This is a genomic window from Pantoea sp. X-Soil-MYKO-1289 (assembly GCF_059730625.1).
The window spans coordinates 3501769-3612614 of the sequence record NZ_AP036004.1; the positions used below are offsets into that span (position 1 = coordinate 3501769).

Consider the following 110846-nt stretch of genomic DNA (forward strand, 5'->3'; position numbering starts at 1 on the left):
GGCGTTTAACGGTTTTCAGCTCGTTCAGCTCTTCGCGCAGCTTCTCGGCGCCCCTTAACGTCATCGGAATCTGATTCATTTAAGCTCCTCGCTCTCTTTCCTGTTTTAACGGCGTCATCCTGACCAGTGTCCACAGAAAAACCGGTTCTGCAGGGCCTGACCCTCGTTTTGCAAATAAAAGAATCCTGACCCGGAAAAGGTTCCAGGCCAGAATGTGGTTTTGCATTTTGATACGTATTTTAACCCAGAGTTCCCTGCTGGTCATCGTTTACTTTCCACCGCTGCGGGACGTAGTATTGACGGCTTCACCTGCCAGTTACCGCGAGATTATGCGATTTTCACGACTTGTTACCGGACTAACCTGTGCGTTTATGCTGCAGGCACAAGCAGCGCCCGTAGATGAATACATGCAGTATTTGCCGGATGGCGCCAATCTGGCGCTAATGGTGCAGAAAATAGGCGCCAGCACCCCGATAATCGATTATCACGGCAAACAGATGGCATTGCCCGCCAGCACCATGAAGGTGATTACCGCGCTGGCGGCGCTGCTGGAACTGGGCGGCGACTATCGCTTCCAGACCACGCTGGAAACTAAAGGCGCCATCAGCGACGGCACGCTAAACGGCGATCTGGTCGCGCGCTTTGCCGGCGATCCGACGCTGAGCCGTCAGGATCTGCGCAATATGGTCGCCGCGCTGAAAAAGCAGGGCGTCACCCATATCAAAGGCAACCTGGTGATCGACACCTCGGTGTTCGCCAGCCATGACATGGCGCCGGGCTGGCCGTGGAACGATCTGACGCAGTGCTTTAGCGCGCCGCCGGGCGCGGCGATCGTTGATAAAAACTGCTTCTCTGTTTCGCTCTACAGCGCCAGCACGCCGGGCGAAACCGCCTTCGTGCGCATCGCCTCTTACTACCCTGCTCATATGTTCAGCCAGGTACGCACCCTCGGCCGCAACAGCGGCGAAGCGCAGTATTGCGAGCTGGACGTGGTGCCGGGCGAGCTGAACCGCTACACGCTGACCGGCTGTATGCGCCAGCGCGCTGAGCCGCTGCCGCTGGCGTTCGCCGTACAGGACGACGCCGCCTGGGCCGGAGAGATCCTGAAGCAGGAGCTGCGTCAGGCCGATATCGACTACAGCGGCCATCTGGTGCGCCAGACGCAGGTCACTTCGCCGGGCACCGTGCTGGCGTCGACCCAGTCCGCGCCGCTGCATTCGCTGTTGCATACTATGCTGAAAAAGTCGGACAACATGATTGCCGATACGGTGTTCCGCACCATCGGCCATCACTATTTCAACGTGCCCGGCACCTTTCGCGCCGGATCGGACGCTATCCGCCGCATCCTGCGCGAGAAAGCCAACATTGATTTAGGCAACAGCATACAGGTGGATGGTTCGGGGCTGTCGCGTCACGATCTCATCGCGCCGGACACCATGATGCAGGTGTTGCAGTACATTGCGAAAAACGACGCGACGCTGGACTACATCTCTATGCTGCCGCTGGCGGGCCACGACGGCACGCTGCAGTATCGCGGCGGCCTGCATGAGGCGGGCGTAGACGGCAAAGTGTCGGCGAAAACCGGCTCGCTGCAGGGCGTCTATAATCTGGCTGGCTTTATCACCACCGCCAGCGGCGCGCGCGTCGCCTTTGTGCAGTACCTGTCGGGCTATGCGGTGCCGCCGCAGGATCAGCGCACGCGGCGCATTCCGCTGGTGCGCTTCGAGAGCCGTCTCTATCGGGATATCTACCAGAACAACTAACGCATGAAAATATTGATCGTTGAGGACGATGTACTGCTGCAGGGCGGCCTGAGCCAGGCGCTGAGCAGCCAGGGTTACGCCGTTGACTGCGCCGCCAGCGCCGCTGAGGCGGACGCGCTGCTGCACAGCGCGCAGTACAGCCTGATCGTGCTGGATCTCGGCCTGCCGGATCGCGACGGCGGCGATCTGCTGCGGCAGTGGCGGCGAGCGGGCGTCGATCTGCCGGTGCTGATCCTGACCGCGCGCGACGCGCTCAGCGATCGCGTGGACGGGCTCGACGCCGGCGCCGACGACTATCTGATCAAGCCGCTGGCGCTGGCGGAGCTGCAGGCACGCGTGCGCGCCCTGATCCGCCGCTATCAGGGCCACAGCGACAACCTGCTGCGCCAGGGCGATCTCACGCTGAATCTCTCTTCGCAGCAGGTGCTGCTGGAGGATCAGCCCCTCGACGTCACGCCCAAAGAGTTCGCGCTGCTGACGCGGCTGCTGATGCGCATCGGACAGAATGTGCATCGCGAAACGCTGCAGCAGGATCTCTACAGCTGGCAGGACGATACCGGCTCCAACACGCTGGAGGTGCATATCCATAATCTGCGCCGCAAGCTGGGCAAAGACCGCATCAAAACCGTGCGCGGCGTTGGCTATCGGCTGGAGAACCGCGAATGAACAGCATGCGTCAGCGCTTGCTGATTATGCTGGCGCTGATTCTGCTTACCTGTCAGATCATGAGCGCCTTCTGGCTGTGGCACGAAAGCCGCGAGCAGATCAGCTTTCTCGTCAACGAAACCCTCTCCGCTAAGGCGCGCAACGATCGCGTCGAAAATGAGATCCGCGAAGCGATCGCCTCGCTGCTGCTGCCCTCTGTCGTCATGGTCGGCCTGACGCTGGTGCTCTCGTTCTGGGCGATTAGTTGGATCGTGCGTCCGCTGCGCGCGCTGCAGACCAGCCTGGCGCAGCGCTCCGCCGACAACCTGACGCCGCTCGCCATTCACTCCGATATGGAAGAGGTGGTGGCGGTAACCGGCGCGATTAACCAGCTGCTGGCGCGCCTCGATCACACGCTGCAGCAGGAGCGGCTTTTCACGGCGGACGCCGCCCATGAGCTGCGCACCCCGCTCGCCGGGCTGCGCCTGCATCTTGAGCTGTTGCAGCAGCAGGGCGTGCCGCACAGCGAAATGCTGGTGGCGCGCATCGATCAGCTGATGCATACCGTCGAGCAGCTGCTGATGCTGGCGCGCGCCAGCCAGGCGCTGGCCAGCGGGCATGCGCAGGCTATTCACTGGCAGACGGACATTTTGCAGCCGCTGCAGCCGGAGATGCGCGAACTGGTTGAACAGCGCCAGCAGCAGCTTATCTGGCCAGAAAACGCGGTGGCGCAAAGCCAGGGCGAGCCGGTGCTGCTGCGTCTGCTGCTGCGCAATCTGCTGGAGAACGCCTCGCGCTATAGCCCGACGGAGAGCCAGATTGAAATCAGGCTCGAAGAGAGCGACAGCCAGATTGTCCTCAGCGTGATTGATGAGGGGCCGGGCATCGATACCGACGCGGCGGAAGAGCTGACCAAAGCGTTTCGCCGTCGCGATCAGCGCTACGGCGGCAGCGGCCTGGGACTGAATATCGTGCTGCGCATTCTGCAGATGCACTATGGCGAGCTGAAGCTGATTAATCGCAGCGATCGCAGCGGGCTGATTGCCCGCTGCGCGCTGCCGTTGCGGCTTAACTGATTAGAAGTGCGTATTCAGGCTGACGTAGTACGTCCGGCCTGATTCGTTATAGGTATTCGCGCCTGCGCCATACAGATAAGAGTTAGTGTTGGCGTTGCCGGTGGTCTGGGCGTTGCCCTGGCGGAAGTGGCGCTTGTCGAACAGGTTGTCGATGCCGAGCGTCACGCTGGCGTATTTATTAACGTCATAGGTGCCGCTCAGGCCGACCACTGAATAAGGACTCACCTCATCGGTCGCGCTGCCGGTGACGGCATTGCCTTTGTAATCATACTTCTTCGGCACCTGCTTGCCGTACCAGGTGAGCGTGGTTTGCAGCGACAGATCCTGCGTCGCCTGCCAGCTCAGCGTGGAGTTCAGCGTATAGTCGGGAATAATCGACAGGCGATCGCCGGTCTCTTTATTCTTGCTCTGCAACATATAAGTGAAGTTGTTATTCCACGCGATGCTCTCCGTCACGGGGATATTCACCGTGCCCTCCAGCCCTTCCACCACCGCTTTCGGCACGTTCTCCCACTTATAGATGTCAGTGGTGCCGTTTGACGCTTTGCCGGACGGCACGTAGCCCGCTTCAATCTTGTTGCGATAGTCGTTGCGGAACCAGGTCAGACCCGCCTGATAGCCCTCATGCTTCCACTCCAGCCCAATCTCTTTATTGATGCTGTTTTCCGCTTTCAGATCTCTGTTGCCCTGCAGATAGCAGGCGCCGGTGCTGGCCGCGCAGCCCTGTCCGTTGCTGTAGAGCAGATAGTTAGGGTTGGTCTGGTAGAGGCTCGGCGCTTTATAGGCGCGGCCGATGCCCATCTTCAGCGTGAAGTCGTCACCTAAGCCCTGCGAGAGGTTAAGCGACGGGCTCCAGTTATCGCCGACGATAGAGTGGTGATCGAAGCGCAGGCTCGGCGTCAGCATGGTGCTGTCGGTCAGCTCCATATTGTCTTCGGCGAACAGCGAGAAGATTTCCGCCTGCGAATAGGGGCTGCGGCCGGAGCTGGAGATGCCCGGCACCGCGCCGTTAGAGGCGGCCTGCGTGGTCGATGAGGGATCCTTCATGCGCTGCTGATTCCATTCAACGCCGAGCGTCGCGGTCTGATTCACCAGCAGTTCGAACGGCACGCTGACTTCGCTGTGCAGCAGCACATCGTCCAGCTCGATGGTATTGAAGCCGCTGTTGGAGAAGATGCCTTCGGTGCCGCCCGCCAGCCCTTCGTTGATGCGCGAGTTGCGGGTATTTTCATAGCGCGCGTAGCTGTTGGTGCTGACGCCGTTATCCCAGGCGCCGGTCCACTTCACCGCAAAGTTCTGCCGATAGAGCCGGTTAGTCTCTTTGCCGTAGAAGCTTTTCACCAGCGCGCTGGTATTGGTGTTCTGGGTGTCGCCGGAGTAGAGGTTGCCCTGGCGGCTGTAGCCCGCCTGAAACTCCAGCGCCTGCATCGGCGCGAACGCCCAGCGCAGCATAGCGTTGATGTCTTTATTCACCACCCCTTCGCGCCCGCCCGGATAGCTGCCGGCGTAGCTGCCGGTGCGATCCGCCGCGTGGCCTTCGTTGATGTCGTAGGCGTCCGCCTGGGTTTTCGCCAGGTTGCCGTAGAGACGGAAGCTGACGTCGTCGCCCAGCGGCCCTTCCAGGCTGAAGTTGGTGCGGCGCGTCGCGCCTTCGTCTTTGTGCTCCGGCACGTTGTAGTAGGCGTTCCAGGATCCGTGCCACTGCTGGTCATCATATTTTTTGGTGATGATATTCACCACGCCGCCCGCCGCGCCGTTGCCGTAGCGCACCGCCGCCGGGCCGCGGATCACCTCAATACGTTCGATCATCTCCGGCGGCACCCAGTTGGTGTCGCCGCGCGTATCGCGTTCGCCGCGCCAGCCGAGACGCACCGAGTTGCGGCTGGAGACCGGCATGCCGTCCACCAGGATCAGGGTGTTTTCCGGCCCCATGCCGCGGATATCAATCTGCCGGTTGTTGCCGCGCTGGCCGCTGGTGGAGTTGCCGGTCAGGTTGACGCCCGGCATGGTGCGGATGATTTCCGATACGTCGCGCGCGGGCGGACGCTTTTTAATCTCGTCGGCGGTGATGGTGGAGACGCCTGGCGCCTGCAGGTTCTGCTGCGCCGCGCTGACCACCAGGGTATCGCCGACGGCGGCAGTTGAAGCGGTGCTGGTGTCGGCGGCCTGCGCGCTGGTCGCGGCCAGGCCGAGTTCAATGAGAATGGCTAATGACAAACGAGATAATGTAGGCATTTTTTATGTTCCTGGATTGCCTGCGGAAACCTCACCGTCTCCTGCGGGCGCGCCGGTAAAAGAGTCTTTCCTTGCGAGCAAGCATTCCAGCCGCGCCCAGGCTCTCCTTTGCGGAACATCCGTCTGACAGTACAGGCTGATGAGGCTGGCGGAACGCGCGCGCTCCTTGATGTCGGAGCGGGAAACACCCTATTGCAAATGCAAATAATTATCAATAGTATTCTTCATAACATCCGCGCACCTTCAGATGCGCCTGGCCCAGTAAATAAGCTCTCTATGACGTGGTTAACCAACGAAACCGGCAGTGAACGCTGGTGGCGAACATTACAGCAGCAGGGTCTTCCCTTAATCGAACCCGCCGGGCGCGGCGAATGCGGCGTCACCTTTTTCTGGCGCGATCCGCAGGGAAGTGAAGCCACCTCCTCTACCCGTCGCGTCTGGATCAATATCACCGGCGTCACCGATCATCATCAGCGCGCCGCGCCGCGCTCGCTCAGCCGCATCCCTGGCACCGACGTCTGGTTCTGGCGCACGCAGCTGCCCGCCAGCTGGCGCGGCAGCTACTGCCTGATGCCCGACAGCGATCCCGCCGACTTTGAGGGCGAGCCGGATATGGCGACGCTGCGCGCCTGGTGGCGCGAAAAATTTCCCACCGCGCAGGCGGATGCGCTGAACCCGCAGCGCGGCTGGGCGGGCGGACGCGGCATGCGCGTCTCGCCGCTGCATCTGCCGGATGCGCCCGATCAGCGCGTCTGGCAGGCGGTCGACAGCGGTCGCGCGCCCGCGCTGCCGCTTCAGCACCATATCTGGCACAGCGCGCGCCTCGGCAATCGCCGTTCGGTGTGGATCTACGCCACCGGCGACGCGCAGCCGACCGAACGGCCGCTGGCGCTGCTGCTGGACGGCCAGTTCTGGGCCAACAGCATGCCGATCGCCTGGCCGCTGCAGCAGCTCACCGACGCTGGCGAACTGCCGCCGGCGGTCTACGTGATGATCGATATCATCGACCGCGAACACCGCAGCCGCGAACTGCCCTGCAATCCCGACTTCTGGCTGGCCCTGCAGAGAGAGCTGCTGCCGCAGCTGCAGGGCTGGGCGCCGCATCGCGTCAGCGCCGCCGAGACGCTGGTGAGCGGACAGAGCTTCGGCGGGCTGTCGTCCGTCTACGCCGCGCTCAACTGGCCGCAGACGTTCGGCGGCGCCATCAGCCTCTCCGGCTCGTTCTGGTGGCCGGAACGCGGCCAGCCCAACGGCAGGCTGATCCAGCAGCTGCAGCAGGGCGACTATCGCCTCGCGCCGTCGCGCATCTATCTGGAAGCGGGACGCCGCGAACAGCTGATATTCAAAGCAAACCAGCAGCTTCAACAGGAGCTGTCCGCCGCTGGGCATCAGGTCGTTTTTCATCCGGTCGACGGGGGCCACGACGCGCTGTGCTGGCGCGGCGGGCTGCTCAATGGACTGAAAGCAATGTGGCAACATCTTCTTTAAATCGCCTGGCTAGCCCGACTGTTGCGGGCAGGAGACCGATATGCAACCTAATCCCTTTGACGATCCGCAGCAGGATTGTCTCGTGCTGATCAACGAGCGCCAGCAGTACAGCCTCTGGCCCGCTTTCCGCGCCCTGCCCGCTGGCTGGCGCTGCCTCTTCGGGCCGCAGCCGCAGGCGGAATGCCTGAGCTGGCTTAACACGAACTGGCGCGATATTCGCCCGGCCCACCCGAGCGCGCACCGGAGCGACCATGTCTGAGACGCTGATGAACCCACACCATACCGATCAGAAAATCCTGCCGCTGGTGGCGGCGCAGCCCGGCATCTGGATGGCCGACCAGCTGTCGCAGCAGACTAACGCCTATGCGGTCGCGCACTTTGTCGAGCTGCGCGGCGAGCTGGACAGCGCGCTGCTGAGCAAGGCGATCGTCGCCGGCATGCAGGAGGCGGATACGCTAAATATGGCGTTCGGCGAGCTTGAGGGCGAAGCGGTGCAGTGGCTGTCGCCGCAAACCTTTACCCTGCCAGATATTGTCGACCTGCGTCAGCACGCCGATCCAGAGGCCGCCGCGCGCCATCTGATGCGCATCGATATGGCTGGCGATCTGCGCGTGCTGAGCGGCGCGCCGCTCTGGCATCACCAGCTGATGCGGCTGGGAGAGCGGCGCTGGTTCTGGTATCAGCGCTATCATCATCTGGTGGTAGACGGCTTTAGCTTTACCGCCCTGACGCGCCGTATCGCCAATCTTTATACCGCGTGGATGCGCAACGAAACGCCGGAACCGACGCCTTTTACCCCCTTCAGCGAAGTAGTAGAGGAGTATCAGCGCTACCAGGCGTCGTCGAGCTGGCAGCGGGATCGCGACTTCTGGCGCGAGAAGAGCGCGCAGCTGCCGCCGCCCGCCTCGATCTCCCCGCTGCCGCTGGCCGGACAGAGCGCCAGCACCGCGCTGCTGCGCCACAGTTTCTCACTGGACAGCGCGCGCTTTCAGACGCTGGCGCAGCAGATGGGCGTCAGCGCGGCCGACGCCGCCTTTGCGCTGGTGGCGCTCTGGCTGGCGCGCCTGAGCGGCCAGCAAGATTTCGCTGCCGGCTTTATCTTTATGCGCCGCATCGGCTCGGCGGCGCTCTGCGCCACCGGACCGGTGATTAACGTGCTGCCGATGGCGGTGCATTACGATCCCGCTCAGCCGCTCGGCGCGCTGGCGCGTCAGCTGGCCGCCGAGGTGAAAAAGATGCGTCGTCATCAGCGCTTCGACGCCGAGCAGGTGCAGCGCGACGCCGGACGGCTCGGCGATGGCGATCCGCTCTATGGCCCGGTAATCAACCTGAAGATGTTCGACTATCAGCTCGACTTCAACGGGGTGGAAGGAGTAACGCATCAGCTCGCCTCCGGGCCGGTGCGCGACCTGGAGATCGCGATCTACCTCAGCGAACAGGGCGAGCTGACGCTGGAGCTGCTGGCTAATGCGGAACGCTATCAGGCAACGACGCTGACGCAGCACGCCAGCCGCTTCGATCTGCTGCTGCGTCAGCTGGCGGCGCAGCCGGATCGCCCCTGCGGCGAGCTGGATCTGCTGACCGAGGCGGAGCATCAGCAGCTGGAGAAGATCAATCAGACCGCGATGGCGCTGCCGGCGGCCACGCTCGACAGCCTGCTGCTGGCGCAGGCGCTGCGCACCCCGGATGCTTTCGCGCTGGCGGACGATCGCCACCGGCTCAGCTACCGCGAGATGCGCCAGCAGGTCGAGGCGCTGGGCCAGCAGCTGATCGCCAGCGGCGTGCGGCGCGGCGATATCGTCGCCGTGGCGCTGCCGCGCGCGGTCTTTCTCTCGCTGGCGCTGCAGGCGATCGTCAGCGTCGGCGCCACTTACCTGCCGCTGGATACCGGCTATCCCGACGACCGTCTACAGATGATGCTGGAGGACGCCGCGCCGAAGACGCTGATCGTCAGCCGCGCGCTGGCGACGCGCTTCGCCGCTCTGTCGCCGGTCGCCCCGCTCTTCTACGACGCGCTGCTGCCCGACGTCGCCGCGCCCGCGCATGCGCAGCCGCCGCGCCCGCAGGACGGCGCCTATCTTATTTATACCTCCGGCTCCACCGGCCGGCCGAAAGGGGTGCTGGTCGGCCATGAGGCGATCGTCAACCGTCTGCTGTGGATGCAGGCGAGCTATCCGCTCGATGCCACAGATGTGGTGCTGCAAAAGACCCCCAGCAGCTTCGACGTCTCGGTCTGGGAGTTTTTCTGGCCGCTGATGACGGGCGCGCAGCTGGTGATGGCGCCGCCGGAGGCGCACCGCGATCCCGACGCGCTGCAGCAGCTTTTTGCGCGCTATCGCGTTACCACGACCCACTTTGTTCCCTCGATGCTGGCGGCCTTCGTCGCCTCATTGCAGGACGAGGAAGCGGTGGCGCGCTGCGCCAGCCTGCGCCGCGTCTTCTGCAGCGGCGAAGCGCTACCGACCGATCTGTCGCGCCAGTGGGAAGCGCTGACTCAGACGCCGCTGCATAATCTCTACGGCCCGACCGAAGCGGCGGTAGACGTCAGCTACTACCCCGCCTTCGGCCCGGCGCTGGCGGCGGTGGAAGGCGCCAGCGTGCCGATCGGCTTCCCGGTCTGGAATACCGGCCTGCGCATCCTCGACGCGCGCCTGCAGCCGGTTCCGCCAGGCGTCGCGGGCGATCTCTATCTTACCGGCGCGCAGCTGGCGCACGGCTATCTCGATCGTCCCGATCTCACCGCCAGCCGTTTCGTCGCCGATCCTTTCGGCGACGGCACGCGCATGTACCGTACCGGCGACGTGGCGCGCTGGCTGGCGAACGGCGCGGTGGAATATCTGGGCCGCAGCGACGATCAGCTGAAGATCCGCGGCCAGCGTATCGAGCTGAACGAGATCGATCATGCGCTGGCGGCGCTGCCCGGCGTGCAGCAGGCGGTCACGCACGCGGTGGTGCTGGGCAACGCCGACGCGCAGCAGGGCGACGCGCGCCAGCTGGTGGGCTATGTGGTGGCAGACCGCGCCGTTGATGGCGAGGCGATGCGCGCCGCGCTGGCGCAGCAGCTGCCGGCGCATATGGTGCCGGTGGCGATCGTCGCGCTGGAGGCGCTGCCGCTCAGCAGCAACGGCAAGCTGGATCGCAAGGCCCTGCCGCTGCCGCAAAGCCGCGCGGGCGATGCTGGTCGCGCGCCGCTGCCGGGGCTGGAAACGCAGCTGGCGGAGGCGTTCGCCGCGCTGCTGGAACGCGACGCGGTTGGCGCGCAGGAGGATTTCTTTGCGCTGGGCGGCCATTCGCTGCTGGCGATGCGGCTGGCGGCGCAGCTGCGGCGCGCGCTGAAGCTGCCGGTTTCCGTCGGCCAGATTATGGTCGCCTCGACGGTTGAGAAGCTGGCGGCGCTGCTGAGCGATGCGCAGACGGCGCAAAATGCCGGTTTCGAGCCGGTGCTGCCGCTGCGGGTCGGCAGCGGGCCGACGCTGTTCTGTTTCCATCCGGCGTCAGGCTTCGCCTGGCAGTTCAGCATCCTGCAACGTTATCTGGACGCACGCTGGTTCATCGTCGGCATCCAGTCGCCCGACGCCAGCGGCCCGCTGAATCAGGCGGCGCATCTGGATGAGGTGTGCGACGCGCATCTCGCCACGCTGCGGCAGCAGCAGCCGCACGGCCCTTACTATTTCCTCGGCTATTCGCTGGGCGGCACGCTGGCGCAGGGCATCGCCGCGCGGCTGGAGGCGCTCGGCGAAGAGGTGGCGTTCCTCGGCCTGCTCGATACCTGGCCGCCAGAGACGCAAAACTGGGACGAGAAGCGCGGCGAGAACCAGCTCGATCCGGCAGTGCTGGAAGAGGTGAACCGCGAGCGCGAGCAGTTTGTCGCCGCGCAGCGTCAACAGGCGGGCGAAGGCATGGAGGCGATGTTCGACGCCATCGAGGCCAACTATGCCAGCTCGGTGCGGCTGCTGGCGACCGCGCGCAGCGCGCGCTTCAGCGGTCGCGCCACGCTGTTCCTCGCCACCGAGACGCAGCAGCCGGGTCAGGATGCGCGTCGCGCCTGGGCGCCTTATGTCGGCGAGCTGGAGGTGCGGCCGCTGGCGTGCGCCCACGTCGAGATTATCTCGCCGCGCATGTTCGAGCAGATCGGGCCGCAATTGCAGCAGCTGCTGATGGTATTTTCTAAAGGCAGCTGATTAGCTCGAAAAGCGGATGGTATGGCCCGAAGAGCAAAGCGTCCCGCGACAAGGATGTCGCGGGCCGAGCGAGCAGGGATGCGTAAAGCGACTTTGCGATCGGGCCATATCATCCGCTTTGGCACCTCTCTCCTAAACCATCCCTATTCAGTGCGGGTTTTAGCTAGCGTCTCCGTTGCGCCCGCGTCCCAGCGGCACAATCATCGGCGTATGCGCCACCGGATCCTCAACGATAACGCAGCGCAGCCCGTAGACCGCCTCAATCAATTCCGGCGTTACAATCTCCGACGGCCGCCCCTCGGCAACAATCTGGCCGCTGCGCATCGCGATAAGATGCGTGGCGTAGCGGCACGCCTGATTCAGATCGTGCAGCACCACCACCAGCGTGCGGCCATGCTGCTGATTGAGATCCTGCATCAGCTCCAGCAGTTCGATCTGATGAGTAATATCGAGCCAGGTGGTGGGTTCGTCCAGCAGCAGCAGCGGCGTCTGCTGCGCCAGCACCATGGCGATCCAGACGCGCTGACGCTGGCCGCCGGAAAGCTGATCCACCGGCTGTGCGGCGATATCCGCTACGCCGGTCGCCTGCATCGCCTGCTGCACCGCCGCCTCATCCTCGTCGCGCCAGCGGCCGAACAGCGGCTGATGCGGATAGCGGCCGCGCGCCACCAGTTCGCTGACGCTGATGCCGGAAGGCGCCTGCGAACTCTGCGGCAGCAGGCCGAGACGTCGCGCCACCTCTTTGGTGGAGAAGCGCGCAATCGCCTCGCCGTCGAGCAGCACCTGCCCCTTCAGCGGCGACGCCAGGCGGCTCAGCGCGCGCAGCAGCGTCGATTTGCCGCAGGCGTTGGGGCCGATGATCACCGTCAGTTCGCCATCCGGAATGGTTACCGACAGCCCCTCCGCCACCACTTTCTTTTCGTAGCCCAGCGTCAGCGCCTCGCCCCGCAGGCGCGCAATCCTCTCTGTCATTGGCGTCGCGCCTCCCTGACCAGTAGTGCAATCAAATAAAGCCCGCCAAGGCTGACGGTAATCACGCCGACCGGCAGCTGATACGGCAGAAAAAGATGCTGCGCCGCATAGTCCGCCGCCAGCAGCAGCAGCGCGCCGCACAGCGCCGCCAGCGGCAGCGCCCCTTTGATGCCGCCGCACAGGCGACGAGCGATCTGCGGCGCCAGCAGGGCGACGAACGAAATGGGGCCGGCCAGCGCGGTCGAGGCGGCGGTCAGCACCACGCCGAGCAGCATCAGCCACAGCCGGCTGCGCTCCACCGGTACGCCCAGCGCGCAGGCGGTGTCGTCGCCCATCTCCAGCAGGCGCATACGCCGCGCCAGCAGCGCGGTCAGCAGCAGCGCCGCCGCCAGCACGGCGACCGCCGGCGCGGTTTTCGCCCAGCTGATGCCGTTAAGCGATCCAGCGCTCCACAGCCCGGCGCTGAGCGCCGCCTCCAGCGAGGCGCTGATAATCAGCCAGCCGTTGAGCGCCATCAGCAGCGCGCGCACGCTGATGCCGACGATAATCAGCCGGAAGGTCTCTACCCCGTTGCGCCAGGCAAACAGATAAACCACGCCAGCGCTCAGCACGCCGCCCAGCAGCGCCGCCAGCGTCATCGCCTCGCTGTTTTGCTGAAACAGCACCAGCGCCACCAGCACGCCGCTATAGGCGCCGGTGTTGAAGCCGAGAATATCGGGGCTGCCGAGCGGGTTGCGCAGCAGCGACTGAAAAATCGCGCCGCTCACCCCAAGCGCCGCGCCGAGCAGCAGCGCCATCGCCACGCGCGGCAGCCGCCACTCCAGCACGATCAGCTGAACGTTGCGCGCCGCTTCGCCATTGAACAACTGCCAGAGCTGCGCGCCCGTCACCGGCAGCGCGCCGCGCGTAACGCCGAAAAAGGCCAGCAGCGCGCAGGCCGCCAGCAGCCAGATGGCGTGCATCATCGCCCGACTCATACCTGCCCTCTCCCCAGCTTGCGGCGCACCAGCACAATCAGCATCGGCGCGCCGAGCAGCGCGGTGACCACCGAGACGCGCAGTTCGCCCGGCACCATCAGGCGGCCCAGAATATCGGCGGCCAGCAGCAGACAGGGAGTGATCAGCAGCGTGCCGGGCAGCATCCAGCGGTGATCGTTGCCCCACAGCCAGCGGGCCAGATGCGGCGTCATCAGCCCGACAAAGGCGATGGGGCCGACGGCGGCCGTGGCGGCGCCGCTCAGCAGGGCGATGGCCAGCAGCCCCAGCAGTTGGGTACGCGCCACGCGCGTGCCGAGCGCCGTCGCCAGATCGCCGCCCATGCTCAGGGTATTGAGCGCGCGCGCCAGCAGCAGCGCGATCAGCGCGCCGACCGCCACCGCTGGCCAGGTAGCGCGCAGCACGGCAAAGCTGCGGATATCGAGCGAGCCGCTGTGCCAGAAGCGCAGATGGTCGTAAATATCGGGATTAAGGAGAGAAAGTCCGGAGGTCAACCCTTCCAGCACCGCGCCGAGCGCCACGCCCGCCAGGGTCAGGCGCACCGGATTGACGCGGCCGCCGCCGAGCGCGCCGGTCAGCGCCACCAGCAGCGACGCCAGCAGCGCGCCGACAAAGGCGAAGCCGAGCCAGTCGGCGGGCGAATCAGCGCCAGACAGGGCGATGCCCAGCACCACGGCGAAACCTGCGCCTGCGTTAACGCCAAGAATACCGGGATCGGCGAGCGGATTGCGCGTCAGGCTCTGCATCAGCGCGCCCGCCAGCCCGAGCGCGCAGCCCGCCAGCAGGCCGGCAAGCGTGCGCGGCAGTCGCGCCTCGCGCACGATAATACAGTCTGCGCTGCCGCAGCGGGTGGTCAGGGCAAGGTAAACATCATGAATGGCGATCGATTTAGCGCCGAGCATCAGGCTGAGCGCGATCAGGAGCAACAGCAGCATCCCTGAAGCGGCTATTGCGGAGAGTTGGCGCATAACGTTCCGAACCTTCACTGTTCACTGACGCAGCGAACGCGTCAATTTGATAATGATACTTGTTATCGTTATTACTCGTATTTTTGTATGTTACCATGATTCGCCTCGACCATCGCGAGGAAAACCGCAGCAAAAGGCGAAGCAATGAACAAACCCTCCCATCTCATCGACCTCAGCCTGTTGAAGACGCATTCCGCTTTTCGCGCCGTCTTTATCGCCCGTTTTATCTCTATCGTCGCGCTTGGCATGCTGGCGATTGCCGTGCCGGTGCAGATCCAGCAGCTGACCCGCTCGCCCGCGCTGGTCGGGCTGGCGGTGACCCTGGCGGGCGCGGGCATGTTCGTCGGACTGCTGACCGGCGGCGTGCTGGCGGATCGCTACGAGCGCAAACGGCTGATCCTGATCGCGCGGTCTACCTGCGGCCTCGGCTTCGTCGCGCTGGCGGTTAACGCCTCGCTGCCGACGCCATCGGTCAGCGCGGTCTTTTTGCTCGGCCTGTGGGACGGCTTCTTCGGCGCGATTGGCGTGACGGCGCTGCTGGCGGCGACGCCGGCGCTGGTGGGACGCGAAAACCTGATGCAGGCGGGCGCGATTACCATGCTGACGGTGCGCTTCGGCGCCATTCTCTCGCCCGCCGTCGGCGGTCTGGTGCTGGCGCACGGCGGCGCGGCGTGGAATTACGGCCTCGCCGCGCTCGGCACGCTGCTCACCGTGCTGACCCTGCTGCGGCTGCCCGTGATGCCGCCGCCACCGCAGCCGCGCGAGCATCCGCTGCGGGCGCTCGCCAGCGGCGTACAGTTCTTGTTTGCCGCGCCGCTGGTCGGCATGGCGGCGCTGATCGGCGCGCTGGTCACCCTGGCGAGCGCGGTGCGCGTGCTCTATCCGGCGCTGGCGCCGCACTGGCAGGTCAGCCTCGATGAGCTGGGCCTGATGTACGCCGCCGTGCCGCTCGGCGCGGCGCTGGGCGCGCTCACCAGCGGACGGCTGGCGCAGACGCCGCAGCCTGGCAAAGTGATGTTAGCCAGCGCCGTCGCCGCTTTCCTCGCGCTTGGCGCCTTCAGCCTGATGCCGCAGTTCGCCCTCGGGCTCGCCTGCCTGGCGGCGTTCGGCTACTTCAGCGCCGTTAACAGCCTGGTGCAGTACCAGCTGATTCAGTCGCTGACGCCCGATGCGCTGCTGGGACGCATCAACAGCCTGTGGACGGCGCAGAACGTCACCGGCGATGCGATCGGCGCGGCGATGATCGGCGCGCTGGGGTCATGGCTGCTGCCGCAGCAGGCCGCCGCGCTGTTCGGCTTCGGCGCGGCGCTGCTGGGCGGCGTGATGTGGATGCTGATGGCGAAGCTGCGACGCTATCAACCGCCAGCGCCGACGCTGGCGGAAGAGGCGTTATGATTTAACGAACAGCTGCTCCAGACGCGCCAGCAGATGGCTGGCGCTGTAGTAATCAAGACGGAAAGTGTCGGCGCCCAGCGCGTAAACCTGCTGCTGCTTCACCGCCGCGGTTTGCGCCAGGAACGGATTCTGCATCAGCTGTTTCGCGCCTTGCTCCTCCGCGGCGAACAGCAGGAAGCTGTTGCCGTTCAGGCCGCTGGCGACGTTCTCGCCGGAGAGCTGAATAATATCTTTGCGCTGGCCCATGCTGTGCGTCTGCTGTAGATCCGCAGGCGGCACGGCGAGCGTAAAGCCGAGCTGCTCCAGCAGCTTGCCCTGCGCTGATTCGCGCGTCCACAGGTTCACCGCGCGGCCGCCGCCGTTAAACACCATCGCGGAAACCGGCTGCGGCGGCAGCGTGATTTTCTGCTTCAGCGCCGCCTCTTGCGCATCGAACGCCTTTACGCGCGCCGCCGCCTCCGCCTCGTGGCCGGTCGCTTCACCGAGCAGCGTCACCAGCTGCTGCCAGCTTTTATCGTCATAGTTCACCACCAGCGTCGGCGCGATAGCCGAGAACTGATCCACCAGCTTAAGCGCGGAGTCGTTGCCGGTCGCGCTGACGATAATCAGATCCGGCGCCTCGGCGGCCACCGCTTCGGCGCTCGGTTCGCCGATATAGAGCCGCTTAAGATGTTTACGCTTTGCGACGTCGCTCCACTGACGGAAAAAGCCCTGCTCGTCCGCCAGACGGCTGCCCGGCGCGGTCGCCCCGCTGGCGATGACCGGCGCGTCGATCGCCAGCAGCGAGCCAGTCAGGGTGACGCTGGTGGAGACGATGCGCTGCGGCGCTTTTTCCAGCGTGACGCTGCCGCTGGCGCCTTGCAGCGTGCGCGGCCAGCCTTCCTCGGCATGCGCGTCAGAATTAGCCAGGACGGTGACGAAGGCCAGCGCCGCCACCGTGGTAAAAATCCGCTTAAACATAAGATTCAGCCCACCTTTTACTGAAAGACAACCTTCTGTCGCCCTTACGCATCACGCTGAGATCGCGCGCTCAATGCCGCGAATTTATTGACACTCCAGCCTAATCAACGTAGGTTACAGAACCACAATACAAATGATAATCATTATTAGTTATCTTATCATTTATAGGTGAAAATTATGGTGGAAACGTTGACGTTTGGAAATCCCCTGCTGGAGGATTTCTCCGCGCTGTGCCGGGGATTTATCTTCACATCCCCGTGGCGCAGTATCGCTACGCAAGGCTGCTACACCACGATCGCCACGCCGGCGACCGATGGCGACGCGCTGAACGGCGACTTTCAACAGCAGCTGCGACGCCACTTCGCATCCGCAAAAAAACAGGGCATCGCCCATCCGATCCTGGTCGGCGCCATCCCCTTCGACGTCACGCAGCCCGCCGCGCTGTTTATTCCGGAATCGCATCAGGTCTTTAACCGCGCCGATCTTCAGGCTGCGCTGCCCGCCGTTCAGGCGCCGCTGCCGCAGGTGCGCCGCCGCGCCGCTATGCCGGAGCACGATGTGTTTACCGCCATGGTGGCAGAGGCCGTGGCCGCTACGCAGCGCGGCGAGCTGGATAAAGTCGTGCTGTCGCGCCTGATGGATATCGTGACGGAGCAGCCGGTCGATATCGCCGCGCTGATGCAGCGCATCGTGGCGCAGAACCCAAACAGCTATCACTTTCATCTGCCGCTGCCGCAGGGCGGTTCGCTGGTCGGCGCCAGCCCGGAGCTGATGCTGCGCAAAGCGGGGCGTGATTTTAGCTCCTGCCCGCTGGCCGGCTCCGCGCGACGCGACGCCGACGCGCAGCGCGACAGGGCCGCGGGCGACGCCCTGATGCAATCGGCGAAAGATCGCCACGAGCACAAGCTGGTGACCGACGCGATGCGCGAGGTGCTGCAGCCGCGCAGCCGCCTGCTCTCGGTGCCCGCTACCCCTTCTCTGCTGACCACCGCCACGCTGTGGCATCTGGCGACGCAGATCGACGGCGAAGCGCTCGACGAGCAGGAGAACGCGCTGTCGCTCGCCTGTCTGCTGCATCCGACGCCGGCGCTGAGCGGCTTCCCGCACAGGCGCGCGCAGCAGCTGATCCAGACGCTGGAGCCGTTCGATCGCCGTCTGTTCGGCGGCATCGTCGGCTGGTGCGACGAGCAGGGCAACGGCGAATGGGTCGTCACTATCCGCTGCGGCACCGTGCATGGCGCGCGGGTGCGCCTGTTCGCCGGCGCGGGCATCGTGGCGGATTCGCAACCGGAATCAGAATGGCGCGAGACCGGTGTCAAACTCGACACCATGCTGCGCGCTTTTGGACTGCAATAAAGGAAATACCATGTCGATCCCTTACCATCGCTGGCCAGACGATCTGGCGGCACGCTACCGCGAGAAAGGCTACTGGCTGGATGTGCCGATGACCGATATCCTGGCGCGTCATGAAAACAGCGACGCCATCGCCGTTATTGAAGGCGATCTGCGGCTGAGCTACCGTCAGCTGGCGCAGCGCAGCGACAACCTCGCTGCCGCGCTACAGCGCCGCGGATTGAAAAACGGCGACACCGCGCTGGTGCAGCTCGGCAACGTCGCCGACTTCTACGTCACCGTTTTCGCCCTGTTCAAGCTGGGCGTCGCCTCGGTCTACGCGCTGTTCAGCCACCAGCGCACCGAGCTGCAGGCCTACGCCGCGCAGATCGAACCTGCGCTGCTGATCGCCGATCGCCGCCATGCATTGTTCGCCGACGACAGTTTTGTCGACGCGCTGCGCGCCGCGCAGCCGTCGCTGCGGCAGGCGATCCTGCGCAACGACAGCCAGCCGGAAAACAGCCTGGAAGCGCTGATGGCCGAAGGCGCGGGCGATTTCCAGCCGACGCCGACCGCCGCCGACGAAGTCGCCTTTTTCCAGCTCTCCGGCGGCAGCACCGGCACGCCGAAGCTGATTCCGCGCACCCACAACGACTACTACTACAGCATCCGCGCCAGCGACGAGATCTGCGCGGTCACCGCCGACACGCGTTATCTGATCGCCCTGCCCGCGCCGCATAACTTTGCGATGAGTTCCCCCGGCGCGCTCGGCGTCTTCTACGCGGGCGGCCAGGTGATTCTGGCCGAGGATCCCAGCGCGACCAACTGTTTCCCGCTGATCGAAAAGCACAAGGTTACCGACACCGGCCTGGTGCCGCCCGCCGTCAGCCTGTGGCTGCAGGCGATTCAGGAATGGGGCAGCAACCAGGCGCTGGCGTCGCTGCAGCGGATGCAGGTCGGCGGCGCCAAACTGGGCGAAACGCTGGCGGCACGCATTCAGAGCGAGATCGGCTGCCGGCTGCAGCAGGTGTTCGGCATGGCGGAAGGGCTGGTGAACTACACCCGGTTCGACGACGACGAGCGCACCATTCTCACGACTCAGGGCCGCCCGATTTCGCCGGATGATGAGGTCTGGGTAGCCGACGAGAACGGCGATCCGCTGCCGACCGGCGCCATCGGCCGCCTGATGACGCGCGGCCCCTATACCTTCCGCGGCTACTACAAAAGCCCGGAGCACAACGCCGCCAGCTTCGACGCCGACGGCTTTTACTGCTCGGGCGATCTGATCGAGATTAACCCGCAGGGCTACATCACCGTGCAGGGGCGCGAGAAAGATCAGATCAACCGCGGCGGCGAAAAGATCGCTGCCGAGGAGATCGAAAACCTGCTGCAGCGCCATGCAGATGTGATCCATGCGGCGCTGGTGTCGATGCAGGACGAGCTGATGGGCGAAAAAAGCTGCGCCTTTATCGTGGCGCGCCAGCCGCTCAAGCCGGTGGCGCTGCGCCGCCATCTGCGCGAGCTGGGCGTCGCCGAATATAAACTGCCCGATCGCATTACCTGCGTGGATGAACTGCCGCTGACGCCCGTCGGCAAAGTAGACAAAAAACGCCTGCGCCAACAGCTTGCCGATCAACCAGCGCAAGCCTGACCTGTTCCGGAGATTTTATGGCTATTCCAAAACTGACCTCATATTCGCTGCCCGCCGCCGCCGAGCTGCCCGCCAACAAGGTGAAATGGACGCTGGAGCCGCAGCGCGCCGCCCTGCTGATTCACGATATGCAGGCTTACTTTCTTAACTTCTGGGGCGAAAACAGCCCGCTGGTTAATCAGGTCGTGGAGAACATCGCCCGCCTGCGCGCCTGGTGCAAGTCGCAGGGCATCCCGGTGTTCTATACCGCGCAGCCCAACCAGCAGAGCGATGAAGATCGCGCGCTGCTGAACGATATGTGGGGGCCGGGCCTGAACAAGCATCCCGAGCAGCAGAAGATTGTCGACGCGCTGGCGCCCGACGCCGAGGATCAGGTGCTGACCAAGTGGCGCTACAGCGCCTTTGTCCGCTCGCCGCTGGAGTCGATTCTGCAGGAGATGGGACGCGATCAGCTGATTATCACCGGCGTGTACGCCCACATCGGCTGTCTCACCACCGCGACCGATGCCTTTATGCGCAACATCCAGCCCTTTATGGTGGCGGATGCGCTGGCGGACTTTAGCCGCGAGGAACATATGATGGCGCTGACCTATACCGCCGGACGCAGCGGCAAAGTGGTGATGACCGCAGATTTGATGCCGCTGCCGCTCAGCAAGGACGATCTGCGCGCGCTGGTGCTGCCGCTGCTGGAAGATGACGACGTGCCGGAAGATGATGAGAACCTGATCGACTACGGTCTCGACTCCGTGCGCATGATGGCGCTGGCGGCGCGCTGGCGGCAGGCGCACGGCGATATCGACTTCGTCAGCCTGGCGAAAAACCCCACCATCGACGGCTGGTGGGCGCTGCTGTCACGGGAGCCTGCCTAATGAGCCAGCGCTTCGACTTCAGCGGTAAACAGGTCTGGGTGACCGGCGCAGGCCAGGGCATCGGCTACCACACCGCGCTCGCGTTTCACGCCGCGGGCGCGCAGGTGCAGGGCTTCGATCTGCGCTTTCACGACATCGACTACCCTTTCGCCTGCCATACGCTCGACGTGGCCGATGCCGGACAGGTGAAAACGGCGTGCCAGCGTCTGCTGGCGCAGCAGCCGCGCCTCGACGTGCTGGTGAACGGCGCGGGCATCCTGCGTATCGGCGCGACTGACGAGATCTCCGCCGCGGATTTCCAGGCCTGTCTGGCGGTCAACGTCGGCGGCGCCTTCAATATGTTTCAGCAGACGCTGCCGGTGTTTCGCCAGCAGCGTGCAGGCGCCATCGTCTCTATCGCCTCTAACTCGGCGCACGCGCCGCGCATCGGCATGTCGGCCTACGGCGCCTCGAAAGCCGCGCTGCGCAGCCTGACTCTGACGGTCGGCCTGGAGATGGCGCCCTATGGCGTGCGCTGCAATATCGTTTCGCCCGGCTCGACCGATACCGAGATGCAGCGCAGCCTGTGGCATACGCCGACCGCCGAGCAGGAGATGATCGACGGCTTCCCGGATCAATATAAGCTGGGGATCCCGCTGCGGAAGATCGCCACGCCGCAGGAGATCGCCCACAACGTGCTGTTCCTCGCCTCCGATCTTGCCAGCCACGTTGCGCTGCAGGATATCGTGGTGGACGGCGGCGCGACGCTGGGAGCCTGACCGATGGCGATCTGGAAACGCGAGACCGATCTCGACGCGCTGAACGCTATCGGTGAGAACTCGCTGGTGGCGCATATCGGCATTCGCTTTACCGCCATCGGCGACGATTACCTGGAAGCGGTTATGCCGGTCGATGCGCGGACCCATCAGCCCTTCGGCCTGCTGCACGGCGGCGCGTCGGTGGTGCTGGCGGAGTCGATGGGCTCGATCGCCGGCTATCTCTGCACCGAAGAGGGCAAAAGCGTGGTGGGCATTGAGGTGAACGCCAGCCATCACCGCGCGGTCTCCAGCGGCGAAGTGCGCGGCACCTGCCGCCCGCTGCATATCGGCTCACGCAATCAGGTGTGGCAGATTGACATCCGCAACGCGCGCGGCCAGCTCTGCTGCTCGTCGCGCCTGACGGTGGCGGTGCTGGGGTAACGAAAAAGGGACAGCTTTCGCTGTCCCTTTTCTCCGGCATTAACGCTGGTAGATGATTTCGACGCCTTCGTCGTCATCCTCGTCCCAGTCGTCATCCCACTCTTCATCTTCTTCTTCAACCACGCTTTCCATCGTTTCACGGTGGTAATCATCCCACATGAACTCGACTTTCTCGGGTTTCTTCTCTTCTTCTTCCGCTTCTTTCGGGTTGGCGTTGATGAAGCTCATCACGTCCCAGCAAAGATCCTGCACGCCCTGACGGCTTGCCGCGGAGATCAGATAATATTTCTCTTCCCAGCCCAGCGCTTCGGCAATCGCTTTGGCGCGCGCCTGCGCTTCCTCTTCGCCGATGACGTCGATTTTATTGAACACCAGCCAGCGCGGCTTGTTGAACAGCTTGTCGCTGTACTTCTCCAGCTCGCCGAGGATGATGCGGGCGTTTTCCACCGGATCGGACTCGTCGATCGGCGCGATATCGATCAGGTGCAGCAGCACGCGGCAGCGCTCAAGGTGCTTCAGGAATCGAATGCCGAGGCCAGCGCCGTCGGCGGCGCCTTCAATCAGGCCCGGAATATCGGCGACAACGAAGCTCTGCTCGCTGTCCATGCGCACTACGCCCAGACTCGGCACCAGCGTGGTAAACGGATAATCCGCCACTTTCGGCTTGGCCGCAGAGACGGCGCGGATAAAGGTCGATTTACCGGCGTTCGGCAGGCCCAGCATGCCGACGTCAGCCAGCAGCATCAGCTCCAGCTGCAAATCGCGCTTCTCGCCCGGCGTTCCCATGGTTTTCTGACGCGGGGTGCGGTTTACCGAGGATTTAAAGCGCGTGTTGCCCAGGCCGTGCCAGCCGCCTTTGGCGACCATCAGCTTCTGCTCGTGACGCGTCATATCGCCCAGCGTTTCGCCGGTGCCCTGATCGATCACGCGCGTGCCGACCGGCACCTTAACGATAATGTCCTGACCGCGTTTGCCGGTGCAGTCGCGGCTCTGGCCGTTCTGACCGCGTTCGGCGCGGAAGGATTTCTCAAAGCGGTAGTCAATCAGGGTATTCAGGTTCTCGTCGGCAACCAGATAGACATCGCCGCCGTCGCCGCCGTCGCCGCCGTCCGGACCGCCTTTCGGAATATATTTTTCACGGCGGAAGCTGACGCAGCCATTGCCGCCGTCGCCGGCAACCACCAGGATTGTCGCTTCATCAACAAACTTCATTTTCTTTCTCCGTCACACAATCGTCCGCGCGCCCTTCAGGGCTGCGGACGGGTCCGCCAGGGTCTGTCTGCGCTGACCGGCGGCGGATAAATCAGGACTGATTTGCATCAGGCGTACATAAAGTGTACAGCAATACAGAACGACAGGTCGCAGAATGTAAAAAGCCCCGCAATGGCTGCGGGGCTTTTATTCGTGCGTTCAGACAGTCGCTGTCTGCGTCACGACAACCTTACTCAGCAACGATGCTGATGTATTTACGGTTGTTCGGACCTTTCACTTCGAATTTAACTTTGCCGTCTGCGGTAGCGAACAGGGTGTGGTCACGACCACAACCTACGTTGTTACCGGCGTGGAATTTAGTGCCACGCTGACGAACGATGATGCTACCTGCCAGAACAGATTCGCCACCGAAACGTTTTACACCCAGACGTTTTGCATTGGAGTCACGACCGTTACGAGTCGAGCCACCAGCCTTTTTATGTGCCATTTGTCAGATCTCCTCTTAAGCGCTGATGCCAGTGATTTTCACATCAGTGAACCACTGACGGTGGCCAGCCTGCTTACGGTAGTGCTTACGACGACGAAACTTAACGATTTTAACTTTCTCGCCACGACCGTGAGCAACGATTTCAGCTTTGATAACGCCGCCTGAAACCAGTGGCGCGCCGATTTTCACGTCTTCGCCATTTGCGATCATCAGCACCTGGTCAAACTCAATGGTTTCACCGGTTGCGATGTCCAGCTTTTCCAGGCGAACGGTCTGACCTTCGCTTACTCGGTGTTGTTTACCACCACTTTGGAAAACCGCGTACATATAAAACTCCGCTTCTGCGCATGCCTTTTGTTCATCAGGCGGCGCGATAAATATTCACAATAGGGCGCGAATTCTACGCAAATCTCCAGCAGAAGACAAGAGCACTTTGCACTCTCTTGCAGAAAAAAAACACAGGCCGATCGCAAACGTTCCTCATCCGGAAAATTCAAGTACAATCAGTAACAGATTACCTGAACTCAGGCTGGTTAAAGCACGTACCATAAGCCGTTGAAACGAGTCAAAGCTGAACAGACGAATGAACTTAGAACAAATTAATGAATTAACCGCGCAGGATATGGCGGCCGTCAACCAGACCATCCTTGACCAGCTGAATTCCGAGGTCTCGCTGATTAATCAGCTTGGCTATTACATCATCAGCGGCGGTGGCAAGCGCATCCGCCCGATGATCGCCGTGCTTTCGGCACGCGCGCTGGGCTACCAGGGCGATCTGCACGTCATTAACGCGGCGCTGATCGAATTTATCCACACCGCGACGCTGCTGCATGACGACGTGGTGGATGAATCCGATATGCGTCGCGGCAAAGCCACCGCTAACGCGGCGTTCGGCAATGCGGCCAGCGTGCTGGTCGGCGACTTTATCTATACGCGCGCCTTCCAGATGATGACCAGCATGGGCTCGCTGCGCATTCTGGCGCTGATGTCCGAAGCGGTGAACGTGATTGCCGAAGGCGAAGTGCTGCAGCTGATGAACGTCAACGATCCCGATATCACCGAAGAGAGCTACATGCGCGTGATTTACAGCAAAACCGCGCGTTTGTTCGAGGCCGCTTCGCAGGCATCCGCTATTCTCGCCGACGCCACGCCGGCACAGGAGAAAGCGATGCAGGATTACGGACGCTTTCTCGGCACCGCTTTCCAGTTAATCGACGATCTGCTCGACTACAGCGCCGACGGCGCCACGCTGGGCAAAAATACCGGCGACGATCTGAGCGAAGGCAAACCGACGCTGCCGCTGCTGCATGCGATGCATAACGGCACGCCGGAGCAGACGAAGATGATCCGCGAGGCGATCGAACAGGGCAACGGCCGTCATCTGCTCGAACCGGTACTGGACGCCATGCAGCAGTGCGGTTCACTGGAGTGGACGCGCAAACGCGCCGAGCAGGAAGCGGATAAAGCCATCGCGGCACTCAGCGTGCTGCCGGAATCGCCCTGGCGCAGCGCGCTCGAAGCGCTGGCGCATATGTCCGTCCAGCGCGACTTCTGATCTTCTTTCGGAGCTGCCAGCGCAGCTCCGCCGTTATCCCCCCTCTCCGCTTCACTTTTTTAGAAACGCATCTTTGCTGTTGCTGCGCTTTTGCGTAGCGACGCGCACTTCTCGCGGCTGGACCAAAAATTACTGGAAACAAAAAGAAATTATCTGGTATAAAAATTCCATTAATTTCCAGATAAGAGAAAAATAAAGTCCCTTTGCACAGGGAATATTTCACGCAAGGAACAAGGAGAATGCGATATGCAAAAAAGGAGTGAAGACTGGCATCCCGCCGATATCATTGCCGCGCTGCGTAGACGCGGCACGACGCTGGCGGCATTATCGCGCCAGGCGGGATTGAGTTCATCCACATTGGCGAATGCTCTTTCGCGTCCCTGGCCGAAAGGAGAATGGCTGATTGCGGAAGCGATTGAGGTTCATCCCGCCGAGATCTGGCCAAGCCGCTACTACGATCCGCACACGCACCTGCTGCTGGATCGTAAAAAGCGTATTCGATCTCCTGCAGAGCACGAGAAGCTTAAGCAGGATCCCGCCAGCGCCTGAGGATCGGCAGGCAAAAAAAAACCAGCCGCGCTGCCGTGGCTGGTTTTCTTATTCACGCTGCGTTTATTCAGCGCTTACGCGTTCAATCTGCGCGCCCATCGCCTTCAGCTTGTCTTCGATGTGCTCATAGCCGCGATCGATATGGTAGATGCGATCCACCAGCGTCGTGCCTTCGGCGATGCAGCCAGCCAGCACCAGGCTTGCCGACGCCCGCAGATCGGTCGCCATCACCTGCGCGCCAGAGAGTTTTTCCACGCCGTGGCAGATAGCGGTATTGCTCTCGATTTCCGCGTGTGCGCCCATACGGATCAGCTCCGGAATGTGCATAAAGCGGTTTTCGAAAATGGTTTCGGTGATGACGCCCGTGCCTTCCGCCACCAGATTAAGCAGGGTGAACTGCGCCTGCATGTCCGTTGGGAAGCCCGGGTGTGGCGCCGTGCGCACGTTGACCGCTTTAGGGCGTTTGCCGTGCATGTCCAGGCTAATCCAGTCGTCGCCGGTTTCGATGTCGGCGCCCGCGTCGCGCAGCTTCGCCAGTACGGCGTCCAGCGTGTCCGGCTGGGTGTTGTGACACAGCACTTTGCCGCCTGAGATCGCCGCTGCCACCAGGAAGGTGCCGGTTTCGATGCGGTCCGGCAGGACGCGATAGACGCCGCCGCCCAGACGCTCAACGCCTTCGATGGTGATCTTGTCAGTGCCTGCGCCGCTGATCTTCGCGCCCAGCGTAATCAGGAAGTTGGCCGTATCGACAATTTCCGGTTCGCGCGCTGCGTTCTCGATAATGGTGACGCCGGTAGCCAGCGTCGCCGCGCTCATGATGGTCACGGTCGCGCCTACGCTTACTTTATCCATCACGATATGCGCGCCTTTCAGGCGGCCGTCGACGGAAGCCTTAACGTAGCCCTCTTCCAGCTTGATCTCGGCGCCCAGCTGCTCCAGGCCCGTAATATGCAGATCGACCGGACGCGCGCCGATGGCGCAGCCGCCCGGCAGAGAAACCTGGCCCTGACCGAAGCGCGCCACCAGTGGGCCCAGCGCCCAGATAGAAGCGCGCATGGTTTTCACCAAATCGTACGGCGCGCAGTAAATATCGACCTTGCTGGCGTCGACGTGGACAGAGCCGTTGCGCTCAACCTTCGCACCCAGCTGGCTCAGCAGCTTCATTGTGGTATCGATATCGCGCAGCTTCGGCACGTTCTGGATCTCGACCGGCTCTTCAGCCAGCAGCGCAGCAAACAGGATCGGCAGCGCGGCGTTTTTCGCCCCAGAAATGGTGACTTCACCACTCAGACGGGTGGGGCCTTGCACACGAAATTTGTCCATTAACACGGCTCTCAATTAACTAAAGACGGGAATAGCTCGCCAGCGGCGAGCGCCCATGATGAAGGCTCAGAAACCGTTGAGTTTACGGTCGCGCGCCCATTCAGCAGGGGTATAAGTTTTAATGGAGACGGCATGAATGCGATTGTCGGCAATGTATTCCATCAGCGGCGCGTAAACGGCCTGCTGTTTTTTCACGCGGCTCAGCTCGCCAAACATTTCACCTACGGCAATTACCTGAAAGTGGCTGCCGTCGTTGCTCATCACGTGGACTTCGTCCAGCGGCAGCGCTTTCATCAGCACGGCCTGAATTTCACTGTTTTCCATTGCTCATTACTTAAGTTGTAAAGAATAAAGGGTGACATCTTAGAGGAAAGCGGCGGACTCTTAAACATGCAAAAGCCCCTGCCAGAAACAGGGGCTTAGAAGAGTGAGAAAGCGCTCAGCTGCTTTTTTCCGCAGAAACAATAATCTGCTGAAGATTGTAGAGAGTGATCAGCGACTGCAATTTCTCGCTGATGCCGCTAAAACGCGGCGTAACGCCCTGAGCGCGGGCGATTTCACGCAGGTGCACCAGCAGCGCCAGACCGGCCGAGTCGACGCGCGCCAGTCCCGAAACGTCGATAATCTCTGCTTTGTCGATCAGCGTGTCGCGCTGCTGCCACAGCGCCAGCAGCGTATCGCGGTTCAGTTCGCCGTACAGCGACAGCGTGCTGGCGTCACGCTGCCAGCGTAATGACTCATGCATCGTTACTGTTTATCCAGCGTAATCGGCTGCGCCGCATAGGTTTTAAGCTGCGCGGTCAGGCCGTCGATGCCTTTGGTGCGCAGCAGATCGCTCCACTCGTTTTGTTTGGTGGTGATCATGCTGACGCCTTCCGCCACCATGTCATACGCCTGCCAGTTGCCGCTCTGGCTGTTCTTACGCCACTGGAAATCGAGGCGTACCGGCGGGCGGCCGTTGGGATCGATAATGGTTACGCGAATGGCGATGATTTTGGCATCGCCCAGCGGCTGTTCCGGCTGGATCTGATAGGTCTGGCCGTGATAGAGCGCCAGCGCCTGGCCGTAAGCCTGCGCCAGATAGTCGCCGAAGGCGTTGAAGTAGGCTTCGCGCTGCGCCGGCGTCGCCTCGCGGTAGTAGCGGCCGAGCACTAATGCGCCGGCATACTTGATCTGCACGTAGGGCAGCAGCTCCTGACGCACGACGTCGCGCAGGTAGTTGGGGTTCTGCTTAATCTTCGGCTGTTCGTTTTTCAGGCGCGTAAAGGTCTTCGCCGCCGCTTCGTTCATCAGCTTATAGGGGTTGGTTTGATCGGCTGCATTCGCCGCGGCCAGCGGCGCGATGACCAGCATGGCGACCATCAGTAAACGTTTAAACATCGATTTTTACCTCTCAGGGTTGGGCCGGGGCCGCAGGCGCGTTCTCTTCGCTCTGCGGATCCTTGTTATCCGTATCGTTCTTATTGTCGCCGCCGCTCTTATACAGGAACTGACCAATCAGGTCCTCCAGCACGATCGCCGATTTGGTATCGCGGAGCGTGTCGCCGTCTTTCAACATCGCCGAGCCCAGCTCGGGATCGTCAAAGCCTAAATTCAACGCTAAAAACTGCTCGCCGAGTAAGCCCTGCGTGCGGATCGCCAGCGAGCTGGTGTCGGAAATCTTGTCGGCGTACTCGTCGCTGATCGCCATAGTGACGCGCGGCAGCAGCGTTTTAGGTTCAAGGGAGATGTCGGTGACGCGGCCGATCACCACGCCGCCGATTTTAACCGGCGAGCTGACTTTCAGGCCGCCGATATTATCGAAGGTGGCGTAAAGCTGCCAGGTCGGCTGCGTGCCGAGCGACTTAAGATCCGCCACGCGCAGGCAGAGAAACAGCATCGCCACCAGCGCCAGAAGCATAAACACGCCAACCCAAATTTCGCTTTTTTTGCTTTGCATTGCATTAGTTCCCAAACATCAGTGCTGTCAGCACAAAATCCAGACCGAGCACCGCCAGCGAGGCGTGCACCACGGTGCGCGTCGTCGCGCGGCTAATCCCTTCAGAGGTCGGAATCGCGTCGTAACCGTTAAACAGCGCGATCCAGGTGACCGTCACGGCAAAAACGGCGCTTTTAATAATGCAGTTGATTACGTCAGTGCGAAAATCGACCGCGTTTTGCATCGCCGACCAGAAAAAGCCGGGGTCGATGCCCTTCCAGCTCACGCCGACCAGCGCGCCGCCAGCGATGCCGACGGCGGTAAAAATCAGCGTCAGCAGCGGCATGCTGATAAAGCCCGCCCAGAAGCGCGGCGAGACGACGCGGCGCAGCGGATCGACCGCCATCATCTCCATGCTGGAGAGCTGTTCGGTCGCCTTCATCAGGCCAATCTCCGCCGTCAGCGCCGATCCGGCGCGGCCAGCGAACAGTAGCGCGGTCACGACCGGCCCCAGCTCGCGCAGCAGCGACAGCGCCACCAGCATGCCGAGACTGGTTTCCGCGCTGTAGGTGGTCAGCACCAGATAGCCTTGCAGCCCCAGCACCATGCCGATAAACAGTCCGGACACCACGATAATCAACAGCGATAAGACGCCGACGCTGTAAAGCTGTTTGATCAGCAGCGGCGTGTGTTTACGAAAGGCGGGTTTCCCTACCAGCGCGTGAAACAGCATTAAGCCTGCCCGACCGAAGGTGGAACAGGTATTGATTCCCCGGCGTCCTAATGACGCCAGCGCCTTTAACAACATTGGCTTACACTCTCCCTGAGCCGGTTAAGTCGGCAAGATAGTCTCCGGCGGCAAACCGGAACGGGACAGGTCCGTCCGCAATCCCATCCAGAAACTGACGCACGCGCGGGTCGGGGTTTTGCCGCAGTTCCGGCGTGCTGCCCTGCGCAATGATTTTCTGACCGGCCACGATATAGGCCCTGTCGGCGATGCTCAGCACCTCCGGCACGTCGTGCGACACCACAATGCAGGTGAGGCCCAGCGAATGGTTCAGCTCGTCGATCAGCTTGACCAGCACGCCCATGGTAATGGGATCCTGGCCGACAAAAGGTTCGTCGAACATGATGAGCTCCGGCTCGAGCGCGATAGCGCGCGCCAGCGCGGCGCGGCGCGCCATGCCGCCGGAAAGCTCTGCGGGCTTCAGCTGCGCCGCGCCGCGCAGCCCCACCGCTTCCAGCTTCATCATCACCGTGCTGTGCAGCAGCGCCGCAGGCAGCTGCGTATGCTCGCGCAGCGGCCAGGCCACGTTTTCATATACCGTCAGATCGGTGAACAGCGCGCCGGACTGGAACAGCATGCTCATCTTTTTACGGGTTTCATAAAGCTTCGCGCGGGACAAGCTGGGAATATTTTCGCCGCGAAACCAGATCTCGCCCCGATCGGGCTGCAGCTGGCCGCCGATCAGGCGCAGCAGCGTGGTTTTGCCTATGCCCGACGGCCCCATAATGGCCGTGACTTTTCCCTTTGGCACCGTCAGCGAAATATCGTCGAAAATCGGACGATCGCCGCGTGTAAAACTGACGCCACGAACCTCAACCAGGTTCGTTTCCTGTTGGTCCATTATTACCTCTTCTGTGGATCGGGCGTTATAAAGCCTACGATGGTAGCCTGTAACGCGCCAGTTCACGATAGCATTACAGAAACTTACTGCGTTCATTTGGCGAAAGCGGGCATAAAATTTACTTTTGCCGCTCAGACGGTCAAAATCAGCGCCTGTTTCTGATGACAGAACCTGAAACCTGCTGCACAAGACGTGTCGGCAATGCATTTCATCCAAGGATTTTTCATGTTCGTAGCCGCTGCCCTGCTGATCGTTGGTTTGATTTTACTGGCTTATGGCGCCGATCGCCTGGTGTTTAGCGCCGCGATACTGTGTCGATCCTTTGGCATCCCGCCGCTGATTATCGGCATGACGGTCGTTAGCATCGGCACCTCACTGCCAGAGATGATCCTCTCTTTTTCAGCGGCGCAGCATGGTCAGATGGATCTCGCCGTCGGCACCGCGCTGGGCTCCAATATTACCAATATTTTACTGATACTCGGCGGCGCGGCGCTGCTGCACCCTCTGAACATATACTCCAACCTGATCCGGCGTGAGCTGCCGCTGATGCTGCTGGTCTCGCTGCTCAGCGGCCTGATGCTGTTCGATAACTACCTGAGCCGCCTTGACGGCCTCGGCCTGATCGCCATCGCCATCGCCTATCTGCTGGTGGCGATCCGCTTTGCGCGCCGCGCCGAGCGGGACAATAGCGATACCCTGACGCGCGAACAGCTCGCGGAGCTGCCGCGCGAAGAGAGCGGCAACACGGTCGCCTTTCTCTGGCTGGCGGTCGCGCTGATTATTTTGCCCATGGCGACGCGCATGGTGATCGACAACGCCACCACCTTTGCCGATTATTTCGGCGTCAGCGAGCTGGTGATGGGCGCCACGCTGATCGCGGTGGGCACCAGTCTGCCGGAGCTGGCGACGGTGCTGGCGGGCGCGCTGAAAGGCGAAGACGATATCGCCATCGGCAATCTTATCGGCGCCAACATTTATAATATCGCCATCGTGCTGGGCTTACCGGCGCTGATCAACCCTGGTAGCGTGGATGAGCACGCCTTCGCGCGCGATTACTGGGTCATGCTGGCCGTCAGCGCGCTGTTCGCCCTGCTCTGCCTGCAGCGCCGCCGCCGCATCGGGCGCGCCGCAGGCGCTTTCTTACTCTGTGGTTTCATCGTCTGGGGCGCGCTGTTGTGGATGCAGCCCGCTTTCCTCGACGGATAACAAAGGACCGATTTGCCATGTCAACTCAGCTTTCAAACGCGAACTTCGACTTTCAGACGGCGGGAAAAGCGGTACTGCGCATCGAGCGTGAAGGTCTGGAGCAGCTGGACCAGTATATTAACGACGACTTTACCCGCGCCTGCGAGATGATCTATCGCTGCCAGGGCAAAGTCGTGGTGATGGGCATGGGCAAGTCGGGCCATATCGGCAAGAAGATGGCCGCCACCTTCGCCAGCACCGGCACGCCCGCCTTTTTCGTGCATCCGGGCGAAGCCAGCCACGGCGATTTGGGGATGGTCGGCCGCAGCGATGTGGTGCTCGCCATCTCTAACAGCGGCGAGTCCAACGAGATTCTGGCGCTGATCCCGGTGCTGAAGCGCCAGCATGTGCCGCTTATCTGCCTCACCAGCCGCCCCGACAGCGCCATGGGCCGCGCCGCCGACGTGCATCTGTGCGTAAAAGTGCCGCAGGAAGCCTGCCCGCTCGGGCTCGCCCCGACCAGCAGCACCACGGCGACGCTGGTAATGGGCGATGCGCTGGCGGTAGCGCTGCTGGAAGCGCGCGGCTTTACCGCAGAAGATTTCGCGCTGTCGCATCCGGGCGGCGCGCTGGGGCGCAAGCTGCTGCTGCACGTGAGCGACATTATGCACAGCGGCGACGAGATCCCGCACGTCACGCGCGACGCCTCGCTGCGCGACGCGCTGCTGGAGATTACGCGCAAAAATTTAGGGCTGACGGTGATCGTCGACGATCTGATGAAGATCGAAGGCATCTTTACCGACGGCGACCTGCGCCGCATCTTCGATATGGGCATCGACTTCCAGAAGGCGACTATCGCGGAGGTGATGACGCGCGGCGGCATTCGGGTCCGCCCCAATATGCTGGCGGTTGAGGCGCTGAACTTGATGCAAAACAAAAATATTACCGCTGTGCTGGTGGCCGATGACGATCGTCTGCTCGGTGTGGTACATATGCATGACATGCTGCGCGCCGGCGTAGTCTGAACAGGAAATGAGAATGTCGGTAAATACTTCCCTGGTGGAAACCTGCTACGGCCCGGTCAGCGCAGAGGTGATGGCGCGCGCCGGTCAGATCCGTCTGCTGATTTGCGACGTCGACGGCGTAATGTCGGACGGCGTGATCTATATGGGCAATAACGGCGAAGAGCTGAAAGCTTTTAACGTGCGCGACGGCTACGGCATCCGCTGTTTGCTAACCTCTGATATAGAAGTGGCGATTATTACCGGACGCAACGCGCGTCTGATGGAGGATCGCTGCAAAACCTTAGGCATTCGTCATCTTTACCAGGGACAGTCCGATAAGCTTTTGGCCTATCGCGAACTTCTGGATAAACTGTCGCTTTCCGATGAGCAGGTCGCCTACATCGGCGATGACCTAATCGACTGGCCGGTGATGGCCCGAGTAGGGTTGAGCGTGGCGGTAGCGGATGCGCATCCGGTGCTGCTGCCGCGCGCCCATTACGTGACGCGCATCGCAGGCGGACGCGGCGCAGTACGCGAACTGTGCGACCTGATTTTAATGGCGCAGAACAAATTTGAGGATGCCAAAGGGCAATCGGTATGAGTAAAAGCAGGCGTTGGATAACGCTGATTCTGGCCTTAATTGCGCTGGTATTGATCGGCTGGAACCTGACCAGCCAGGATGACAGCAGCGCGCCGGTCGCCGCCAACGATCAGGAACCGACCTACACCAGCGCGAATTCGAACACCGTGGTCTACAACCCGCAAGGGGCGCTGGCTTACAAACTGGTGTCCGATAAAGTGACCTATTTCGCGGCGGATGAAGTGAGCTGGTTCGACAAGCCGGTCATGACCACCTACGACGAAAATAAAGTGCCGACCTGGTCGGTGCGCGCCGATAAAGCCAAATTAACCAAAGATCGTATGCTTTATCTGTATGGCCACGTCGAGGTGAATACCCTGACGCAGGATTCGCAGCTGCAGCGCATCAAAACTGACAACGCGCAGGTCAATCTCGTCTCGCAGGACGTGACCTCCGACGATCAGGTTACCTTGTTCGGGCGCGGTTTTAACTCTACCGGCATGAAGATGCGCGGAAATTTACGGACGAAAAACGCCGAGTTGATTGAAAAGGTCAAAACTTATTATGAAATTCAAAATGCACAACAACAGCCTTAAGTTTTTCCTGGTCGGCGCTCTGCTGGCGGCCAGCTTGCCCGCGCTGGCGGTAACCGGCGACTCGGACAAACCCGTCAACATCGATTCCGAAAACCAGGCGCTGGACCTGCAAGGCAATGTGGCGACCTTTACCGGCAACGTTATCGTGACCCAGGGAACGATCAAAATCACCGCCGATAAAGTGGTGGTGACGCGTCCTGGCGGCGACAGCAATAAAACCATCGTGGACGCCTACGGCAATCCCGCCACCTTCTACCAGATGCAGGACAGCGGCAAGCCGGTTCAGGGCCACGCCGCTAAGCTGCACTATGAGCTGGCGAAAGATTTTGTTGAGCTGACCGGCAACGCCTATATCGAGCAGCAGGACAGCAATATCAAAGGCGACCGTATTACTTATCTGGTCAAAGAGCAGAAAATGCAGGCCTACAGTCAGGGTCAGAGCAAGCGCGTCACCACTGTGCTGGTGCCGTCGCAGCTGCAGGACAAGAACGCTAACAGCCCGAAAAAGAGTAACTGATCGCTATGGCCACTTTAATCGCAGAAAATCTGGCGAAGGCCTATAAAGGCCGTCGCGTGGTGGAAGATGTCAGCCTGCAGGTAAAATCGGGCGAGATCGTTGGCCTGCTCGGCCCTAACGGCGCGGGCAAGACCACCACCTTCTACATGGTCGTCGGCATCGTGCCGCGCGACGCGGGCCGTATCGTGATCGATGAGGATGATATCAGCATCCTGCCGCTGCACGCCCGCGCGCGTCGCGGCATCGGCTATTTGCCGCAGGAGGCGTCGATTTTCCGCCGTCTCAGCGTCTATGACAACCTGATGGCGGTGCTGCAAATTCGCGACGATCTCACCGAAGAGCAGCGTCAGGATCGCGCTAACGAGCTGATGGATGAGTTCCATATCGCCCATCTACGCGACAGCATGGGTCAGGCGCTGTCGGGCGGCGAGCGCCGCCGCGTCGAGATTGCGCGCGCGCTGGCCGCTAATCCTAAATTTATCCTGCTGGATGAGCCTTTCGCCGGCGTCGACCCCATCTCGGTTATCGATATTAAAAAAATCATCGAGCATCTGCGCGACAGCGGGCTTGGCGTGCTGATTACCGACCATAACGTACGTGAAACCCTGGCGGTTTGCGAACGCGCCTATATCGTCAGCCAGGGGCGTCTTATCGCTCACGGCACGCCGAATGAAATTCTTGAAGATGAGCAGGTTAAACGGGTTTATTTGGGCGAAGAGTTCAGACTCTGATAAGGTGTCGTTAATACGATGTTTGCTTAGGAAATCCCGTCCTGAATATGAAGCAAGGTTTGCAACTCAGGTTCAGCCAACAGCTGGCGATGACTCCACAGTTGCAGCAGGCCATTCGGCTGCTGCAACTCTCTACGCTTGAACTGCAGCAAGAGCTGCAGCTGGCGCTGGAGAGCAATCCGCTGCTGGAACAGGCTGAAGTGCATGAAGAGATCGACAGCCGCGATTATCAGGAAGATGAGGTGCTGGACACGCGCGAGGCGCTTGAACAGAAAGAGATGCCGGACGATTTGCCGCTCGACGCCACCTGGGACGAGATGTATACCGCTGGCACCCCTTCCGGCACCGGCACCGACTATCAGGACGACGAGCTGCCGGTCTATCAGGGCGAAACCACCCAGTCGCTGCAGGATTACCTGATGTGGCAGGTGGATTTAACGCCTTTTACCGATACCGATCGCGCGATCGCCACCTCGATCGTCGACGCCATCGACGATACCGGCTATCTCACCGTTTCGCTTGACGAGATCCTCGACAGCATGGGCGATGAAGAGCTGGCGCTGGATGAGGTCGAAGCGGTGCTGAAGCGCATTCAGCGCTTCGATCCGGTCGGCGTCGGCGCGCGCGACCTGCGCGACTGTCTGCTGGTGCAGCTTTCCCAGTTCGCGCCGACCACGCCGATGCTGGCCGAAGCGCGTCTGATCGTCAGCGAGCACCTCGACCTGCTGGCCAACCATGATTTCCGCAGCCTGATGCGCGTCACCCGTTTCAAAGAAGATGTGCTGAAAGAGGCGATGCTGCTCATTCAGTCGCTGGATCCGCGTCCTGGCCAGTCGGTGCAGACCGGCGAGCCGGAATATGTCATTCCCGACGTGCTGGTGCGCAAGGTCGGCAAGCGCTGGACGGTGGAGCTGAACGCCGATAGCGTGCCGCGTCTCAGGATCAATCAGCACTACGCCGCTATGGGCGGCGCAGCGCGCAATGACAGCGATAGTCAGTTTATCCGCAGCAACCTGCAGGAAGCGCGCTGGCTGATCAAAAGTCTGGAAAGCCGCAACGATACGCTGTTGAAAGTCACGCGCTGCATCGTCGAGCAGCAGCAGGCCTTTTTCGAGCAGGGCGAAGAGTTTATGCGTCCGATGGTGCTGGCGGATATCGCCCAGGCCGTGGATATGCATGAATCCACCATCTCTCGCGTGACCACGCAGAAATACCTGCACAGCCCGCGCGGCATCTTTGAACTTAAATATTTTTTCTCCAGCCACGTGAATACCGAAGGCGGCGGCGAAGCCTCTTCTACGGCGATCCGCGCGCTGGTGAAAAAATTAATCTCGGCGGAGAATCCCGCTAAACCCTTGAGTGACAGTAAGCTCACCACCATGTTATCTGAACAGGGCATCATGGTGGCGCGCCGGACCGTCGCTAAATATCGCGAGTCTTTATCTATCCCGCCCTCCAACCAGCGTAAACAGCTGGTTTGACCGAAATGAGAAGGAAGACCTATGCAGCTAAACCTCACTGGGCAAAACGTTGAAATCACCGAACCACTGCGTGAATTCATCAACACGAAATTTGCCAAACTGGAACACTACTTCGATCGTATCAATCAGGTTTATATTGTTCTGAAAGTGGAAAAGGTCACTCAGGTTGCGGAAGCGACTTTGCATGTCAACGGCGGCGAGCTGCACGCCACGTCGGAAGCGGAAGATATGTACGCGGCGCTTGACGGACTGGTGGATAAACTCGCCCGTCAGCTCACCCGGCACAAAGACAAACTGAAAAAACACTAACCTTCACGCTTGCAGCGCGCTTACCGCGCGCTCAGGGCGGTCAGGATGGGGCGGATTTACCGCCCCGTTTTGCCATCTGTGCAAGCGCCACGGGATACCGCGCGGCCGTTTAGCGCGGCAGGCCCGCGGCTCTGTGAACTCGCAAGTGAAACGACAATGAATAACGATCTGACACTGGAACTGAGCACCGTGCTGACGCCGGACTGTACGCGCAGCGGCGTACACTGCCAGAGTAAAAAGCGCGCGCTGGAAATTATCAGCGAGCTGGCAGCAAAGCAGCTTAATCTGCCGCATCAAACGCTGTTTGAAGCGATCCTGACCCGTGAACGCATGGGCAGCACCGGTATCGGCAACGGTATCGCCATTCCGCACGGCAAGCTGGAAGAGGATACGCTGCGCGCCGTCGGCGTCTTTATCAGCCTCGACCAGCCTATCGCATTCGATGCGGTGGACAACCAGCCGGTCGATCTGCTGTTTGCGCTGCTGGTGCCGGCGGATCAGTGCAAAACCCACCTGCACACGCTGTCTCTGGTCGCGAAACGCCTGGCGGACAAGACCGTCTGTCGCCGCCTGCGCGCGGCACAAAGCGATGAAGAACTCTACGCCATTATTACAGAAGCTCCAGAGGAGCAGTAACGCGCACTGCGCTTTACCGGCGTGCGCGCCGGTTTAAAACGGGAGAGAAGGTCATGGTGCTGATGATCGTTAGCGGTCGGTCAGGCTCAGGAAAATCGGTGGCGCTACGCGCGCTGGAAGATATGGGGTTCTACTGCGTCGATAACCTGCCCGTGGTGCTGTTGCCCGAGCTGGCGAATTCGCTGGTGGAGCGCAATATTTCGGCCGCCGTCAGCATCGACGTGCGCAATATGCCGGAATCGCCGGAGGTGTTCGAACATGCGCTGAATAATCTGCCGGACGCCTTTTCGCCGCAGCTGCTGTTTCTGGACGCCGATCGCAATACGCTGATCCGTCGCTACAGCGACACGCGCCGCCTGCACCCCCTCTCCAGCAAAAATCTGTCGCTGGAAAGCGCCATTGATGAAGAGAACGATCTGCTGGAGCCGCTGCGCTCCCGCGCCGATTTGATTATCGATACCTCTGAGATGTCGGTGCACGAGCTGGCGGAGATGCTGCGCACGCGCCTGCTGGGCAAGCGCGAACGCGAACTGACGATGGTGTTCGAGTCTTTTGGCTTCAAGCACGGCATCCCCATCGACGCCGACTACGTTTTCGACGTGCGCTTTCTGCCTAACCCGCACTGGGATCCTAAACTGCGACCGATGACCGGCCTCGATCGCCCGGTGGCGGCGTTTCTCGATCGTCATACCGAAGTACACAACTTTATCTACCAGACACGCAGCTACCTTGAGCTGTGGCTGCCGATGCTGGAAACCAACAACCGCAGCTATCTGACCGTCGCCATCGGCTGTACCGGCGGTAAACACCGCTCGGTCTATATCGCCGAGCAGCTGGCGGACTACTTCCGCTCGCGCGGCAAAAACGTGCAGTCACGCCATCGTACGCTGGAAAAACGCAAATCATGACCGTCAAACAAACCGTGGAAATCAAAAATAAGCTGGGCATGCACGCGCGTCCGGCCATGAAGCTGTTTGAGCTGGTGCAGAGCTTCGACGCTGAAGTGCTGCTGCGTAATGAATCCGGTACCGAGGCGGAGGCCAGCAGCGTCATCGCCCTGCTGATGCTCGACTCGGCGAAAGGCGGTCATATTGAAATTGAAGCCAGCGGCCCGGAAGAGCGCCAGGCGCTGGCTGCCGTCATCGAACTTTTCGAAGCTGGCTTCGACGAAGAGTAAAGGCTAGTTGAGATGATGGCGCTGCAAAAAGCCTTCTCCGCCCAGCTGGCGCATCTGGCGCATAATCCACTGCTGACGCTGTCGCACATAGCCTGAGGGCGCGTCGGCACGAAAACGGATGGGATTCGGCAGCACCGCCGCCAGCAGCGCCGCCTCCGCAATGGTGAGACGACTGGCCGGCTTGTGAAAATAGCGCTGCGCCGCCGCCTCCACGCCGAAGGTGCCCTGGCCAAACTCGGCGATATTGAGATAAACCGTCAGGATGCGACGTTTGGTCCAGACGGTTTCGATGCCGACCGTTAAGCCCGCCTCCAGCCCTTTCCTCACCCAGCTGCGCCCATCCCAGAGAAAGAGATTTTTCGCCGTTTGCTGCGACAGCGTCGAGGCGCCGCGCATGCGCTCGCCTTCGCTGCCCAGCGCCGTTTCAATCGCGTCGACGTCAAAACCCCAGTGCTCCGGAAATTTTTGATCTTCCGCAGCGATCACCGCCAGCGCCATCCACGGCGATATCTCGTCGTGCCCCACCCAGTCTGCGTGCGCGACATAATGAAAGTCGCCGCGCAGCCAGGCGCCAGTTTGCCGTTCCGCCATCACCGCTGAAAACGGCACTGGCAGAAAGGAAAACAGAATAATTCCCGCGATCCAGATACCGGCTATCGCAACCACTGCGCCGATAACAGCGCGCTTTACGCGTTGCCAGCGGTTCCCTTTATTCTTGCTCATGCAATGTTCTCTTACCTGTTCCCTGCATTAATCAATTTCCGACGTGATGAAAGCCGCGTTTTGGTCAAAATCGCTGAAGAAACACCAAAACTTGCGGATTACCTGACCACAGAAGCCACATTTTACGTATGAAATATTAAAACAGATCGAATGACATCAAGCACTTCCGTAAAAAAGGAATCGGTTCCATACTTGTTGTCCGCTTATCGCTTTTCACGCCATACACTTAATGTTTTGTGATAAACGCCATTTTAAATGATTCGATTTGCTAAACTATACCCAATGCCGCACTGTCGTGCTTTTCACCAATTGAAGCGAATGGTTACATAACAGGCAACTTCAGGCTGCTAATTTGATCTTCAGGACGCTGCCTGTGCCGCTAAATTTTATGCGCCGCTCCAGTAAAATGGCAGGACTTAATTCAAATCTGGAACTTTAAAAGCGTGCTTTCCAAAACGTTTTGGATAATCCCGGAGCAACAGCGCTTTATACTTTAAATTTCATTGCGTTATCATAACTTAAAACGCCTGAAACCGTTATGCGCGCTTTTACCTAGTTTGAGGCCATGCTCTTATCGTCATGGCAACTGAAAACCGCATAAAAAATGCAACAACTGGTCAAAATAAGCGCAATGCAACGCAGAAATTAATTCCTTACTTGACTGTGTTGCCAAATTAATGTTTTCTGTATTTAAACGCTGCTCAACATCACACATTTTAATGAATCTTTACCTGGTCATTGATGAATTTGCTAAGGTGATGACAGACGTTAACCGATACCACGCTGCTGCGCTTGAACTCCTCTAAGTATAGCAACAGCGACTTTTTCCCTGGTGTTGGCGCAGTATTCGCGCACCCCGGTCTTCGACTGGGGTCATTTTTTTTCAGGCCCTCTGGTTTTCTCTTTCCGCTACCCAGTCGCGCAATACCTGAACGTCATGACGCCACTCGCGCTTGAGCTCTTCAACCCATTCGCCCACGTTGTCCCACCATGCCGGCAGCTCCGGGCTTTGAATCTGTTTAGCCACCTGTTGCAGATGCTGTAGCCCGACCGATCCCGCCGCGCCTTTGATTTTGTGCCCCTCTTCTGCAATGCCTTTCTGGTCGCGTGCCATGAGATTCGAATCGAGCACCTCCAGATAGCCAGGCATCATCTGTTCGAACATCGTCAGGCTCTGCGTAATCAGGCTGGGGCCCACCAGTTCGATATATTGCTCCAGCATCGGCACATCCAGCAGCGCGCGCGTCTTGTCATCGCTTTCAGGATGGTCGGCGTCAGCCTCTTCGTTTTGATGATCCCAGAACTTCTTGATCATGGCGGTCAGCGCCGGAACGGAAAGCGGTTTGCTCAGCACATCGTCCATGCCAGCCTCCAGATACTCTTTTTTGTCTTTGAGCACGTTAGCGGTCAGCGCCACCAGCGGCGGCAGGCTGGCGTCTGGATAGCGCTGATGGATGGCGCGCGAGACGTCCAGGCCGGTCATATCCGGCAGCTGAATATCCAGCAGGGCGAGATCGAACTCCAGCGGATCGAACATCTCCAGCGCGGCCTTACCGGTCATAGCGACCTCGACGCTGCAGCCAAGCTTCTCCAGCACCGAGCGCGCCACGATCACGTTCAGCTCGATATCCTCCACCAGCAAAACGTGCAGCGCCGGCAGCGGCATGCTGCTCTCTCTGCTGTCATCCTCTACCTCTTCGGCCACGCGCGGCGCCTTGATCAGCACGGTAAAGCAGGAGCCCTGGCCCGGCGCGCTGCGTACGGTAATATCGCCGCCCATCGCCTGCGCCAGGCGGCGCGATACCGCCAGCCCGATGCCGGTGCCGGTCGCCGGCTTGCCGCCGTGCTGATCTTTCACCTGGTAATACATGGCGAAGATCTTGTCCTGCTCTTCCTGCGGTATGCCCTGGCCGGAGTCTTCCACCTCGAAGCGCAGGGTCTCGTTCGGCTCATAGGCGACGCGCACCACGATTTCGCCCTGCTGGGTGAACTTCACCGCGTTGCCGATCAGGTTCCACAGGATCTGACGCAGGCGCGTGCCGTCGGCGCAAATCTTGTGCGGCAGCGGTAGATCAGGCGCCATCACGAATCTGAGCCCTTTCGGCTGCGCCAGCAGACCGGAAAGGTTCTCCAGATCCGCCAGGAAGCCGGTGAAGTCGAGCGGCTGGTTATCCAGCTGCACCTTGCGGCGCTCGATCTTGTCGACTTCGATGACGTCGTTGAAGATGTTGCCGAGCGTAATCGCTGATACGTGAATGGTTTTCAGGTATTTCAGCTGCTCCTGATTGAGATCGGTATCGAGCAGAATGCGGCTCAGGCCCACAATGCCGTTAAGCGGCGTACGCAGCTCGTGGCTGATCGTAGAGATAAAGGTGGTTTTCTCCCGGCTGGCGTTCTCCAGCGCGTCCTGGTAGCGCTTACGCTCGGTAATATCGCGGCCAAAGCCCATCAGCCCGCTGCGTTTGCCGACGCGGTCGTAGTAAGGCACTTTACGGATTTCAAAACAGGCTTTGCGCCCGTCTGGATATTGCAGCCACTGCTCATAGGTGAGCGACACGTTATGACGGAAAACTTTTTCATCCGTCTCCAGCACTTTGGTGGCGGCGTCGTCGTCATAGATATCGCGCGGCGTCAGGCCGATCAGCTGCTTTTCGCTTTTGCCGGTCAGCAGCTCCATGGCGCGGTTACAGCCGGAGAACTGCTTGTCGATATTGCGGTAGAACACCAGATCGGGCGAGGCGTCGAGGAAAGAGCGGAGAAACGAGGATTGCTGTTCCAGTTCGATCTGCGCCTGTTCGCGGCGGGCCATCTCCTCGCGCAGCTTATCCATCACCTGCTCGCGCGCCTGCTCCGCCTTGATACGATCGCTAATTTCCTGATTAAGCTGGGTGATGGTCTCTTTCATCTGCTGATTAAGCTCTAAATCGCGGGTGCGCATCTCTTCCAGCTTGTCCACCAGCCGCGACAGACGCTGACGCGACTCCTCCAGCTGATCGACCACCACCGAGAGAAAGTAGACCGCCCAGGGCGTAATCAACAGCCCGAAGAACACCGAACGTACCACGTCGATGCTTTCGACATGGCCGCGCAGCACCATGGTCACCGCCATCTGCACCACCATCGCCAGCACCACCAGCGCCGACGCCAGCAGCAGCGAAAAACGCACCAGTCCCAGCTTAACCATTAAATCAACATAATACTGCGCCAGCAGGCGAATCTGTTTCATACGAACTCCCTGGAAAAGAACAGGCTCATCATAGCGTAATTACGCTGCCGATGGCGCGACGAAGCGCCGGAAAGCGCGCGTTACGCCCCGTTATGGTGCATCTGGCGCCACGATCGCCGACGATGCCTGCTCTGGCGCTAAATCACTTGACTAATTGCGCCAACCGAATAATCTGGAGGGCCGCCTGCTTCTCGGCGACTGTGATCCAGACCTTTCTTTTTCTTTGTCGACAGCTTTCCGTTGTCTCGGCATCCCTTTTTTATTTTGCATAGAAATTCATTTTAATTGCGTGAATAATCGCGCTTATCCTGATTAATTTTACTTATGAAGCCTGCTCATTTGCAGCAAAGAAGCTGTTATAAGAAAAACAGATACATGATGTGCGGGTAATCTGCTATGCAGCATTTTCTGCTGTTAAAGTGCATCAAACCAGCACGCCGAAGGGATGTGACGGCTGCATGACAGTGAGACAGTTCACATTTCGGCCGGGCACACGCAACGGTGGATCGACGCTTTTTTGGTAGATAATTAATTACAATTCAGAAAGTTAGCCAATAAATACCCGTTAAAAAGAGCATCAGGAACGCTATTTGACCTTATTCCGCTTTCCCGATAAGTTGGAAATCCGCTGGAAGCTTTCTGGACGGGTGCTCAACTCGTCATATTTATGCAGTAACAGAGATTCCCCCTGTAACAAGACCACGACGCTTGTGACAACGACGCCAAAGGCCAGACAGATGGGGCGACACAGGAGTGCAGCGCACGATGCGCGCCAGCCTGTCGCTTAGCACTTTCTGCGCCCGTAGCCCGACCAAAGGGAATCCACAGAGCCTGGGGAGGTTCACTGAAATGTTGTATGACAAATCCCTTGAAAAGGATAACTGTGGTTTCGGCCTCATCGCCCATATAGAAGGCGAACCTAGCCATAAGGTGGTGCGTACCGCAATCCACGCGCTGGCCCGTATGCAACACCGTGGCGCGATCCTTGCCGACGGCAAGACTGGCGACGGCTGTGGTCTGTTATTACAAAAACCTGACCGCTTCTTCCGCGTCGTTGCGGAAGAGAAAGGCTGGCGTCTGGCGAAAAATTACGCCGTAGGCATGCTGTTCCTCAGCCATGATGAGGAAGAGGCTCAGGCGAGCCGCCGCATTGTGGAAGAGGAAGTGGTCCGTGAAACCCTCTCTGTGGTCGGCTGGCGCGACGTGCCCGTCAATCAGGACGTATTGGGAGAGATTGCCCTCTCCTCTATGCCGCGCATTCAGCAGCTCTTTATCAACGCCCCGGCCGGCTGGCGTCCGCGCGATATGGAGCGCCGCCTTTATATGGCGCGCCGCCGCGCGGAAAAGCGCATCGAGCAGACCGACGATAAAGCATTTTATATCTGCAGCTTCTCAAACCAGGTCAATATCTATAAAGGCCTGTGTATGCCGGCCGACCTGCCGCGCTTCTATCTCGATCTGGCGGACCTGCGTCTGGAATCGGCTATCTGCCTGTTCCACCAGCGCTTCTCCACCAATACCGTGCCGCGCTGGCCGCTGGCGCAGCCGTTCCGCTATATGGCGCACAACGGCGAAATCAACACCATCGCCGGTAACCGGCAGTGGGCGCGCGCGCGCGCCTATAAATTCAACACGCCGCTGATCCCCGATCTGCAGAACGCCGGGCCGTTCGTCAATGAAACCGGCTCCGACTCCAGTTCGATGGACAACATGCTGGAGCTGTTCCTGAACGGCGGCATGGACCTGGTGCGTGCGATGCGCCTGCTGGTGCCGCCCGCCTGGCAGAACAACCCGGATATGGATCCGGAACTGCGCGCCTTCTTCGACTTCAACTCCATGCATATGGAGCCGTGGGACGGCCCGGCGGGCATCGTCATGTCCGACGGCCGCTACGCCGCCTGTAACCTTGACCGTAACGGCCTGCGCCCGGCGCGCTACGTGATCACCAAGGACAAACTGATCACCTGCGCCTCCGAAGTCGGCATCTGGGATTACCAGCCGGACGAAGTGGTAGAGAAAGGCCGCGTCGGTCCTGGCGAGCTGATGGTGATCGACACCCGGATCGGACGCATCCTCCATTCGGCAGAAACCGATAACGATCTGAAGAGCCGCCATCCCTATAAAGAGTGGATGGAGAAAAACGTTAAGCGTCTGGTGCCGTTCGAAGATCTGCCTGACGACCAGGTCGGCAGCCGCGAGCTGAACGATCCGCTGCTGGCGACCTACCAGAAGCAGTTCGGCTACAGCAGCGAAGAGCTCGACACTATTATTCGCGTGCTGGGCGAGAACGGTCAGGAAGCGGTCGGCTCAATGGGCGACGACACGCCGTTCGCCGTGCTCTCCAGCCGCCCGCGCATCATTTATGATTATTTCCGCCAGCAGTTCGCGCAGGTGACTAACCCGCCGATCGATCCGCTGCGCGAAAACCATGTGATGTCGCTGGCCACCAGCATTGGCCGCGAAATGAACGTCTTCTGCGAAGCGGAAGGTCAGGCGCATCGCGTCAGCTTTAAGTCCCCTATCCTGCTGTGGTCCGACTTTAATCAGCTGACCACCATGGAAGGCGAGTACTATCGCGCCGACACGCTCGACTGCACTTTCGACCCGGCGACGCAAACCCTGGAGCAGGCGATGCACGCGCTGTGCGACGAGGCTGAGCGTATGGTGCGCGACGGCACCGTGCTGCTGGTGCTCTCCGATCGCGCCATCGGCGAAAACCGCCTGCCGGTTCCGGCGCCGATGATCGTCGGCGCGGTGCAGACGCGTCTGGTTGAGAAAAACCTGCGCTGCGACGCCAATATTATCGTTGAGACCGCCAGCGCGCGCGATCCGCACCACTTTGCCGTACTGCTCGGCTTCGGCGCGACCGCTATCTATCCTTATCTGGCCTATGAATCGCTGGCGAAGATGGTCGACAGCAACGTAATCGAAAAAGATTATCGCGCGGTGATGCTGAACTACCGTAACGGCATCAACAAAGGCCTTTACAAGATCATGTCCAAAATGGGCATCTCGACCATCGCCTCCTATCGCTGCTCGAAACTGTTCGAAGCGGTGGGCCTGCATGCCGATGTATCGCGCCTCTGCTTCCAGGGCGTGGTCAGCCGCATCAGCGGCGCCAGCTTCGCCGACTTCCAGCAGGATCTCACCAACCTGGCGAAACGCGCCTGGCTGCAGCGCAAGCCGCTGGACCAGGGCGGCCTGCTGAAGTATGTGCACGGCGGCGAGTATCACGCCTATAACCCGGACGTGGTGGGTACGCTGCAACGCGCCGTAGAGAGCGGCGAATACAGCGACTATCAGGCCTATGCGAAGCTGGTGAACGAGCGTCCAGTGGCGACGCTGCGCGATCTGCTGGCGCTGCAGCCTGGCACCGAATCGGTCCACATCGACGAGGTCGAGCCGGCCAGCGAGCTGTTTAAGCGTTTTGACACCGCGGCGATGTCTATCGGCGCGCTCAGCCCGGAGGCGCATGAGGCGCTGGCCGAAGCGATGAACTCGCTCGGCGGCTGCTCCAACTCCGGCGAAGGCGGCGAAGATCCGGCGCGCTACGGCACCAACAAAGTTTCGCGCATCAAACAGGTCGCTTCTGGCCGCTTCGGCGTGACGCCAGCCTATCTGGTCAATGCCGATGTCATTCAGATTAAAGTGGCGCAGGGCGCGAAGCCGGGCGAAGGCGGCCAGCTGCCGGGCGACAAAGTCACGCCCTATATCGCGAAGCTGCGCTACTCCGTGCCGGGCGTCACGCTGATCTCCCCGCCGCCGCATCACGACATCTACTCGATCGAAGATCTGGCGCAGCTGATTTTCGACCTGAAGCAGGTGAACCCTAAAGCGATGATTTCGGTGAAGCTGGTCTCCGAGCCAGGCGTCGGCACCATCGCAACCGGCGTGGCGAAAGCCTATGCCGACCTGATCACCATCGCCGGCTATGACGGCGGCACCGGCGCCAGCCCGTTAAGCTCGGTGAAATATGCGGGCTGTCCGTGGGAGCTTGGCCTGGTGGAAACCCAGCAGGCGCTGGTCTCCAACGGTCTGCGCCATAAGATCCGTCTGCAGGTCGACGGCGGCCTGAAAACCGGCCTCGACATTATTAAAGCGGCGATCCTCGGCGCGGAAAGCTTCGGCTTCGGCACCGGTCCGATGGTGGCGCTGGGCTGTAAATACCTGCGTATCTGTCACCTGAACAACTGCGCGACCGGCGTAGCGACCCAGGACGATAAGCTGCGTAAGAATCACTATCACGGCCTGCCCTTCAAGGTAACCAACTACTTTGAGTTCATCGCGCGTGAAACCCGCGAGCTGATGGCGAGCCTGGGCGTGAAACGCCTGACTGACCTGATCGGCCGCACCGACCTGCTGAAAGAGCTGGACGGCTTCACCGCCAAGCAGCAGAACCTGGATCTCTCGTCGCTGCTGAAAACCGCCGCGCCGATGCCGGGCAAAGCGCTGCACTGCACCGAAGGCAGCAACCCGCCTTTCGACAAAGGCGAGCTGAATAAAGCGCTGCATGACCAGGCGATGCCGTTTGTGGAAGCGAGACAGAGCAAGACCTTCTTCTTCGACATTCGCAACACCGACCGCTCCGTCGGCGCGACGCTCTCCGGCGCTATCGCGGCGATCCACGGCGATCAGGGGCTGGCGGCGGATCCGATCCGCGCGCACTTCTCCGGCACCGCCGGTCAGAGCTTTGGCGTATGGAACGCGGGCGGCGTTGAGCTGACGCTGACCGGCGACGCCAACGACTACGTCGGCAAGGGAATGGCGGGCGGTATGCTGGCAATCCGACCGCCGGTCGGCTCCGCGTTCCGCAGCCACGAAGCGACCATTGCGGGCAACACCTGCCTCTACGGCGCGACAGGCGGCAAGCTGTTTGCCGCAGGCCGCGCGGGCGAGCGTTTCGCCGTGCGCAACTCGGGCGCGATTACGGTGGTAGAAGGGATTGGCGACAACGGTTGTGAATATATGACCGGCGGCATCGTCTGCGTGCTGGGCCGCACCGGCGTTAACTTCGGCGCCGGCATGACGGGCGGCTTCGCCTACGTGCTGGATGAAGACGGCGAGTTCCGCAAGCGCGTCAACCCGGAGCTGGTGGAAGTGCTCAACGTCGACGAGCTGGCGATCCATGAGGAACACCTGCGCGGTCTGATCACCGAGCATGTACAGCACACCGGCTCCAGCCGTGGCGAAGAGATCCTCGCCAACTGGCCGCTCTGGTCGTCGCGCTTCGCGCTGGTTAAACCGAAGTCCAGCGACGTCAAAGCGTTGCTGGGTCACCGCAGTCGTTCCGCAGCAGAGCTGCGCGTGCAGGCACAGTAATAGTTTGCCCCGTCCGGTGCGACGCGCCGGACGGGATAGCCGTAAGAGGTTACGATGAGTCAAAACGTATATCAATTTATCGACCTGCAGCGCGTTGACCCGCCAAAGAAGCCGCTGAAAATTCGTAAAATTGAGTTTGTCGAAATTTATGAACCCTTCTCTGACAGCCAGGTGAAGGCGCAGGCCGATCGCTGTCTCTCGTGCGGCAACCCTTACTGCGAGTGGAAGTGTCCGGTTCACAACTACATTCCTAACTGGCTGAAGCTGGCGAACGAAGGCCGCATTATCGAAGCGGCGGAGCTGTCGCATCAGACCAACAGCCTGCCGGAAGTGTGCGGACGCGTTTGCCCGCAGGATCGCCTGTGCGAAGGCTCCTGCACCCTGAACGACGAGTTCGGCGCGGTCACCATCGGCAATATCGAGCGCTACATTAACGATAAAGCGATGGAGATGGGCTGGCGTCCCGATATGTCGCACGTGAAACCGACCGGCAAGCGCGTGGCGATTATCGGCGCGGGTCCGGCGGGCCTCGCCTGCGCGGACGTGCTGACGCGCAACGGCGTCAAAGCGGTGGTTTACGATCGCCATCCAGAAATCGGCGGCCTGCTGACCTTCGGCATTCCGTCGTTCAAGCTGGAAAAAGAGGTGATGATCAAGCGCCGCGAACTCTTTACCGGTATGGGCATTGAGTTCCAGCTGAATACGGAAGTGGGCCGCGACGTGCAGATGAGCGACCTGCTAAACGCCTATGACGCGGTCTTCCTGGGCGTCGGCACTTATCAGTCGATGCGCGGCGGGCTGGAGAACGAGGATGCGCCGGGCGTCTATGACGCGCTGCCGTTCCTGATCGCCAACACTAAGCACACGATGGGGTTTGCGCAGCAGGACGAACAGCCTTACATCAGCATGGAAGGCAAGCGCGTCGTGGTACTGGGCGGCGGCGATACCGCGATGGACTGCGTACGCACCTCTATCCGTCAGGGCGCGACGCACGTGACCTGCGCCTACCGCCGTGACGAAGCCAACATGCCGGGTTCGAAACGCGAGGTGAAAAACGCGCGTGAAGAGGGCGTGGAGTTTCAGTTCAACGTGCAGCCGCTGGGCGTCGAAATCAACGCCAGCGGTCGCGTCAGCGGCGTCAAAGTAGCGCGCACCGAGATGGGCCAGCCGGATGCGGCAGGACGTCGCCGCGCGGAAATCGTGCCTGGCTCCGAGCATGTGCTGCCCGCAGACGCGGTAGTCATGGCGTTCGGCTTCCGTCCGCACAAAATGGAGTGGCTGGCCGACTTCAGCGTAGAGCTGGACGGTCAGGGACGCATTATCGCGCCGGAACAGGCTGAAAGCGCCTTCCAGACCAGCAACCCGAAAATCTTCGCCGGCGGCGATGCGGTGCGCGGTTCGGATTTGGTGGTGACGGCGATTGCCGAAGGGCGTAAAGCCGCCGAAGGCATCATGGACTATCTGGAAGTGTAAGGTTCGCGCAGCGACAAAAAGCCGGCTATCGCAGCCGGCTTTTTTATGTGCTATTTCACCACCCGCAGTGACGGGCGATTGCCGCGCGGCGGCGGATCGTCATCCGGCGAGGGATCGTCTTCGCTGGCGTCGTCCGGGCGGTCGCCATCGATCACGGACATCACAGGATCGACCGGCGTCTCTTCGCCATCCTGCGCGCCCAGCTCGTAGGCAGGTTCCGGCTCGAACATCGTGCCTGCGCCGTTTTCACGCGCGTAGATCGCCAGAATAGCAGCCATCGGCACGGAGACCTGGCGCGGCACGCCGCCGAAACGCGCGTTGAAGCGCACTTCGTCGTTGCCAAGCTCCAGATTGCCGACCGCGCGCGGCGCAATGTTCAGCACAATCTGTCCATCGCGCGCATATTCCAGCGGCACCTGAACCCCTTCCAGATTGATGTCGACCACCAGATGCGGCGTGAGCTGGTTGTCGAGCAGCCAGTCATAGAACGCGCGCAGCAGGTAAGGACGGCGGGCTGAGAGTTGCGACATTTCCATAGGTTAGCCCCGGGCTTGCAGGCGCATTTCACGTTCCGCTTCCGTCAGTGAAGCGAGGAAAGAATCACGCTCGAATACGCGATTCATATAGCCTTTTAGCTCTTTCGAGCCGGCGCCGGCCAGATCGATGCCCATTGACGGCAGACGCCACAGCAGCGGCGCCAGGTAGCAGTCCACCAGGCTAAACTCTTCGCTCATAAAGAACGGCGTACGGGCGAAGAGTGGCGCAATCGCCAGCAGCTCTTCGCGCAGCTGCTTGCGCGCGGCCTCCGCTTCCTGGCCGCTGCTTTTTTCAATGGTGTGCATCAGGCTGTACCAGTCCTGCTCGACGCGGTGCATCATCAGACGGCTTTCGCCGCGCGCGACCGGATAGACCGGCATCAGCGGCGGATGCGGGAAGCGTTCGTCGAGGTATTCCATGATGATGCGGGATTCATACAGCGTCAGTTCGCGATCTACCAGCGTCGGCACAGTGCGATACGGGTTGAGGTCAATCAGATCCTGCGGCAGGTTATCCATTTCGACCTGCTCGATCTCTACACTAACGCCTTTTTCAGCCAGGACGATGCGTACCTGATGGCTGAAAATGTCAGTGGGACCGGAAAACAGCGTCATTACCGAACGTTTGTTGGCAGCGACAGCCATGAAAACCTCCAAGTTTGTTCACAAAAAGTTACTGCGAATAGCCAACCACACGGCGACTCACCTGCTCAATCGTTCGCTCACAGCCCGCGTTAGATCTGTCTCTCCGACATCCTGAGGGTTGACCGACATCACACGCCGACTCATGGGCGCAAAGTGACACAGAGTTTACCAGATTTTGGGCAGCTTGTGGGCGAGGATTCGAGATTTGCGGGGAATTTGCGAGCAGCGCAGGGGTTTACGCGTTTTTTGACGCGACGGGGTCGAAAATAAAAAACCCGCCGAGGCGGGTTTTTTGTGCCAATCGCAGCAGCCGAAGCCGCAAACAATTAACGCTTGGAGAACTGCGGACGACGGCGTGCTTTACGCAGACCGACTTTCTTACGTTCAACCTGACGCGCGTCACGGGTAACGAAGCCCGCTTTACGCAGTTCAGCACGCAGAGATTCGTCGTACTCCATCAGAGCGCGGGTGATGCCGTGACGGATCGCACCTGCCTGACCAGAAATACCACCACCTTTAACGGTGACGTACAGATCGAATTTACCAACCAGGTCCAGCAGTTCCAGCGGCTGACGAACGACCATGCGTGCCGTTTCGCGACCGAAGTACTGTTCCAGAGAACGTTGGTTGATTACGATGTTGCCACTGCCCGGCTTGATGAATACGCGAGCGGTAGAGCTTTTGCGGCGACCAGTGCCGTAGTTTTGAGTTTCAGCCATTGCCTGTAATCCCGATTAAATGTCAAGAACTTGCGGTTGCTGTGCCGCATGGGTGTGCTCGTTGCCCGCGTAAACTTTCAGTTTACGGAACATTGCACGGCCCAGCGGGCCCTTCGGCAGCATGCCTTTAACCGCGATTTCAATCACACGCTCAGGACGGCGAGCAATCATCTCTTCAAAGGTCGCCTGTTTGATACCACCGATGTGGCCAGTGTGGTGATAGTAAATCTTGTCAGTACGCTTGTTGCCGGTAACGGCGACTTTGTCAGCGTTCAGAACGATGATGTAATCACCAGTATCAACGTGCGGAGTGTATTCCGCTTTATGCTTACCACGCAGACGGCGCGCCAGTTCAGTCGCCAGGCGACCCAAGGTTTTGCCAGTTGCGTCAACAACATACCAGTCACGCTGTACGGTTTCTGGTTTAGCTGTAAAAGTTTTCATCGAAAAGCTTACCCAAATTAAGTTACACGTTGGTGAAAACCCAAACGCTTAAGTAAACGGTTGAGGCTCACACGACCATTTTGACCAGCAAGCCCACCCCTTCGGATAGAGTTACCGGAGCACAACGGATTCGGGAAATAAATCCAGTTGCTGTAACGTGGGGTCGCAAGATTATAGAGAAGTCGATTACAAAAATCGAACCCTATTTGATCTTTTTCTCGCGCGCCCTCAAGGCAGATGCGGCAGCCGCAGATACTCCTCGCTCTGCATTTCCTGCAGGCGCGACAGGCAGCGCTGATACTCAAATTTCAGCCGCGTGCCCTGGTAGATTTCGAACAGCGACGTTTCCGCCGCGACCACCAGCTTGACGTGACGCTCGTAGAACTCATCCACCAGCGCGAGGAAGCGGCGCGCCTGATCTTCGGTTTTATAGATCATCACCGGCACGTCGTAGAGCAGCACGCTGTGGAAACGGCGCGACAGCTCGATATAGTCATGCTGGCTGCGCCCTTCTCCGCACAGCGTCAGGAAATCTATCGCCAGCACCCCTTCGCTGACGCCCAGCGTCGCCATCTGGCGGTGGTTAATCTCCAGCACCGGCGCGTCGTCGCGCGCGCTGCCCGCCAGCGCCTTGAACATGCGCTCCATTTCGGCGTGCGTCGCCTCGTTCAGCGGCGCGTTCCACAGATGCGCCGAGGTGAGCGTGCGCAGCCGGTAGTCGATGCCGGCATCGACGTTCATCACGTCGCAGTGCAGTTTGATTTGCTCAATCGCCGGCAGGAAACGCGCGCGCTGCAGGCCGTTGCGATAGAGATCGTCTGGCGGAATGTTCGAGGTCGCCACCAGCGTAATGCCGCGCGCGAACAGCGCCTCCATCAGGGTGCCGAGCAGCATGGCGTCGGTAATGTCGGAGACAAAAAACTCGTCGAAGCAGAGAATATCGGTTTCGGCTTTAAAGCGGTCGGCGATGATCAGCAGCGGATCGCTCTGCCCCTGTAGCTGGGTCAGCTCTTCATGCACGCGCAGCATAAAGCGATGGAAGTGCAGGCGCAGCTTGCGGTTGCCAGGAATAGACTGAAAAAACAAATCCATGACCCAGGTTTTGCCGCGTCCTACGCCGCCCCACATATAGAGGCCGCGCACCGGCGCCTGCGCGTCGGTTTTCTCTTTGCCCATCAGTCGGGACAGGCGGCCGAATAATCCTTTGCCGCTAGCGGACGTTTCGGGCTGACGCGCGAGTAAGGCCCGCTGAACGGCGTCCAGTCGGGTGATGGCGTCGCGTTGTACATCATCGGGTTTAAAGTCGCCCTGCGACAGCGCCTGCTCATAGCGGGCAAGCGGAGATGAGGTTTGCATTGGTTCTCTCAGATCCCTGAAAAGGTCTTATTCACAGTTCGGTTGATGAAAAAAAGGCCGCTCTACACTAAGGCATGCCGCCTCAGAGTTCCACATCCATAAGATTAACGGGTATAGTGACTACTATTGAAATGGTGGATGCCCTACAAACAACGGAAATTACATGGGAGTCATTATGACCTGGGAATACGGGTTAATTGGTTTAGTAATTGGCATTATTGTCGGCGCGGTTGCCATGCGTTTCGGTAACAAAAAACTGCGCGAGCAGCGCAGCATGCAGTACGAGCTGGAGAAGTCTAAAGCAGAGCTGGCGGACTACCGCGAAGAGCTGACCAACCACTTCGCGCAGAGCGCCGAGCTGCTGGACAACATGGCGCGCGACTACCGCCAGCTCTATCAGCACATGGCGAAAGGATCGAACGATCTGCTGCCGAACCTGCCGGGCGAGAAAAACCCCTTCGCCTATCAGCTGACCGAAGCGGAAGCGGATAACGATCAGGCGCCGGTCCAGATCCCGCGTGACTACTCCGAAGGCGCTTCCGGCCTGCTGCGTGGCGAACGCGCCGCGCGCGACTAGTCTTATTGGGGCGTAACCCGGTTGCGCCCCGCATTTTTGCGAACCCAGACCCTGAATCAGCTGTCACATACGTTTACTCCCCCACTTTTCGCAGCGAGAGCGTTCTAGCAATGAAAAAACAAGCACGTCTGTTAAGCGCATTAGCCTTGAGTATCGGAATGAGCCTGGCCGCAACGCCTGCGGCGATGGCGACCTTGCCCGCGCAGATTCAGGGCCAGCCGTTACCCAGCCTGGCGCCGATGCTGGAAAAAGTGTTGCCGGCGGTGGTCAGCGTCCATGTTGAAGGCACGGAAACCGCCAGCCAGGCGCAGGATATTCCCGAGCCGTTGAAACGCTTCTTCGGCCAGGGGCCTGGCGGCGATCAGGCCCAGCCGTTCGAAGGCTTAGGCTCCGGCGTGATTATCGACGCCGCTAAGGGCTACATCCTGACCAATAACCACGTGGTCAACGGCGCGGACAAGATCAGCGTGCAGCTTGGCGACGGCAGCGAATATGACGCGAAGCTGATCGGCCATGACGAGCAGACCGATATCGCGCTGATTCAGGTCGAAGGCGCGAAGAACCTGACGCAGGTGAAAATCGCCGACTCCGATCAGCTAAAAGTGGGCGACTTCGCCGTGGCGATCGGCAACCCGTTCGGACTGGGTCAGACCGCGACCTCCGGCATAATCTCTGCACTGGGGCGCAGCGGGCTTAACCTCGAAGGGCTGGAGAACTTTATCCAGACCGACGCGGCGATTAACCGCGGCAACTCCGGCGGCGCGCTGGTTAATCTCAACGGCGAACTGATCGGCATCAACACCGCGATTCTGGCGTCGAGCGGCGGCAATATCGGCATCGGCTTCGCTATTCCCAGCGATATGGCGATGAACCTGGCGCAGCAGCTGATTAAATATGGCGAAGTGAAGCGCGGACAGCTCGGCATTAAAGGCACCGAAATGACGGCGGATATCGCCAAAGCCTTTAACGTTGATGCGCAGCGCGGCGCTTTTGTCTCTGAAGTGCTGCCACAGTCTGCGGCGCAGAAAGCGGGCGTGAAATCGGGCGATATTATCACCTCGATTAATGATAAGCCGATCACCAGCTTTGCCGAACTGCGCGTGAAAGTGGGCACCACCGCGCCGGGCGAGAAAGTGAAGCTCGGTCTGCTGCGCGACGGCAAGCCGATGTCGGTCGAGGTGACGCTGGAGCAGAGCGCACAGAGCACCGCCAGCGCGCAGCTGATGTCGCCGGCGCTGCAGGGCGCGACGCTGAGCGACGGCGCGACCAAATCGGGCGACAAGGGCGTGAAGATCGACAGCATCGATAAAGGCACGGCGGCTGAGCAGGTCGGCCTGCAGAAAGATGACGTGATTGTCGGCGTCAACCGCACGCGCGTCACCAGCCTGGCTGAAATGCGCAAAGTGCTGGAAGGCAAACCGCCGGTGCTGGCGCTGAACGTGGTGCGCGGCGACGAGTCAATCTACCTGCTGCTGCGTTAATCCCTCTGACAGGCGAACAACACAAGCGTGTTTGTTCGCCTTTCTCGTGCTATCCTGCCCTGCGATCTCCCCCTGGCGTAAGTTAACACCATGTTTCCTAAACTTTTGCGTTCAGTGGTGTTGGGCCTGATTGTCGCAGGCATTTTGCTTGCGGCGCTGCCTGCACTGCGTATGGGCGGCACCAGCGCCCTTCTCAACCGTGACGACGACAGCGACGACCAGACGCCTTTCAGCTTTAACGCTGGCGTCCGCCGCGCCGTGCCTGCCGTGGTCAACGTCTATAATCGCAGCGCCCACGGCGGCAATAATAATCGCGGCATCACCACGCTCGGTTCCGGCGTGATCATGAACGCCAAAGGCTATATCCTGACCAACAAGCACGTGATCAATAACGCCGATCAGATTATCGTCGCGCTGCAGGATGGCCGCTTCTTTGAGGCCAACCTGGTCGGCTCCGACGCCATGACCGATTTGGCGGTGCTGAAGATCACCGCCTCCAGCCTGCCGGTGATCCCGATTAACCCGCACCGCGTGCCGCATATCGGCGACGTGGTGATGGCGATCGGCAATCCTTATAACCTCGGGCAAACCGTTACGCAGGGCATTATCAGCGCCACGGGCCGTGTCGGCCTGAGCTCATCCGGACGCCAGAACTTCCTGCAGACCGACGCATCCATCAACCAGGGCAATTCCGGCGGCGCGCTGATTAACTCGCTGGGCGAGCTGATGGGCATCAATACCCTGACCTTTGATAAAAGCAACGACGGCGAGACGCCGGAAGGCATTGGCTTCGCTATCCCTACCGCGCTGGCGAGCAAGATTATGGATAAGCTGATCCGCGACGGCCGCGTTATCCGCGGCTATATCGGCATCACCGGGCGCGAGCTGCCTGCGCTGCACAATCAGGGCAGCGGCATCGATCATGTTCAGGGCATTATCGTCAGCGTGGTGACGCCAGACGGACCGGCGGATAAAGCGGGCATTCAGGTGAATGACGTACTGCTGAGCGTGAACGGCAAACCCGCCGTCTCCGCGCAGGAGACGATGGATCAGGTGGCGGAGATCCGTCCAGGCTCAGTGATTAAAGTCGACGTGCTGCGCAACGATCGGAAGCTGACGCTGCCGGTGACCATTCAGGAGTTTCCCGACAGCGGGAATTAACCGAACGTCTTTCCGGCCGCACCGGCATTAAAACGCAGGTAGCGGGAACCGAAGAGCAAAGCGTCCCGCTATCTTGTTTAGCTGCGATCCACCGGAAACGCGATCACCTCGCTCAGCGAATCCGCCTTCAGCGCCAGCATAATCAAACGATCCACGCCCAGCGCCACGCCGGAACAGGCGGGCATGCCGTGCGCCAGCGCATCCAGCAGATAGGTATCGACCGGATGCTGCGGCAGCCCGCGCGCCGCGCGCCGCCGGTTATCCTGCTCGAAGCGCTGACGCTGCTCGCGGCTGTCGGTCAGCTCGCGGAAGCCGTTCGCCAGCTCCACGCCTTTGTAATACACCTCGAAACGCTCCGCGACGCGGTGATCTTCCGTGCTGATCTCGGCCAGCGCCGCCTGGCTGGCGGGGAAATGGTAAACGAAGGTCGGCTTATCGATGCCGATCTTCGGCTCCACGCCCAGCATAAACAGCAGCATCAGCAGGGTATCGCGATCCTCTTCGCGGTTCGCCAGTTCGCCCTCGCCCAGCTTCTCCGCCGCTTCGCGCAGCTGCGCTTTATCCGCCGACAGCGGATCGAGATCGAGATGGCGAATAAACGCCTGCTGGTAGGAGAGCGATTCAGCGCTGTCGCACTCCAGCACCTGCTGCAGCAGATCGTCCACCTCGTTCATCAGGCGGTACATATCGTAGTGCGGGCGATACCACTCCAGCATGGTGAATTCGGGATTATGGTGACGTCCCGCCTCTTCGTTGCGGAAGCAGCGACCCATCTGATAGATGGGTCCGCTGCCCGCCGCCAGCAGGCGCTTCATATGGTATTCCGGGCTGGTCATCAGCCAGAGATCGCGCCCCTGCGTCGCGCCGGGACCGACAAAACGCGTCTGAAAGGGCACCAGATGGATATCGGTGACGGTTGCCTGGCTCATCGCCGGCGTATCCACTTCCAGCACGCCGCGATCGGCAAAGAAACGTCGGATTTCCGCGAGGATAGCCGCACGTTTCAACAAATTGGCAATGGGTGCGCTCGGCTGCCAGCTTGCCGCTTCGCTCATGTTGATGACTCCTTATAAAATAAGGGGTGGAAGTCTACCTGCATTGCCCGCGGCAGACAATCAGCCGTCCGAAGCCAGAGAAAAATCGCAGCGGCAACTATACTTAATCTGTTCAAGCAAAAAGGAATCGTATATGTCTCCATGGAAAACCTTCATCGCAGGCCTTGGCTCAATGCTGTCAGTAGCCTGCTCCACCACGCCGCCGAAAAACGTTACCGTCGTCGAAGGGTTCGACAGCCAGCGCTATCTCGGCACCTGGTATGAAATCGCGCGCCTCGATCACCGCTTCGAGCGCGGTCTGGAACAGGTTACGGCGACCTATAGCCCGCGCGACGACGGCGGCCTCAAGGTCATTAACCGCGGCTACAAGCCGCAGAAACAGAAATGGCAGGAGAGCGTAGGCAAGGCGTACTTCACCGGCGACCCGCAGCGCGCCGCGCTAAAAGTCTCTTTCTTCGGCCCCTTCTACGGCGGCTACAATGTTATCGCGCTGGATAAGGATTACCGCTATGCGCTGGTATGCGGTCCGAATCGTCACTATCTGTGGATATTATCCCGCACGCCGCAGCTGGATGAGGGCGTGAAGCAGAAGCTGGTGGAACAGGCGCGGCAGGCTGGTTTCCCGGTCGAGGATCTGATTTGGGTGAAGCAGAAATAACCGGTACGACAGAATCGTACCGGCTTGAAGATATTACTGCGCAGTACGCTGAATAGCCTGGCCGCCCGCTTCTACGTCCTCGCCGACACCACGCGTGGTGTTACAGGCGGACAGCAGAGAAGAGAGCACCAGCACTGAGAAAATCGCAACAATACTTTTCTTTAACATGGCAATATCCTTTTTGTGGTTGCAGTCAAGTACAGCGCTTTAAGCATAGACCGCTTATGGCCAAACGTACTGAAACGCACAGAAAAAAGGTTATTGTCTGGGACTATTTCGCCGCACGCGAGATAGCGCGCCAGGGGGGAAACATCTTCGCCGCAGCCATGAAAGGTATTACAGGCGCGATGAGATGAAAAAGGCGCATCCCGGGATGCGCCTTCGCACTTATTTTACGCGTGAAACGTATTCGCCGGAGCGGGTATCGACTTTAACCACTTCGCCGATCTGAACGAACAGCGGCACTTTAACCACGGCGCCGGTCGCCAGTTTTGCAGGCTTGCCGCCGGTGCCGGCGGTATCGCCTTTCAGGCCCGGATCGGTTTCAATCACTTCCGATTCGATAAAGTTCGGCGCCTGAACCGCGATCGCTTTGTTGTTCCACAGAGTGACGATACACTCTGCGTTGTCCTGCAGCCATTTCTGCACGTCTTCCAGCACTTTGGACTCAACCTGATACTGTTCAAAGGTTTCCGGGTGCATAAAGTAGAAGAAGTCGCCGTCGTTGTAAGAGTACTGCAGCGTCATATCAACAACGTCCGCGCCTTCAGCTGAGTCGGTAGACTTGAAGGTTTTCTCAACGCGCGTGCCGGTCAGCAGACGACGCATTTTTACGCGTGCGAATGCCTGGCCTTTACCTGGTTTAACGAACTCACTGGATTCGATGGCGTAAGGCTCGCCTTCGAACATGATTTTAAGACCGGAACGAAAATCGTTGCTAAGATAAGTCGCCATAAAGGCCCTCTGTAAATATTGAACTGGTAATAGCCAAAAAAATGGCACACATTGTAACCCTAAAAACCCCTTCCAGAGAAGATTGGTTGCAGCAACTTGCTGATGTTGTCACCGAACCTGATGAATTACTGCGACTTTTAGGCCTTGAACACCGTGCGGAACTGGCCGCTGGCCGCGACGCCCGCCAGCTTTTCGCGCTGCGCGTGCCGCGCGCCTTTATCGCGCGCATGAAGCCGGGCGACGCGCAGGATCCCCTGCTGCTGCAGGTGCTTACCCAGCGCGAGGAGTTTATCCAGGCGCCAGGCTACAGCGCCGATCCGCTCGACGAGCAGAGCAGCGTGGTGCCGGGCCTACTGCATAAGTACAGAAACCGCGCGCTGCTGCTGGTCAAAGGCGGCTGCGCGGTCAACTGTCGCTACTGCTTCCGCCGTCACTTTCCCTATCAGGATAACCCCGGCAACAAGCGCAGCTGGCAAACGGCTATCGACTATATCGCCGCCCATCCCGAACTGGACGAAATCATCTTTTCCGGCGGCGATCCGTTAATGGCGAAGGATCATGAACTGGCGTGGCTCATTGACGCGCTGGCGCAGATCCCCCACCTGAAACGACTGCGTATCCACAGCCGCCTGCCGGTGGTGATTCCGGCGCGCATTACAGACGAACTGTGCCGGATGCTGGCGGAAACGCGCCTGCAGGTATTGATGGTGACCCATATCAACCATGCGCAGGAGATCGACGCCTCGCTGGCGGCCGCGATGCAGCAGCTGAAGCGCGCCGGCGTTACCTTGCTAAATCAGAGCGTGCTGCTGCGCGGCGTCAATAACCACGCCCAGGCGCTCGCCGATCTCAGCAACGCGCTGTTCGACGCCGGCATTCTGCCCTACTACCTGCACGTGCTGGATAAGGTGCAGGGCGCGGCGCACTTTTACGTCTCCGATGAAGAGGCGCGCGCGCTGGTGCGCACGCTGCTGACGCTGGTGTCCGGCTATATGGTGCCGAAGCTGGCGCGAGAGATTGGCGGCGAGCCGAGTAAAACGCCGCTCGACCTGCAGCTGCGCCAGGAGTAGCAAGCCAACAGCCCGCCCACAAAAATTAACGGCCGGTAAAAACCGGCCGTTATCAACAGGATGGCGAAGACGATCAGGCTTTCGCCGGGCATTTATAGACCTGCCCGTTCATTTTGCTGTCCAGAGGCGCGAAAGCGGACCACAGGTTTTGCGTCGGGCTGGTCGCGCCGTAAATCACATTGCCGCCCATTTCCGCCGCGCGGTTGCGCAGATCGTTGGCCGCGCCGCGCAGCGAGCTGCCCTCGCCGCCGGAACCGCTCAGCCAGTTACTCTGTGAACCGGTGACATTGCCCAGAAGCTGACAGTCGCTGCCCGGTTGTTGATCGGTGAAGGTGACACGTTCGCCGCCAGCGCTCAGCTGATGAGAGCTGCTGCATCCCGCCAGCAACAAAGTACCGACCGCCAGTCCGAGCAAGAGGTTAATCCGCATTGTAATCCCCATTTATTATCATCAGTATCGGGCGGCAGCGTAGCAGAAAAGTATCTCTTTTTTCTGAACATTCATTGCCCTGAACCCGCAAAGCCGAAGTATTGCGCCCTTACTTATACCCTTTTCATCCGCAAAAGAAAAACCCCCGACCGTTTCCGATCGGGGGTTTTTCAGAGAGCAAAAGCGTCAGGGCAATTACATCATGCCGCCCATTCCGCCCATGCCACCCATGCCGCCAGCGCCAGCACCTAAATCAGGCGCGTCACCTTTCGGCAGGTCGGTCACCATGCACTCGGTAGTGATCATCAGACCAGCAACAGAGGCCGCGTACTGCAGCGCAGAACGGGTCACTTTGGTTGGGTCCAGGATACCGAAGTCGATCATGTTGCCGTATTCTTCAGTCTGAGCGTTGTAACCGTAGTTACCGTCGCCCGCTTTCACGTTGTTAGCGACAACAGACGGCTCTTCGCCGGCGTTAGAAACGATCTGACGCAGCGGCGCTTCCATTGCGCGCAGCGCAACTTTGATACCGACGTTTTGATCTTCGTTCTGACCACGCAGATCGGCCAGCTGTGCCGCAACGCGAACCAGCGCGACGCCGCCGCCAGCTACCACGCCTTCTTCTACCGCAGCACGGGTGGCGTGCAGGGCATCTTCAACGCGGGCTTTCTTCTCTTTCATTTCAACTTCAGTTGCCGCGCCCACTTTCAGAACGGCCACGCCGCCTGCCAGTTTCGCTACGCGCTCCTGCAGTTTTTCTTTGTCGTAGTCAGAGGTCGCTTCTTCGATCTGCTGACGAATCTGGGTCACACGGCCCTGAATCGTCGCCTCTTCACCCACACCGTCGATGATGGTGGTGGTGTCTTTGTTGATCACAACGCGTTTAGCCTGGCCCAGATCTTCCAGCGCTGCTTTTTCCAGCTCCATACCGATCTCTTCAGAGATCACGGTACCGCCAGTCAGGATAGCGATATCCTGCAGCATCGCTTTACGACGGTCGCCGAAGCCCGGCGCTTTCACCGCAGCGACTTTCACGATGCCGCGCATGGTGTTAACCACCAGCGTCGCCAGCGCTTCGCCTTCAACGTCTTCAGCGACGATCAGCAGCGGTTTGCCTGCTTTAGCAACGGCTTCCAGCACCGGCAGCATTTCGCGGATGTTGGAGATTTTCTTGTCAGCCAGCAGGATGAACGGTGATTCCAGTTCAACTGCGCCGGTTTCCGGCTTGTTGATGAAGTACGGAGAGAGGTAGCCGCGGTCGAACTGCATACCTTCAACTACGTCCAGCTCGTCCTGCAGACCGGTGCCTTCTTCAACGGTGATAACGCCTTCTTTACCCACTTTTTCCATCGCCTGGGCGATCAGGGTGCCGACGCTCTCATCGGAGTTGGCGGAAATGGTGCCGACCTGGGCGATAGCTTTAGAGTCTGAGCAAGGAACAGACAGCGCTTTCAGCTGCTCAACCGCCGCGATAACGGCCTGGTCGATACCGCGCTTCAGATCCATCGGGTTCATACCCGCTGCCACAGCTTTCAGGCCTTCGGTGATGATAGACTGCGCCAGTACGGTTGCAGTGGTGGTGCCGTCGCCTGCAGCGTCGTTCGCTTTAGAGGCCACTTCTTTCACCATCTGCGCGCCCATGTTTTCGAACTTGTCTTCCAGTTCGATCTCACGCGCTACGGACACGCCATCTTTAGTGATGGTCGGTGCACCAAAAGATTTATCCAGAACCACGTTACGGCCTTTCGGGCCCAGGGTAACTTTTACTGCATCTGCCAGTACGTTCACGCCGCGCAGCATTTTTACGCGAGCGTCATTACCGAATTTTACGTCTTTAGCTGCCATTTCAATTGTCCCTTAAATTCGTTTCGTTCAGTGAGTTCCGCGTAATTACGCTTCAACAATCGCCAGAATGTCGCTTTCAGAGATGATCAGCACTTCTTCGTTGTCGATCTTTTCGGTTTTCGCGCCGTAGCCTTCGCTAAAGATCACCAGATCGCCAACTTTAACGTCCAGCGGCTTCACTTCACCATTTTCCAGGATGCGACCATTGCCCACGGCCAGAACTTCGCCACGGGTTGATTTGCCTGCTGCAGAGCCGGTCAGAACGATGCCGCCAGCAGATTTAGCTTCAACTTCTTTACGCTTGACGATAACGCGATCGTGCAACGGACGAATTTTCATTAGATAGCTCTCCTTTGAGAAGTCCAATCATTCAGTTTTTGGGTTGAACGCCGGGCTGCATGGCTTCCGGCCTCGTGGTGCAAGAGATAGGGTCGGTTAAAATGGCTTTCAAGGGGCGCGAAGACAATTTTTTTACCTGGCGATGACAACTGCCCATTTTTTGCGCGAAAGGGCCGCTTTCGCCTCGGCCATAAAAAAAGCGCGACGCTCAGGTCACGCTTCTCTTCGGCGCCGCGCTTAGCGATCGTGGCGATCGTCGTGGCCGATGCGATCGCTATCCTTGCGCTCATACTCCCCATCTACGGTAAATCCGCTGTCCGGGCCGGCGCCTGGCCCGCGCCAGACGCGCAGGTGCGGCATCAGCTTCAGGGTCAGATGTTTTTGCACCGGCGGCAGCAACAGCAGCAGGCCGAGGAAGTCGGTAAAGAAGCCGGGCAGCAGCAGCAAAAAGCCCGCGATGATCAGCGATACGCTTTTAATCATCTCTTCGGCCGGGCTCTCGTTGCGCGCCAGCTTCTCCTGCATCAGCATAAAGTTTTTCATGCCCTGGTTTTTCACCAGCGACACGCCGATCGCCGAGGTGAAAATCACCAGCAGCATGGTCAGCAATACGCCCAGCGCGTGAGCCACCTGAATAAACAGGGTGATCTCAATCCAGGCGAGCGCAAAAATAATGATTAACGGTAACCAGCGCACCGTATTCTCCTTTTAGTCGGGCTGCTCTGCGTCGGGCAGGCAGCGGAAAACGCCCTATTAGACGGCATAGCCATGAGATGGGCCTGCCGCAACGCTAATTCAACCGCTGTTTTCAAATATTTACAGTGGGGTTAAATTTGTGCGCAATCTCACATATCGCGGTTATTGCAGCGATAATTGATGCATGGATACGTATCCAGACTCGCGCTTTAGCCCGGCGGCAGCATATGATCGTGCGCGCCGGTGACGAGGCGGATACACTGTCGGCTCCGGCTTTCCACGACAAATCAACACATCACCTGTGATGGATGGCGCCAGCGCAAGCGGCCAATAACAAGAAGGTTATCATGGCGAACAACATTCGTATCGAAGAAGACCTGCTAGGCATGCGTGAAGTCCCCGCCGATGCCTACTACGGCGTTCATACTCTGCGTGCGATTGAAAATTTCCGTATCAGCAACAGTAAAATCAGCGACATTCCCGAATTCGTCCGCGGCATGGTGATGGTGAAAAAAGCCGCCGCGCTCGCCAATAAAGAGCTGCAAACCATTCCGCGTAATATCGCCAATACGATTATTCAGGCCTGCGACGAGGTGCTGAACAACGGTAAGTGCATGGATCAGTTTCCGGTCGACGTCTATCAGGGCGGCGCCGGCACCTCGGTGAATATGAATACCAACGAAGTGCTGGCCAATATCGGGCTGGAGCTGATGGGGCATCAGAAAGGCGAATACCAGTTCCTCAACCCGAACGATCACGTCAATAAATGCCAGTCCACCAACGACGCCTACCCTACCGGCTTCCGTATTGCGGTCTACAGCTCGATCCTGAAGCTGCTGGACGCGATCAAAGAGCTGGGCGAAGGCTTTGAGCGCAAGGCGGCGGAGTTCGAAACCATTCTCAAGATGGGCCGCACCCAGCTGCAGGACGCGGTGCCGATGACGCTCGGCCAGGAGTTCCACGCTTTCCACGTGCTGCTGAACGAAGAGACGCGCAGCATTCTGCGCACCGCCGAGCTGCTGCTGGAGGTGAACCTGGGCGCCACGGCGATCGGCACGCGCCTTAACACGCCGGACGGCTATCAGCAGCTGGCGGTTCAGCGTCTCGCCGAGGTGAGCAACCTGCCGGTGGTGCCGGCGGAAGATCTGATCGAAGCGACCTCCGACTGCGGCGCCTACGTGATGGTGCACTCGTCGCTGAAGCGCCTGGCGGTGAAGCTATCGAAAATCTGCAACGACCTGCGCCTGCTCTCTTCCGGCCCGCGCGCGGGCCTCAACGAGATCAATCTGCCGGAGCTGCAGGCAGGTTCCTCGATTATGCCCGCCAAGGTTAATCCGGTGGTGCCCGAGGTGGTAAACCAGGTCTGCTTCAAGGTGATCGGCAACGACACCACCTTAACCATGGCGGCGGAGGCGGGTCAGCTGCAGCTCAACGTGATGGAGCCGGTGATCGGCCAGGCGCTGTTCGAGTCGATCAGCATCCTGACCAACGCCTGCTACAACCTGCTGGAAAAATGCGTTAACGGCATCACCGCCAACAAAGCGGTGTGCGAAGCCTACGTTTTCAACTCTATCGGCATCGTGACCTACCTCAACCCGTATATTGGCCATCACAACGGCGATATCGTCGGCAAGATTTGCGCGGAGACCGGTAAAAGCGTGCGCGAGGTGGTGCTGGAGCGCGGCCTGCTGACCGAAAGCGAGCTGGACGATATCTTCTCGGTGCAGAACCTGATGTACCCGGTCTACAAGGCGCGTCGCTACACTGACGAAAACGAACAGTAGGTCAATTTTCACAATGATAAAAAAGGCGCGCCGCGATCAACACGGCGCGCCTTTTTATTTGGTACATAACCGGCTCTTTTTCTCACTCTGATGAGGTGACGAATGATCGTCGTTGAATTAGCGATCGTCCTGCTGGCGATCTGGTTGGGCGCGCGTCTGGGGGGTATCGGCATCGGATTCGCGGGCGGACTGGGCGTGCTGGCGCTGACGCTGGTCTGCGGGCTGAAGCCCGGCGCCATCCCCTTTGACGTGATCGAAATTATTATGGCGGTGATCGCCGCGATCGCCGCGATGCAGGTCGCGGGCGGCATGGATTATCTGGTCAGCCTGGCGGAGCGGCTGCTGCGGCGCCATCCGCGCTACGTCACGCTGCTGGCGCCGCTGGTGACCTATATGATGACGCTGCTGGCGGGCACAGGTCATACCGCCTTCTCGACGCTGCCGGTGATTGCCGAGGTGGCGAAAGAGCAAGGCGTACGTCCGTCGCGTCCGCTCTCTATCGCCGTGGTCGCCTCGCAGATCGCCATCACCGCCTCGCCGCTCTCCGCCGCGGTGGTATTCTTCGCTTCGCTGCTTGAGCCGCGCGGCGTCGGCTATATCGCCCTGCTGGCTGTCGCCATTCCCTCGACGATGATCGGTCTGTTTCTCGCCGCGCTGGTCACCAACTTCCTCGGCAAAGAGCTGCATGAAGATGAGGTCTATCAGGCGCGTCTCGCCAAAGGCGAGGTGAAACTGCGCGGGGCGAGCCGCTATAAAGAGAAGCCCGGCGCCAGACGGTCGGTGCTGCTGTTTCTGATCGGCATCGCCGCCGTGGTGCTCTACGCCACCGCTATCAGCGACGGCGTAGGCCTGATTGCCGATCCGCCGCTGCCGCGCAACGAAGCGATTGTGGTGTTTATGCTGACCATCGCCACGCTGATCTCGCTGAGCTGCAAAATCGACACCAGCGCCATCCTTAGCGCCAGCACCTTCAAATCAGGCATGAGCGCCTGCGTCTGCGTGATGGGCGTCGCCTGGCTTGGCGACACCTTTGTTAAAGCGCATATCGGCGAGATCCAGCAGCTGGCGGGCGATTTGCTGCAGCAGGCGCCCTGGCTGCTGGCGGTGGCGCTGTTTTTCGCCTCGATGCTGCTCTATTCGCAGGCAGCCACCGCTAAAGCGCTAATGCCCGCCGCGCTGTTGCTGGGCGTCTCGCCGCATACCGCCATCGCCTCCTTCGCCGCCGTTTCCGCGCTGTTCGTGCTGCCGACCTATCCGACGCTGCTGGCCGCGGTGGAAATGGACGACACCGGCTCGACACGCATCGGCAAATATGTCTTTAACCACGCCTTTATCGTGCCGGGCGTGCTGGCGATCGCGCTGTCGGTGCTGTTCGGCTTTTTGATTGGCGGCCTGGTGCTGTAGCGCGGTTACAACCGGTAAAGCCTGAGGCGCGGCGAGCGTGCTATCATCCTCGCTTTCCGCAACAGGAGCCACGCGATGAACGCCGTTGTGATTCTTTGTACCGCGCCCGATGAGGCCTGCGCGCAAAGGCTCGCCGCCCTGGCGCTGGAGGCGAAGCTCGCCGCCTGCGTCACGCTGCTGCCCGGCGCCACGTCGCTTTATGTGTGGCAGGGCAAACTAGAGCAGGCCAGCGAAGTGCAGCTGCTGTTAAAAAGCAGTACGTCGCATCAGCAGGCGCTGATGGATCTGCTGAAGCGCGAACATCCCTTTGAGGTGCCCGAACTGCTGGCGCTTCCGGTTCAACATGGAGACAGTGAATACTTGTCATGGCTGCACGCATCTCTTGCCTGATTGCCTTTGCGCTGGCGCTGTTTATCACGCTGCCAGCGCAGGCCTCAATTTTTTCCCCTCACGCGAACAGTCGCTTCGTCCCTGTGGATCAGGCGTTTGCCTTTGATTTCAGCCAGCAAGGCCATCAGCTGACGCTCAGCTGGAAGGTCAAAGAGGGCTACTACCTTTATCGCCAGCAGATCCATATCAGCGCGCAGCAGGCGCAGATGGCGCCGGTAACGCTGCCGCCAGGGGAACCGCATGAGGATGAGTTCTACGGTAAAAGCGAAATCTATCCGCAGGATCTGAGCGTGCCGGTTCAGCTGCGGCAGGCTGCGTCAGGCGCCACGCTTAGCGTGACCTATCAGGGCTGCGCGGCGGCGGGCTTCTGCTATCCGCCAGAGACGCGTACCATCCCGTTAAGCGCGGTGGCCGCCGACGCGACGCCGCCAGCGGTCAGCGCCCAGCCCGCGCCAGCCGCGCCGCTGCCCTTCTCGCCGCTCTGGGCATTGCTGATCGGCATCGGCGTCGCTTTTACCCCCTGCGTGCTGCCGATGTATCCGCTGATCGCCGGGATTATCCTCGGCGGCCAGCGCAGCGGCTCTTTGCTGCGCCTGTTTAGCCTCGCCTTGGTCTACGTGCTGGGCATGGCGCTCACCTACACGCTGCTGGGCGTGGTGGTCGCGGCGGCGGGCCTGCGCTTTCAGGCGGCGCTGCAGCATCCTTATGTGCTGATCGGTTTGTCGCTGATCTTCACTCTGCTGGCGCTGTCGATGTTCGGCCTGTTCCAGCTGCAGCTTCCCGCCAGCGTCCAGACGCGACTGACATTATGGAGCAACCGCCAGCAGGGCGGCTCGCTGCCCGGTGTTTTCCTGATGGGCGCGCTGGCGGGCTTGATCTGCTCGCCCTGCACCACCGCGCCGCTCAGCGCCATTCTGCTCTACATCGCCCAGAGCGGTAATCTGTGGGCTGGCGCCGGCACGCTGTGGCTCTACGCCATGGGCATGGGCCTGCCGCTGATTGTGGTCACCCTGTTCGGCAACCGCCTGCTGCCGAAAAGCGGGCCATGGATGCAGACGGTTAAGCAGGGTTTCGGCTTTGTTATCCTTGCGCTGCCGGTCTTTTTGCTGGAGCGCGTGCTGGGCGAAGTATGGGGAATGCGGCTCTGGAGCGCGTTGGGCGTCGCCTGTTTCGCCTGGGCCTTTTGCAGCAGTCTGCGCGGCCAGGGCGGCAAATGGCGTCTGGTGCAGATAGCGATGCTGGCGGCAGCGCTCATCAGCGCGCGCCCCTTGCAGGAATGGGTCTGGGGCGCGCCCGCCGCGTCGCAGGCGGCGGCGCAGCTGCCCTTTCAGCGTATCGCCTCCGCGCCGCAGCTGGACGAGGCGCTGCGGCAGGCCAATGGCCGCGTCACTATGGTCGATCTTTACGCCGACTGGTGCGTAGCCTGCAAAGAGTTCGAAAAATATACCTTTAGCGATCCGGGCGTGCGTGAGGCGCTGAGCCGTTACCAGCTGTTGCAGGCTAACGTCACCGCGAATAACGCCACGGATAACGCCCTGTTGCAGCATCTTCAGGTGCTCGGCCTGCCGACCATTCTGTTTTTCGATGCGCAGGGCCGCGAGATCCCCGGCTCGCGCGTGACGGGCTTCCTTAACGCAGAGGATTTCCGCACGCATTTGCAGAATCGGGCGCGTTGAACGACACTGGAGTCCCCCGCCTCAGGCGGACGCGTACAGAGAGGAGACGTCATTTGCAGCGTGAACAGGTACTCGAGCATGCGTTGAATGTGCTCGAAAAAAATGGACTGGCGGCGACGACGTCATTACTACCGCAGCTGGCTGCCCACTGCGACATGACGCTGACGCAGCTGGAAGCGCTCTGGCCCGACAGCGACGCCATGCTTTACGATGCGCTGCGCTATCACGGCCAGCAGATCGACTGCTGGCGGCGCCAGGTACTGCTCAATGACCAGCTCGACGGCGAGCAGAAGCTGCTGGCGCGCTATCAGGTGCTGAGCGAGCAGGTGCAGAAAGGCCGCTATCCCGGCTGTTTGTTTATCGCCGCCTGCAGCTTCTATCCGCAGCCGGATCAGCCGGTGCATCAGATTGCCGAGCAGCAGAAACAGGCTTCCTGGCACTTTACCCATAGCATTCTGGTGGAGCTGGGGCTGGATAACCCGACGATGGTGGCGGACCAGCTGGAGCTGATCCTTGAAGGCTGTCTCAGCAAGCTGCTGGTGAAGCGTAATGCACAGGATGTCGCCACGGCGAAACGGCTGGCGGAGGATGTGCTGCGTATCGCGCTGTGCCGCGCCAACGGCGCGCTGGCCTAGGGTTTTGCCGCTTCTGACTGAAAAGCAGGCAATCAGTCACGTTTTCCCGCTTTTTTACTGGAAAGACGTTGACGCGAAGCGGCCATTACGGTTTAATGCGCCCCGTTGCCCGAATAGCTCAGTCGGTAGAGCAGGGGATTGAAAATCCCCGTGTCCCTGGTTCGATTCCGGGTTCGGGCACCACAAATTAAAGAACCCAGCCTATGGCTGGGTTTTTGCTTTTGTGCGCCTGTTTTCCTTTATTGCTCAGCGCTTCCCCGGCAAGATACCCGCTCGCACTACGCCGCTCAGGAGATCGCCATGCCTTCCCCACAAGACGAAAGTACACTTCAGCTCGCCGAAGCGCTGCGCCGTTCGGTCAGCACCTTTGTCCGTCAGGTGCGCGTAGCTACGTCGACCCCACGCACCTCGCAGCTGGAGACGCTGGAGCTGCTGGAAACCCACGGCGCCGTCACCATTGCCGAGCTGGCGCGGCTGCGCGGCGTCAAACATCAGAGTATGCGGCTAGTGATCCAGGAGCTGGAGAACCAGGGCTATATCAGCCGCCAGCCCGACGCGCAGGATGCCCGCGCGCAGCATATCGCGCTGACCGAAACGGCTCGCGCCGTGCTGCGCGACGCGCGCGAACAGCGCGCCCGCTGGATCGCCGATTTGTTAACGGAAAAGCTAGATGCGCCGTCGCGCGACGACCTGCTAAAAGGCATTGCCGCGCTAAACAAGCTGGTGGATTAGGCGCGCTGACTCGCCTCACGCAGCTGCATCACCACCGCCGCCAGACTATTCATTCCCCAGTGCGCGCGATATTGCCCCTCGGCGATCTGCACCATATCCATGACCTGAATGGTGACCGGCAGCCCGGTCGCCGCCACGCCCATCAGCGCGCCGGTATGCAGGCCGGTGATGATTTTTCGCGTGGTGACCCAATCCCGCTCCGCCACCTGCTCTTCTATCTCGACCCGCAGTGAAGAGAACGCCGGACGCAGCAGGGCGTTAAAGGTGTGCCACAGGCTCTCGCGGTCGCGCGGCGCGCCCGGCGGCGCGGAGTGGTTGATAAAATCCAGCGCCACCAGCGCCTCGAACGCGGCGCGATCGCCCGCCACGATCACCTGCTGATTAAAACGACGCACCACCGCTTTGTTGCTTTCACTCATTGCTACGCCTCCGATATATACAGTTTAACTGTATATATCACAGAGGCGCGTGCGGCGCGAGGCTTAACCGGCGCGCATCCAGTCGCAGAGATTGCCCAGCATCTGCATACAGCGCGCCAGCTGGTCGACGGTGACGAACTCATCCGCCTTATGTCCTTGCGCCATACTGCCCGGCCCGCACACCAGCGTCGCAATGCCGATCTCGTCGAACAGGCCGCCTTCGGTGCCAAAGGCGACGGTGGCAAAGCGGTCGTTGCCGCTCCACTGCGCCAGCCAGCAGGCGAAGTCGCCCTGCGGATCGGTCAGCAGGCCAGGATAGGCGCCCAGTGGCTGGAACGTCACGCCGCTCTCCGGCGCCTGCGCCTGCATGGCGGGCAATAGCTGGTCACGGGCGAAGACGGCGATGCTTTCCAGCACCGCCCCGGCATCGGCGTCTGGCAGCGTGCGCAGCTCAAAATCGAACTGACAATCCTGCGGTACGATATTCAGCGCCGCGCCGCCCTGAATAGTACCGACCTGCAGGGTGCTGAACGGCGGATCGAAGCGCGCATCCCGCGTCTGCCGCAGCGAGGCGCCGACGCGGCTGATATGGCCGATCAGCGCCGCCGCCTGTTCGATGGCGTTGACGCCTTCTGGCGCGTAGGCGGAGTGGCAGGCGCGGCCGCGCACCTGACAGCGCATCGCCACTTTGCCCTTATGGCCGTAAACCGGCGCCATCTCGGTGGGTTCGCCGATAATGCAGAGCGCCGGCTTCTGCGGCGACGCCTGAAGGCGCGCAACCAGCGAGCGCACGCCCAGGCAGCCGACCTCTTCGTCGTAGGAGAACGCCAGATGCAGCGGCAGGCGCAGCGGTTCGGCCAGGAAGCGATCCAGCGACGCCAGCACGCAGGCGATAAAGCCTTTCATATCGGCGCTGCCGCGGCCGTAGCAGCGCCCGTCGCGCTCGGTCAGGGCAAAAGGCGGCACCGTCCAGCGCTGCCCGTCAACCGGCACCACGTCGGTGTGGCCCGACAGCAGCACGCCGCCGTCGCCTGCGGGCCCCAGCCGCGCATAGAGGTTGGCTTTCGTGCCGCCTTCGTCATACAACAGCTCAGCCGCCACGCCGCGCTGCGCCAGAAAGTCGCGAATAAAGCCGATCAGCGCCAGATTCGACTCGCGGCTGGTGGTGTCGAAGGCGAGCAGCGCCGCCAGCGTCTCGCGCAGCGCGCTATTCATCGCCCGGCACGCCGTAGCTCGGCGCGTCGCGCGGGTCGAGCGCGCGCGTCACGTAGGCCTCCATCTGCGGTTCATAGGCGAGCCACAGGCGCGACAACGCGTCGACCGGATCGGCGTCGACCCAGTCGACGCGCAGATCCACCAGCGGCCAGGTATAGTCGTCTACCACCTTTACCGCGGCGGAGTGCACCGGCCCAGCCTCGCCGCCGCGCGCAATGCCCGCCTGCAGCGCCGCGATCAGGCGGCTGGTCAGCTCGCCGGACGAGGCGTCAAACGCCGACACCATCGCCTCGATCACCGCTTTATCCGCCAGCATATTGCCCGCCGCAACGCAGTTCTCACCCTGCGCCACATGCCAGACGCCCAGGGTTTTGCTGCCGCTGAAGTGCGCCATCTCGCCGGCAGAGTCAATCACCGTCACCTGGCGGTAGTCGCTAAAGCGATCCTCCGCCAGTGCCAGCTTCAGCGCCTGCTGCGCCGATACCCCTGCTTCCAGCTGCGCCAGGATCTGCTGGCCCAGCGCGGGCAGCGTAATGTTCTGGCTGGACACCGCGCCCGTGCCCGCCTGCAGCCAGGGGCAGCGCGCGCCGACCGCGATGCTGGAAGAGCTGATGGCGATGCCGAGCTGTCCGCTCTCCGGGCAGCGCGCGCTAATCGACAGCGTCATAGCGCCTCCTTGCCGTGCCAGCTATCCGGGATCACCGCGATCACGTCAATCTCCATCAGCCACTGCGGCTGCGCCAGCGCCGACACCACCAGCCCGGTGGAGATGGGGAACACCCCTTTCAGCCATTTGCCCACTTCCAGATAGACCGGCTCGCGGTAGCGCGGATCGGTGATATAGGTGGTAGTTTTGACGATGTGCGACAGGTCGCTGCCCGCCTCTTCCAGCAGCTGTTTGACGTTCTTCATCGCCTGCTCTGCCTGCAGGCCTGGCTCGCCCAGTCCGACCAGCTTGCCGTCAAAGTCGGTGCCGACCTGGCCGCGCACGTAAACGGTGTTGCCTGCGCGCACTGCCTGGCAGAGGTCGTTGTCGAGCGCCTGATTGGGATAGGTTTCTTTGGTGTTGAACATGCGAATACGGGTATGGGTGGGCATCATTGCTCTCCTGCTCGGTTAAAGGGGCGACGCGGTCGGGTAGTGCTGATACTGGCGCTGAATCGCGATCTGGTCGGCGATATATTTCGCGTCGTGCCATACGCCCCAGATAAAGGTAGAGCCGCGACGGGAGAGCCAGGGCAGTCCGAGAAAGTAGACGCCCGGCTCGCTGGAAACGCCGCGGTGGTGCTGCGGTTTGCCTTTCGCATCAAAGGCGTCAACCTTCAGCCAGCGGTAATCCGCCACGTAGCCGGTCGCCCAGATAATGCTGCTAATGCCAGCGCTGGCGAGATTCAGCTCGCTGAGCGGATGCGCGACGCAGTCGGGATCGGGCAGAAAGCGCCGCGCCTCCGGCTCTTCTGGCAGGTCGAGGCCATTGCGGGCGATATAGGCATCGGCCGCGTCGAGCAGCGCCAGATAGCTGGCGTCGCCGCGCGCGATGTTATGTGCCAGATCGGGCTGAAACCGCACCGTTTCACCGTCAAACGTCTCGGTCATGCCGACCAGATTGACGCCCTGATGCGCCAGCGCGCGGAAATCCACGGTATGGCCGCCGCGCGCGCCGCTCACCGCGATGGTGACGTGCTCTTTGCCCGGCTGGCTCGCCGCCGCGTCCCACATACCCAGCACGCCCAGCCACCAGCAGAAATCGCGGTTGCGATAGGCGCGCGGCGGCCGCTCGTGCGGGCCGACCGACAGGTAAACCGTTTTGCCGGCGCGCTGCAGCTCATCGGCGATCTGCACGCCGGAGGATCCGGCGCCGATCACCAGCACGCCGCCCTCCGGCAGCTGCTGCGGATTACGGTAGTCGGCGGAGTGGATCTGCGTCAGGCGTTCGCTGCGCGGCGCGATGGCCGGGATCACCGGCTTCTGGAAGGGGCCGGTAGCCGCCACGATGCGCTGCGCTTCAATCACCCCCTCTGAGGTGTGCACGGTGAATCCCGCGCGCCCGCTGTTGCGCGTCACGCTCAGCACCTCGACGCCGGTGCGGATCGGCGCATGAAACTTTTCCGCATAGGCGACGAAGTAGTCCGCCACCTGCTCTTTGCCGACAAAGCTGTCGGGCGCGCACGCCGGAAACGCCATGCCGGGAAAGCGGTCGTGCCAGGCGGGGCCGTTAGCCACCAGCGAATCCCAGCGCCCGCTGCGCCAGGCTTCGGCGATGCGGTTTTTCTCCAGCACCAGGTGCGGCACGTCGAGCCGGCTCAGATGTTCGCTCATCGCGACCCCCGCCTGCCCGGCGCCGATCACCAGGGTATCAATGTCTGTTTTTATCTCTGTCATGTCCGCGTCCTTCAACCAGCCGCTGGCCGATATATTCACCATGGGGAAGGTTTCCAAGACTATTTGAGCCAACAGAGAGGGTAAAATATTATAAAGCTAACGACTGAATAGGAATTTATTAGGCTGCACGCCATGGCAGAAAAAATTATTGCATCGCCGGCATCGGGAAGAGTTCGGCGCGACGGCAATAATCCATAAATAATTGCGCCGGCCGGGTTGGCTCATTATTTTGCAGCCAGGCCATAATCAGCGTCGAGTCCGCCATCTCATCTTCAATCTCAAGATGAATTAATTGCTGTCCATCGTAAGTAATATCGGAGCAGGGACGCGTCACCAGCACGGAAAAGCCTAATCCCTGGCCTACCATACAGCGCACCATTTCAATTGAGGGCGAACTGTAGGCGACCTCCGGGTGATAGCCCCGCTCTTTAAAGATGCGGATAAAGTAGTTTTTGCTCGGGATAGCATCCAGCAGGATCATCGGTTCGCGGCTCAGCTGCTGTAGCGTCACCGTCGCCTGACGCGCCAGCGGATGCGCGGCGGGTAGCAGCGCGTAGGGCCGGTGCGGCGCGTTCAGCGGCTCTTTTTTGATCGAGTGGTCGAGGTCGAGATCGTAGAGAAACGCCAGGTCGAAGCGCCCGCGATGCAGCCCGTGCATCAGCTCATGCTGCTCGCCGTCATACAGCTCGATAGTGATATCGGGATAGATTTTTTTAAAGCCGGCGATCAGCTTCGGCAGATAGAGCGGCGCGGCCGACTCGAAGCAGCCGACGGCGATGGTGCCGGAAACCAGCTGATGCTCGGCGCGCGAGTTCTGCTCAAACTCATAGGAAAGCCGCAGCAGATCGCGCGCCTTTTCGTAAAAGCGGCGGCCGCCCGGCGTCAGGGAGACGCCCTGCGCGTGATGGCGGATAAACAGCTGCTGGTCGAAGGTGTCTTCCAGATTTTTAATGGCGATGGAGATAGAGGGCTGCGCGATATGCAGCTGGCGCGACGCTTCGGCGATGCTCTCTGTTTCGACCACCGTGACGAAATACTTAAGCTGTTTCAGCGTGAATCGCATCATAAAAACCTTACTTATCTCTTTTAGCGCGCTCGACTGGCGCGCTTTTTTACAGGTCATCTGTTGCTGCAAGGGCCATGCCACTCCTGCGCCCTGTTAACGCGCAGCCTGTCGCCGTACGGCGCAGATGACAACATTCGCTTTGTTGCTGATAGATCAACGGCTGAATAAATTTAATTTGTTAGCGAAAAGGTTTTATTTTTTACGCTGCATCATTTTGGCACAGGGCTGCTCTTTAAAAGAGCAAATGAGCGGCAAGATAAATGGCACCGTCCTGAAACGGTCTCTCTTTTTAAATTAATCAGCGCCGCGCACCATTCCCCCGTTTTTTTTGGCTGGATAGTTTTTTTAAAGTCTGAAGGCAACATTTTACTAATTGCCTCAAATTAGCGGCTGCCGCCATAGTGTCAATAACCGACAGCGGCGAATTCCTCTTTCTGAAATTCGCGTTTATTTAAGCGAGTGAAATGCCTGATGACTTTTAACTGGAACTATATGTTCAGCCTGTTCAGCGACGCCGAATTCTGGCTGGCGACCTGGACCGTGATCAAACTGAGCTTGCTCACCTGGGGCATCAGCATTGTGGTGGGGTTTGTACTCGCATTAGCGAAGCAGTCGAACCGCGCGCTGTTTAACCTGCCGGCGCGCGGCTATATCTGGCTGTTTCGCAGCCTGCCGCTGCTGGTACTGCTGATTTTCGTTTATAACCTGCCGCAGGCCGCGCCGGGAACCTCCGCGCTGCTGAGCGATCCCTTCTGGGCGGGCCTGATCGCCATGGTGCTCAGCGAAAGCGCCTATATCGCCGAAATCCATCGCGGCGGGCTGCTCTCGATCCCGAAAGGCCAGAGCGAAGCCGCCCGCGCGCTGGGGCTGCGCTTCGCCGGCATTCAGTGGCGCATTATTATTCCGCAGGCGGTGCGCGTCGCCCTGCCCGCGCTGGCGAACGAATATATCGCCATCGTTAAGCTCAGCTCGCTGGTGTCGGTGATCTCCCTTACCGAGATCCTGATGGTGGGCCAGCGCCTCTATTCGCAGAACTTCCTGGTGATGGAAACCATGGCGGCGGTCGCCTGCTACTACGTGCTGATCGTCACGGTGTTCGACTTCCTGCTGAAACAGCTGGAGCGCCATCTCGACGTCACCCAGCGCCGTCCGTCAGGCAAGGTCGACGCGCAGCTTATGGCGCTGGCGCAGCGCGGCAGCGCGCCGCTCGCCCGACCGGCGGCGCAGGGCAACGGCCCGGCGCTGCAGGCGTCGCGGCTGCACAAAGCCTATAACAACGTGGAAGTGCTGGGCGCGGTCAGCCTGCAAATCCAGCCTGGCGAAGTGGTGTCGGTGATTGGCCCCTCCGGCTCCGGCAAAACCACGCTGATCCGCCTGCTCAACGGGCTGGAGCAGATCGACAACGGCGAAATCCGCATTAACGGCCAGCCCTTTATCCACCTCAGCCAGCAGGGCGAGCAGAAGCCGCGCTTTATCGAGCACGCCGAGCACCGCCTCAACATCGGCATGGTGTTCCAGAGCTTCAACCTGTTCCCTCACCTCAGCGTGCTGGACAACCTGATGCTGGCGCCGCGCTACCACCGGCTGGCGTCGCGCGACGCGCTGAAGCAGCACGCCTGCGAGCTACTGCACAAGGTCGGAATGCTGGAGCACGCGTGGAAATATCCGCATCAGCTCTCCGGCGGCCAGCAGCAGCGCGTCGCCATCGCCCGCGCCCTGATGATGCGTCCGCAGATCATGCTGTTTGACGAGCCGACGTCGGCGCTCGATCCGGAAAAGGTCAACGAAGTGCTGCAGGTGATCGAAACCCTGGCGCAGGAGGGCATCACCATAGTGATCGTTACCCATGAGATGAACTTCGCCTTTAAGGTCTCCGACCGCATCGTCTTTATGGAAAAAGGCCGCGTGGTCTGCGACGACGCGCCGCAGGCGATGCGCAGCGGACAGCATCCGCGCGTCGAAGCCTTCCTGAAAGATGTTTCTCTGGCTTAACGCCTTTAACCAGCACGAGGGAAAATCATGATTGAACAGTGGCAGATAGAGCAGTATCACCAGCAGGGTTTTCTGGTGGTGGAAAACGTCTTAAGCGCCGATGAGATCGCCGCGCTGCAGCGCGATTTCGACGGCTGGGTGGAAGAGAGCCGCAGCCAGCAGGCGGCGTACGGCGATACGCTGGACGGCCGCGCGCGTTTCGATCTGGAAGGCGATCACCGCGCCGACCATCCGTCGCTGCGCCGGGTCAGCTCGCCGACCGAAATCTCCGCCGCCTATCGCCACGCCGCGCTGCAGTCGCGCATGGCGCAGATTGCCGGACAGCTCACCGGCGGCCAGGGCGCGCGCTTCCACCACAGCAAGATCAACTCCAAGCTGCCGCACACCGCCACCAAAGTTGAGTGGCATCAGGATTTTCTCTTCACGCCGCACAGCAACGACGACATCGTCACCGCGCTGCTGATGGTCAGCGAAGTGACGCCGGAAAACGGCCCGCTCAACGTGGTGCCGGGCAGCCATAAAGGCCCGCTCTACTCCCACTGGCAAAACGGGCGCTTTACCGGCGCGGTGGATAAAACGGTGGTCGAGGCGCAGTGCGGCCAGCCCGCCGCCTGCTTCGGCCCGCCCGGCTCGGTCTGCTTTATGCACACGCGCCTGCTGCACGCCTCCAGTGCGAACGAAACCGAGCTGCCGCGCACGCTGTTTATCGCCGTCTATGCGGCAGAAGACGCCCTGCCCTTCGGTGAGAAACCCGCTGCCGAGCCTGGACGCCGGCGCGCTGGTATTCGGCGCAGAGAGCGGCACCATCCGCAGCACCGCCAACCAGTTCCGTTTGCCGCAGAAGCCGAGCGGCGCATCCTTCTTTGTTCAGCAGGCCGGAAACGATCTTGCCCGCGCGTAATCGCCACCACGGAGGCTCTATGAAATCTGTTGCCCTGACTTTTTTGGCCGCCAGCGTCGCGCTGGGGTCGTTTAGCGCCTCGGCGTTCCAGCAGCCGGGAAAAATCATCGCCGGTTCCGACATGACCTTTTTCCCCTATGAATATATTGAGAACAACAAACCGACCGGCTTCGATATCGAGTTTCTCGACGGGCTGGCGAAGGTGATGGGCCGCCAGGCGGTCAATCTCGACACCCGCTTTCCCAACCTGATCACCGGCCTGCAGGGCAACCGTTTCGATATCACCAACTCCTCGATGTACATCACCGCGGAGCGGCTGAAGGTCATCGATATGATCCCCTATCTCAAGAGCGGCGAGGCGATCCTGTCGCTGAAAGGCGCCGCTTTCCAGCCGAAAACGCCAGAAGAATTTTGCGGCCATAAAATCGGCTCGATGGGCGCCACCTCCTGGCTGCAGCAGCTGCATAAACTCTCCGCCGACTACTGCGTGAAAAACGGCAAGCCGCCGATCGCCATCAGCGAATACACTACTGACCCGCAAACCACCCAGGCGATGCTGTCGCACGCGGTGGAGGCGCAGATCACCGACGCCGCCGTGGCGCGCGGCGTGGTGCAGAAGCTGGGTAGCCGCGTACAGATCTCCTCGGAAACGTTGATCTATCCGGTGCTGAACGGCTTTGGCGTGAAGAAAGGCAACGATGAGGTGAAGCAGGCGCTGATCGACGGGCTGGAGAAATACAGCAAAACCCCGGAATACGCCGCGCTGCTGAAGAAATATAACTTCGAGGCGCCCAGCGCAGAAGATATCAAGACGCTGATGCCGCAGCCGTGATCCCGTTGCGGGCGTCAGACACCTGTCGCCCGCGCTCCTTTTTCTACCCTCTGTCAGGAGAGATTTATGGCGCTCTCGTTTGAAGAACAGACCCGCATCGATCTGGCCGCCACCTTTCGCATCATTGCCCATCTGGGCATGCACGAGGCGGTAGCCAACCACTTTAGCGCGGCCGTCTCCCCGGATGGCCGGCAGTTTCTGCTGAATCCGAAGTGGAAACACTTTTCCCGCATTCGCGCCAGCGATCTGCTGCTGCTCGACGCGGACGATGCCGCCTGTGCGCAGCGCGACGACGTGGACGCCACCGCCTGGTCGATACACGGCCAGATCCACCAACGTCTGCCGGAGGCGCGCGTGGTGCTGCATCTGCACCCGATCTACGCCACCAGCGTCGCCTGTCTGGCCGACCCGCATATCCCGCCGGTCGATCAGAACACCGCGCGCTACTTTAACCGCGTGGCGATCGATACCCTTTACGGCGGCATGGCAGACACGGCAGAGGAAGGCGCGCGGCTGGCTAGCCTGCTGGCGGGCAAAAGCCGCCTGCTGATGGGCAACCACGGCGTTATGGTCACCGGGACAGATATCGGCGAAGCCTTCGACGATATCTGGACGCTGGAACGCGCCTGCCAAATTCTGGTCACCGCCTGGTCCACCGGCCAGCCGCTGAAAATCCTCAGCGACGCGGTAGCGGAGAAGACGGCGCGCGCCTGGGAAGGCATACCCGACTTCTCGCGCCAGCATTTCGAAGAGATGAAGGCGCTGATGATCGCCGCCGATCCGTCGCTGCCAGATTAAGCCAAAAGAAGTTTAGAGAAAGCCGCGCAGAACGCTGTCCAGCTGATAGAAAATTGCCTGCATATTGCTCTCAAATATCGGGCCGAAATCGAACATCATCAGCAGCAGCGCGACCATGCCGAGGGTGATTGAGAGCGGAAAGCCGATGACAAATATCGAAAGCTGCGGCGTCAGGCGGTTAAGCAGCCCAAGCGTCAGGTTCAACGCCAGCAGCAGCGCAATCATCGGCAGGCCAATCTTCAGGCCGCAGCTAAAAATAACGCCGGCCGTCTGCACCAGCAAAAAGAATGCATCGTTGCCGAGCGGGGCGGCGTTGACCGGCAGCAGGATAAAACTGTCCGCCAGCACCTTAATAAGATAAAGATGGCCGTTAAGCGTAATAAACAGTAGCGTAAACAAGACATTGAGAATGCGGGCCAGCACCGGCATGGTCTGATTGCCGGAGGGATCGAAAAAGGAGGCAAAGGAGAGCCCCATCTGCAGGCCGATGATCTCACCCGCGCAGCGCATCGCGGCAAACAGGAATTGCACCGTCAGCCCTATCGCCGACCCAATTAAAATCTGTTTTGCGGTAATCCCTATCCCGGCGACGGACCACAGCGTAATCTGCGCATCAGGCAAATTCTGTCCGATCAAAAAGGCGAGCAGCGCTGCCAGGCCGACTTTTACTTTTTTTAATACCCCCTTTTCGCTAAAAACGGGCGCGGTACTGAAAAGCGCCAGCATGCGGGTCAATGGCCAGAAGTAGTGGCTAATAAGCGGGTAAAAGTCAGTGACGGAAAGGCTGTGCATACTAGCGAATGATGTAGGGGATATTGCTAAACACGGAATGCATGTAATCCATCAGCGTGCCCATCATCCATGGCCCCAGCACAATCAGCACCACGATAATCGTTAATATTTTCGGGATAAAAGAGAGAGTGGACTCGTTTATCTGGGTCGATGCCTGCAGAATACTCACCAGCAGGCCGGTAAACATGGAGGCCAGCAGCAGCGGTCCGGCAATCGTCAGAGCGACCTTGACAGACTCAAAACCCAAGGCCATTACGCTTTCTGGCGTCATGTTAATCTCTCGCTTAGCTATAAAAACTCTGGGCCAGTGAGCCGATCACCAGCTGCCAGCCATCGACCAGCACAAACAGCATCAGCTTAAACGGCAGTGACATCGTAGCTGGCGGCACCATCATCATCCCCAGCGCCATCAGCACGCTGGCGACCACCAGATCGATAATCAAAAAGGGAACAAAAATCGTAAATCCGATCTGAAAACCGCTTTTCAGTTCGCTGGTGACAAAGGCAGGCAGCAGGATACGCATCGGCACCTCTTCGCGACTGTTGTAGTCAGGCAACTTCGCGATGCGTGTAAAAAGCGCCAGATCGGTTTCACGCGTCTGTTCGAACATGAAATTACGCATCGGCACGCTACCTTTCGCCAGCGCATCTTCCAGGCTAATTTTGTCCTGCGACAGCGGCAGCCACGCGTCGTCATAGACCTGGGTCAACACCGGCGACATCACAAAGAAAGTCAGAAAGAGCGCCAGCCCCAGCAACACCTGACTGGGCGGCGACGACGCGGTGCCCAGCGCGTTGCGCAACAGCCCGAGAACGATGATGATGCGCGTAAAACCGGTCATCATCAGCAGCACAGCAGGCAGCAACGTCAGCGCGGTCAGCAGAACCAGCGTCTGCACCGGCAGCGACCAGTTTTCCCCGTGCGAGCCGTGACCGATGATAATGTCACCGCTTGCCGCCCATGCAGAATGCAGGGTTAGCAACCACAGTGCTGACGCACCCAACAGTAAACGCAGCGCGCGGCTCATCGCTCCCCTCTCTCTTTTTTGCGCAGCGTACTGAGTAGCGCCTGCTGAAAAAGGCCTGGGGGTACAGCAGAAGTGGCGTGCGCTTCTGAACGTTTGTCGAGTTCACTCAGCAGGGTGACAGAAACCAGGCGTGACGCCCAGCAGAAACCAGCGATCGCCCGCCTCGACTATGGCGATGCGCTCGCGCTGGCCTAACGACAGGCTATGCCTGACCAGCAGCGCGCTGTTTCCCTTTATGAGCGAGGAGCCCCGTCCTGAGCGCCGCGCCAGCCAGGCAATCGCCAGGATCAGGAGGATCACCAGCGCCAGCGCGCCGCTCAGTCTGATCAGCATGCTACTCGCCGAAACCGCATCGCTATGCTGGGCCAGGGTCTCAACATGAGGTTGTACTAAAGATTTCATTACCTGCTCAGACGCTGCATTCTTTCAGAGGGCGTGATGATATCAGTAATACGCACGCCAAATTTGTCCGACACCACGACGACCTCGCCCTGAGCAATCAGATAACCGTTAATTAAAATATCGAGCGGCTCGCCCGCCAGTCCTTCCAGTGGCACAACCGATCCCTGGCTTAATCGCAGCAGCTCTTTAATGGTCATTTTGGTGCGTCCAAGCTCCACGGTCATTTTGACTGGAATATCCAGCACCAGATTGAGATCGTCAGATAAAGTCAGTGTCTTTTCAGGCTGGGTTGAGACAAACGCACTCTCCGATTCGGCAGATATCTGCTCACTCATCGCCTCTCCCCAGAGATCGTCAATAGATTGCTCGTCAGCCTCTGACGGCGGATTGGTGGCGCTCATTTATTTATTTCTCCTTGTTGAAAGAAAGTAGCGAGGGAGCGAGGATTTTTTCAATTTTGATGGCTAGCTGCTTATTAACCAGTCCATATTTCCCGCTAAATACGGGATGCCCATCAGAACAGACTTCAATAATGTCGGGTTTATCCAGGGGGATCACATCCCCTTTTTTCAGGTTCATGATGCGTGAAACATGCGTTGGAATTTCGGCCAGTTTCGCCACCAGATCCAGCTCCGCATCGCGCACCTGCACCGCCAGGGTGTCATGCCACTGCGCATTTTCCTGCTTCGAGTTTTCCAGCGGCGGATTGGTTAACAGCTCGCGCAGCGGTTCGATAATGCTAAAGGGAATGCAAATATTTAGCTCTCCGGTGTGCGAGCCAATCTCCACCGAAAAAGGTGTGGTGACCACAATATCGTTGGGCGAAGAGGTAATATTGGTAAATTTAATCTGCGTTTCTGAACGCACATATTCGGTCTGGAGTTTAAAGATAGAACTCCAGGCTTCATCATAGGAAGCCTGCGCCATCGACATAATGCGTCGAATAATACGCTGCTCCGTCGGCGTAAACTCCCGTCCGTCCAGTTTGGTCGGGAAGCGTCCGTCTCCCCCAAACAGATTGTCGATTGCCATAGAAACCATTTGCGGCGAAAAGGCGAACAGCGCCGTTCCGCGCAGCGGATTCATGTGCACCAGGTTCAGATTGGTCGGCACCGGAAGATTGCGCGCAAATTCATGATAGGGCTGAATTTTAATATTACCTGCAGTGACGTCTGGGTTACGCCGCAGCAGGTTGAACATATCCATACGAAACTGGCGCGCAAAGCGTTCATTGATAATTTCCAGCGAGTGCATACGCTCGCGAATAACACGTCGCTGCGTATTAGGATCGTAGGGCCGGATATCATCCTTACCCGCATTTTCCTGCACGCTGTCGCTTTCGCTGCTGCCGCCATTTAAAAGACGGTCGATTTCAGCCTGCGATAAAAGACTGTCAGACATATAATTTACCGTAGAATAAATGCATTAAATAATACATCGGTGACAATCAAGTCATGTTCATCCGTCAGTGGGCGATTGACCACCTCTTTTATTTTCCCTATAAGTTCCATCTTGCCATTATCCGTTGCCAGATCGTCGCCGGTTTGCTGAGAAAAAAGCAGCAGCAGACGGCTGCGGACTTCCGGCAAAAACTGTTGCAGCGCCGCTTTCGCTTTTTCATCTTTAAGGCGCAGCGTTAAACCGATATATAAAACGCGATCGCTGTCGTTTTCTCCAGGTTTAAGACTGACGGTAAAGGTCTCCAGCGGCACATAGATTGGCGGCGATGGCGGCGCCACTTTCTTAGGCTGAGCCGAAGCCGCATCCGCGTTTTTATGCTGCATCGCGGATTTCATATTATTAATCTGATAAAATGTATAGCCAGCCAGCCCACAAAGGCTGGCAATGATTAACATAATAAGTAAAATAATAAAGAAGCGTTTACTTCCGCTCCCAGGCGATTTCTGTTTTTGTTTTAGCATTATATTGAAAAGTCCTGTTTATCACTCTGTCAGGTCTACTTATTATCATCCTGATGAACGCAGCATTCTATTATAAGCGCGCTCAGGACAATTGATTTAAAAGGTAGAATTAGTGCTAACACTTCGCTAAATAAGCGGCGATGTCAGGCAAATGTATTAATACCGTTATTATAAACAACTGTTCTTGCTACATTTTCAATGTGCTCTTCAGGTAACGTCCGCTCATCCTGCGGCGTCTGGCCGGTGAAGTTTTGTCGGGCCTGCTGTGAGGAGTCGCCAGAGTGCTGCCAGGAAGAAGAGGTATCCGCGCCGATACTGCTCTGTCCCAGCTCAATACCGGCTTCGGCCAGCGAGGTGCGCAGGTGCGGCACGGCCGCTTCAATGGCTGCTCGCACCTGATGGCTTTCTGAAACAAAATGCAGCTGCGCCTGCTCATTTTTTAGCTGCAGCGTGATTTGCAGCGAACCCAGCTCTTCAGGATGGAGGCGGAGTTCGGCGTGCTGAACGCCATTGCGCGCAAAACAGGCAATTTGCTGTCCCATCGACTGCTGCCAGGCTGGCGTCCCCATGGTTTCGGTCAGCACGCCGCTATTCTGCAGCGGCTCGTTCTCGCCTGCCCTGCTGACCTGCTGCTCCGCCGTTATCGGCATAGCCGGTTCCAGTGCCCGCACGTTCGGCTCTTCCGCATGGACGGCCGCCTCCCCTTTCAGCGCTAAACTGGCCGAGGTCAGCGGCTGGGCTGCGTTTTTTAACGGCGGCGATGCCTCCAGCTGACTCTGCTCGGCAGGTTCTGTTGGCTTCAACGCCGACTGCGCGGCGAAGGCGGTGGAAAAGTGCGCCTGCAGCGCCGGATGATAGCTGTTTTTCACCATCGCCGGCGCTGCTGCCTGGCTGGCGTTCAACGCTGAGCTTATCGGGGCAGCGTCTGCTCCCTCCAGCGCGCTATCCAGCGGCGTATCGGGCTGGGCTGCCGTCGGCTGCGCAAGGATATCGACGTTTGCGATTAGCGGCAGCGGTTGAGGATCGCTGGCCGTTGTTGCCGCTGTGGCGGCATCGTCCCGATCTGCGGAGAGCGGCAGCTTCGCATTTTTTGCCTCGCCATTCTCCGTCACAGCAGGCAGCGTCATGTTGAGCAGCGAGAGTAGCGCCGCATCCACATCGCTCGTGTCGCTGCTGTCACTTTTCTCGGTTTCTGCCTCTGCGGCGGGCGGGAAGTTGGCCGCCTGCGCGTTAACAGGATGTCCTGCGGGCAGGTTTGGCTGCGCGCCGGTTTTCTCCTTCAGCACGCTGGCGAACGCCTCGCCATCCTGTGACGACGGCTCACCAGAAGGGGGCGTGCGGCTCTCTGTCGGCGTAAGCGCCGGTAATTTTGCTACCATCATGCGGATTGTTTCCTTGAAAAGCGCTGGCTGGCAAACTCATCCATTAGCTTTTGCTCCTGCCGACTCTCTTTTAATTCCGCCGCTTCGTCAGCGCGGCGTTGAAGCGTATTGAATGCATTCAGACGACGATAATCCTTTTTCCAGTCGCCGAGTGCCTGATCGACCGCCTGCTTGCAGGCTGTCACGTGCTCGCCGTAGTGCTGCATCACCTTGTCCAGGGAGTGGATAAAGCCCTGGTAGTTGAGCAAATGTGTAACCGGTATCCCGGTGCCAGCGGCGCGGTCAACCAGCTGCTGCTGATAGTCGAGCTGATAATCTTTAAGCTGGTCGAGCTGAGCGCACGCTTTCTCGTAGTTTTGCCGCACGCTGCCGAGCTGCTGCGTGGTGTCATTCAGCTTTTCTTCTGCCTTTTCGCGCAGCATCTCCATCGCGGAACGTCTGGCCATCAGGCGTGATTCACCGTGTCAGGCTGGTCAGGAAACAGCGTGTCCAGCTGGGCGAAAGAGGCGTCATAGTCGCTGCATTCGCGGATACCCTGCTGTAAAAAGCGCTCCATACCGGGATAGCGAGCAATGGCGTCATCCAGCAGGGGATCGCTGCCCGCCGCATAGGCTCCCACGCTAATCAGATCGCGGTTGCGCTGAAAGGCGGAGAGCAGCTGTTTAAAGCGCTGCACCTTTTTATAGTGTGCCGGGTCAATCAATTCCGTCATGGCACGGCTGATCGAAGCTTCAATATCGATAGCTGGATAGTGGCCAGCTTCGGCCAGTCGCCGCGACAGCACCACATGGCCGTCAAGAATAGCGCGCGCCGAGTCGGCCACGGGATCCTGCTGATCGTCACCTTCGGTCAGCACCGTATAAAAGGCGGTAATCGATCCGCCGCCTTTAATGCCATTGCCCGCACGCTCCACCAGCGCGGGAAGGCGAGCAAAGACCGAGGGCGGATATCCTTTGGTCGCGGGGGGTTCGCCAATCGCCAGCGCAATTTCACGCTGCGCCATCGCGTAGCGCGTCAGCGAATCCATAATCAGCAGCACATTCATGCCGCGATCGCGATACTCCTCTGCAATTCGCGTGGCGTAGAGCGCGCCCTGCATACGCAGAACAGGCGACACATCGGCGGGCGCGGCCACCACCACCGAACGGCGGAGTCCTTCCTCGCCAAGAATATTTTCGATGAAATCTTTTACCTCACGGCCACGCTCGCCAATCAGCCCGACCACGATAACGTCCGCTTTGGTATAGCGCGCCATCATGCCCAACAGCACGCTTTTACCGACGCCGGACCCAGCAAACAGGCCCATGCGCTGGCCTCTGCCGACGGTGAGCAGCCCGTTGATAGCGCGCACGCCGACATCCAGCACGTTTTTAATCGGATCGCGCAGCAGCGGGTTAAAAGGCGCGGTGAAGAGTGAGCCCGCTTCCTGTCGCGTCGGCGCAGGCAGCCCGTCCAGCGGACGGCCGCTGGCATCCAGCACCCTTCCCAGCAAAGAGAGGCCGAGCGGGAGCTGCTTACCGTTGATCTGCGCGCCCGGCAAGGCATAAACGCGCGCGCCGGGCAAAATGCCATCGACATTTTCCAGCGGCATCAGATAAAGGACGCCGTCGTTGAAGCCCACCACCTCGCCTTCTACCGTGCCGCTTCCCTCGCCGCCGATGCGCTCAATCAGGCAGAGCGTGCCGATGGGCAGCGACAGTCCGATGACCTCCATCACCAGGCCGGTGGCGCGCACCAGCCTGCCATACAGACGATAAGGCGGTAGCGTCATGATCTTTTTTTCATGCTTAACGATGCCGTCGAGCCAGTTCTTCAGGCGCATACTCATGCGGCGTCATCTCTTTTGCTGAGATCGATTAGCATCTGCCAGCTTGTGGCGAGGGTCGCGTCCAGCTCCCCCTCTTCCGCCGTGATGCGACAGCCGCCGGGCAGCATCTGCTCATCGACGTGCAGCGCCCAGCTGTGCATCTTGAGTATCTCGCCCAGCTGCTCGCTTACCAGAGGAAAGTCCTCCTTGCTTACCCACAGCTCAATCTGCCGGGTAAACCGCAAATTCTCCTGCATCAGCTGACGGATCTTTTCCAGCAGCAGCGAGGTGTCGCAAACGATCTGTTTGCCCAGCATGGCGCGCACGGCATTCAGGGCGAGCTGCACCAGGCGTGCGGGGATCACGCTATCGAGGCTGTCGAGCGCGGCCTGGAATTCATTGATTAACAGAGCGAAACGCTGGGTCAGCATCTGCTGTTCCGCCTCTCTTTCTATGGCTCCCTGCTGCTTCCCTTCCTGTTTGCCCAGCTCCAGGCCCGCCTGATAGCCCCTGCGCTGCCCCTCTTCCAGCCCACGGCTCTCGCCTGCGGCATAGCCTTCTCGCTCTGCCTGCTGGCGAAGCCGCATAAGCTCGCTCTGCAGCTGCGCATCCGACAGCGGATCGACCGTCTCGCTTAATTCAGGTAACGGCTCCGTTTGCACCAGCAGGTTTTCCGGCTGCCAGGGCTGCCACTGGTCGCGATCAGACGTAGACATCTTCACCTCCGCCGATGACGATTTCGCCGCTTTCCGCCAGACGACGGGCGATCATAAGAATATTTTTCTGTTCCGCTTCGACCTGAGACATACGCACTGGCCCGCGCGAATTGAGATCTTCCATCATGATATCCGCCTGACGCTTCGACATATTGCGGAAGAAGACGTCACGCAGCGGCGGCTCGGCCCCTTTCAGCGCGATAATCAGCGACTCCGGCTCGATATCCTGTAGCAGGCGCTGAATACTGCGATCCTCGATATCGACCAGATTCTCGAACAGGAACATCTCGTCGATAATTTTCTGCGCCAGCTCCTGATCGAATTCGCGCACGGCGTCGATCGCCGCCTCTTCCTGCTGCGATTTCATCAAGTTGAGGATCTCTGCCGCCGGACGTACCCCGCCCATTTTGCTGCGCTTCATGTTCTGGCCGGTGAGCAGATTGTTCAGCACTTCCGTCAGCTCCTGCAGCGCGGTGGGCTGTACTCCGCCAAAGGTGGCGATGCGCAGCATAATATCGTTACGCTCGCGCTCATCGAATTTCGCCAGCACGTCAGCCGCCTGGCCGCGCTTCAGATGGACCAGAATGGTGGCGATAATCTGCGGATGCTCTTCGCGAATGACGTCAAATACCGACTGCGGCTCCATAAAGTTGAGCGTTTCCAGGCCGTTGACGTTGGAGTGCGAATCCAGCAGATCCTCCAGCAGGCTGGAGGCGCGCTCTTCGCCAAGCGCCTTCACCAGCACATTGCGCAGGTAGTCGTTGGTGTTGAAATTGAGCGTCGTGAAATCTGAGACATCACGCTCAAACTCCTTCATCACGCTGGCCAGATTGTCATGCGTGACGCCGTTCAAATTGAACATCGCGCCGCTTATCTGGGTCACCTCATGTGAGTTGAGATGTTTAAAGACCTCTGCTGCACACTCATCGCCCAGCGTTAACATCACCATGGCGCATTTTTCAGCTGCGTTCATTACGACTTCTGCTCCCTAATCATCCACTTACGGATTACAGCGGCAAGAACATGCGGTTCCTGCTCGGCAATACTGCGTAAATGCTGGGTTGTGATTTCAGTGTCTACGCGCTGCTGCACTCTGGCCTTTTCTGCCATCTCTTTCTTACGCAGCTGCGCTTCGAGCTCCGCCTGGCGCGCTTCTTTCTCCATTTCCAGCCGCTGCAAGGCCATCTCATGATGTCTGATCCAGAAAGGCTGAACGGCTTTGCGCCACAGCAGCCAGGCGACCAGCGCAATAAACAGATAGCGCCCCGCTTCCAGCAGCCAGTTGATGGTTTCCGGCCGCTGCCAGAGCGGCACGCTGACATCCTCTTCCGGCGCGCTGAACGGCGAATTGACCACGCTCAGCGTGTCGCCGCGCTGAGAAGAGAAGCCCATCGCCTCTTTAACCAGCGCATTGATCTGATCCATCTGCTCTTTGCTTAGCGCGACCGGTTTGCCCTCTTTGCCGGGCAGGTAGTTGATCACCACCGCGGCCGAGAGCTGCTCAATGGCGCCTGGGCTGCGACGAATATGCGTCAGCGTGCGGTCCAGCTCATAGTTCACCGTCTCTTCGTTATGGCTGTTATAAGGGACGCGCTGCATCTCGGCCGATTTCGCCGCTGCCGCTGAAGTGCTCTGTACGATGGGCGCCGAAGTCGGCACGGGAGGCTGATTGCTCAGGGCGCCTGGCACACCGCCTGTCGCCGCTTTTCCGCCCTGCTCGCTGCCGCTGCTCTGGCGACTGCGAATCGATTTTTTATCCGGCGAATTGTTCGGCTGATACTGCTCAGCCGTCTGTTCATTCGTGGAGAAGTCGATTTTGGCGGTGACCTGAGCGCGAACGTTAGTGCTACCCACAATCGGCGCGATAATCGCCTGAATGCGGTTCTGGTATTCGCTTTCGACTTTGCTGATGTAGTTGAGCTGGGACGTTTGCGTCGCCCCTTCGCCGCTTTGCGTCAGCAGATGGCCGTTTTGATCGACAATGGTGACGTGATCGGCCGTCATGCCGGGCACGGCGCTAGAGATCAGATGGGTAATGGCGTTGATCTGTCCCTCATCCAGCGTTCTTCCGCCGACAAGATTGAGCGTGACCGATGCCGAAGGCGCTTTTTGCTCTTTTACGAAAAGCGACGCTTTCGGCAGCGCCAGATGCACGCGCGAATCTTTTACCGGTCCGAGCATATCGATAGTGCGCGACAGCTCTCCCTCCAGCGCCCGCTGAAAGTTGATCTGTTCGCTAAACTGGCTGATGCCGAATTTCTCATTATCAAGCAGCTCAAACCCCACCGAGCCGCCTTTAGGCAGCCCCTGCTGAGCCAGCTTCAGGCGCAAATCGTAGACCTGTTCTTCCGGCACCAAAATGGCGCCGCGACGTTCGTCAAAACGGTAAGGCACGTTCATCTGCGTGAGCTGGGCGACCACTGCGCCGCCGTCTTGATCGCTGATGTTGCTGTAGAGCACGCGGTAGTCCGGCGTTTTTGCCCAGAACACCAGTGCAATAACAATAGAGAGTGCCGCGGCAGCCGAAATAATAAAAATTATTCTGGGATTCGAACGGAGCCGCTCCAGCATTGTTTTCAGGTCAGGTGTACTTTTTTTGTTATTACCGTTCGTTGCGGCATTCATGCCATGTTCCTGTAAAAAAAATAATGACACAATGTAAACGCGACTTTAATTACCAGAGCGTCATACATGGATAAGCACTCATGCCATTACAGCATTGGAGGAAGCTAAATCAGGCCGCATATTATGTACAAACTCACAGTAACTTTAAGCGGCAATAAGCTAAAATTTCTGTCAGCTATTCATATTATATTTATTACGATTATCTGCTATCATGCTGCGATTCAACTGGCAAGCAGATTACGCCGGATAAATTCATGAAGGATGGCTTCGATGTCTATTAATTCAATGCGTGGCATCATTGATCAAATTCAATTTCAGGCACGCCAGGCTTCTGGCCTGAATAATTCCAGCACTGCCGCCACGGGCAGCAGCTCGCCCTTTTCCGATCTGCTTTCAGAAAGTATTCATTCTCTTAACCAGGTGCAAAACAGCGCCAAAAGCCAGGCTGAAGCCTATATGAGCGGCGCGCCGGGCATCGGATTGAATGATGTCATGGTATCGCTGCAGAAATCGACGCTGGCGCTTAACCTGGGCGTGCAGGTGCGCAATAAAATGGTCAGCGCCTATCAGGAAATAATGAGTATGCCGTTGTAAGTCATTGAGTTACTAAGAAGTACGTTTTGACGCTTGCCGTCTCCAGCAGCGTCAATGTATGCGGTTTACTGACCTGAATATTCAATCAACGCCCACGCTATTTGGGATGGCGCGTTACATTCTGTTATTCAATATTGCATACCGGTTAAGCCACAGCGCTGCCGGTGCAGGCTGGTTTGTTAAATAAAATAACGGAATATCAGGTTAACCGACATAGTATAATTATATGGCGCGATCGATTTAATGACGATAAGAAACAGCACGCTCAATATCCTTCAGACACAGTGCCAGCTTAGCGAGCCAGAATTAAATAAAATCATAAAGCTAATTTATCAGCGGGCGGGCATAGTCATTACCAGCCAGCGTAAAGATATGGTTTATAATCGTCTTGCGCCCCGCTTGCGCGCGCTGAAGCTAAATAATTTTAGCCAGTATCTTCATATTCTCGAAAATTCGCCGAACCATAGCGAATGGCAGCCTTTTATTAACGCACTGACAACAAACTTAACCTCCTTTTTTCGCGAAGCCTATCATTTCCCGGTTCTGGCCGAGCACGCGCGTCTACGCGGCGCGGGTTATAACGTCTGGTGTACCGCTGCCTCAACGGGAGAAGAAGCCTATTCCATTGCCATGACGCTGGATGAGGTACTAGGCCAGACAATTATCGGACCGCGCGTGCTGGCTACGGATATTGATACAGACGTGCTGGAGAAGGCGCGCCGTGGAACCTATCGGCTGACGGATATCAATAACTTAACCCAGGAGCAGAAGAAGAACTATTTTCTGCGCCGCAGCGACGCCGGTCAGCAGGATCAGGTGAAAGTTAACCGCATTCTGCAAAATGCCGTGCAGTTTCAGCAACTTAATCTTGTCGCCTCCGAATGGGCTATCCCGGCGCCTTTCGATGCGATCTTCTGTCGAAACGTCATGATCTATTTTGATAAAAAAACCCAGATTCGGCTGCTCAATCGCTTTGCGAAACTGCTTAAGCCGGGTGGACTGCTGTTTGTTGGTCATTCAGAGCATTTCAGCAACCTGGACAGCCCTTTCCGCCTGAAAGGTCAGTCGGTCTATTGCCTGGCGAAGGAAAAGGTATGAGCAAGATAAAAGTACTCTGCGTCGACGACTCCGCTCTGATTCGCAATATTATGACCAACATTGTCAATCAGCAGCCAGATATGGAGATGGTGGCGACCGCGCTCGATCCCCTTATCGCCCGCGACCTGATCAAACTGCATAACCCAGACGTGCTGACGCTGGATGTTGAAATGCCGCGCATGGACGGCCTCGACTTCCTCGAGCGGCTGATGCGGCTGCGCCCCATGCCCGTGATTATGATCTCCTCCCTGACCAGCAAAGGCTCCGATATCACCCTGAGCGCGCTGGAGCTGGGCGCGGTCGATTTTGTCACTAAACCGCAGATGGGCCTGCAGGACGGCATGATGCAGTATAGCGAGCTGATTGCAGAGAAGATCCGCACGGCCGCCAGAGCGCAAATCCGTCGTCGCGAGCGCCAGGCGCCGCTGCCGAAAATCATTACCAGCCCGCTGGTCGGCAGTGAAAAGATTATCGCCATCGGCGCTTCCACCGGCGGCACCGAGGCGATTCGTCAGGTGCTGACGCCGATGCCGCCGTCCTGTCCCGGCATCGTTATCGCCCAGCATATGCCGCCGGGCTTTACCCACTCCTTCGCCGAGCGACTCGACAAGATCTGCCAGATTACGGTGAAAGAAGGCGAGGATGGAGAACGCGTTCTGCCGGGGCACGCCTATATCGCGCCAGGCGACAGGCATATGGAGCTGTATCGCAGCGGCGCCAACTACCACGTCAGGCTCAACGATTCGCCCCCGATCAATCGTCACCGGCCATCCGTCGATATGCTGTTTAACTCGGTGGCTAAAGCGGCAGGCAAAAACGCCGTGGGAGCGATTCTCACCGGCATGGGATATGACGGCGCCAGGGGCCTGCTCGCAATGCATCAGGCGGGCGCAAGAACGCTGGCGCAAAGCGAACGCACCTGCGTGGTTTACGGTATGCCACGCGAAGCGGTCGCGCTCAACGCGGTAAGCGATATTGTCGATCTGGATAAGATTGCGCAAACCCTACTGAAAAATATCGTCGGACAGGCGCGGAGAATTTAGGCCGCTTAGCGCGCCGCTCTCTGTTATGCCCTGTTTTCATTAACCACCGCGCCCGACCCGCGCACCTTTAATCAGGACCTCAATTTTATGGCTGATAAAAACCTACGTTTTTTAGTCGTGGACGATTTTGCCACCATGCGCCGTATTGTACGTAATTTGCTGAAAGATCTTGGCTTCAACAATGTCGAGGAAGCGGAGGATGGCCAGGATGCGCTCAACAAATTGCAGCAGGCTACCTTCGATTTCGTCATTAGCGACTGGAACATGCCGAACATTGACGGCCTGCAGCTGCTGACGGAAATCCGCAATAACCCCAACTGGAGCACCATGCCGGTATTGATGGTGACCGCCGAGGCGAAAAAGGAAAACATTATTGCCGCCGCTCAGGCTGGCGCGAGCGGCTATGTGGTCAAGCCTTTTACCGCTGCGATTCTGGAAGAGAAGCTAAATAAAATTTTCGAAAAGATTGGGTGGTAACCACGTGGAAACGCAAGCGAATAACCCTGCGACGGACAATTTCAAAAGTATTTTTTCCCGCATCGGTCATCTGACGCGCCAGCTACGCAACAGTATGACCAGCCTTGGGCTGGATCGCGCCATTATGGATGCGGCGGAGGCCATTCCCGATACGCGCGACCGTTTAAGCTACATCGTCAGTAAAACCTCTCAGGCCGCCGACCGGGCGTTGACCTGCGTGGAGGCGGCACGGCCGTTGCAGGATCGGCTGAATGAAGAGGCCACGCAGCTCTCCGGACGCTGGGATGCGTGGTTTGAAGAGCCAGTCGAGCTGCCCATCGCGAAAGAGCTAGTCAATGATACCCGCCAGTTTTTACGCGAGGTGCCTGACCTGACCAGTCAGACCAACGCGGAGCTGATGGAGATTATGATGGCGCAGGACTTTCAGGATCTCACCGGCCAGGTGGTCAACCGCATGATGCAGTTGATTGAAAATATCGAGAAAGAGCTGATTCAGGTGCTGGTTGAGAACATGTCAGGCATGACAGATTCTGAGAGTGAAGAGCCGGTCAGCCTGAAAAACGGCCCGCAGATTTGCCACAACCAGGCGGGCGTCGTCGCCACCCAGGATCAGGTTGACGATCTGCTGGCCGATCTCGGCTTCTGATCGCCGCAGCTGATGATATATCGCATCAGGGCGGCCTATGTCTGAAGAGAGCGACGTAGAAAAAACCGAAGAACCCACCCCCCAGCGACGGCAAAAGGCGCGCGAGGAAGGCAATATCCCGCGCTCGAAAGAGCTGACCTCCTGGCTGATGCTGCTGGCGGGCTGGGGGCTGCTCTCCCTGACGGGTAGGCACACCATCGAACAGCTATCGCAGCTGCTGCACGATGGGCTGGTGTTCGATCGGCTGATGGTAACGGACACCGCCACCATGCTACACCGCACCGGCGCGCTGCTCTCGCTCATGCTAACAGCCCTGCTGCCGATGCTGCTGGGCCTTTTTTGCGTCGCGATAGCCGCCAGCACGCTGATCGGCGGCCTGTTTTTCAGCACTAAATCGCTGAAGCTGGATCTGAAGCGTATTTCGCCTCTCTCCGGCTTCAGGCGCATGTTCTCGTTACAGGTGGTTTCTGAGCTGGCGAAAAGCCTGATGAAAGCCGCGCTGGTGGGCTGCGCCTGCGGCTTATATTTCTACCTGAACAAAGCGCATTTTATTTTGCTGGTGGATGAATCGCTCGCAGAAGGCTTAAGCGATGCGGGGAAACTGATTTCTCGCTGCCTGCTCGTGGTGATCGTCGCGCTGGCGCCGATGGTCGGCTATGACCTCTTCTATCAGCTGATGAGCTACATCAAAAAATTGCGCATGAGCCGTCAGGAGATCCGCGACGAATTTAAACAGAGCGAAGGCGATCCGCATGTTAAGGGGCGTATTCGCCAGATGCAGCGTGCACTGGCGCAGAGCCGCATGATGGACGATATCCCTCGGGCAGATGTCATTGTGAATAACCCTACGCACTACTCCGTCGCTATCAGCTGGAAAGAGGGAAAGATGACGGCGCCGGTCGTACTGGCGAAAGGCGCAGGGGAGATTGCGCTGCGCATTCGCGAGAAAGGACAGGAATGTCAGATACCTATGTTAGAAGCGCCGCCGCTGGCGCGCGCGCTCTACCGCCATTGCGATATTGGCGAACAGATACCGGCCGAGCTCTACAACGTGGTTGCTGAAGTGCTTGCATGGGTCTATAGCCTGCGTCGCTGGCGTAAAGCAGGCGGCAATAAGCCGAAAAAACCTGAAAACCTTTCTGTGCCGCCGGCACTGGATTTCGCCCCTGAGGGCCAAGAGTAATGGCTAATCTAACCACTAAATTACGTTTACCCGATCTGAAAAAGACGCAATGGCAAATTCTGGCTGGTCCGGTATTGATCATGATGATTCTGGCCATGATGGTACTGCCCCTGCCAGCCTTTATGCTGGATATGCTCTTCACCTTTAATATCGTGCTTTCCCTGATGATATTGCTGGTGGCGATGTTCACGCAGAACACGCTGGATTTCTCCTCCTTTCCGATCGTGCTGCTGTTTTCGACCCTGCTCCGTCTGGCGCTGAATATCGCATCGACGCGCATTATTCTGATGAAAGGCCACACGGGCGCCACCGCCGCAGGCCACGTAGTGGAAGCCTTCGGCCATTTTCTGGTGGGCGGCAATTTTGCGATCGGCATCATCGTGTTCGCCATCTTAATCATTATTAACTTTATGGTGATCACAAAGGGCGCGGGACGTATCGCTGAAGTAGGCGCTCGCTTCGTACTTGACGGAATGCCGGGTAAACAGATGGCAATCGATGCCGATCTTAACGCCGGCCTGATTGGTGAAGAAGAAGCGAAACGTCGCCGCCGCGATGTGACCCAGGAAGCAGACTTCTACGGCTCGATGGACGGCGCCAGTAAGTTTGTACGCGGCGATGCCATCGCCGGACTGTTAATTATGGCGATTAACATTATCGGCGGGCTGGTCATCGGTATCGTGCAGCACGACCTCTCATTCGCCGATGCGGCGCAAACCTACACCCTGCTGACCATCGGCGATGGCCTGGTGGCGCAGATACCGGCGCTGATTATCTCAACGGCGGCGGGCGTTATCGTTACGCGCGTCTCGACCGAGACCGACGTGGGCGAACAGATGGTTGGCCAGCTGTTTAACAATCCGCGCGTGATGCTGCTCGCCGCAGGCGTCATTGGCCTGCTGGGTATTATCCCCGGCATGCCTAATCTGGTTTTTCTGCTGTTTACCACGGTGCTGCTGGGCCTCGCCTGGTGGTTACGAGGCCAGCAGATGAATGAATCATCCGTCATTAAAACCAGCGCCAGCCAGGAAAACCGCGCGCTTAGCGAGGCAGCGCAGACCGCCGACGCCTCCTGGGCCGATGTAGAGCTGGAGGATGTGCTGGCGCTGGAGGTAGGTTATCGCCTGATCCCGATGGTGGATAAAATCCAGGATGGACAGTTGCTGACGCGCATTCGCGGTATTCGGAAGAAATTCGCGCAAAAAATGGGCTTCCTGCCGCCTGCGATTCATATCTGCGACAACCTCGATCTCAAGCCCACCGCCTATCGCATTATGCTGAAAGGCGTTGAGATTGGCAGCGGCGAGGTCAATCCTGAGCGCTGGATGGCTATCGATCCCGGCTGCGCCGAAGGGGAGCTGGATGGCCTGCCAGGCCTCGACCCCGCTTTTAACCTGCCGGCGATATGGATTGACGGAGTGCTGCGCGAGCGCGCGCAAACCATGGGCTACACGGTGGTCGATCCCGCTTCCGTGATTGCGACCCATCTCAACCATCTGATCGAGATGCATACCGACGAGCTGTTCAGCCGTCAGGAGACACAGCAGCTGCTGGAGCGCCTCACTAAAGAGATGCCGAAGCTGGTCGAAGATTTTATTCCCGGCACGATTTCACTGTCGCTGTTCCACAAAGTGCTGCAAAACCTGCTGGCGGAGCGAATCTCCATACGTGATGTCCGCACCATTATCGATACGCTGGCTGAACATGCCGGACCGCACAGCGACGCCGATGAGCTGACCGCGCAGGTGCGTATTAAACTGGGACGCGCCATTACCCATCAGTGGTTCGGCAGCCAGCCTGATATCGAGGTGATTGGTCTCGCTCCGCAGCTGGAAAGCCTGCTGATTCAGGCAACGCAGAATAACAGCGCGCTGGAGCCGGGCATTGCTGAGAAGCTCGTGGAGCAAACCGGTCAGGCGATCCGCAGGCAAAACGCACAGGGCGCGGCGCCGGTGCTGCTGGTAAATCAGCCGCTACGCCTGATGCTGTCACGCTTTTTGCGTCGGGTTTATCCGCAGCTGGTGGTGCTCTCTAACTATGAAATCAGCCCCGATCGCACCGTGCATATGATCTCTACCCTGGGAGGTGCGCAGTGAAATATCTGCCGTTAACCCTGTTATTCGTTACGCTGGCTGGGCAGGCGACCAGCGGCAGCTGGAGCACCAGCAGCGTGGGTGGCAGCGTCAGCGTTGGCAATCAGATTTTAGTCAGCCGGCCGCTGAGCGCGTCGGGTACCCTGCCCGCCTCAGCGGCGGTAACGCGCTTCGCCTGGCGCGTTGAGCTGCTCAGCCCGCCACCGCCAGGCCTGCGCATCAAGCTCTGCACCTCAAGTATCTGTTTTCCGCTGACGAGCCTGTCCGGCGAACTGCGCGTGTCGGTCGCCCTGTCGCCTCGCGAGACATTCCGTTTTGTCTATTCCGTGGAGAGTCGGGGCGTGCTGGCCCCTGCGTTACAGGTAGTGAGTAATCGGCTGACGCTTAACTACAGGTCGATTTGAGCCGTAGCCCCCTCAACGGCCGAAAGGGAAAAGGGGGCGAGGCATCTGCGCAGCGTAGTCCTGACTGCACTTTTTACTCTGTTGAAGGCGGCTCATCGTCTCGCTGAGCGTTGTCAGACGCGCCTGTAACCGCTGTGCGATCTCTTCATCATTCGCCTGTAGCTGCTGCAACAGGTCAAGCTGTGCCTGTCTGGTGACGGCGCAGCTTGTTTGCTGTACAGCCGCGATCAGCGACGCCAGCGCGGTAAGATAGGCTTCTGACCGCGTCGAAAAGCGATCCCACTCTTCCTGTCTGGAGAGTTCAAGCAGCTCGTGGCTTAGCGGCAAAAGCGTGGAAGCGGCGACAGGAGATAGCGCGCTCATGATTGACCTGCCTGCTTATGCGGGGCGATCTCATCCCAGACGTCTGCAATGTCGGTAAGCAGTTTCTCCGCCTGCTCCAGCTTGCTGAGATCGTGATGCAGATTGGCCTGCATCAGCAGCCGGGAAATATAGTCATAAAGACGCTCAAGATCGGCTGCGATCTGCTGCCCCTTCTCATGATCCAGCGCGGCACGCAGACCGTTGTCGACAATATTAATCGCCTTTGAAATCATCTCGCCGCGTTTGGCGACGTTGCCCTCTTCAAGATAGATTTTGGCGCGTAGTATCGCGCTGCGCGCGCCGTCGAAGAGCATGGCGATCAGCTGATATGGCGTGGCACCGGCCAGTTTGCTTTCCAGAGAGATTGTGGCGTAAGCCTGCGAACCCTGGTGGTAATACATAACCATCTCCTGAAAGATGAACAGGGTAGAGCGCCCTGTTCATCGGTAAACATTAAAGTGAAGACATCAGCGAGGTAATCGAGCTGCTCATGCCGTTAAGCTTTGACATGACGCTGTCGAGGTTCTGGAACTGCAGCTTGTAGCGATTGACCTGAGAATCGATCAGCGCCTGCGTTTTATCAATCTGCGTGCCGATGCTTTTCAGCTGGCTGTTCAGGTTATCCGTTGCGGTTTTGATAATGCCGTCGGTTTTGGTGTCGGTATCACCGGCGTATTTGCTGAGCACCGATCCTAGCGTGCCGGCCAGCCCTTGCGTATCGCCGCTGCCTTTAAACATTTTGCCGATAGCATCGGGATCGGCGGCGATCGCGTCGTCCAGTTTATTTTCGCTCAGGGTCATCTGACCGCTCTGCGCATCGATGGTAATTCCCAAATCCGCCAGCGCGCCGTAGGTGGTATCGTTGCTGTTGGCGTCGCCGTACCAGCCGTTTACCGTGGAGCGGATCTCGCTGACCATGCCGCGCAGCGTGGCGTCGCCCATCAACGCGCCGCTGGCGCTGCTTTGGGTGGCGACATCATCAGAACTCAAGCCGCTGGTGTCCGCCGCCACATATTTGCTGTCGGCCGAGGTTTCCGACAGCAGCGCATTGTACTGCTTCACGAAATCCTGCAGCGTGGTTTTGATCGCCTTGGTATCGACGGTCAGGGTCAGCTGTTCCGGCTGTTGATCTTTTGTGACGGAGTTCAGGCTCAGCGTGACACCCTCGATGATGTCGTTAACGTTATTGCTGGCGCGGCTGTATTCGGTGCCATCCACGTTCAGCTTCGCATCCTGCGCTGCCGTTACCTGGCTCATCGCATCCGTCTGGCTATCGGCGTTACCTTCTACTTTGCCGCCGTGGCTGGTATTCAGTATCGCAGCCAGATCGCTGTCGCCCTCAACGCTGACGCTCATTTCACCTTCTGTACCGGTTTTTTTCGAGCTCAGCATCAGCTGATAATCACCGTCGCTGTTGCGCTGCACCGAGGCCGAGACGCTGCCGTCCTGCTTGTTGATCGCCTTGGCGATCTGGTTCAGCGAGGTCTGATCGTCCTTCAGCTCAATGGTCATCGGCTTGCCGTCACCCTGCTGAATGGTAATGGTGCGGGTCGCCTCTTTACTGGTCTGGGTGCCGAGCTGCTCATCCGCGCTGCTGAACCCTTTTGTCCGCATCTTGTGCGCCGTGGCGAGCTGCTCAACAGTCACCGAGTGCGCATCGGCGCTCGCTTTGTCGGTTGCGGTCGCAGTAAAGCTGGTATTTGTGCTGACCGTCAGCGTGTTAAAGGCTTCGCCGTTCAGCTTCTTCACGGAAGCCTGCAGCTTGGTCATCAGGCTAGAGATATTTCCCCAGGAAGAGATTTTGTTTTTATAACCGGTCTGCAGCGACTGATAGGGGGTCAGACGCAGCTGCTCGGCGCTTTGTAACTGCGTCAGCATGCTGGCGGTATCGATACCGCCCGTACCGATGCCCATTGCTGAAAAAGAGGTTGAAATTGCCGCCATTAGTGTCTCCTTAACGGTAAAAAATATTCTCTCTATAATTTATCGGCGCGAGAGAGAAAAAATAAATGAGCGTTGATAAATATTATCTGCGCTCAATGTAAATTTAACCCATCAATTATTCAGTTAACGTATGGCAATCTTCCCCAGCAAAAAGAGATATGGCATTCCATGGGGGATTGTGAAGAAATCTCGCATAGCCAGAGATGCAAGCCTGATAAATTAACCAGAACGAAACATATACGCCGGCAATAACCTCACCCACCGCATTTCTCCCTCCTTATTACGCCAGAGACCGATAGATTACTTTTTAATCAAAAGAACATTTCGTGAAAAAAATAACTTCAGAAGAATGGGAAAGCCCCGATAGTTATTATTATGCGAGACAACGACGCATAACCCATTAAATACTTACTCATGCAAAGAGGAAATTAAGATGGCACAGGTCATTAATACAAACTCACTCAGCCTGATGGCTCAGAATAACCTGAACCGCTCTCAGTCTTCACTGGGAACCGCTATTCAGCGTCTCTCTTCAGGCCTGCGTATCAACAGTGCGAAAGATGACGCCGCGGGTCAGGCGATCAGTAACCGCTTCACCTCCAGCATCAACGGTCTGACTCAGGCTTCTCGCAACGCCAACGACGGTATCTCTATCGCGCAGACCACTGAAGGCGCGCTGAACGAGGTGAACGACAACCTGCAAAACATTCGTCGTTTGACCGTACAGGCGAAAAACGGCACTAACTCCGACAGCGATAAAAAATCTATCCAGGATGAAATCAAACAGCGCCTGTCTGAAATCGACCGCATCTCTTCACAGACCGAATTCAACGGCGTGAAAGTGCTGAGCACCGACCAGACGCTGAGCATCCAGGTTGGCGCCAACGACGACCAGACCATCGATATCCAGCTGAGCCAGATGGACTCCACAACGCTGGGTATGGACAAATTTGACGTCACCTCAGCTACCGACAGCGACGCACTGCTGAAGACCGTCGATACTGCGCTGTCGCAGGTTGACTCACTGCGCTCTAGCCTGGGTGCCGCCCAGAACCGCTTTGACTCAGTGATCAACAACCTGAACAGCACCGTGAATAACCTGTCTGAATCACGTTCACGTATTCAGGATGCGGACTTCGCTACCGAGGTCTCTAACATGAGCCGCGCGAACATTCTGCAGTCTGCTGGTACCACCGTACTGGCGCAGGCTAACCAGGTTCCGCAGAACGTCCTCTCTCTGCTGCGTTAATCGCACTGACTGTAGTTTCAGCCCGACCTGCTGGTCGGGCTTTTTTTTTACCTGATGCCTGCCCGGTTCGCCTGCCCCATCGTATTCCACCCGCCTTACTCAGCCTTCAAAGCGGCAGAGAAGCGGGCAAAAAAAATCAGGCTCGCCTGCGCGAGCCTGATAACGAGAAAGCGAATTAAGAACAGGATGCCAGCGTGGCGCTCTGCTCGACCAGTTCCATCTCTTCGCTATTCAGCAGCTTTTCGATATCGACAAGAATAAGCATTCTGTCATCAACAGAACCGAGCCCTTGTAAATATTCCGTGGAAAGCGTCACCGAAAAATCGGGAGCGGGCCGGATCTGATCGGCAGCCAGCGTTAATACATCAGAGACACCGTCAACAATAATCCCGACAACGCGATGACCAAAATTAAGCACAATCACCACGGTATTATCGTCAAAGCTCGCCGCATTCAGGCAAAATTTAACGCGCAGATCGACAATGGGTACAATTACGCCGCGCAGATTAGTGACGCCAGCAATAAAGTCTGGCGAGTTAGCGATGCGGGTGACCCGCTCACAGCTGCGGATCTCCTGTACTTTAAGAATATCGATACCGTACTCTTCTTCGCCCAGCCTGAATACAAGGTAATCATGACCCGCAATATCGCCGGCAATTTTATTTTCCGAACCTGTTTGATTCATCGTTTTCACCTTAAGAGAGAGTGCTGTTAATGCGCCTTTTGCGTCTGACGCTTATCTTTTGCCAGCGACGCCAGCACGGCGACATCCAGGATCAGCGCCACGCTGCCATCGCCAAGAATCGTCGCCGCTGAAATGCCGGGCACTTTGCGATAATTAAGCTCAAGGTTTTTCACTACCACCTGATGTTGGCCCACCAGTTGATCAACCAGCAAGGCGTAACGGCAGCCCGCGCTCTGCACGATAACGGCAATACCTTCAGTAACCTCCTCCGTCGCGCCAGGCAGGTCAAAGACCTTGCGCAGCTCTACCAGCGGCAGGTACTCTTCGCGCACCTGCAACATCATTTCATTACCCGCCATACGATAGAGCGCTTTTTCGGAAGGAATGCGCGACTCCATAACGGTGCCTAAAGGAAGGACATAAATCTCGTCCCCCACGCGCACGGACATGCCGTCCAGGATCGCCAGCGTCAGCGGCAGGATAATACGAATGGTCGAGCCCTTATCCTGTTCAGAGCGGATCTCAACATAGCCGCCCATCTCCTGAATGTTTCGCCTTACCACGTCCATCCCGACGCCACGCCCCGACACATCCGTCACCTTTTCCGCCGTGGAAAATCCCGGCGCGAAGATCAGCATCCAGACCTCTTCATCGCTCATCGTTTCGCTAACGGGCAACCCTTGCGCCTGGGCTCTGGCGAGAATTTTTTCGCGATTCAGGCCAGCCCCGTCATCGGTCACTTCAATCACGATGTTGCCGCCGTGATGCTCGGCGGAGAGGATAAGGTTGCCCTTTTCCGCCTTGCCTTTGGCGCGTCGCACCTCAACCGGTTCAATGCCGTGGTCGAGGCTGTTGCGCACCAGGTGCGTCAGGGGATCGATAATTTTTTCAATCAGGCTCTTGTCCAGCTCGGCCGAACCGCCGTGCAGCGTCAGCTCAACGTCTTTATTGAGTTTTCCCGCCAAATCATGCACCAGCCGAGGGAAGCGGCTGAACACGTACTCCATCGGCATCATTCTTATCGACATCACCGACTCTTGCAGATCGCGCGCGTTGCGCTCCAGCTGGGCCACGCTGTTGATCAGCGCGTCATGCTGTGAAGGATCGAGCCGCGAAGTTAGCTGCGTCAGTATCGCCTGCGTAATAATCAGTTCGCCCACCAGGTTGATGATCTGATCGACCTTGTCGACCACCACGCGAATACTGCCGCTTTCGCTGGCGGCGGCTTTGGCCGTCGGCTTCGTTCTGGAGGCCGAGGAGCGCGCCGGCGCAGGCGCCGAGCGTGCTGGCATCGGAGTGGACGCCGTCTCCGCAGTGTCTGCCATCTCTGCTTCGGCGTGCGGTGCGGCGGCAATAACGATTTGCTGCGGCTCCAGCACAAAGCACATCACGGCGGTAATCTCTTCGGCGGTCGCCGTGGTGCGCAGCGTCACGTCCAGCCGATCGGCCTGCTGCTGCTGGCTAATGATCGCGCCTAAATTGGCCAGCTCCTCAGTCAGCGGCGCTTTATCTTCTTCTTTGAGACGCAGCAGAGAGACCAGAAGCGACGCACTCTCAGCCTGTGGTGCCGCATTAAGCCCGGTCGCCGCTGGAGCGGCTTCTGGCTCTGGCTCAACGGGCGGGGCGACCTGAACGCTTTCAGTCGCAGTCGTGTTCTCGGCGCGATTTTCCAGCGCTATCTGACGCAGCGCCTGGCAAATATAGTGAAAACTTTCACTGTCCGGTTCCTGCGAGGATTTATACGCGTCCAGTTGCTCTTGCATAATATCTTTACTCTCAAGAAACAAATTAATAATGTCCGCGGTAAGCGTTAATTCACCACAGCGGGCTGCATCCAGTAAATTTTCCAGAATATGCGTTGTTTCTTGCAGAATGGTAAAACCAAAGGTACCCGCTCCGCCCTTAATAGAGTGGGCGGCACGAAATATTGCATTGAGCAGATCTTTATCGGGAGAAAGAAAGTCTAAATCCAGCAGATGCTTTTCCATATCCGCCAGCAACTCATCAGCCTCGTCGAAAAAAGTTTGATAAAAATCAGTTATGTCCATCTTTTCCCGTTTGCTCCAGGTTTTTTTCTACTGCCTTAAGCGGCCGACCAGGGTGATTCGCATCAGAAGGCCGGATTTTCAGCTGCGATTTCAGGCGGGCGTTTTCAGGCGTCGACGTTAATTTATTTAACAACGCATCTTCTCTCAGAATTTCATTCTCTTTGGTTTTGCTGTGCACAAGAATAGTTATGCGACGATTGAGCGGATTATCCTGGTCGGCGCTCTCAACGCTAACGCTGTCAGCCATACCGATAACGCGCAAAAGCTTCCCGGCCGATAGCCCACCGCTGATCAGGGCGCGACGCGACGCGTTAGCGCGATCGGCAGAGAGCTCCCAGTTGCTATAAGCGGCATCACCGCCTGCATAGGGCAAGGAGTCGGTGTGACCAGAAAGGGTAATGCGGTTCGGCAGCTCATTTAACGCCGGCGCCAGCGCCTGCAAAATGGCGCGCATATAGGGTTCAGGCTCGCGGCTCCCTATTTTGAACATCGGGCGATCCTGGCTATCGGTGATTTGGATCAGCAATCCGTTATCGGTTAAAGAGAGGCGCAGGTTGGACTGAAAATTACTAAGACGTGGATCCTGCTGGATCAGGCTTTGCAGTTTTGCGAGCAGGCCGTGCAGACTCTCATCATTTTTCTTTTTCTTATCCAGCTTATCGAGCGTCTTTTTCAGCTCTTCGCCATCTTGCTTGATCACATTATCGCCGCCGCCCGGAATTACGCTGCTGCTCAGGCTCGACTTATTACCGTGCGCCAGCGCCACGCTCAGCGGCATTTTAAAATATTCGGCAATCTGCTCGCGCGTTTCGGGCGTGGAAGATGAGAGCAGCCACATCACCAAAAAAAATGCCATCATGGCCGTCATAAAGTCGGCGTAGGCAATTTTCCATGAGCCGCCGTGATGGCCGCCATGCTTATTGCCTTTCTTCTTGCGGACCACAATGACGCTGTGGTTTTTCTTGCTCATGAACTTGCTTCCGCCGCCGCACCCTGCGCTGAGGATTTCACCTGGCGAATATGCTCTTCCAGTTCATAAAAGGTCGGCCTGAGGCTTGAATAGAGCGTTTTACGACCAAACTCGATAGCGATTTGCGGCGCAGAGCCGTTAATCGCCGACAGCAGCACCGCCTTAATGCAAAATAACATTTTGGCTTGCTCATCGCTTTTCTGGCGCAGCAGTGCGGCAAGCGGAGAAATAAAGCCGTAGGCCAGCAGAATCCCTAAAAAGGTTCCCACCATAGCGTGCGCAATCAGTTCGCCCAGTTCGGCGGCGGGACGGTCGGCTGACGCAAGCGCATTGACCACCCCCATAACAGCGGCGACGATACCAAACGCGGGAAACCCGTCGCCCAGGGCGTTAAGGCTATCCGCTGGCATTTCTGCCTCATGCTCAACCGTCTCGATTTCTTCATCAATCAGCGCTTCAATCTCAAAGGCGCTGGTGTTACCGCTAATCATCAGGCGCAGATAATCGACGATAAAGCTCATAATGACAGGATCGCCTAACAGGCGAGGATAACGGGTGAAAATAGCGCTGTTCTGAGGGTCTTCTATTTCCGCCTCAAGCGACATCATGCCGTTCTGCCGCCCCTTCGTCAGCAATAAATAAAGCAGGGAAAGCGTATCCAGATAAGCCGCTTTATTGTAACGCGCCCCTTTAAACAGCAGCGGCAGCGCTTTTAGCGTTGCCTTTATCGCTTTCGCGTTATTACCGACAATAAAAGCGCCGACGCCCGCTCCTCCGATAATTAGCAGCTCGGTGGGTTGAAAAAGCGCGCCTAATTCACCGCCTGATAACGCAAACCCGCCTATAACTGCCGAAAATACAACGATATAGCCCAAAACGACAAGCACAGTCACCTCTTTACTATTAACAGGCTCTTAAACACACGTAAAAACAGGATGTGATGATCTGGCCGCGGCATAATTACGCGCTTGCGGCCAGAACGTCAGAAGCGTTTTGATTAAGCGGTACACTATTTTTGGCCACGCGCGACGCGCCGCTGGTTAAGCCAGATGTCAGAGGCTCGCTCTCTTTTGCTTCTACTGCGTTAAGCAGGCGAGTTGATAAGATTATGCCGGTGTGAACGCCCTGCAGCGCATCAAGCCGAGAGCTTTTTGTCACCGAACCGAGGATTTTTTCATCATCAATACGTAGCTGGCAAATAAGCCGGTCAATTGACCCCAGCCGTATTAGCTGCGGCAGCGATAAGTCCCTCACAATATCAATAAGCTCATCACTCATGCCAAGCGAAAAGCTGGCCGCATAGCGGTCCTCTTTTATCAGGCGCTGAGCAAGCAATAAATAAGAGAGATTTAATACATAAATGCTCTGCATCCGTTCTTCGTAGCTGCTCATCCCTGTCTGGATCATATTCATAGTTGCTTATTATCTCCTGCCTTATTTTTAGCGTACCGGTACCCTGAGTACTCCAGGCGCAATAAACAGGCTAGTTATGTAAATCTAATCGCGCGCGTAAACGTTTAATCGTCTGGCTATGAAGCTGGCTAACTCGCGTTTCGGTCACGCCAAGAATATAGCTGACTTCTTTCATATTCAGCTCTTGCTGATAGTAGAGATTAAGTAGCAGCTGTTCCCGCTCAGGCAGGTTTTTTATTTCCTGGCTGATTTGCGTTGTCAGTCGTGAAAAGAGCGTTTCATTTAGTGGATTTAACGCTTCATGTATGCTGTCTGGCTGTTCAAAGCTGTCGCCATACTCTTCCTGAAGCTCATCTAACGAATAGATCTGACTGATATTGCTTTCAGCCAGCATCGACTGATATTGCGCCAGAGAGACGCCCATCGCTTTGGCGATATCCGCCTCGGCGGCGGGCATGCCCGTTTCCTGCTCAATCCGCTGGATAGCGGCAGAAAGCTGGCGAGAATTACTGCGTACGCGCCTGGGCACCCAGTCGCGCTCACGCAGCTCGTCGATCATCGCCCAGCGAACGCGCTGGCCAAGATAGGTACTGAGCGCGATGCCTTTTTTCGCATCGTAATTATCTATCGCACTGAGTAAACCGAGAACGCCAGCCTGAATAAGATCGTCAAGTTCTACGCAGGCAGGCAATCTTGCCTGTAAATTTAACGCTTCCCTGCGTACCCAATAACGATATTTTAACCACAGTGCATTTTTATCAATAATACCTTCCGAGGTATAAATCCCTTCCAAGATAAGTTATTCCAGCACAGTAAGAAAGAACGCCATTATTATCGATTAATGCTCAATCAAATAGTGTGATAAGCGGAAATAAATAGAGTTACTTCGTCCTACGCCTTTTCCCTCCGACGCCAAAAAATAAACAACAGCATTAGGCTGTTGTTTATTTTTCATTTAACGAAGATCAGAGTCAAAAACTAACCCAGTCGTCCTCATTTTTATTTTGACCAGAAACATGTTCGTTCGCGGCAGGCGTTTTCATTTTTTTGGATTTGATTTCGCTGAGCTTACTTATGTTCAAATCTTTTTGCAGAGAGAACATTGAAACCACACTCTCCAGGTCGCGCGCATGCTCTTCGACGCTATGCGCAACGTTTGCGGCCTGCTCGACCATGCTGGCATTCTGCTGCGTCACCGAATCCATCTCGTTGACCGCCTGGGCAATCTGGTTGATGCCCGTGCTTTGCTCATCTGAAGCCGAGGTGATTTCTGCCATGATGTCAGTCACCTGCGTTACCGACTTCACCACCTCGTCCATGGCCATACCGGCCTGTTCCACTTCCTGTGACCCGGTATTCATATTGGCGACACAAACGTTGATCAACTGGCGAATCTCTTTTGCCGCGTCTGCGCTGCGTTTTGCCAGACTGCGCACTTCACCGGCTACCACGGCAAATCCACGGCCCTGTTCGCCAGCGCGAGCCGCCTCGACCGCTGCGTTCAGCGCCAGAATGTTGGTCTGGTTGGCAATACTGTCAATTACGCCGTTGATGTCTGCAATCTGACGCGAGTTCTCCGTGATTTCGCGCATGATATTGTCCAGATTGACCATGACGCTACCGCCTTTTTTCGCGCTGCTGCTGGCGCCTTCGACCAGCTGTTTGGCGCTGTGGGCGTTATCCGCATTCTGCCGCACGGTGATTTTCAGCTCTTCCATGCTGGCTGCGGTCTGTTGCAGAGCGGAAGCCTGCTGTTCCGTGCGAGATGAGAGATCGTTATTACTGCTGGCCATCTCCTGGGCGCTGCCGAAGATACTGGATACGCCGGAGCGAATATCTGCAATCGTCGCGCTCAGGGAGAGACGCATCTGGCACAGGGCGTATAACATCTCACCGATTTCATCGAGAGCGCCTGTTTCAACCTTTTTGCTCAGGTCGCCGGAGGCAATCATGGCAAAGTTTGCTTTAGCCTGTTCCAGGCGCTTAAACAGCGTGCGATTTAGCCATACGCGAGCCAGAATGATAAGCATAACGGAAACGATCATAATCAGGCAGGCGGTATAAATCATGCCCGTATTCTTTCCGTTCGCGGCTAACATATGTGACTTAAGCAGACTGTTCAGGACCTCGCTATAAGCGTTGCTTTGAACATTAAGATCATCATTCAGCTGGTAGGCTTTTTTCTCTAACTCTACAAGATTAGCCTGGCTGGCGTTTGTATTGGTTAGCGCATCTTTTTCTTTTACGATAAACCGCATCAGGTTGTTATAGGCTTTATAAAGGTGCTCCGCCTGCGCGCTCTCTGCCGGAGATAGCTCAGGCAAATTAGAGAACGCTTTAAAATTCGCGCTTGAGCTGTTTATTAAGTGCGTAATATTTTCCAGCGCCCCTTCACCGATGATGTGGCTTGCAGCGTTACTGTTTACTCGGTTCATCATTACCAGCCCAGCAGCATTAAGCAGATCGCTGGAAGCGTTATTTAGCGTCTGACGCTCTTTTGCGATTGCCACAGCAAACTTAAGTTCACTGTCAAAACGATTAGCGCTGGTTAAGGTGAAAAGAGAGATGGTTATAATGAAAGCCATAAAAACGATCATCAGGATATTCATCCCTGTCGAAATTCTCACATTCTTTAACATTTTTAACCCGAATCTCCCTAAGACAATCATGAATTATTTATAAAGATAGTTATTAAAACCCATATTAAAGATATGCTCTTTAACAATACGGTTAACTTATAAAGTTAAAAATCGACATCTTTTGCATGGTCTGAAATACCGTCATGGACGAACTCAGCGCAAATTCCGACATTTTCGACTGCGAAATAAGGCTAATTTGCGTATTAGGATCGGACCCTACTGTTTCCTGTAAACGCGACTCAATAGCGATCTTCTGCGTATCAGAACTCACACCAAGCGATTCCAGCTGTTGCATATTGGTACCGACCTGCGCCTGAATTTTCCCCACGTTATCAATATTGTGCTTCAAGGTTCTGTTGACGCTATCGAGCGTATCTTTTAGCGCCTGGCGATCGTCATCGTTGGTTACGGGCTTGTTCAGCGCCTCTACCGCTTTATCGATCGACGCCAGCAAATCATCGTCCGTGCCGCTCATAAATAGCGCCGATCCAGTGTGGCCTACCTGCATTTCAACGCTGTCGGCTACTTTTTGCGTCATCGCCGTGTCACCACCCTGGTAGCTGCCATCCTCGGCAAAAGGCGCCGTGCCGGTTTTGTAGCCGGAAAAGATGTAGCGACCGCTGCTGTTTTGCGTGTTGCCTAAATCACGCAGGCTGTCGCGAATGCCGCTAAGCTCTGTCGCCAGCGCCTGCCGATCCTGATCGGAGTAGGCGCCATTACCGCCTGCCACAATCTTGGTGGAGAGATTGCCGGTCAGGATATTACTGATACTGCTCAGAGTATTATCTTCCTGGCCCAGCGCATCCTGCGCATAGGTTCTGGCCGTGTCGTATTGGTTCATATCGGCCAATGCCGTTTGCCAGGTCACCGCCTGCGACGCACCGGCGGGATCGTCCGAAGGTTTGAGCAGCGTTTGTCCCGATGAGAGACGGGTGTAAATATCATTTCCGCTGGCCATCGCTTTGGAAATGCTCTCGATATTATGCTGGTACATATAGTGAGTACTCAGGCGCATCGCTTTATCCTTTTCAATAAATAGTCGTGGCCGCTACCGCTACTTAATGCTGAGTATGGTGTCGAACAGGGTCGTTGCCGTTTGCAGTACCTGAGAGTTTGCCTGGTAATACTGCGTATACATTTGCAGATTGATATATTCTTCGTTGATGTCGACGCCGGAAACCGACTGCTGCTGCTCTTCCCACTGCGACGCCACGCCGGCGGCGGTCGTGCGGCCGGAATTTAACGACGTCATAGAAGAGCCCACCGAACTGACCAGGCTGGCGTAAGCTTCGCTCAGGGTGGATTTACCGATAACCTGTTCATTTTTAATATCGATCATCTTCTTGATGTTTTCGTTATTGCTGACGTCATCGATATTGTCTGAACTGGATGCGGCGATCTGATCGCCATCGGTAATCGCCACGCTAATGGAATCTGCCGCGCCCGACACCGGGTTAAAGACAAAGCTGTCGTTGGCCTGCGGCGTGCCCTGCGGCGTGACCGTGACCCCCTCAAAGCTCAGCGAGCCGTCATCACCGACGGTTGGCGTCACCGTGCGGCCATCGCGGGTGGTCACGCTCCAGTCGGTGCTGGCGGGGCCGTTAAAGGTCAGGGTGTAATCTTCAGCATTGATTTTCGCCATATCGCTGCGGGAGATCGCCAGCGCCGCGTCGCCCTGGTTGCCGGTATTTGCCAGCGCCTGCGGATCGGCAATCGAGAAAATATCCTCGCCCGCGTTGCCGTCCCGGTCATAGCCGCCTTTATTCACCTCGTTGAATTTATTGGCCATTTGCA

The 110846-nt window shown here is 58.7% G+C and carries 111 protein-coding genes, 1 tRNA gene and 1 pseudogene (2 of these 113 only partly in view); 52 read left to right on the forward strand and 61 right to left on the reverse strand.

From position 1 onward, the window contains the following. Nucleotides 1-79, reverse strand: the 5' portion of a protein-coding gene (gene greA / locus AC6I7Z_RS16695) for a transcription elongation factor GreA (protein WP_033749304.1). The gene continues 398 nt to the left of window position 1, outside the view; the window shows 79 of its 477 coding nt (coding positions 1-79); it begins with the start codon at nt 77-79; its stop codon lies off the left edge, out of view. Between the two features lie 250 nt (nt 80-329). Here greA and dacB point away from each other — a divergent pair, with 250 nt between their 5' ends. The 3 genes from dacB to pmrB are packed head-to-tail and all read left to right on the forward strand — an operon-like array spanning nt 330 to nt 3484. Next, nucleotides 330-1763, forward strand: a complete 1434-nt coding sequence (gene dacB / locus AC6I7Z_RS16700) for a serine-type D-Ala-D-Ala carboxypeptidase (protein WP_497815012.1) — start codon at nt 330-332, stop codon at nt 1761-1763. Between the two features lie 3 nt (nt 1764-1766). Further along, complete coding sequence (gene pmrA / locus AC6I7Z_RS16705) at nt 1767-2429, forward strand: two-component system response regulator PmrA (RefSeq protein WP_497815013.1); 663 nt, start codon at nt 1767-1769, stop codon at nt 2427-2429. Then, nucleotides 2426-3484 (forward strand): two-component system sensor histidine kinase PmrB, encoded by a 1059-nt coding sequence (pmrB, locus tag AC6I7Z_RS16710; protein WP_497815014.1) that lies wholly within the window; start codon nt 2426-2428, stop codon nt 3482-3484. Before pmrA ends, pmrB begins: the two co-directional genes overlap by 4 nt. Here pmrB and AC6I7Z_RS16715 read toward each other — a convergent pair whose 3' ends face one another. Then, a complete protein-coding gene (locus AC6I7Z_RS16715; protein WP_497815015.1) occupies nt 3485-5719 on the reverse strand; it encodes a TonB-dependent siderophore receptor in 2235 nt (744 codons plus the stop codon). It abuts the gene before it with no gap. Between the two features lie 276 nt (nt 5720-5995). Between AC6I7Z_RS16715 and fes the strand changes: the two genes are divergently transcribed. Genes fes through AC6I7Z_RS16730 form a run of 3 tightly spaced genes read left to right on the forward strand, consistent with a single transcriptional unit; the run spans nt 5996 to nt 11388 of the window. Further along, nucleotides 5996-7207: an enterochelin esterase gene (fes, locus tag AC6I7Z_RS16720; protein ID WP_497815016.1), complete on the forward strand. Its 1212-nt coding sequence runs from the start codon at nt 5996-5998 to the stop codon at nt 7205-7207. Nucleotides 7208-7247: 40 nt separating this feature from the next. Continuing rightward, nucleotides 7248-7466: an MbtH family protein gene (locus AC6I7Z_RS16725; protein ID WP_497815017.1), complete on the forward strand. Its 219-nt coding sequence runs from the start codon at nt 7248-7250 to the stop codon at nt 7464-7466. Beyond that, the gene (locus tag AC6I7Z_RS16730) at nt 7459-11388 is read left to right on the forward strand and encodes an enterobactin synthase subunit F (protein ID WP_497815018.1); all 3930 of its coding nucleotides are present in this window, start codon (nt 7459-7461) and stop codon (nt 11386-11388) included. Before AC6I7Z_RS16725 ends, AC6I7Z_RS16730 begins: the two co-directional genes overlap by 8 nt. Nucleotides 11389-11547: 159 nt before the next feature. On the opposite strand, the gene AC6I7Z_RS16735 is transcribed toward AC6I7Z_RS16730, so the two are convergent. The 3 genes from AC6I7Z_RS16735 to fepD are packed head-to-tail and all read right to left on the reverse strand — an operon-like array spanning nt 11548 to nt 14323. Then, nucleotides 11548-12360, reverse strand: a complete 813-nt coding sequence (locus AC6I7Z_RS16735) for an ATP-binding cassette domain-containing protein (protein WP_497815019.1) — start codon at nt 12358-12360, stop codon at nt 11548-11550. Beyond that, nucleotides 12357-13337: an iron-enterobactin ABC transporter permease gene (fepG, locus tag AC6I7Z_RS16740; protein ID WP_497815020.1), complete on the reverse strand. Its 981-nt coding sequence runs from the start codon at nt 13335-13337 to the stop codon at nt 12357-12359. The genes AC6I7Z_RS16735 and fepG overlap by 4 nt, the downstream gene beginning before the upstream one ends. Beyond that, the gene (gene fepD / locus AC6I7Z_RS16745) at nt 13334-14323 is read right to left on the reverse strand and encodes a Fe(3+)-siderophore ABC transporter permease (RefSeq protein ID WP_497815021.1); all 990 of its coding nucleotides are present in this window, start codon (nt 14321-14323) and stop codon (nt 13334-13336) included. The genes fepG and fepD overlap by 4 nt, the downstream gene beginning before the upstream one ends. A 144-nt stretch (nt 14324-14467) precedes the next feature. Between fepD and entS the strand changes: the two genes are divergently transcribed. After that, complete coding sequence (gene entS / locus AC6I7Z_RS16750; RefSeq protein WP_497815022.1) at nt 14468-15718, forward strand: enterobactin transporter EntS; 1251 nt, start codon at nt 14468-14470, stop codon at nt 15716-15718. On the opposite strand, the gene fepB is transcribed toward entS, so the two are convergent. Beyond that, nucleotides 15713-16678 (reverse strand): Fe2+-enterobactin ABC transporter substrate-binding protein, encoded by a 966-nt coding sequence (gene fepB / locus AC6I7Z_RS16755; protein WP_497815023.1) that lies wholly within the window; start codon nt 16676-16678, stop codon nt 15713-15715. The two genes, entS and fepB, sit on opposite strands and share 6 nt — an antisense overlap. A gap of 177 nt (nt 16679-16855) precedes the next feature. Between fepB and AC6I7Z_RS16760 the strand changes: the two genes are divergently transcribed. The 5 genes from AC6I7Z_RS16760 to AC6I7Z_RS16780 are packed head-to-tail and all read left to right on the forward strand — an operon-like array spanning nt 16856 to nt 21708. Next, nucleotides 16856-18034, forward strand: a complete 1179-nt coding sequence (locus AC6I7Z_RS16760; protein ID WP_048784695.1) for an isochorismate synthase — start codon at nt 16856-16858, stop codon at nt 18032-18034. Between the two features lie 10 nt (nt 18035-18044). After that, the gene (locus AC6I7Z_RS16765) at nt 18045-19661 is read left to right on the forward strand and encodes a (2,3-dihydroxybenzoyl)adenylate synthase (protein WP_497815024.1); all 1617 of its coding nucleotides are present in this window, start codon (nt 18045-18047) and stop codon (nt 19659-19661) included. Nucleotides 19662-19678: 17 nt separating this feature from the next. Next, entirely contained in the window at nt 19679-20530 is an 852-nt protein-coding gene (locus AC6I7Z_RS16770) for an isochorismatase family protein (protein ID WP_497815025.1), read from the forward strand. Continuing rightward, a complete protein-coding gene (gene dhbA / locus AC6I7Z_RS16775) occupies nt 20530-21288 on the forward strand; it encodes a 2,3-dihydro-2,3-dihydroxybenzoate dehydrogenase (protein ID WP_497815026.1) in 759 nt (252 codons plus the stop codon). The genes AC6I7Z_RS16770 and dhbA overlap by 1 nt, the downstream gene beginning before the upstream one ends. A 3-nt stretch (nt 21289-21291) precedes the next feature. Further along, complete coding sequence (locus AC6I7Z_RS16780) at nt 21292-21708, forward strand: hotdog fold thioesterase (RefSeq protein ID WP_497815027.1); 417 nt, start codon at nt 21292-21294, stop codon at nt 21706-21708. 39 nt (nt 21709-21747) lie between these two features. Here AC6I7Z_RS16780 and cgtA read toward each other — a convergent pair whose 3' ends face one another. From cgtA to rplU, 3 genes are all read right to left on the reverse strand, one after another. Continuing rightward, nucleotides 21748-22920: an Obg family GTPase CgtA gene (gene cgtA / locus AC6I7Z_RS16785; protein WP_497815028.1), complete on the reverse strand. Its 1173-nt coding sequence runs from the start codon at nt 22918-22920 to the stop codon at nt 21748-21750. A gap of 229 nt (nt 22921-23149) precedes the next feature. Continuing rightward, nucleotides 23150-23407, reverse strand: coding sequence for a 50S ribosomal protein L27 (rpmA, locus tag AC6I7Z_RS16790; protein WP_006121751.1), 258 nt, complete (start codon nt 23405-23407; stop codon nt 23150-23152). 15 nt (nt 23408-23422) lie between these two features. Then, nucleotides 23423-23734: a 50S ribosomal protein L21 gene (rplU, locus tag AC6I7Z_RS16795; RefSeq protein WP_033749281.1), complete on the reverse strand. Its 312-nt coding sequence runs from the start codon at nt 23732-23734 to the stop codon at nt 23423-23425. A gap of 256 nt (nt 23735-23990) precedes the next feature. Here rplU and ispB point away from each other — a divergent pair, with 256 nt between their 5' ends. Both ispB and AC6I7Z_RS16805 read left to right on the forward strand, forming a co-directional pair. After that, entirely contained in the window at nt 23991-24962 is a 972-nt protein-coding gene (ispB, locus tag AC6I7Z_RS16800; RefSeq protein WP_497815029.1) for an octaprenyl diphosphate synthase, read from the forward strand. Nucleotides 24963-25208: 246 nt separating this feature from the next. Further along, nucleotides 25209-25511, forward strand: a complete 303-nt coding sequence (locus AC6I7Z_RS16805) for a helix-turn-helix domain-containing protein (protein WP_497815030.1) — start codon at nt 25209-25211, stop codon at nt 25509-25511. A gap of 63 nt (nt 25512-25574) precedes the next feature. Here the strand turns inward: AC6I7Z_RS16805 and murA are convergent, their stop codons facing one another. The 7 genes from murA to mlaF all read right to left on the reverse strand — a co-directional run bounded on the left by murA (nt 25575) and on the right by mlaF (nt 30380). Beyond that, nucleotides 25575-26834: a UDP-N-acetylglucosamine 1-carboxyvinyltransferase gene (gene murA, locus AC6I7Z_RS16810; RefSeq protein ID WP_033749278.1), complete on the reverse strand. Its 1260-nt coding sequence runs from the start codon at nt 26832-26834 to the stop codon at nt 25575-25577. Between the two features lie 66 nt (nt 26835-26900). Beyond that, the gene (gene ibaG, locus AC6I7Z_RS16815; RefSeq protein ID WP_033749277.1) at nt 26901-27158 is read right to left on the reverse strand and encodes a BolA family iron metabolism protein IbaG; all 258 of its coding nucleotides are present in this window, start codon (nt 27156-27158) and stop codon (nt 26901-26903) included. Between the two features lie 115 nt (nt 27159-27273). After that, nucleotides 27274-27579, reverse strand: coding sequence for a lipid asymmetry maintenance protein MlaB (gene mlaB / locus AC6I7Z_RS16820; RefSeq protein ID WP_033749276.1), 306 nt, complete (start codon nt 27577-27579; stop codon nt 27274-27276). Between the two features lie 2 nt (nt 27580-27581). Continuing rightward, the gene (mlaC, locus tag AC6I7Z_RS16825; protein WP_033749275.1) at nt 27582-28214 is read right to left on the reverse strand and encodes a phospholipid-binding protein MlaC; all 633 of its coding nucleotides are present in this window, start codon (nt 28212-28214) and stop codon (nt 27582-27584) included. A gap of 13 nt (nt 28215-28227) precedes the next feature. Next, nucleotides 28228-28773: an outer membrane lipid asymmetry maintenance protein MlaD gene (mlaD, locus tag AC6I7Z_RS16830; RefSeq protein WP_497815031.1), complete on the reverse strand. Its 546-nt coding sequence runs from the start codon at nt 28771-28773 to the stop codon at nt 28228-28230. A 4-nt stretch (nt 28774-28777) separates the two neighbouring features. Beyond that, the gene (gene mlaE, locus AC6I7Z_RS16835) at nt 28778-29560 is read right to left on the reverse strand and encodes a lipid asymmetry maintenance ABC transporter permease subunit MlaE (RefSeq protein WP_033749272.1); all 783 of its coding nucleotides are present in this window, start codon (nt 29558-29560) and stop codon (nt 28778-28780) included. Between the two features lie 4 nt (nt 29561-29564). Then, the gene (mlaF, locus tag AC6I7Z_RS16840; protein WP_033749271.1) at nt 29565-30380 is read right to left on the reverse strand and encodes a phospholipid ABC transporter ATP-binding protein MlaF; all 816 of its coding nucleotides are present in this window, start codon (nt 30378-30380) and stop codon (nt 29565-29567) included. A 225-nt stretch (nt 30381-30605) separates the two neighbouring features. Here mlaF and AC6I7Z_RS16845 point away from each other — a divergent pair, with 225 nt between their 5' ends. The 11 genes from AC6I7Z_RS16845 to npr all read left to right on the forward strand — a co-directional run bounded on the left by AC6I7Z_RS16845 (nt 30606) and on the right by npr (nt 38596). Beyond that, nucleotides 30606-31586 (forward strand): calcium/sodium antiporter, encoded by a 981-nt coding sequence (locus tag AC6I7Z_RS16845; RefSeq protein WP_497815032.1) that lies wholly within the window; start codon nt 30606-30608, stop codon nt 31584-31586. A 17-nt stretch (nt 31587-31603) separates the two neighbouring features. Next, entirely contained in the window at nt 31604-32590 is a 987-nt protein-coding gene (gene kdsD, locus AC6I7Z_RS16850; protein WP_497815033.1) for an arabinose-5-phosphate isomerase KdsD, read from the forward strand. A gap of 13 nt (nt 32591-32603) precedes the next feature. Then, a complete protein-coding gene (gene kdsC, locus AC6I7Z_RS16855) occupies nt 32604-33170 on the forward strand; it encodes a 3-deoxy-manno-octulosonate-8-phosphatase KdsC (RefSeq protein WP_048784680.1) in 567 nt (188 codons plus the stop codon). Further along, nucleotides 33167-33745, forward strand: coding sequence for an LPS export ABC transporter periplasmic protein LptC (gene lptC / locus AC6I7Z_RS16860; protein ID WP_497815034.1), 579 nt, complete (start codon nt 33167-33169; stop codon nt 33743-33745). Before kdsC ends, lptC begins: the two co-directional genes overlap by 4 nt. Next, nucleotides 33714-34262, forward strand: coding sequence for a lipopolysaccharide ABC transporter substrate-binding protein LptA (gene lptA / locus AC6I7Z_RS16865; protein ID WP_033749266.1), 549 nt, complete (start codon nt 33714-33716; stop codon nt 34260-34262). Before lptC ends, lptA begins: the two co-directional genes overlap by 32 nt. A 5-nt stretch (nt 34263-34267) precedes the next feature. Further along, nucleotides 34268-34993 carry an LPS export ABC transporter ATP-binding protein gene (gene lptB, locus AC6I7Z_RS16870; protein ID WP_033749265.1) on the forward strand — a complete coding sequence of 242 codons (726 nt, stop codon included), beginning with the start codon at nt 34268-34270 and terminating at the stop codon, nt 34991-34993. 47 nt (nt 34994-35040) lie between these two features. Beyond that, nucleotides 35041-36474, forward strand: a complete 1434-nt coding sequence (gene rpoN, locus AC6I7Z_RS16875) for an RNA polymerase factor sigma-54 (RefSeq protein WP_497815035.1) — start codon at nt 35041-35043, stop codon at nt 36472-36474. A gap of 21 nt (nt 36475-36495) precedes the next feature. Further along, complete coding sequence (hpf, locus tag AC6I7Z_RS16880; protein WP_048784682.1) at nt 36496-36783, forward strand: ribosome hibernation promoting factor; 288 nt, start codon at nt 36496-36498, stop codon at nt 36781-36783. A gap of 156 nt (nt 36784-36939) precedes the next feature. Next, nucleotides 36940-37419, forward strand: a complete 480-nt coding sequence (ptsN, locus tag AC6I7Z_RS16885; RefSeq protein ID WP_033749262.1) for a PTS IIA-like nitrogen regulatory protein PtsN — start codon at nt 36940-36942, stop codon at nt 37417-37419. Between the two features lie 53 nt (nt 37420-37472). Next, the gene (rapZ, locus tag AC6I7Z_RS16890) at nt 37473-38327 is read left to right on the forward strand and encodes an RNase adapter RapZ (RefSeq protein ID WP_033749261.1); all 855 of its coding nucleotides are present in this window, start codon (nt 37473-37475) and stop codon (nt 38325-38327) included. Continuing rightward, nucleotides 38324-38596 carry a PTS phosphocarrier protein NPr gene (npr, locus tag AC6I7Z_RS16895; protein WP_033793304.1) on the forward strand — a complete coding sequence of 91 codons (273 nt, stop codon included), beginning with the start codon at nt 38324-38326 and terminating at the stop codon, nt 38594-38596. The genes rapZ and npr overlap by 4 nt, the downstream gene beginning before the upstream one ends. A gap of 3 nt (nt 38597-38599) precedes the next feature. On the opposite strand, the gene mtgA is transcribed toward npr, so the two are convergent. Both mtgA and arcB read right to left on the reverse strand, forming a co-directional pair. Continuing rightward, nucleotides 38600-39319, reverse strand: a complete 720-nt coding sequence (mtgA, locus tag AC6I7Z_RS16900; RefSeq protein ID WP_497815036.1) for a monofunctional biosynthetic peptidoglycan transglycosylase — start codon at nt 39317-39319, stop codon at nt 38600-38602. 883 nt (nt 39320-40202) lie between these two features. Then, on the reverse strand, nt 40203-42545 hold the full coding sequence (gene arcB / locus AC6I7Z_RS16905) for an aerobic respiration two-component sensor histidine kinase ArcB (protein WP_497815037.1): 2343 nt from the start codon (nt 42543-42545) through the stop codon (nt 40203-40205). Between the two features lie 849 nt (nt 42546-43394). On the opposite strand from arcB, the gene gltB reads away from it, so the two are divergent. Together gltB and AC6I7Z_RS16915 are read left to right on the forward strand one after the other, a co-directional pair. After that, entirely contained in the window at nt 43395-47864 is a 4470-nt protein-coding gene (gene gltB, locus AC6I7Z_RS16910; RefSeq protein WP_497815038.1) for a glutamate synthase large subunit, read from the forward strand. Between the two features lie 54 nt (nt 47865-47918). Beyond that, complete coding sequence (locus tag AC6I7Z_RS16915) at nt 47919-49337, forward strand: glutamate synthase small subunit (RefSeq protein ID WP_033749256.1); 1419 nt, start codon at nt 47919-47921, stop codon at nt 49335-49337. A 50-nt stretch (nt 49338-49387) separates the two neighbouring features. Here the strand turns inward: AC6I7Z_RS16915 and sspB are convergent, their stop codons facing one another. The 5 genes from sspB to zapE form a co-directional block, all read right to left on the reverse strand. Beyond that, entirely contained in the window at nt 49388-49873 is a 486-nt protein-coding gene (gene sspB, locus AC6I7Z_RS16920; RefSeq protein ID WP_497815039.1) for a ClpXP protease specificity-enhancing factor, read from the reverse strand. A 3-nt stretch (nt 49874-49876) separates the two neighbouring features. After that, complete coding sequence (gene sspA, locus AC6I7Z_RS16925; protein WP_033749254.1) at nt 49877-50518, reverse strand: stringent starvation protein SspA; 642 nt, start codon at nt 50516-50518, stop codon at nt 49877-49879. Nucleotides 50519-50844: 326 nt separating this feature from the next. Then, a complete protein-coding gene (rpsI, locus tag AC6I7Z_RS16930; RefSeq protein WP_031375459.1) occupies nt 50845-51237 on the reverse strand; it encodes a 30S ribosomal protein S9 in 393 nt (130 codons plus the stop codon). A 15-nt stretch (nt 51238-51252) separates the two neighbouring features. Then, on the reverse strand, nt 51253-51681 hold the full coding sequence (gene rplM / locus AC6I7Z_RS16935; protein WP_033793286.1) for a 50S ribosomal protein L13: 429 nt from the start codon (nt 51679-51681) through the stop codon (nt 51253-51255). Between the two features lie 228 nt (nt 51682-51909). Beyond that, nucleotides 51910-53037 (reverse strand): cell division protein ZapE, encoded by a 1128-nt coding sequence (gene zapE / locus AC6I7Z_RS16940; RefSeq protein WP_497815040.1) that lies wholly within the window; start codon nt 53035-53037, stop codon nt 51910-51912. Between the two features lie 175 nt (nt 53038-53212). Here zapE and zapG point away from each other — a divergent pair, with 175 nt between their 5' ends. The 3 genes from zapG (at nt 53213) to degS (ending at nt 56256) form a co-directional block, all read left to right on the forward strand. Next, nucleotides 53213-53614, forward strand: coding sequence for a Z-ring associated protein ZapG (gene zapG, locus AC6I7Z_RS16945; RefSeq protein WP_033749631.1), 402 nt, complete (start codon nt 53213-53215; stop codon nt 53612-53614). Between the two features lie 110 nt (nt 53615-53724). Further along, on the forward strand, nt 53725-55095 hold the full coding sequence (degQ, locus tag AC6I7Z_RS16950; protein ID WP_497815041.1) for a serine endoprotease DegQ: 1371 nt from the start codon (nt 53725-53727) through the stop codon (nt 55093-55095). Nucleotides 55096-55185: 90 nt separating this feature from the next. Continuing rightward, entirely contained in the window at nt 55186-56256 is a 1071-nt protein-coding gene (gene degS, locus AC6I7Z_RS16955; protein WP_497815042.1) for an outer membrane-stress sensor serine endopeptidase DegS, read from the forward strand. Nucleotides 56257-56333: 77 nt separating this feature from the next. On the opposite strand, the gene epmA is transcribed toward degS, so the two are convergent. Beyond that, nucleotides 56334-57311, reverse strand: coding sequence for an elongation factor P--(R)-beta-lysine ligase (epmA, locus tag AC6I7Z_RS16960; protein WP_497815043.1), 978 nt, complete (start codon nt 57309-57311; stop codon nt 56334-56336). 133 nt (nt 57312-57444) lie between these two features. Here epmA and AC6I7Z_RS16965 point away from each other — a divergent pair, with 133 nt between their 5' ends. Next, the gene (locus AC6I7Z_RS16965) at nt 57445-57969 is read left to right on the forward strand and encodes a lipocalin family protein (protein WP_033749248.1); all 525 of its coding nucleotides are present in this window, start codon (nt 57445-57447) and stop codon (nt 57967-57969) included. Nucleotides 57970-58002: 33 nt separating this feature from the next. Here the strand turns inward: AC6I7Z_RS16965 and AC6I7Z_RS16970 are convergent, their stop codons facing one another. Together AC6I7Z_RS16970 and efp are read right to left on the reverse strand one after the other, a co-directional pair. After that, a complete protein-coding gene (locus tag AC6I7Z_RS16970) occupies nt 58003-58137 on the reverse strand; it encodes an entericidin A/B family lipoprotein (protein ID WP_033749247.1) in 135 nt (44 codons plus the stop codon). 219 nt (nt 58138-58356) lie between these two features. Continuing rightward, nucleotides 58357-58923 (reverse strand): elongation factor P, encoded by a 567-nt coding sequence (efp, locus tag AC6I7Z_RS16975; protein ID WP_081137006.1) that lies wholly within the window; start codon nt 58921-58923, stop codon nt 58357-58359. A gap of 41 nt (nt 58924-58964) precedes the next feature. On the opposite strand from efp, the gene epmB reads away from it, so the two are divergent. After that, the gene (epmB, locus tag AC6I7Z_RS16980) at nt 58965-59993 is read left to right on the forward strand and encodes an EF-P beta-lysylation protein EpmB (protein ID WP_497815044.1); all 1029 of its coding nucleotides are present in this window, start codon (nt 58965-58967) and stop codon (nt 59991-59993) included. Between the two features lie 73 nt (nt 59994-60066). Here the strand turns inward: epmB and AC6I7Z_RS16985 are convergent, their stop codons facing one another. The 4 genes from AC6I7Z_RS16985 to AC6I7Z_RS17000 form a co-directional block, all read right to left on the reverse strand. Then, nucleotides 60067-60423: a DUF4156 domain-containing protein gene (locus tag AC6I7Z_RS16985; RefSeq protein WP_033749244.1), complete on the reverse strand. Its 357-nt coding sequence runs from the start codon at nt 60421-60423 to the stop codon at nt 60067-60069. A gap of 195 nt (nt 60424-60618) precedes the next feature. Beyond that, on the reverse strand, nt 60619-62268 hold the full coding sequence (gene groL, locus AC6I7Z_RS16990) for a chaperonin GroEL (protein WP_048784690.1): 1650 nt from the start codon (nt 62266-62268) through the stop codon (nt 60619-60621). Between the two features lie 45 nt (nt 62269-62313). Next, a complete protein-coding gene (locus AC6I7Z_RS16995; protein ID WP_033749242.1) occupies nt 62314-62607 on the reverse strand; it encodes a co-chaperone GroES in 294 nt (97 codons plus the stop codon). A 237-nt stretch (nt 62608-62844) separates the two neighbouring features. Beyond that, nucleotides 62845-63303: an FxsA family protein gene (locus AC6I7Z_RS17000; RefSeq protein ID WP_033749241.1), complete on the reverse strand. Its 459-nt coding sequence runs from the start codon at nt 63301-63303 to the stop codon at nt 62845-62847. Between the two features lie 347 nt (nt 63304-63650). Between AC6I7Z_RS17000 and aspA the strand changes: the two genes are divergently transcribed. The 7 genes from aspA to AC6I7Z_RS17035 all read left to right on the forward strand — a co-directional run bounded on the left by aspA (nt 63651) and on the right by AC6I7Z_RS17035 (nt 69924). After that, a complete protein-coding gene (gene aspA, locus AC6I7Z_RS17005) occupies nt 63651-65087 on the forward strand; it encodes an aspartate ammonia-lyase (protein ID WP_033793295.1) in 1437 nt (478 codons plus the stop codon). A 102-nt stretch (nt 65088-65189) separates the two neighbouring features. Next, nucleotides 65190-66491, forward strand: coding sequence for an anaerobic C4-dicarboxylate transporter (locus AC6I7Z_RS17010; protein ID WP_497815045.1), 1302 nt, complete (start codon nt 65190-65192; stop codon nt 66489-66491). A 75-nt stretch (nt 66492-66566) separates the two neighbouring features. Then, on the forward strand, nt 66567-66881 hold the full coding sequence (gene cutA / locus AC6I7Z_RS17015; protein ID WP_497815046.1) for a divalent cation tolerance protein CutA: 315 nt from the start codon (nt 66567-66569) through the stop codon (nt 66879-66881). After that, a complete protein-coding gene (locus tag AC6I7Z_RS17020) occupies nt 66857-68557 on the forward strand; it encodes a protein-disulfide reductase DsbD (RefSeq protein ID WP_497815047.1) in 1701 nt (566 codons plus the stop codon). The genes cutA and AC6I7Z_RS17020 overlap by 25 nt, the downstream gene beginning before the upstream one ends. 53 nt (nt 68558-68610) lie before the next feature. Next, a complete protein-coding gene (gene dicD / locus AC6I7Z_RS17025; protein ID WP_497815048.1) occupies nt 68611-69192 on the forward strand; it encodes a division control transcriptional repressor DicD in 582 nt (193 codons plus the stop codon). A 107-nt stretch (nt 69193-69299) separates the two neighbouring features. Continuing rightward, nucleotides 69300-69375 (forward strand) — tRNA-Phe (locus tag AC6I7Z_RS17030). Between the two features lie 117 nt (nt 69376-69492). Beyond that, nucleotides 69493-69924 carry a MarR family winged helix-turn-helix transcriptional regulator gene (locus AC6I7Z_RS17035; RefSeq protein ID WP_497815049.1) on the forward strand — a complete coding sequence of 144 codons (432 nt, stop codon included), beginning with the start codon at nt 69493-69495 and terminating at the stop codon, nt 69922-69924. Here the strand turns inward: AC6I7Z_RS17035 and AC6I7Z_RS17040 are convergent. From AC6I7Z_RS17040 to AC6I7Z_RS17065, 6 genes are all read right to left on the reverse strand, one after another. Beyond that, on the reverse strand, nt 69921-70343 hold the full coding sequence (locus AC6I7Z_RS17040; protein WP_497815050.1) for an ester cyclase: 423 nt from the start codon (nt 70341-70343) through the stop codon (nt 69921-69923). The two genes, AC6I7Z_RS17035 and AC6I7Z_RS17040, sit on opposite strands and share 4 nt — an antisense overlap. 63 nt (nt 70344-70406) lie before the next feature. Then, entirely contained in the window at nt 70407-71558 is a 1152-nt protein-coding gene (gene argE, locus AC6I7Z_RS17045) for an acetylornithine deacetylase (RefSeq protein WP_497815051.1), read from the reverse strand. Then, nucleotides 71551-72225: a DUF1028 domain-containing protein gene (locus AC6I7Z_RS17050; RefSeq protein WP_497815052.1), complete on the reverse strand. Its 675-nt coding sequence runs from the start codon at nt 72223-72225 to the stop codon at nt 71551-71553. The genes argE and AC6I7Z_RS17050 overlap by 8 nt, the downstream gene beginning before the upstream one ends. Further along, nucleotides 72222-72656 carry a RidA family protein gene (locus AC6I7Z_RS17055; protein WP_081137166.1) on the reverse strand — a complete coding sequence of 145 codons (435 nt, stop codon included), beginning with the start codon at nt 72654-72656 and terminating at the stop codon, nt 72222-72224. Before AC6I7Z_RS17055 ends, AC6I7Z_RS17050 begins: the two co-directional genes overlap by 4 nt. A gap of 18 nt (nt 72657-72674) precedes the next feature. Next, nucleotides 72675-73940: a flavin-containing monooxygenase gene (locus AC6I7Z_RS17060; RefSeq protein ID WP_497815053.1), complete on the reverse strand. Its 1266-nt coding sequence runs from the start codon at nt 73938-73940 to the stop codon at nt 72675-72677. Between the two features lie 145 nt (nt 73941-74085). Continuing rightward, a complete protein-coding gene (locus tag AC6I7Z_RS17065) occupies nt 74086-75006 on the reverse strand; it encodes a LysR substrate-binding domain-containing protein (RefSeq protein WP_497815054.1) in 921 nt (306 codons plus the stop codon). 471 nt (nt 75007-75477) lie between these two features. Between AC6I7Z_RS17065 and AC6I7Z_RS17070 the strand changes: the two genes are divergently transcribed. The 4 genes and pseudogenes from AC6I7Z_RS17070 (at nt 75478) to AC6I7Z_RS17085 (ending at nt 79529) form a co-directional block, all read left to right on the forward strand. Beyond that, nucleotides 75478-76998: an amino acid ABC transporter permease/ATP-binding protein gene (locus tag AC6I7Z_RS17070; RefSeq protein WP_497815055.1), complete on the forward strand. Its 1521-nt coding sequence runs from the start codon at nt 75478-75480 to the stop codon at nt 76996-76998. 27 nt (nt 76999-77025) lie between these two features. Further along, a pseudogene (locus AC6I7Z_RS17075) lies at nt 77026-77899 on the forward strand (phytanoyl-CoA dioxygenase family protein). A 19-nt stretch (nt 77900-77918) separates the two neighbouring features. Next, entirely contained in the window at nt 77919-78731 is an 813-nt protein-coding gene (locus AC6I7Z_RS17080; RefSeq protein WP_497815056.1) for a transporter substrate-binding domain-containing protein, read from the forward strand. A 66-nt stretch (nt 78732-78797) separates the two neighbouring features. After that, nucleotides 78798-79529: a class II aldolase and adducin N-terminal domain-containing protein gene (locus AC6I7Z_RS17085; protein ID WP_497815057.1), complete on the forward strand. Its 732-nt coding sequence runs from the start codon at nt 78798-78800 to the stop codon at nt 79527-79529. Nucleotides 79530-79541: 12 nt separating this feature from the next. Here AC6I7Z_RS17085 and fliR read toward each other — a convergent pair whose 3' ends face one another. The 13 genes from fliR to fliF form a co-directional block, all read right to left on the reverse strand. Continuing rightward, nucleotides 79542-80321: a flagellar biosynthetic protein FliR gene (gene fliR / locus AC6I7Z_RS17090; RefSeq protein ID WP_497815058.1), complete on the reverse strand. Its 780-nt coding sequence runs from the start codon at nt 80319-80321 to the stop codon at nt 79542-79544. Nucleotide 80322: 1 nt separating this feature from the next. Then, nucleotides 80323-80592 (reverse strand): flagellar biosynthesis protein FliQ, encoded by a 270-nt coding sequence (gene fliQ, locus AC6I7Z_RS17095; protein WP_497815059.1) that lies wholly within the window; start codon nt 80590-80592, stop codon nt 80323-80325. Between the two features lie 13 nt (nt 80593-80605). Continuing rightward, nucleotides 80606-81349, reverse strand: a complete 744-nt coding sequence (gene fliP / locus AC6I7Z_RS17100) for a flagellar type III secretion system pore protein FliP (RefSeq protein WP_497815060.1) — start codon at nt 81347-81349, stop codon at nt 80606-80608. A gap of 102 nt (nt 81350-81451) precedes the next feature. Continuing rightward, on the reverse strand, nt 81452-81682 hold the full coding sequence (gene fliO, locus AC6I7Z_RS17105) for a flagellar biosynthetic protein FliO (protein ID WP_497815061.1): 231 nt from the start codon (nt 81680-81682) through the stop codon (nt 81452-81454). 68 nt (nt 81683-81750) lie between these two features. Next, nucleotides 81751-82152, reverse strand: coding sequence for a flagellar motor switch protein FliN (gene fliN / locus AC6I7Z_RS17110; protein ID WP_497815062.1), 402 nt, complete (start codon nt 82150-82152; stop codon nt 81751-81753). A gap of 4 nt (nt 82153-82156) precedes the next feature. Next, entirely contained in the window at nt 82157-83152 is a 996-nt protein-coding gene (fliM, locus tag AC6I7Z_RS17115; protein WP_497815063.1) for a flagellar motor switch protein FliM, read from the reverse strand. 5 nt (nt 83153-83157) lie between these two features. Further along, on the reverse strand, nt 83158-83673 hold the full coding sequence (fliL, locus tag AC6I7Z_RS17120; RefSeq protein WP_497815064.1) for a flagellar basal body-associated protein FliL: 516 nt from the start codon (nt 83671-83673) through the stop codon (nt 83158-83160). Nucleotides 83674-83816: 143 nt separating this feature from the next. Next, nucleotides 83817-85055, reverse strand: a complete 1239-nt coding sequence (locus AC6I7Z_RS17125) for a flagellar hook-length control protein FliK (protein ID WP_497815065.1) — start codon at nt 85053-85055, stop codon at nt 83817-83819. Continuing rightward, nucleotides 85052-85501: a flagellar export protein FliJ gene (gene fliJ / locus AC6I7Z_RS17130; RefSeq protein WP_497815066.1), complete on the reverse strand. Its 450-nt coding sequence runs from the start codon at nt 85499-85501 to the stop codon at nt 85052-85054. Before fliJ ends, AC6I7Z_RS17125 begins: the two co-directional genes overlap by 4 nt. Further along, nucleotides 85501-86883 carry a flagellar protein export ATPase FliI gene (gene fliI / locus AC6I7Z_RS17135; RefSeq protein ID WP_497815067.1) on the reverse strand — a complete coding sequence of 461 codons (1383 nt, stop codon included), beginning with the start codon at nt 86881-86883 and terminating at the stop codon, nt 85501-85503. The genes fliJ and fliI overlap by 1 nt, the downstream gene beginning before the upstream one ends. Continuing rightward, a complete protein-coding gene (locus tag AC6I7Z_RS17140) occupies nt 86880-87578 on the reverse strand; it encodes a flagellar assembly protein FliH (RefSeq protein WP_497815068.1) in 699 nt (232 codons plus the stop codon). Before AC6I7Z_RS17140 ends, fliI begins: the two co-directional genes overlap by 4 nt. After that, nucleotides 87565-88551, reverse strand: coding sequence for a flagellar motor switch protein FliG (fliG, locus tag AC6I7Z_RS17145; RefSeq protein ID WP_497815069.1), 987 nt, complete (start codon nt 88549-88551; stop codon nt 87565-87567). Before fliG ends, AC6I7Z_RS17140 begins: the two co-directional genes overlap by 14 nt. Then, nucleotides 88551-90203: a flagellar basal-body MS-ring/collar protein FliF gene (gene fliF, locus AC6I7Z_RS17150; RefSeq protein WP_497815070.1), complete on the reverse strand. Its 1653-nt coding sequence runs from the start codon at nt 90201-90203 to the stop codon at nt 88551-88553. The genes fliG and fliF overlap by 1 nt, the downstream gene beginning before the upstream one ends. A 270-nt stretch (nt 90204-90473) precedes the next feature. Between fliF and fliE the strand changes: the two genes are divergently transcribed. The 8 genes from fliE (at nt 90474) to AC6I7Z_RS17190 (ending at nt 97741) form a co-directional block, all read left to right on the forward strand. Next, nucleotides 90474-90797: a flagellar hook-basal body complex protein FliE gene (gene fliE, locus AC6I7Z_RS17155; RefSeq protein WP_497815071.1), complete on the forward strand. Its 324-nt coding sequence runs from the start codon at nt 90474-90476 to the stop codon at nt 90795-90797. 243 nt (nt 90798-91040) lie between these two features. After that, nucleotides 91041-91895: a CheR family methyltransferase gene (locus AC6I7Z_RS17160; protein WP_497815072.1), complete on the forward strand. Its 855-nt coding sequence runs from the start codon at nt 91041-91043 to the stop codon at nt 91893-91895. Further along, nucleotides 91892-92938, forward strand: a complete 1047-nt coding sequence (locus AC6I7Z_RS17165; protein WP_497815073.1) for a protein-glutamate methylesterase/protein-glutamine glutaminase — start codon at nt 91892-91894, stop codon at nt 92936-92938. The genes AC6I7Z_RS17160 and AC6I7Z_RS17165 overlap by 4 nt, the downstream gene beginning before the upstream one ends. A gap of 87 nt (nt 92939-93025) precedes the next feature. Then, complete coding sequence (cheY, locus tag AC6I7Z_RS17170) at nt 93026-93415, forward strand: chemotaxis response regulator CheY (RefSeq protein ID WP_497815074.1); 390 nt, start codon at nt 93026-93028, stop codon at nt 93413-93415. A gap of 4 nt (nt 93416-93419) precedes the next feature. After that, the gene (gene cheZ, locus AC6I7Z_RS17175) at nt 93420-94061 is read left to right on the forward strand and encodes a protein phosphatase CheZ (RefSeq protein ID WP_497815075.1); all 642 of its coding nucleotides are present in this window, start codon (nt 93420-93422) and stop codon (nt 94059-94061) included. Between the two features lie 37 nt (nt 94062-94098). Beyond that, nucleotides 94099-95244 carry a flagellar biosynthesis protein FlhB gene (gene flhB, locus AC6I7Z_RS17180; RefSeq protein ID WP_497815076.1) on the forward strand — a complete coding sequence of 382 codons (1146 nt, stop codon included), beginning with the start codon at nt 94099-94101 and terminating at the stop codon, nt 95242-95244. Continuing rightward, complete coding sequence (gene flhA / locus AC6I7Z_RS17185) at nt 95244-97340, forward strand: flagellar biosynthesis protein FlhA (RefSeq protein WP_497815077.1); 2097 nt, start codon at nt 95244-95246, stop codon at nt 97338-97340. The genes flhB and flhA overlap by 1 nt, the downstream gene beginning before the upstream one ends. After that, nucleotides 97337-97741, forward strand: coding sequence for a flagellar protein FlhE (locus tag AC6I7Z_RS17190; RefSeq protein ID WP_497815078.1), 405 nt, complete (start codon nt 97337-97339; stop codon nt 97739-97741). Before flhA ends, AC6I7Z_RS17190 begins: the two co-directional genes overlap by 4 nt. 12 nt (nt 97742-97753) lie before the next feature. Here AC6I7Z_RS17190 and fliT read toward each other — a convergent pair whose 3' ends face one another. From fliT to fliD, 3 genes are read right to left on the reverse strand one after another with little or no spacing between them, the layout of a single operon-like run. Beyond that, nucleotides 97754-98104, reverse strand: coding sequence for a flagellar protein FliT (fliT, locus tag AC6I7Z_RS17195; protein ID WP_497815079.1), 351 nt, complete (start codon nt 98102-98104; stop codon nt 97754-97756). Then, nucleotides 98101-98505 carry a flagellar export chaperone FliS gene (fliS, locus tag AC6I7Z_RS17200; RefSeq protein WP_497815080.1) on the reverse strand — a complete coding sequence of 135 codons (405 nt, stop codon included), beginning with the start codon at nt 98503-98505 and terminating at the stop codon, nt 98101-98103. Before fliS ends, fliT begins: the two co-directional genes overlap by 4 nt. Nucleotides 98506-98557: 52 nt before the next feature. Continuing rightward, entirely contained in the window at nt 98558-100048 is a 1491-nt protein-coding gene (gene fliD, locus AC6I7Z_RS17205; RefSeq protein WP_497815081.1) for a flagellar filament capping protein FliD, read from the reverse strand. Nucleotides 100049-100481: 433 nt separating this feature from the next. Between fliD and AC6I7Z_RS17210 the strand changes: the two genes are divergently transcribed. Continuing rightward, nucleotides 100482-101297, forward strand: a complete 816-nt coding sequence (locus tag AC6I7Z_RS17210) for a flagellin N-terminal helical domain-containing protein (protein ID WP_497815082.1) — start codon at nt 100482-100484, stop codon at nt 101295-101297. Between the two features lie 175 nt (nt 101298-101472). Here AC6I7Z_RS17210 and cheW read toward each other — a convergent pair whose 3' ends face one another. The 9 genes from cheW to flgK form a co-directional block, all read right to left on the reverse strand. Continuing rightward, nucleotides 101473-101982, reverse strand: a complete 510-nt coding sequence (gene cheW, locus AC6I7Z_RS17215; protein WP_497815083.1) for a chemotaxis protein CheW — start codon at nt 101980-101982, stop codon at nt 101473-101475. 26 nt (nt 101983-102008) lie between these two features. Beyond that, nucleotides 102009-104030, reverse strand: a complete 2022-nt coding sequence (gene cheA / locus AC6I7Z_RS17220; RefSeq protein WP_497815084.1) for a chemotaxis protein CheA — start codon at nt 104028-104030, stop codon at nt 102009-102011. After that, nucleotides 104017-105000: a flagellar motor protein MotB gene (gene motB, locus AC6I7Z_RS17225; RefSeq protein ID WP_497815085.1), complete on the reverse strand. Its 984-nt coding sequence runs from the start codon at nt 104998-105000 to the stop codon at nt 104017-104019. Before motB ends, cheA begins: the two co-directional genes overlap by 14 nt. Then, complete coding sequence (motA, locus tag AC6I7Z_RS17230; RefSeq protein ID WP_497815086.1) at nt 104997-105887, reverse strand: flagellar motor stator protein MotA; 891 nt, start codon at nt 105885-105887, stop codon at nt 104997-104999. Before motA ends, motB begins: the two co-directional genes overlap by 4 nt. Nucleotides 105888-105960: 73 nt before the next feature. Further along, on the reverse strand, nt 105961-106413 hold the full coding sequence (gene flhD, locus AC6I7Z_RS17235; protein WP_497815087.1) for a flagellar transcriptional regulator FlhD: 453 nt from the start codon (nt 106411-106413) through the stop codon (nt 105961-105963). A gap of 70 nt (nt 106414-106483) precedes the next feature. Then, complete coding sequence (locus AC6I7Z_RS17240; protein ID WP_497815088.1) at nt 106484-107206, reverse strand: RNA polymerase sigma factor FliA; 723 nt, start codon at nt 107204-107206, stop codon at nt 106484-106486. 178 nt (nt 107207-107384) lie between these two features. Then, nucleotides 107385-109022, reverse strand: coding sequence for a methyl-accepting chemotaxis protein (locus AC6I7Z_RS17245; RefSeq protein ID WP_497815089.1), 1638 nt, complete (start codon nt 109020-109022; stop codon nt 107385-107387). 121 nt (nt 109023-109143) lie between these two features. After that, nucleotides 109144-110067 carry a flagellar hook-associated protein FlgL gene (gene flgL / locus AC6I7Z_RS17250; protein WP_497815090.1) on the reverse strand — a complete coding sequence of 308 codons (924 nt, stop codon included), beginning with the start codon at nt 110065-110067 and terminating at the stop codon, nt 109144-109146. 39 nt (nt 110068-110106) lie between these two features. Next, nucleotides 110107-110846, reverse strand: partial view of a flagellar hook-associated protein FlgK gene (gene flgK / locus AC6I7Z_RS17255; protein WP_497815091.1) — the 3' end only. It continues 904 nt past the right edge of the window; 740 of the gene's 1644 nt are visible here — the last part of the coding sequence; its start codon lies beyond the right edge, outside the window — the gene reads right to left on this strand; it ends in the stop codon at nt 110107-110109.

Excerpts from the sequence above, each read along its gene's own strand:
- AC6I7Z_RS16965 (WP_033749248.1), top strand. The coding sequence starts at position 57,445 with ATGTCTCCATGGAAAACCTTCATCGCAGGCCTTGGCTCAATGCTGTCA.
- mlaB (WP_033749276.1), bottom strand. The coding sequence starts at position 27,579 with ATGCATGAGTCATTACGCTGGCAGCGTGACGCCAGCACGCTGTCGCTG.
- fliI (WP_497815067.1), bottom strand. The coding sequence starts at position 86,883 with ATGAGTATGCGCCTGAAGAACTGGCTCGACGGCATCGTTAAGCATGAA.
- AC6I7Z_RS16770 (WP_497815025.1), top strand. The coding sequence starts at position 19,679 with ATGGCTATTCCAAAACTGACCTCATATTCGCTGCCCGCCGCCGCCGAG.
- kdsC (WP_048784680.1), top strand. The coding sequence starts at position 32,604 with ATGTCGGTAAATACTTCCCTGGTGGAAACCTGCTACGGCCCGGTCAGC.
- mlaD (WP_497815031.1), bottom strand. The coding sequence starts at position 28,773 with ATGCAAAGCAAAAAAAGCGAAATTTGGGTTGGCGTGTTTATGCTTCTG.
- ibaG (WP_033749277.1), bottom strand. The coding sequence starts at position 27,158 with ATGGAAAACAGTGAAATTCAGGCCGTGCTGATGAAAGCGCTGCCGCTG.
- AC6I7Z_RS16780 (WP_497815027.1), top strand. The coding sequence starts at position 21,292 with ATGGCGATCTGGAAACGCGAGACCGATCTCGACGCGCTGAACGCTATC.
- AC6I7Z_RS16715 (WP_497815015.1), bottom strand. The coding sequence starts at position 5,719 with ATGCCTACATTATCTCGTTTGTCATTAGCCATTCTCATTGAACTCGGC.
- AC6I7Z_RS17070 (WP_497815055.1), top strand. The coding sequence starts at position 75,478 with ATGACTTTTAACTGGAACTATATGTTCAGCCTGTTCAGCGACGCCGAA.
- sspB (WP_497815039.1), bottom strand. The coding sequence starts at position 49,873 with ATGGAAATGTCGCAACTCTCAGCCCGCCGTCCTTACCTGCTGCGCGCG.
- AC6I7Z_RS17065 (WP_497815054.1), bottom strand. The coding sequence starts at position 75,006 with ATGATGCGATTCACGCTGAAACAGCTTAAGTATTTCGTCACGGTGGTC.
- AC6I7Z_RS17060 (WP_497815053.1), bottom strand. The coding sequence starts at position 73,940 with ATGACAGAGATAAAAACAGACATTGATACCCTGGTGATCGGCGCCGGG.
- rplM (WP_033793286.1), bottom strand. The coding sequence starts at position 51,681 with ATGAAAACTTTTACAGCTAAACCAGAAACCGTACAGCGTGACTGGTAT.
- epmA (WP_497815043.1), bottom strand. The coding sequence starts at position 57,311 with ATGAGCGAAGCGGCAAGCTGGCAGCCGAGCGCACCCATTGCCAATTTG.
- AC6I7Z_RS16760 (WP_048784695.1), top strand. The coding sequence starts at position 16,856 with ATGGTGGAAACGTTGACGTTTGGAAATCCCCTGCTGGAGGATTTCTCC.
- mtgA (WP_497815036.1), bottom strand. The coding sequence starts at position 39,319 with ATGAGCAAGAATAAAGGGAACCGCTGGCAACGCGTAAAGCGCGCTGTT.
- flhA (WP_497815077.1), top strand. The coding sequence starts at position 95,244 with ATGGCTAATCTAACCACTAAATTACGTTTACCCGATCTGAAAAAGACG.
- fepG (WP_497815020.1), bottom strand. The coding sequence starts at position 13,337 with ATGAGTCGGGCGATGATGCACGCCATCTGGCTGCTGGCGGCCTGCGCG.
- groL (WP_048784690.1), bottom strand. The coding sequence starts at position 62,268 with ATGGCAGCTAAAGACGTAAAATTCGGTAATGACGCTCGCGTAAAAATG.
- AC6I7Z_RS16765 (WP_497815024.1), top strand. The coding sequence starts at position 18,045 with ATGTCGATCCCTTACCATCGCTGGCCAGACGATCTGGCGGCACGCTAC.
- AC6I7Z_RS17245 (WP_497815089.1), bottom strand. The coding sequence starts at position 109,022 with ATGAATATCCTGATGATCGTTTTTATGGCTTTCATTATAACCATCTCT.
- AC6I7Z_RS17055 (WP_081137166.1), bottom strand. The coding sequence starts at position 72,656 with ATGCCCACCCATACCCGTATTCGCATGTTCAACACCAAAGAAACCTAT.
- aspA (WP_033793295.1), top strand. The coding sequence starts at position 63,651 with ATGGCGAACAACATTCGTATCGAAGAAGACCTGCTAGGCATGCGTGAA.
- AC6I7Z_RS16995 (WP_033749242.1), bottom strand. The coding sequence starts at position 62,607 with ATGAAAATTCGTCCGTTGCACGATCGCGTTATCGTCAAGCGTAAAGAA.
- fliG (WP_497815069.1), bottom strand. The coding sequence starts at position 88,551 with ATGAACGCAGCTGAAAAATGCGCCATGGTGATGTTAACGCTGGGCGAT.
- lptC (WP_497815034.1), top strand. The coding sequence starts at position 33,167 with ATGAGTAAAAGCAGGCGTTGGATAACGCTGATTCTGGCCTTAATTGCG.
- mlaC (WP_033749275.1), bottom strand. The coding sequence starts at position 28,214 with ATGTTTAAACGTTTACTGATGGTCGCCATGCTGGTCATCGCGCCGCTG.
- AC6I7Z_RS17020 (WP_497815047.1), top strand. The coding sequence starts at position 66,857 with ATGGCTGCACGCATCTCTTGCCTGATTGCCTTTGCGCTGGCGCTGTTT.
- fliR (WP_497815058.1), bottom strand. The coding sequence starts at position 80,321 with ATGCACAGCCTTTCCGTCACTGACTTTTACCCGCTTATTAGCCACTAC.
- AC6I7Z_RS17050 (WP_497815052.1), bottom strand. The coding sequence starts at position 72,225 with ATGACGCTGTCGATTAGCGCGCGCTGCCCGGAGAGCGGACAGCTCGGC.
- epmB (WP_497815044.1), top strand. The coding sequence starts at position 58,965 with ATGGCACACATTGTAACCCTAAAAACCCCTTCCAGAGAAGATTGGTTG.
- AC6I7Z_RS17085 (WP_497815057.1), top strand. The coding sequence starts at position 78,798 with ATGGCGCTCTCGTTTGAAGAACAGACCCGCATCGATCTGGCCGCCACC.
- zapG (WP_033749631.1), top strand. The coding sequence starts at position 53,213 with ATGACCTGGGAATACGGGTTAATTGGTTTAGTAATTGGCATTATTGTC.
- murA (WP_033749278.1), bottom strand. The coding sequence starts at position 26,834 with ATGGACAAATTTCGTGTGCAAGGCCCCACCCGTCTGAGTGGTGAAGTC.
- rplU (WP_033749281.1), bottom strand. The coding sequence starts at position 23,734 with ATGTACGCGGTTTTCCAAAGTGGTGGTAAACAACACCGAGTAAGCGAA.
- flhB (WP_497815076.1), top strand. The coding sequence starts at position 94,099 with ATGTCTGAAGAGAGCGACGTAGAAAAAACCGAAGAACCCACCCCCCAG.
- rpsI (WP_031375459.1), bottom strand. The coding sequence starts at position 51,237 with ATGGCTGAAACTCAAAACTACGGCACTGGTCGCCGCAAAAGCTCTACC.
- AC6I7Z_RS17210 (WP_497815082.1), top strand. The coding sequence starts at position 100,482 with ATGGCACAGGTCATTAATACAAACTCACTCAGCCTGATGGCTCAGAAT.
- cutA (WP_497815046.1), top strand. The coding sequence starts at position 66,567 with ATGAACGCCGTTGTGATTCTTTGTACCGCGCCCGATGAGGCCTGCGCG.
- cheY (WP_497815074.1), top strand. The coding sequence starts at position 93,026 with ATGGCTGATAAAAACCTACGTTTTTTAGTCGTGGACGATTTTGCCACC.
- degQ (WP_497815041.1), top strand. The coding sequence starts at position 53,725 with ATGAAAAAACAAGCACGTCTGTTAAGCGCATTAGCCTTGAGTATCGGA.
- AC6I7Z_RS17010 (WP_497815045.1), top strand. The coding sequence starts at position 65,190 with ATGATCGTCGTTGAATTAGCGATCGTCCTGCTGGCGATCTGGTTGGGC.
- flhD (WP_497815087.1), bottom strand. The coding sequence starts at position 106,413 with ATGAATATGATCCAGACAGGGATGAGCAGCTACGAAGAACGGATGCAG.
- fliE (WP_497815071.1), top strand. The coding sequence starts at position 90,474 with ATGTCTATTAATTCAATGCGTGGCATCATTGATCAAATTCAATTTCAG.
- fliD (WP_497815081.1), bottom strand. The coding sequence starts at position 100,048 with ATGGCGGCAATTTCAACCTCTTTTTCAGCAATGGGCATCGGTACGGGC.
- zapE (WP_497815040.1), bottom strand. The coding sequence starts at position 53,037 with ATGCAAACCTCATCTCCGCTTGCCCGCTATGAGCAGGCGCTGTCGCAG.
- mlaF (WP_033749271.1), bottom strand. The coding sequence starts at position 30,380 with ATGGACCAACAGGAAACGAACCTGGTTGAGGTTCGTGGCGTCAGTTTT.
- pmrA (WP_497815013.1), top strand. The coding sequence starts at position 1,767 with ATGAAAATATTGATCGTTGAGGACGATGTACTGCTGCAGGGCGGCCTG.
- AC6I7Z_RS17165 (WP_497815073.1), top strand. The coding sequence starts at position 91,892 with ATGAGCAAGATAAAAGTACTCTGCGTCGACGACTCCGCTCTGATTCGC.
- argE (WP_497815051.1), bottom strand. The coding sequence starts at position 71,558 with ATGAATAGCGCGCTGCGCGAGACGCTGGCGGCGCTGCTCGCCTTCGAC.
- motB (WP_497815085.1), bottom strand. The coding sequence starts at position 105,000 with ATGAGCAAGAAAAACCACAGCGTCATTGTGGTCCGCAAGAAGAAAGGC.
- degS (WP_497815042.1), top strand. The coding sequence starts at position 55,186 with ATGTTTCCTAAACTTTTGCGTTCAGTGGTGTTGGGCCTGATTGTCGCA.
- AC6I7Z_RS16725 (WP_497815017.1), top strand. The coding sequence starts at position 7,248 with ATGCAACCTAATCCCTTTGACGATCCGCAGCAGGATTGTCTCGTGCTG.
- sspA (WP_033749254.1), bottom strand. The coding sequence starts at position 50,518 with ATGGCTGTCGCTGCCAACAAACGTTCGGTAATGACGCTGTTTTCCGGT.
- AC6I7Z_RS16970 (WP_033749247.1), bottom strand. The coding sequence starts at position 58,137 with ATGTTAAAGAAAAGTATTGTTGCGATTTTCTCAGTGCTGGTGCTCTCT.
- dhbA (WP_497815026.1), top strand. The coding sequence starts at position 20,530 with ATGAGCCAGCGCTTCGACTTCAGCGGTAAACAGGTCTGGGTGACCGGC.
- fliP (WP_497815060.1), bottom strand. The coding sequence starts at position 81,349 with ATGAGCCGCGCGCTGCGTTTACTGTTGGGTGCGTCAGCACTGTGGTTG.
- fliL (WP_497815064.1), bottom strand. The coding sequence starts at position 83,673 with ATGCTAAAACAAAAACAGAAATCGCCTGGGAGCGGAAGTAAACGCTTC.
- pmrB (WP_497815014.1), top strand. The coding sequence starts at position 2,426 with ATGAACAGCATGCGTCAGCGCTTGCTGATTATGCTGGCGCTGATTCTG.
- AC6I7Z_RS16730 (WP_497815018.1), top strand. The coding sequence starts at position 7,459 with ATGTCTGAGACGCTGATGAACCCACACCATACCGATCAGAAAATCCTG.
- AC6I7Z_RS17140 (WP_497815068.1), bottom strand. The coding sequence starts at position 87,578 with ATGTCTACGTCTGATCGCGACCAGTGGCAGCCCTGGCAGCCGGAAAAC.
- AC6I7Z_RS17040 (WP_497815050.1), bottom strand. The coding sequence starts at position 70,343 with ATGAGTGAAAGCAACAAAGCGGTGGTGCGTCGTTTTAATCAGCAGGTG.
- arcB (WP_497815037.1), bottom strand. The coding sequence starts at position 42,545 with ATGAAACAGATTCGCCTGCTGGCGCAGTATTATGTTGATTTAATGGTT.
- AC6I7Z_RS17160 (WP_497815072.1), top strand. The coding sequence starts at position 91,041 with ATGACGATAAGAAACAGCACGCTCAATATCCTTCAGACACAGTGCCAG.
- fepD (WP_497815021.1), bottom strand. The coding sequence starts at position 14,323 with ATGCGCCAACTCTCCGCAATAGCCGCTTCAGGGATGCTGCTGTTGCTC.
- hpf (WP_048784682.1), top strand. The coding sequence starts at position 36,496 with ATGCAGCTAAACCTCACTGGGCAAAACGTTGAAATCACCGAACCACTG.
- fliN (WP_497815062.1), bottom strand. The coding sequence starts at position 82,152 with ATGAGCGCCACCAATCCGCCGTCAGAGGCTGACGAGCAATCTATTGAC.
- ispB (WP_497815029.1), top strand. The coding sequence starts at position 23,991 with ATGAACTTAGAACAAATTAATGAATTAACCGCGCAGGATATGGCGGCC.
- lptB (WP_033749265.1), top strand. The coding sequence starts at position 34,268 with ATGGCCACTTTAATCGCAGAAAATCTGGCGAAGGCCTATAAAGGCCGT.
- fliM (WP_497815063.1), bottom strand. The coding sequence starts at position 83,152 with ATGTCTGACAGTCTTTTATCGCAGGCTGAAATCGACCGTCTTTTAAAT.
- efp (WP_081137006.1), bottom strand. The coding sequence starts at position 58,923 with ATGGCGACTTATCTTAGCAACGATTTTCGTTCCGGTCTTAAAATCATG.
- rpmA (WP_006121751.1), bottom strand. The coding sequence starts at position 23,407 with ATGGCACATAAAAAGGCTGGTGGCTCGACTCGTAACGGTCGTGACTCC.
- fliF (WP_497815070.1), bottom strand. The coding sequence starts at position 90,203 with ATGAATGCCGCAACGAACGGTAATAACAAAAAAAGTACACCTGACCTG.
- AC6I7Z_RS16915 (WP_033749256.1), top strand. The coding sequence starts at position 47,919 with ATGAGTCAAAACGTATATCAATTTATCGACCTGCAGCGCGTTGACCCG.
- AC6I7Z_RS16985 (WP_033749244.1), bottom strand. The coding sequence starts at position 60,423 with ATGCGGATTAACCTCTTGCTCGGACTGGCGGTCGGTACTTTGTTGCTG.
- AC6I7Z_RS17125 (WP_497815065.1), bottom strand. The coding sequence starts at position 85,055 with ATGATGGTAGCAAAATTACCGGCGCTTACGCCGACAGAGAGCCGCACG.
- rapZ (WP_033749261.1), top strand. The coding sequence starts at position 37,473 with ATGGTGCTGATGATCGTTAGCGGTCGGTCAGGCTCAGGAAAATCGGTG.
- cgtA (WP_497815028.1), bottom strand. The coding sequence starts at position 22,920 with ATGAAGTTTGTTGATGAAGCGACAATCCTGGTGGTTGCCGGCGACGGC.
- ptsN (WP_033749262.1), top strand. The coding sequence starts at position 36,940 with ATGAATAACGATCTGACACTGGAACTGAGCACCGTGCTGACGCCGGAC.
- npr (WP_033793304.1), top strand. The coding sequence starts at position 38,324 with ATGACCGTCAAACAAACCGTGGAAATCAAAAATAAGCTGGGCATGCAC.
- flgL (WP_497815090.1), bottom strand. The coding sequence starts at position 110,067 with ATGCGCCTGAGTACTCACTATATGTACCAGCATAATATCGAGAGCATT.
- AC6I7Z_RS16845 (WP_497815032.1), top strand. The coding sequence starts at position 30,606 with ATGTTCGTAGCCGCTGCCCTGCTGATCGTTGGTTTGATTTTACTGGCT.
- fliJ (WP_497815066.1), bottom strand. The coding sequence starts at position 85,501 with ATGGCCAGACGTTCCGCGATGGAGATGCTGCGCGAAAAGGCAGAAGAA.
- rpoN (WP_497815035.1), top strand. The coding sequence starts at position 35,041 with ATGAAGCAAGGTTTGCAACTCAGGTTCAGCCAACAGCTGGCGATGACT.
- fes (WP_497815016.1), top strand. The coding sequence starts at position 5,996 with ATGACGTGGTTAACCAACGAAACCGGCAGTGAACGCTGGTGGCGAACA.
- AC6I7Z_RS17080 (WP_497815056.1), top strand. The coding sequence starts at position 77,919 with ATGAAATCTGTTGCCCTGACTTTTTTGGCCGCCAGCGTCGCGCTGGGG.
- fliO (WP_497815061.1), bottom strand. The coding sequence starts at position 81,682 with ATGCTGATCAGACTGAGCGGCGCGCTGGCGCTGGTGATCCTCCTGATC.
- dacB (WP_497815012.1), top strand. The coding sequence starts at position 330 with ATGCGATTTTCACGACTTGTTACCGGACTAACCTGTGCGTTTATGCTG.
- cheW (WP_497815083.1), bottom strand. The coding sequence starts at position 101,982 with ATGAATCAAACAGGTTCGGAAAATAAAATTGCCGGCGATATTGCGGGT.
- entS (WP_497815022.1), top strand. The coding sequence starts at position 14,468 with ATGAACAAACCCTCCCATCTCATCGACCTCAGCCTGTTGAAGACGCAT.
- AC6I7Z_RS17035 (WP_497815049.1), top strand. The coding sequence starts at position 69,493 with ATGCCTTCCCCACAAGACGAAAGTACACTTCAGCTCGCCGAAGCGCTG.
- fliT (WP_497815079.1), bottom strand. The coding sequence starts at position 98,104 with ATGAGCGCGCTATCTCCTGTCGCCGCTTCCACGCTTTTGCCGCTAAGC.
- AC6I7Z_RS16735 (WP_497815019.1), bottom strand. The coding sequence starts at position 12,360 with ATGACAGAGAGGATTGCGCGCCTGCGGGGCGAGGCGCTGACGCTGGGC.
- fliQ (WP_497815059.1), bottom strand. The coding sequence starts at position 80,592 with ATGACGCCAGAAAGCGTAATGGCCTTGGGTTTTGAGTCTGTCAAGGTC.
- AC6I7Z_RS16805 (WP_497815030.1), top strand. The coding sequence starts at position 25,209 with ATGCAAAAAAGGAGTGAAGACTGGCATCCCGCCGATATCATTGCCGCG.
- gltB (WP_497815038.1), top strand. The coding sequence starts at position 43,395 with ATGTTGTATGACAAATCCCTTGAAAAGGATAACTGTGGTTTCGGCCTC.
- lptA (WP_033749266.1), top strand. The coding sequence starts at position 33,714 with ATGAAATTCAAAATGCACAACAACAGCCTTAAGTTTTTCCTGGTCGGC.
- kdsD (WP_497815033.1), top strand. The coding sequence starts at position 31,604 with ATGTCAACTCAGCTTTCAAACGCGAACTTCGACTTTCAGACGGCGGGA.
- cheA (WP_497815084.1), bottom strand. The coding sequence starts at position 104,030 with ATGGACATAACTGATTTTTATCAAACTTTTTTCGACGAGGCTGATGAG.
- fepB (WP_497815023.1), bottom strand. The coding sequence starts at position 16,678 with ATGTTTAAGCGGATTTTTACCACGGTGGCGGCGCTGGCCTTCGTCACC.
- mlaE (WP_033749272.1), bottom strand. The coding sequence starts at position 29,560 with ATGTTGTTAAAGGCGCTGGCGTCATTAGGACGCCGGGGAATCAATACC.
- fliS (WP_497815080.1), bottom strand. The coding sequence starts at position 98,505 with ATGTATTACCACCAGGGTTCGCAGGCTTACGCCACAATCTCTCTGGAA.